Below are 115,343 nucleotides of genomic sequence, written 5' to 3'. Positions count from 1 at the left end.
ACCATGTAGTCCGGCAGCTGTGCGCGCAGGGCGGCTTTCAGCGCATCTTCGGCGAGGCTGTCACCACAGACGTAACCCAGCAGGCGCTTGCCGCGTTCGCTGTCACGGGCGATCACCGCCGCTTCGCGCACGCCGGGCAGCGCGCGCAGGCGGGCTTCGATCTCGCCCGGCTCGATGCGGAAGCCGCGAATCTTCACCTGCTGGTCGACGCGGCCGAGGTAGTCTAGCGAACCGTCTTCGCGCCAGCGCACGCGGTCGCCGCTGCGGTACAGGCGAAGGCCGTCGGCGTAAGGGTCGGCCACGAAGCGTTCGGCAGTCATGCCGGCGCGCTGGTGGTAACCACGGGCGAGGCCGTGGCCGCCGATGTACAGCTCACCGGCCACGCCGCGCGGCAGCGGCTGCAGTCGGTCGTCGAGGATGTACAGGCTGCGCTCGCCGACCACTTCGCCGATGGGCGCGTAGGCCGCGCCGCAAGTGGTACGTGCATCGGCTTTCCACAGCATGGGGGTGACCACGGTTTCGGTCGGGCCGTAGCCGTTGATCAGGTGTTCGGGTTTGAGCGCCCGGTGCGCCAGGTGATAGGCCGCTTCCGGCACCGCATCGCCGCCGAAGCAGTAGATGCGCATGCTCGGCGCGTGACCATGGATCAACGCTTGCTCGGCCAGCTGTTGCAGGTAAGCCGGCGGGAAGGCGGCGACCGTCACAGCATGGCGGCGCAACTGTTCCAGGGTCTGCTCGGCGGTCCACAGCGCGTCATTGCGGATCAGCAGGCTGCCGCCGTGGGACAGCGCGGTGAGCCAGCGTTCGTGGGCGCCGTCGAAGGCAAAGGACATGAAGATCAGCTCGCGGTCCGCCTCGCTCATGGCGTAGCGCTGGCCGATGGCGCGGCAGTGCGCGGCGATCTCGCCGTGGGCGACGGCAACGCCCTTGGGCTGGCCGGTGGAGCCGGAGGTGTAGATCAGGTACGCGAGGTTCTGCGCCTGGATGCGCACCAGCGGACGCACGGCCAGGGCGTTGCCGAGGTCGGCCTCTTCCAGCACCAGACGCTCGACACCTACGGGCAGCGGCAGGCGTTCGGCCAGCTCGGCGTTGGTCAGCAGCAGGTCGACGCCGGCGTCCTGCATCAGCCAGGCCAGGCGCTCTTCGGGGTAGTCGATGTCCAGCGGCAGGTAGGCGCCGCCAGCTTTCATGACGGCCAGCAGGGCCAGCGGGATGTCCACGCCGCGCGGCAGAGCCACGGCGACTCGGCGCTCGGCGCCGATGCCACGCTGGATCAGGCGTTGCGCCAGACGGTTGGAGCGATCCTCCAGCTCGGCGAAATTCACTTCGCGCTGCTCGTCGAGCAGCGCGACCTTGGCCGGATGGCGGCGGGCCTGGGCGGCGATGGTCTCGCTCAGCGCCTCGAAAGCCGGCGCGTCACCGGCCACGGCGATGCTCCAGTCACTGGCGGGCAGCCAGTCACGGGCGTCCAGCACGGCGTCGGCATTGAGCTGCGGCAAGGCGCGCAGCAGGTCGAGGAAGTGCCCGACGAGGCGCTGCATGCCATTGGCGGCGTACCGCTCGCGGGCATAGCAGAAGCTCAGCCGCAGGGTCTGTTCACCCTCGCGAACGCGCAGCACCAGGTCGAAGGGGGTTTCCAGGTCGAGCTGTTCCAGGGCTTCCACGCTGACGCCGGGCAGACCGTTGCCGGCGCGCGGCTGCCACTGGTGGTCGAAGGCGACCTGGCACAGCGGATGGCGGCCGTGGCCGCGTTCGGGTTGCAGCGCCTCTACCAGTTGCTCGAACGGCAGGCCCTGGTGCGCCTGGGCTTGCAGGAGGTCGTCGCGCAGTTGGCGGAGCACGCCGCGCAGGCTGGCGCCTTCGGGCAGCTCGCTGCGCAGCACCAGAAGGTTGACGAAGAAGCCGACCAGTCGCTCGCTGTCGAGCTGCTCGCGGCCGGCCTGGGTCAGGCCGATGCGCAGGTCGTGCTGGCCGCTGTAGCGCTGCAGCAGCAGGTTGTAGGCACTGAGCAGGAGCATCGGCAGGGTCGCGCCGTGGGCCTGGGCCAGGCTGCGCAGTTTCGCGGTCAGCTCGGCGTCCACTTCGCGTTCGATCAGCTCGGCGCTCTGGCCTTTCTCTCCCGTCGTGAAAGGCAGCTCCAGCGGCGAATGCTGGTTGCCCAGGCGCTCGCTCCACCAGTCCAGCAGGCGCGCGCCCTCGCCCGCTTCCAGCTTGTGCTGCTGGGCGGCGGCGAGGTCGAGGTACTGGCGCGGCAGCGCCGGCAGCACCGGCTCGCGCTGTTCGACGATGGCGCGGTAGCACTCAGCGAATTCGTCCAGCAGCAGGTTCAGCGACCAGCCGTCGGCGATGATGTGGTGCACGCAGAGCAGCAGTGCCTGGCGGCCACCGCCGAGGTTCTGCAGGCGCAGGCGCAGCAGCGGGCCGTTGGCGAGATCGAACGGCTGCGCGGCGAAAGCAGTGGCGTCCTCGCGGGCGGCGATGTCGCGGCGGGCGTTGCCCAGGGAGCTGAAGTCGCTCTCGGTCAGCTCCACTTCCGCAGCATCGGACAGGCTCAGCGACACCTCGCCATCGGCCTGTTCGATGAAGCGGCTGCGCAGGGTTTCATGGCGGCCCAGCAGCACGGCGAAGGCTTGCTCCACGGCCGGGCGGCGCAGTTCACCGCGCAGGTTCATGCGGCCGGCGATGTGGTAGACGGCGCTTTCCGGCTCCAGCTTCCAGAGGAACCACAGGCGGCGCTGGGCCGGCGACAGCGGCAGCAGGCCGTCGCGCGGTACTTGCGGAACGGACTCGGCTTCAGTGGTCGGCAGGGCTGCCAGTGCGGCGGCGAAGGCGCCGAGCTCCGGCGCTTCGAACAGCAGGCGCAATTCCACGGCGCGGCCGAGGCGCTCGCGCAGGCGCGCCATCAGCTGGGTGGCCTTGATCGAGTTGCCGCCCAGGGCGAAGAAGTTGTCGTCGCGGCGGATCGCCGGCAGCTCCAGCACTTCGCTCCACAGCGCGGCGATGGCTTGCTCTTCGGCAGACAGTGGTGCGACCGGCTTGGCGCTGGCGCCATCGCTGATCGGCTCGCCGGCGCGCTGGATGGCGTAGGCCTGCAAGCTGCCGTCGAGCAACTGGGTGCGGCAGGCCGAGCGTTGCAGCTTGCCGCTGGAGGTCTTGGGCAGTGCGCCCGGCTCCAGCAGCGCCACCACCAGCGGCGCTTCCTGGAAGGTTTCCGCCACGGCGGCGGAGATGGCTTTCGCCAGCGCCTCGGCGGAGATCAGCTTGCGCACGCTGCGCCCGACTTCGGCGGCGATGCCGATGCCCTCGCGGCCCTGATGCTCGATTGCGAAGGCGGAGACGCGGCCCTTGCGCACCAGGTCCACCTCTTCCTCGACGCAGCGTTCCAGGTCCTGCGGGTAGAGGTTCTGGCCACGGACGATGAGCATGTCCTTGAGGCGGCCGGTGACGAAGAGTTCGTCGTTGTGCAGGAAGCCCAGGTCGCCGGTGCGCAGCCAGGTGCGGCCGTCCTTTTCGACGAAGGTGCGCGCGCTGGCTTCCGGGTTGCGCCAGTAGCCGAGGGCGACGCTGGGGCCGCTGCTCCAGATTTCGCCGACGCGGTCCGGGCCGAGGCTTTCGCCGCTCAGCGGGTCGACCAGCTGGATTTCATGGTCAGGCTGGGCGCGGCCGCAGTTGATCAGCGAGGTGCCGCGGCCCGGACGGGTGATGTTCTCGCCCAGGGCGTCGAGGTCCACTTCCAGCTGGCCGATGCCGTCGCCGCGCACGCCACCGGTGACGAACAGGGTCGCTTCGGCAAGGCCGTAGCAGGCGTAGAAGGACGAGGCGTCGAACTGCGCCGGGGCGAACCAGGCGGCGAAGCGCTCCAGGGTGTCCGGGCGGATCGGCTCGGAGCCGGAGAAGGCCACGCGCCATTTGCTCAGGTCGAGACCTTCCATGGCCGCCTCGTTGACCCGCTCGCAGCACAGGCGGTAGGCGAAGTCCGGCCCGCCGCTGACGGTGCCGCCGAAGCGGGCGATGGCTTCCAGCCAGCGGCGCGGGCGCTCGAGGAAGTAGCGCGGCGACATCAGCACACATTCGATGCCGCTGTAGATCGGTTGCAGCAGGCCGCCGATCAGGCCCATGTCGTGGAACAACGGCAGCCAGCTGACGATCACGTCGTCGTCGCCGATGCCGAAGCCGTGGCGGATCAGGCGCTCGTTGGCCACCAGGTTGCCGTGGCTGACCTGCACGCCCTTGGGCGTCGAGGTGGAGCCGGAGGTGTATTGCAGGAAGGCGATGTCGTCGTCGGCCAGTTCGGGCATCTGCCACTCGACGGCCAGCGCCGGGTCGGCCTGGTCCACCGCCAGCAGCAGCGGGCTGTCGCCGCTCTCGCGTTCGCAGGCCGGGCGCAGGGCTTCGATCAGCGTGGAATCGGTGAGCACCAGGCTTGGTTCGGCGTCGTCGAGGATCGAGCGCAGGCGCGCCAGGTGCTGCGGGCGCACGGATTCCGGCGGATAGGCCGGCACGGCGATGATCCCCGAGTAGAGGCAGGCGAAGAACGCGGTGACGTACTCCGGGCCGCTGGGCAGCAGCAATACGGCGCGGTCGCCGTGCTGGCCGTGGCGCAGCATCCAGGCGGCCATGGCGCGGGCGCGCTCGTCCAGCTCGCGGAAGCTGATGGGCTGTTCGATATTCTCGGAGATGAATCGCAGGGCAGTCTTGCGCGGCATTTCGCAGGCGCGTTGCAGCAGGGCCTCGACCAGGTTTCCTGCGGCTTCGTAACGGTCGTTCATGACATCACCTGTTCTGTCGGCGGGCGCGTGGGGCCCGCCGGAGGGAAATTCGTGGGTTCAGCTGGTTTGCGCTTTTGGGATCGGAGAGCCGAACTGCTGACTCGCTCCGACCGGTCCCCTCTCCCGATGGGAGAGGGTTAGGGTGAGGGGGCTACCGGCAACTTCGGTGCTCGACCATTTCCCTCACCCCCGCCCTCTCCCAGAGGGAGAGGGAGCTATCCGTGCAACCTTGAGGCTTACGCGTCAGCGCCATGCCCTTCCGCCATCGCGACTACTACCTTTCGCGGGCCGCTGAAAGGCGAGCGCGCGTGGGCGGCAAGCATGTTGTCGAGCATCAGGACGTCGCCGCTGGTCCAGGGGAAACTCACCTTGGCCTCCTCCAGCACGCCGCGGATTTCGTCAAGCACCGAGGGTTCGATGGGGCTGCCGTCGCCGTAGTAGACGTTGCGCGGCAGGTCTTCCTCGTCGACGATTTCCAGCAGGCTTTCGCGCACTTCCGGCGGAAGATTCGAGACGTGGAACAGGTGCGCCTGGTTGAACCAGACCCAATCTCGGGTGACCGGATGCTGCGCCACCGCCTGGCAGACCTGGCGGGTACGCAGTTCGCCGTCTTCCTTCCACTCCCAGCCGATCTTGTGGGCCTTGCAGTAGGCCTCGACCACGGCCGGGTCGTCGCTGTTGAACACCTGCTCCCAGGCCACGTCCAGGCCGTTGCCGAAGTTGCGGGTGTACATCAGTCCGCGCTCGGTGAAGCGGCGGCGGATGCCTTCATCGACCCGGCGATAGATCTCGCGGCTGTCGGCGATCGGTGTCTCGCCACCGCTCTGCGCGGCCTGCACGCAGTAGAACCAGATCTTCATCGGCCACTCGCGGGTATAGGCCTGCTCGTTGTGCAGCGGGATGTGCTGATGCGGCGGGTATTCGGTGGAGGTGTACACGCCGCTGGTGACGTTGCTGCGCGGGGTGGAGCCGAACTCGTAGTTGAGCAGCGGGTGGCCGAAGCCGGCGGCGAACTCGCGGAAGCGCTCCGGCGCGCCGACCTGGAAGCCACGGAAGAGCATGCCGGCACAGACCGGCAGGCGTTCATCCACCAGCGGGCGCAGTTCGGCCAGGGCGTCGAGCAGGTCGATGCCGTCGCCGCGGGCCTGCACCAGCAGCGGCAGACCACCGCGCGCTTCGGCCAGGGGAGCAATGTCGAACAGAGTGGAGGTGGGCATCTGGGTCTCCGCTTGAATCGATCAGGCCAGCGCTGCGCTGGTCGACTGGCCGGGCTGGCGCAGGTGGCCGAGCAGCAGCTCGAGCAGGCGCGCCTCGCCGGCATTGAGGAAGAAGTGGCCGCCGTCGAGCATCTCCAGGGAGAAGCCGGCGCTGGTCTCGTCCTGCCACGCGGACAGGGACTCCACCGAAAGCCGGTCGGCCTTGCCGCCGAACACGTGGATCGGGCAAGCCAGCGGCGGGCGGCGGCGGTAGTCGTAGAGGCCGCAGAGGAGGAAGTCGGCGCGCATCACCGGCAGGGTCAGGCGCAGCATTTCCTCGTCGGCGAACACTGCTTCGGGCGTTCCGCCCAGGCGGCGCATGCGCTCGATCAGTTGGGCGTCGCTCTGCTCTTGCGCCAGCTCGCGATGACTGTCGCGGCGCGCCGGCGCGGAGGCCGCCGAGGCGAACAGCGCCTGCGGCATCGGCAGGCCGCGCTCACGCAGCGCATGGGCCAGTTCGAAGGCCAGCAGGCCACCGAGGCTGTGGCCGAAGATGGCGTAGGGCTGGTCCAGGCGCGCGGCGATTTCATCGGCCAACTGGCTGGCCAGGGCGCGCAGGTCGGTCTGCAGGCTTTCGGCGAAGCGCCGGCCACGGCCGGGCAGCTCCACCGGGCAGACTTCGATCCAGCTCGGCAGCTGGCGCTTCCAGCGTGCATAGACCATAGCGCTGGCGCCGGAGTACGGCAGGCAGAACAGACGCAGCATGGGTTACTGCCCCTCGGCCATCTTCTGCCGCAGGCTGAGCGGGCGCATGTCGGTCCAGTTGGCTTCGACGAAGGCCAGGCACTCGGCCTTGCTCCCCTGCTTGCCCGCTTCGCGCCAGCCGGCCGGGACTTCCTTGTACTGCGGCCACAGCGAGTACTGCTCTTCACCGTTGACCAGCACCATGTAAACCGCGTCTTCGCGATCGAACGCCATCGCCCTTCTCCTTCAGCTGTATGGGATGCCGGCCACCGGCCATTACCGATGTTTTCCAGCTCTGCCATGAAGACGAGGGAGGCGATGAAATAGTTAGTGTTCTCGGATGCGATTAATTCTCATAAGATATGCGCCGGCGAAATTTCCTGGCTTGTCCTTCACCCGAGCGCTTAGAGATCTGACGAATGGATGCGAATGAAAAATCTTCACACTTGTGTGGGAACCCTGTCGCAGAGCGATAGTCGGAGTCTCTCGAATAAATTGATAATAATTATCATTTGATCTAGATTGGCCGCCTCAACCCATGTGGACGTCCCCGCCTCCGCCGCCGCATAGGAAACCCTTGCATGTCCAAGCCAATGCCCGCCGAGTCGCGCCCCGCTCTCCACGAGCTGTTCGCTACCCACCGGCAGACCTTCATCAATGCGGCCGCACGCATCCTCGGCTGCCGCAGCCATGCCGAAGACGTGGTCCATGATGCGTACATCAAGCTCAATGCGAGCGACCTCACTCCCGGCATCCAGTCGCAGAGCGGCTATCTGATGCGCGTGGTGCGCAACCTGGCCATCGACCTCTATCGCCGCCAGGCGCTGGAGAAGCGCTACTCGGGTAGCGAGGAAGAAGGCATGCACATCGCGACGCCGTCCGCGTCACCGGAGATCGAGCACGAGGACCGGCAGACCCTGGAGGCCATCTCCAGCGCCCTGCAGACGCTGCCCGAGCGCACTCGCTACGCCTTCGAGATGTATCGCCTGCACGGCCGCACGCAGAAGGAAATCGCCGAGGAACTGGGCGTCTCTCCGACCCTGGTCAACTTCATGGTGCGTGATGCGCTGATCCACTGCCGCAAGACCCTGAAGGGCCTGGAGGACGGCAAGCTGTAGGCCTCAGCCTTCCGCCAGGGCGCGGAAGGTCGAGCGATACTGCTCCGGCGTGGTGCCCGACAGCCGCCGGAACATCGCGATGAACGCCGAAGGGCTGCTGTAGCCCAGGTTGAAGGCGATCTGCTGTACCCCTTCCCCCGATGCCAGTGCCTCGATGGCGGCGAGAAACCGCAGGCGCTGACGCCATTCGCCGAACGACATTCCCAACTCCCGCTGACAGGCCCGCGCCAGGGTGCGCTCGGTGCTGTGCACGCGCTCGGCCCATTGCGCGAGGGTGCGGTTGTCGCCGGGCTCGGCCTGCAGCGCGGCCAGCACTTCGCCGAGCGCACCGCCACTGGCGTACGGCAGGTAGTCGTCGTGGGGCTGCGCGGCCTGCAGCTGGTCGATCACCACTTCGGCCAGGCGCTGATCGACGGCGCTCTGCGGGATGTTCACCTGGCGTGCGGCGAAGTCGGAGAGGATCGCCTTGAGGATGTCGCTGATGGCCAGGGTGCAGGGGTTCTGCGGCAGCTTGCGCGCCAGTTCGGCGGACACGTAGAGCGAGCGGTAGACGATGGCCTGGCGGTTGTAGCAGCTGTGTTCGAGCCCCGGCGGTACCCACACGGCGTACTGCGGCGGCGAGAGGAAGCGCTGGCCGTCCACTTCCAGCTCCATCACCCCGTGGGACGCGTAGTTGAGCTGGCCCCAGGCGTGACGATGGCTGGGGGAATGAGTTCCAGCGTCGAACTCGTCGTAGCGGAAGTACAGGTCGGCGGGCAACTGGTCGATGTCGGGAAGCGGGAGCGGCAGTACGCGGGTCATGTCCGAATGCCGGGGTGGATTGTCCGGTTTTCATTATACGTCTGGTTTCGGACGGAGTGAAAATAGGTGCCATCGGTGGAGCACCCTCTCCCCAGCCCTCTCCCTGAAGGGAGAGGGAGCCGTTCGTGCCGGCTGACACAGCGGCGTAATCCTGCTCCGAATCAGTCCCCTCTCCCTTCAGGGAGAGGGTTAGGGAGAGGGAAACAGCCCCACTCCGAAGTCAACCCTGAGTACTGCAAGAACCCCATGAACTACCTGTTCCCCCTGCTGGCCGTGGTCATCTGGTCCGGCAACACCGTCGTCAACAAGCTCGCCGTGGGGCAGATCGCCCCGGCGGAGATCGGCTTCTATCGCTGGGTGCTGGCCGGCGCGCTGCTGACGCCCTTCCTGCTGCGCGCCACCCTCGCCCACTGGCCGGTGATCCGCGCCAATTTGGGCAAGCTCGTCACCCTCGGCCTGCTCGGCATGGCCGTCTACCAGTGCCTGGCCTACTACGCCGCCGCGCTCACCTCGGCGACCAACATGGGCATCATTCTCTCGCTGATGCCGCTGATGTCCCTCGCCCTGGCCTCGGTGCTGCTGCGCCACAAGCTGAGTGCTGCCGCCGTGCTGGGCGCACTGGTGTCACTGGGTGGCGTGCTGCTGGTGATCACCCAGGGCAACCCGCAGCAACTGATCAGCCACGGCGTGAACCTGGGCGACGGCATGATGATCATCGCCACCCTCGCCTACGGCGTGTATGGCGTGCTGCTGAAGAAGTGGAACCTGCCGTTGCCGCCGCTGCTGATGCTGTACCTGCAGGTGCTGGTGGCCATCGTCGCGCTGGCACCGCTTTACCTGGCCTCGCCGCACCACGGCCTGAACGCCGCCAACCTGCCGCTGGTGCTGTATGCCGGGGTGCTGGCTTCCATCGTCGGCGCGCTGGCCTGGATGCAGGGCGTGCAGCGCATGGGGCCGAGCCGCATGGCGCTGTTCTTCAACCTGCTGCCGGTACTGACCGCCGCCATCGCCGCCGTGGTGCTGGGCGAACAGCTGACCAGCTACCACCTGGTGGGCGGTGCGCTGACCCTGGCCGGCGTGCTGCTGGCCGAACTGTGGCGACCGCGGGAGAAGGCCGTCGCCGCCGTCAGCGCCCGCTGACTCGAATGCTCTTGTAGGGCGCATAACGCGCCAGCGTTATCCGCCGTGAGTGGGCCGGCGGATAACCTGTTCCAGGTTATGCGCCCTGCGCTCGACCGGCGTGGAACTCGGCCATCAGAGTCGAAACCAGCTCCGCCGCCGACATCTCCCGCGACAGCGGTGCACCCTGCCCCGCCCATTGCACGGCGAAGTCCGTGTTGCCCTTGGCGGTCGCCGCGGCGGTCAGCGCCTTGGCGGCGTCGTAGGTGATCGGGTAATCCGGCAGCGCTGGCGCATCCGCACTGCCCAGGTCGGTGAACAGCCGGTTGACCATGCCCCGCGCGGCACGGCCGGAAATCGCCGCCGTCACCTCGGTACGCTCCCCACGCTCGCCGCGCAGCGCTGCCTTGAATGCAGCGTTGGCCGAGGATTCGTCGGCAGAGATGAAGGCCGTACCCATCTGCACCGCCTGCGCGCCCAGCTCGAACACTGCGCGCATGCCCTGCCCGTCCATGATCCCACCCGCCGCGATCACCGGCAGGCCGGTGCCCTTCACCAGCGTACGGACCAATGCAAAGGTGCCGATGCGCGCGTCCTTCTCCGGCTCGAACACGCCACGGTGACCGCCGGCCTCATAGCCTTGCGCAACGATCGCGTCGATGCCCGCCGCCTCGATGGCTCGGCCTTCGGCAAGGCAGGTGGCGGTGGCCAGCAGGCGGATGCCAGCGGCTTTCAGTCGGTCGATCCACTGCTGCGGCGGCAGGCCGAAGTGGAAACTGACCACGGCCGGGCGCGCTTCGATGAGGAATTCCAGCATCTCGGGGTCGGCCAGGAAGCTGCGGTAGATCTCGGTGATCTGCGCTGGCGGCTGCGCATCGAACTCGGCGAACAGCGGGCGCAGGTGGTCCAGCCACGCGGCCTCGCGGGCCGGGTCCGCCACGGCCGGGCGGTGGCAGAACAGATTGAGGTTGAGCGGCTTGTCGGTCAGCGCGCGGGTCTGCTCCAGCAGGGCGCGAGCCTGCTTGGCATTGCTCGCGCCCAGGCCGATGGAGCCCAGCCCGCCGGCATTGGCCACCGCCGCCGCCAGCGCCGGGGTGGACACGCCGACCATGGGCGCCTGGATGATGGGGTGCTGGATGCCGAGCAGTTCGGTGATGCGCATGACGGGGTCCTCGTGGTCGGCAGGGCCGACTGGCTGATTGGCACTTGACCAACAATCTCACAAAGAGAATATTAACGGCAACTTGTTCTCTACTGAAGATCAATCATGGATCTCTCCAGCCTGGAAATCTTCCGCTGCGTGGCCGAGGAACAGAGCGTCACCCGCGCCGCCGCCCGCCTGCAACGCGTGCAATCGAACGTCACCACGCGCATCCGCCAGCTCGAGGAAGACCTCGGCGCCGCGCTGTTCCTTCGCGACGGCAAGCGCATGACGCTGACCGACCAGGGCCGCGAATTCCTTCGCTACGCCGAGCAATTGCTGGCCCTGGCCAGCGAGGCGCGACAGTCGCTGCACCCGCACAGCGCCACTGGCAGCCTGCGCCTGGGCAGCATGGAGGCCTCCGCCGCCAGCCGCCTGCCCGAGCCGCTGGCGCGCTTCCACCGCGCCTACCCCGAGGTGGAACTGCACATGACCACCGGCCACAGCCAGAAGCTGCTCGGCGAAGTGCTGAACCGCCAGTTGGACTGCGCCCTGATCGCCCACCCGGACATCCTACGCGCCGAGCCGGGCTTCGAAGCGAAGCTGGAGCGCGGCCTGCGCGCCGAACCGGTATTCCGCGAGGAACTGCTGCTGGTGCTGCCGGGCAACCATCCGCCGGTACACCGGCCAGAGGATGTGCAGATTCGCACCCTGGTCGGCTTCACCCGCGGCTGCACCTACCGTCAACTGGCGGAAAGCTGGTTGAAAGGCACGCCGCTGGCGGTGCAGGAGGTGGGCTCCTACCACGGCATCCTCGCCTGCGTGAACGCCGGCTCGTGCATCGGCGTGCTGCCGCGCTCGGTGCTGGAGCTGCAACGGGAAACGCCGGACCTGCAGCTGGTGCCGCTGATGGAAGTGGACACCCTGCTGATCTGGCGCGACGGCTACGCTACCGGCGCCTTCCAGCGCTGGCGGGAAACCCTGGAGGCACGCCCATGAGCCGCACTCGCCGCCTGCCCGCCGCGTTGTCGGCGGCACTGATCCTGGCCGTAGGCATGGGCTTCGGTCGCTTCGCCTTCACCGGGCTGTACCCGTTGATGGTGCGCGACGGCATGCTCAGCGTCACCGGCGGCTCCCTGGCTGCCTCGGCCAACTACGCCGGCTACCTGCTCGGCGCCCTGCTGCTGGCGCGCAGCCACGAGCGACATGCCGCGCGCATCTGCGTGATCGCTTTGGCAGGCACCCTGGCCACCCTCGCCGCCATGGCCATTCCCGCCCCAGCCTGGTTCGCCATCGGCGTGCGCCTGCTGGCCGGCGTGCTCAGCGCCATGGCGCTGGTCAGCGCCGCGCAGTGGCTGTTGCAGAGCATGGGCGAAAGCCATGGCGCACCGATGATGTTCGCCGGTGTGGGGATCGGCATCCTGGTCTCGGCGGAACTGATCGCCGCCGGCAACGCCTTCGGCCTGGGCAGTGCGGCAATCTGGTGCGTGCTGGCGCTGGCCGGGCTGGTGCTGTCGCTGCTGGCCGCGCCTGCGCTCGGTCGGGATGCGCCGACAGCGCCGCATCCGGCAGCGAACAGTGCGGGGCCGGCACCAGAGCTGTCCGCGCCGATCATCCTGCTGGTCTACGGGCTGGCCGGCTTCGGCTACATCATCACCGCCACCTACCTGCCGCTGCTGATGAAGAGTGGCCTGGGCGCCATCGACGCTTTGCAGGTCTGGGCCGCGTTCGGCCTCGGTGCTGCGCCATCGTGCTTCCTCTGGCACCGCTTGCACCTGAAGCTCGGCGGTCGGCGTGCATTGGCGCTCAACCTACTGGTGCAGGCGGTAGGCGTGATGTTGCCGGCGCTGGGCGACTCCGCCTTCCTTTACCTAGGCAGCGCGGTACTGGTGGGCGGCAGCTTCATGGGCACGGTGACCATCGCCATGCCGGCGGCCCGCGCGGTGGCCTCGCAGGTGCGCTTCAACATGCTCGCGGCGATGACGGCGCTGTATGGCGTCGGGCAGATCGTCGGGCCGCTGGCGGCCAGCGCCCTGCGCGGGTTGACCGGCAGCTTCATTCCGGCGCTGGGGGCTGCGGCCAGCGCGTTGCTGGTAGGTGCTCTGTGCTGTTTGCCGCTGCGCAGGACTGAGGCACTTGGTCGGTCGGTTTAAGGGCGTTCTTTGTCCTGGGTGAGATCGCGCGCGCGTCCCCCCTCACCCCAACCCTCTCCCAGAGGGAGAGGGAGCCGTCCGTGCCCGACTGACGCTGAGGTTTCATCCTTCGCCGAACAGTCCCCTCTCCCTCTGGGAGAGGGTTAGGGTGAGGGCCGCCCTGAGCGTAGGCGTTCCAGCACGTAGGGCGCATAACCTGGAACAGGTTATCCGCCGGCAACCGCGCGGCGGATAACGCTGGCGCGTTATTCGCCCTACAAGTGTGCAACCTCATGCCGGCGGCTGCTGGCGGAAGGACACGCCCAGGCGGTTCCACACGTTGATCGCGCCGATGGCCACGGTCAGGTCCACCAGCTCCCGTTCGCTGAACTGCTCGCGGGCGAGCTGGAAGACCTCCAGCGGCACCTTGGATTCGGACAGCAGCGTCACCGACTCGCACCAGGCCAGCGCCGCCCGCTCACGCTCGGTGAAGAACGGCGACTCACGCCAGACGCTGACGGCGAACAGGCGCCGCTCGGTCTCGCCGTTGCGGCGCGCTTCCATGGCGTGCATGTCGGCGCAGAAGGCGCAGTTGTTCACCTGCGATACCCGCAGGCGCACCAGCTCCAGCAGCGGTTTCTCAAGCGACAGCTCGAAGATCGCGGCTTCCAGCGCCAGCACCGCCTTCAGCGCTTCCGGCGAGGCGGTGTAGTAATCCAGGCGTGGCTCCATGACGGCACTCCAGAAGTTGACCGTGCCATTGTGCGCCGAGCCGTGCCGGCCACAAGTGACCAATCCGTGGAATTTCGACTGCGCAACTTCACCACGCCCCGCGCCGGCGCTACGCTTGCGCCACTGCCCAGAAGCTGCGGAGTTCGTCCTTGGAGCTGCACCTGATCATCCACGGCCAGAAGGATCTCGCCGGGCAACTCTATCGCCAGCTGCGCGAAGCCATCGACTCCGGCCGCCTTGCCGCCGGCACCCGCCTGCCGCCCAGCCGGCTGCTGGCCGAGCAGCTGGGCATCTCGCGCAAGACCATCTCCGACACCTACGCCCAGCTCACCTACGAAGGCGTGCTGGTGGGCAGGATCGGCAGCGGTACCTTCGTCAACACCCACCTGCCGCGCCACGACCGGCGCCAGGATGGCGTGCGCTTCGCCAGCCAGGACAACATCGAGCGCTGGGCCAACCTCGACACGCGCCTGCGCCACCCCGGCGCGGGTACAGCCAAGGCCGACTTCATCGGCGGCGCCACCACCCAGTTGCAGTTCCCCCAGGAGGAATGGCGGCGCTGCGTGAACCATGCCATGCGCCAGATGACCGGCCTGCGCGGGCACTACAGCTCGCCCGAAGGCATCGCCCCGTTGCGCGACGGCATCGCCCGGCACATCTCCTATGCCCGTGGAGTGAACTGCCAGCTGGACGACGTGATGGTCTGCAACGGCGCGCAGCAGGCACTGGACCTGCTCGCCCGCGTCATGCTCCGCCCCGGTGACAAGGTCGCCATGGAAGACCCCGGCTACACCCCGGCGAGGCTGATCTTCCAGACCCTCGGCGCCGAGGTGGCCAGCGTGCCGGTGGACGCCGAGGGCATCCGCGTCGACCTGATCCCCGACGGTACGCGGATGATCTACACCACGCCGTCGCACCAGTTCCCGCTGAGCATGCCGATGAGCCCGCCACGCCGCGAGGCCTTGCTCGCACGAGCGCTGGAACTGGGCGCGCTGGTGATCGAGGACGACTACGACAGCGAGTTCCGCTACGAAGGACGGCCCACCGACGCGCTGCAAAGCCTCGATCGCCACGGCGTGGTGGCCTATATCGGTACCTTCTCCAAGGTGCTGCTGCCGGAACTGCGCCTGGGCTACCTGATCCCGCCGCCCAGCCTGTTCACGGCGCTGGTGCGGGCGCGGCAGATTTCCGACTGGCACAGCTCGACACTGCCGCAGTGGGCGCTGGCCAAGTTCATCAGCGAGGGCTACCTGCTCAAGCACATCCGCCGCTGCCACGGCATTTACGCTGGGCGCCGCGAGCGCATCCTGGCGCGGCTGGCGGGCGACCTGTCGCCCTGGCTGGAAGCGGTGCCCTCGGTGGCCGGCTTCCACCTCACCGCCTTGCTGCGTGAGCCGGTCAACGTGGCGCTGCTCTGCGAGCTGGCGCGCAAGGTCGAGGTCGGCCTCTATGGGCTGGCGCCCTTCCATCATCAGGCGCCGGTACGCGACGGCCTGCTGCTGGGCTTCGGCGCCATCGACACGCTGGACATCGACCCGGCGCTGGACAAGGTGCGCGACCTGTTGCAGCAGTTGGCCTGAGCCTCGTTAGCCTTCTGCCACCCTCATCCCGGCGTACCCGCATTCCCGAGACCGCAGTCCGCGATCGGTTTCCGGCCGCTCCGTGCCATCCGGCTGACAGCATTCGTGTAGGAGCGGGCCATGCCCGCGATCCGTGAGCATGGCTCACGGTGTCGACGCATACCGGGATGCGCGGACTTTGTCCGCGGTTCGCGGGCATGGCCCGCTCCTACAGGTGTGCTCCCCTATCTCCGGGGCACCAGCGCCCCATGGATAGCACCCACCGCAGGATTGGCCCGGCGGTTTTCCCCGGAATTGGCGGTTCAGCCAGAAGCGGCGCGCCCTTAACCTTCCAGCATCGGTTTTGAAAGCCGGTTCCGGCATTTACCGGATTCCGGCGTCAGCGCCCAATGGCCACCCAGCACAAAGGAGCCTCGCCATGTCCCCGTCCGCCATCGCCATCGTTCGCGTCCAGGCATTCCCCGGCCAGGCTGCCGCGCTGGGCGAGCACCTCAATCAACTGGTCACCCAGGTCCGCCAGCAACCCGGCTGTCAGGGCAGCGAGTTGCAGGAACTGGCCGCCGACCGCTGGCAGGTGCTCACCCGCTGGGCCAGCCAGGCCGAGCTGGAGGCGCACCTGTCCGGCCCGAAAGCACAACAGTGGCTCGGCCAGCTCGGCTGTGGCGACCTGGCGCTGGGACTGGAATTCGAAAGCCGCAGCGCTGACTGACTCAGAACGCCGTGCGCACCAGACCGCCATCCACCCGCAGCGCTGCGCCGTTGGTGGCCGAAGACAGCTCCGAGCAGACATAGAGCACCAGGTTGGCGATCTCCTCGGGACGGGCGAAGCGCTGCAGCAGCGAGCCCGGCCGCGCGGTGCGGAAGAACTCCGCCTCGAATTGCTCGAACGGCTGCCCACCGGAAAGCTTGTCGACGAAATCACCCACGCCCTCGGACGCGGTCGGCCCCGGCAGCACGGCGTTCACCGTCACCCCGGTGCCCGCGCAGTATTCGGCCAGCCCGCGGGACAGGCCGAGCTGGGCAGTCTTGGTGACGCCGTAGTGGATCATCTCCAGGGGAATCTGGATGCCGCTCTCGCTGCTGATGAACACCACCCGCCCCCAGTTCTTCTGCTTCATGCCCGGCAGGTAGGCACGGGACAGGCGCACACCGGACAGCAGGTTGACGTCGAGGAAGCGCAGCCACTCCTCGTCGGCAATCTCCTCGAAGGGTTTGGGGTCGAAGATGCCGAGGTTGTTCACCAGCACGTCCACCGCCGGGTAGCGCTCCACCAGCGCGGCAATCTGTTGCGGGTCGGACAGGTCACCGGCGAAGCCTTCGACCCTGGCATCGGCCTGCCCGTCGCGGATGCGCGCCAACGCATCATCGACCGACGCCTGGCTGCGACCATTGAGGATTACCCGCGCCCCTTCGCGGGCCAGGCCCTGGGCGATGGCGAAACCGATGCCCTTGGTCGAACCGCTGACCAGGGCGAGCTTGTCGGACAGATGCAGGTTCATGGCGAGTCTCCAGTAGACGGAACACGAGGACGCCGGCGCGGGCCGGAGTGGGAATGGACGACTCAGCATAGGCGGCGCTTTCTCACCGGTGCCAGCCAGCCCGTCAGACGCTGGAAGACCCCGACTGGCTCCTCGGACAGCTTCCAGCACCGTCATCCGCTCTACTTCAGGCGTCTGCCGCAGAGCCGCGGCTCCCAAGGCCTGCAGCCGATGCCTTTGTAGGAAGGCTGTTACATTTCTGAGACAAAAAGCGCTTCTATTTGTCGCTTATGTATCTGTTCTGCTGGCGAAAATTCCAATCGCGACTAGCGTCAATTCCGTAAGCAGATATGCGTAGGACTGCTTTTCTCTGGGGATTTACCAGCCGGAATTAGGGAAATGCAGGCCAAATATCGCTCGAAGCTCTTCCAGCCAGTTGCCCACGCCCTGGCGCTGGAACAACGCATCCTGTTCGACGGCGCAGCCGCTGCGGCCGTCGATCAACAGCATCACGACAGCACCGCCGCCGAGGCGAAGGACACGGCCAAGCCGGCCACTGCCGTCGAGGCTCGCGCCCAGGCAGCCGCCCCCGCACAGGCGGCGCCGCGCAATCTGGTGGTGATCGATGCCCGCCTGGAAAACCGCGACCAGCTCGCCGCCAGCCTGCCGGTGGGCACCACCGCGCTGGTGGTGGACGCAGGCCAGGACGCCATCGCGGCCATCAGTAATGCGCTGACGCAACTGGGCAAGGTCGACTCGATCCAGATCTTCTCCCACGGCGCCACCGGCCAGTTCACCCTGGGCAACCAGACCTTCACCAGCCAGAGCGTCGACCAGCTCGGCGATCGCCTGAGCGCCTGGCGCGGCGAGCTCAATACCGGTGCGGACATCCAGCTCTATGGCTGCGACGTCGGCGCAGGCAGCGCCGGTCAGGCGCTGGTCAACGAACTGGCGCGCTGGACCGGCGCGGACGTCGGCGCCTCCAGCAATGCCACCGGCTCCACCAGCGCCGGCGGCGACTGGAACCTGGAAGTGCGCGCGGGCGACGTGGACAAGTCCATCGCACTGAGCGCCGACACCCTGGTGAGCTTCCAGGGCCTGCTGGCCGACGCCAGCCCCACCGTGGCCATGGGCAGCGGCGGCGCGGCGGTGCGCCTGGGCGATACCTTCACCTTCGACGTCAACTTCAGCAACCCATCCACCCAGGTCGGCTTCGCGCCCTACATCGACCTGTTCATGCCGGCCACCGGCCGCGACGGCAATGACGGCGCCACTTTCGTTTCCGCCACCTACCTGGGCCAGGCGGTGACCAGCTATGTGATCACCTTCGACGCCAACGGCAATGCCACCCACCCGCTGGCCAAGGACGCCAACGGCAATGCCCTGGTGATCAACGCTGCCAGCGTCGGCATGAAGGCCGGCGACCAGATGGTGGTGCTGCAGCTGCCCTACGCCAGCGTCACCAGCGGCCAGCCGGCCATCGGCATCCAGGTCACCGCGCAGCTGAGCAACCTGGCCGACACCAGCTATTCCGACGGCGCGCCCAATCTCACCATCAATGCCCGCGGCGGCTTCGAGTACGGCAACGATTCACTGAATAACCCGGCGCAGGATCCGACCCTGGTGGAAGCGGCGCTGCACAGTTTCGTGGTCACCCCGACGCTGCTGTCGGTGACCCAGACGGTGAACATGCCCGAGGGCGAGACGGTCACCGGGCCGAACTTCACCCGCACCGAAACGGTGACCGTGACCCCGGCCCCCGGCCAGACCCTGACCAACGTGACGGTTACCCAGACGGTGCCCGACCAGGTTCACGTCAGCTCCATCACCCCCGGCGCCGGCGGCACCCTGACCTCGATCACCCTGCACGACGGCACCGTACTGACCAACCCGACACTGATCGCCGCGGCGCTCAACAACCCCAATGCCTTCGTCGCCAGCTACACCATTCACTACGACACCCTGAGCGCGGCCAGCACCACCACGGTCGGCTTCTACGTACCGGAGATCGACGCGGCCGGGCGGCCGGTGCTCGACCCTGCCACGGGCAACCCACGCACCATCACCTTCGGCACCGCCACGGTGAATGGCGACTGGAACCCGCTGGACCCGCGCGACCGCCCCACCGATCCGGACGGTTATCCCTTCACCGTGACCGGCGACGGCGCAGGTATCACCTTCGTCGCCAAATCGATCACCCTGCTCAAGACGGTGAACCTGCAGACCGACGTCGGCACCCCCGGCATTACCCCCGGCGATACCCTGCGCTACACGATGGATGTGGCCATCTCCGACTTCTATGCCTTCGGCAAGAACATCCTCGGCCAGGGCACCTTCACCGTCACCGACCAGCTCAGCGACGGCCAGACCTTCTCCGCCGCCAATGCGCCGAGCATTGTCATCCAGCAACACGGCGCATCGCAGGTCATCCCGGTGATCTACACCGCCACGGTGAATGCCGACGGCAGCACCACGCTGGTCTTCGATATCGGCGCATCCATCGCTGCCGCCGTCCAAGGGCCCGGCCTCTATGCGCTGTTCGGCGACCTCTGGGATGACGATGTGCAGGAAGGCGCCACGCGGATGTCCATCGTCTACGACGCGACCATCGACACCACCTACACCTCCGACCACCCGCCCCATGACCAGCTCAACGAGGGCGACAGCGTCAGCAACAATGCAACGGTGGATGCCACTGTGCTGCGCGACTCGCTGAACATCGGCGGCGAGCAGACCGACGGCTCCGGCACCACCAGCACCATCGACACCTCCAACATCGATATCACCCTGACCCAGGTGAACGGCGGCAACCCGCCTGCCAACGGCGAGTTGCGTCCCGGCGACGTGGTCACCTTCACCATCACCTACGACCTGCTGGTGGCGGACTACGAGAACTTCAAGCTCACCGCCTACCTGCCGCTGCCGCTGCTCAACGCGGCGGGCATCAACTGGAGCATCGGCAACGGTGTCGGCCAGTGGAGCTTCGGCGCCGGCAACAGCATCCTCGACGTGCCCGACAGCGTCACCACCGGGGCGGGCAACTCGATCATCTTCGACTTCGGCAACTACGTTTCCGGCGGCCTCAACGGCGGCACCGTGCAGGTGCGCTTCACCATGGTGGTCGGCGACCAGCCCTATGCCGACCAGCGCGAACTCGACGTGCTGGCGCAGTCCAGCCAGACCACCACCATCGACAAGACACCGCTGATTTCCTCGGATGTCGCGGTCATCGAATCGGTCGCCGAACCGGTACTGGACATCAAGCACGGCGTGGTCTCCACCACCCATGGCACGGTCACCGGCACCACCGGCACCTGGGCCCAGCCGGGCACCACCGGCACGCCCTTCAGCGGCAGCGTGACCAGCCTGGCGGCGGTGGATGGCAACGTCAGCGGCATCGACGGCGCCGACACCCTGCGCCTGGCCACGGCGATCAAGAACAGCGGCGGCGGCAACGCCTTCGACGTGTCCACCAGCATCACCCTGCCGGCAGGCCTGGCGTTCGTCGGCGGCAGCCTGTCCACCGCCAACCTGCAGATCCATCGTGGCGACGGCAGCCTGCTGGTGCAGGGCGTCGACTACAGCATCAGCGGCAACACCATCACCTTCCTCGACCCCAACAACCAGGGCACCCTGCTCGCCGGCCGCGCCGGCACGGCCAACGACCTCTCCGGCGCCAACGTCGTGGTGATCACCTACGACGTCACGGTGAGCAACGCCATCCTCGCCTCCAGCACCCTGCAAAGCAGCGCGGCGCTGACCAACTACGCCAGCGTCGAGGGCGGCCAGGACTTCACCCCGGTGGACATCGTCGAGGTCGCCAACCAGCAGGTGGCCGCGCCGACCATCAGCAAGACCTACCAGAACGGCAGCCTCACCGACGACGACTCCAGCGCCGGCCATACCAGCGGCAGCAACCTGGTGATCGGCGAGAAGATGACCTACGACATCGTGGTCACCCTGCCCGAAGGCAGCACCGCCAACCTGCGTCTTTCCGACCTGATTCCGCCGGGGCTGCGCCTGGACCTCACGGCCTTCAGCGGGGCGGGCTACCAGATCATCTACAACGCCGTGAACAACGGCATCGATCCGTTCAGCGGCGCACTCACCCAGGCCTTCGCCGGCTCTGTCAACGTCCTCACCTTCAGCGGCGACGGCAGCGATGGCGGCGACCTGAACCTGCTGTTCAGTGCCGCCGGCTCCACGGCCGACAACAACATCGGCAACAACGCCTTCGTCATCCGCCTGGTGCTGGTGGCGAGCAACGTGCAGGGCAACCAGCAGGGCGTCACCCTGAACAACGGCGCGCAGCTGACCTACAGCGACCCCGACGGCGATACCCCCAACGGCGCCACGGCAGTGGACCGCACCGTCGCCAGCCCGCAGCAGCCCTCGGTGACCATCGTCGAGCCGACCCTGACGGTGAGCCAGCAGGTCACGGCCACCCCCACCTACGGCGGCTTCGACGAAGGCGACACGGTCACCTACACCATCACCATCAGCAACACTTCCGGCACCAAGGCCTTCGATCTCAGCCTGCTGAACATACTGCCCACGCAGATGGACAACATCGTGATCACCGGCAAGGTCTACAACGGCGCCACCAACAACGGCGGCGTGGACTTCATCATCCAGAACGGCCAGCTGGTCACCGCCAGCGGCGCCAACATCGATATCGCCAATGGCGGCAGCATCGTCATTTCCCTCTCGGGCGTGGTGAACGCCTCGGCAGCCGGCCAGGCAGTCATCACGAACAACGTCGTGGTGCGCTGGACCAGCCTGGACGGCCTGGGCAACGCCACCGACACGGGTGCCGGCGAGCGCGGCGGCGACGACGGACTGCTCAACTCCGGGGTGCTCAACGACTACCGGCAGATCAACACGCTGCTCATTCCCGTCACCAACGGCATCCAGGTCTCGCGCGTCGGCGGCCTCGACGCCACGCCGCCGGCGACCAACTCCTCGGGCGCCACCGATACCGCTGGGCTGGAAGAAACCGTGGTGGTCGGCGAGATCGTCCGCTACCGCGTGGCGATCGTGGTGCCCACCGGCGTAAACCCCAATTACCAGATCCGCATCGAGTTGGCTCCCGGGCTGGAGTTCATCCCCGCCGACCTCAACAACATCCTTATCGCCCTGGGTTCCAGCGCCATTGGCGGCCTCACTACCGACGCCACCGACCTGATCAGCGGCGGCACCCTGGGCATGGTCGGCAACCAGAACAGTGACGTATCGCTGCCGATCCATCCCGACCTGTCCGGCGACAAGCCCACCGGCATCTTCAATATCAACAGCGGGCGCCTGCAGATTTCCCCTGATGGTCGGACCATCACCTTCAACCTGGGCAACCTGACCAACAACGAGATCAACGACGGCGATATCGAAGGGGTGATCCTGGAGTTCAACGTGCGCGTCGCCAACATCGCCTCAAACATTAGCGGTGCGCAGCTGAGCATGAATGTGTTCGAACACGTCGGCACCGGCGGCGGGGTCGACCGCGGCCACAGCGCCACGATCTTCGAGCACGTGTTGGAGCCCAGCTTCACCGGCATGGACAAGTCGGTGATCGACATCGCCGCCGGCAGCGTCGCCGGCACCACCAACGCGACAGTCTCGGTCAGTTTCACCCAGAACGGCGAAGTACCGGCCTACAACGTCGTGCTACGCGACCAGTTCCCCAACGGCAGCGACTACGCGATCCAGAGCATCGTCATCAACGGCACCAGCTACACCACCGGCAACCTGCCAGCGGGCGTCACCGCCAGCGTGGTGGGCGGCCAGGTGGTGCTCAACTTCGACCAGTTGAACGTCAACGACAAGGTGCAGGTGATCTACAGCGTCACCCTGCCCAACACCATCGTTCCCGACGACGTCACCAGCTCCGCGGTGCTGACCTGGACCAGCCTGCCCACCAGCTTCGAGAACGCCGGCTGGGGCGGCTCGCTGCCACTGACCGCCGGCGGCGCCGATGGCGAGCGCACTGGCCAGGACGGCGCGGGCGGGCTGAACAACTACATCCTCAGCGACGGCGCCGGCATGGGCGTGGTGAAAGGCACCCTGTGGGATGACACCAAGTCCGCCACCACCAGCACGACGCCCGACGGCCCTGGCCTGGGCGGCATCGACGTGACCCTGACCTGGGCCGGCGACGACGGCGTGTTCGGCAACGCCGACGACCGCACCTTCAGCACGGTGACCGCCGCCGATGGCACCTACCAGTTCGCCATCCTGCCCTCGGGCAATTACCTGGTGGCGGTGGCGCAGAACTTCGCCCAGGCGAGCAACAACCGCTTCCACGTGCGCGTCGACTCCGACAGCGGGACCTCCACCGTCGGCCTGGGCAACATCAACCTGAACCTGGCCGAAGGCGCCATCGGCATCGCCGATGCCGGCTACGTGCATATCAACGAAGCGCCGATCAACACCGTCGCCGACCAGCATGGCCAGGAAGATACCGTGCTGCACATCGTCGGCCTCGCCACCAGCGACGTGGACGTCAACGCCGGCAATACCGCCGGCGTCATGACCGTCACCCTCAGCGTGGTGCACGGCGTGCTCTGGCAGAGCGCAACGACGCCCGGCGCCAACGATACCCCCCCGACCGGCGCCGGCCGCACCCTGGTGCTCACCGGCACCCTGCAGCAGATCAACGTGTTGCTCAGCCAGATTTATTACAAGGGCGACCAGGACTTCAACACCGCCCGCAATGCCGAAACCCTCACCATGGTCACCAACGATCAGGGTAACTTCGGTGACGCGGACGGCGACGGCATCCCCGGCGAAAACCCCGACGACGCCCTGAAAGACACCGACACCCTGAACATCGTCATCGACCCGGTGAACGACGCGCCCATCGCCCGTCCCGACATTGCGATCGCCATCGAAGCCGGCGGTTCGAACAACGCCACGGTCGGCGTCGACCCCACGGGCAACGTGCTGGACAACGACACCGACGTGGACATCGCCACCAACGGCGACATCCTCAAGGTCACCCGCCTGGAGAACTCCACCGGCGGCTTCGTGGTGGTGCCCGCTGCTGGCGTCGTCAGCCTCGCCGGCCGCTACGGCACGCTCTACATCACCGCGACCGGTGGCTTCCAGTACGTGGTCGACAACAGCAATGCCGAAGTCCAGGCGCTGCGCACCGCGGGCGACGTGCTGCGCGAGTCGTTCGGCTACTTCATCACCGACACCGGCGGCCTTTCCAGCTCCACCTCCCTGACCATCGACATCCACGGCGCCAACGATACCCCCGTGGCGCTGAACGACACCGGCGCCGCCATCGAGGCCGGCGGCACCAATAACGGCACCGCCGGCAGCGATGCCACCGGCAACGTGCTGACCAACGACAGCGATGTGGACGCCACGGTCTATGGCGAGACCAAGGCCGTCAGCCTGGTGCGCTTCGACGGCACCGGCGGCGGCGCTATCCTGCCGGTCGCCCCCGGCTCGCCGACCACTGTTGCAGGCCTCTACGGCACCCTGACGATCAACGCCGACGGCACTTATCGCTACGTGGTGGACAACAGCAATCCCGTGGTCCAGGCCCTGACTCCCAACGATCCCCTGCTCTCCGAGCAGTTCACCTACCAGGTCACCGACAAGGGCGGCCTGAGCGCCATCGCCACCCTCACCATCACCATCCAGGGCGCCAACGACGCCCCGGTGGCGGTGGACGACCATGGCACCGCCACCGCTGGCGCCAGCGACGGCACCCCACCACCGGTCAACGCCAGCGGCAACGTGATCACCGGTAACGCCGGGGTGGGCACCGACACCGACGTCGACACTGTCGACCAGCCCAACGCCGACAAGCTCAAGGTCGATGGCGTTCGCTCCGGCCTTGAGACCGCCGGCGGGACTCTGACCGGCGTCGCCAGCGGCGTCACCACCAACATCACCGGCACGGTCGCCCGGCTGGCCAACGGCACCCTCATCAGCGGCAACTTCGGCCAGCTCAGCCTGAGCGACGATGGCACCTACACCTTCGTGGTCAATAGTGCCGATCCTGCCATTCTCGCGCTCACCGCCAACCAGAGCCTGGATGTGATCTTCACCTATCGCATCCACGATACCGGCGGACTGACCGACCAGGCGCAGCTGGTCATCACCGTGACCGGGGTCAACGACCCGCCCGTCGTGCAACCCGTCGTGATCCACGCCACCGAGGCCGGCGGCCTGCTCAACAACGTCGCAGGCCTCGACCCGACCGGCAGTATCCGGGGCTCCTATGTCGATCCCGACGGCGATGTCCTGACCATCACCGCCGTGGTCAACCCCAACGGCGTCAGCGGCAACGTGGGGGCGGACCTGGCGGGCAACTACGGCGTGCTGCTGCTCAACGCCGACGGCAGCTACCGTTTCGTGGTCAACAACCTCGACCCGGCGGTGCAGTCGCTGCGTACCTACAACGACACACTCAGCGAAGTCTTCACCTACAGCGTCAGTGACGGGAACGGCAAGACTGTCACCCGCACCTTCACTGTCATCATTCACGGGCAGAACGATACCCCCATCGCTGCAGACGACACGGGGGCCGCCATCGAGGCCGGCGGCACGCTGAACACCACGCCCGGCGCGCCCGCCACCGGCAATGTGCTGCCCAACGATCTGGATGTGGACGGCGCGGCTTACGGAGAAACCCATGTGGTCGACGCTGTGCGCACTGGCACCAAAGGCGCCGGCGGCACGCTGATCGACCTGACCGCCAGCGGCGGCGTGATCGCAGGGACCTACGGCACCCTGACCCTCAACGCCAACGGCACCTATACCTACACCGTCAACGACAGCCTGGCCGCCGTGCAGGCGCTGAAGAACGGCGACTCGCTGACCGAAGCCTTCACCTACCGCATGCACGACACTGCTGGCGCCACTTCCATTGCCCAGCTGACCATCACCATCGAAGGCCGCTACGACGCCCCGGTGGCCAACGACGACATCAACTACGCCGTGGCCAACCTCGACGGCAGCGGCGGGCGCAACCCCACCGGCAACGTGATCACCGGCCTGACCGGGATCTTCGCCGGCATCGGTGCCGACACCGATGTCGATGCCGGCGATCACATGCGCGTCACCACCATCGCGGTCGGCCCGGAGGGTGCGCAGGTGGGCACCGTAGTGGTGACACCCGGCAGCCCGCAGACCATCGTCGGCGCGTTCGGCACCCTGGTGATCAATGCCGACGGCAGTTACCAGTACTTCGTCGACAACACCAACGCGGACATCATCGCCCTCGGCCCGCTGGCGTTCGCCCTGGAATCCTTCACCTACCAGGTCACCGACGATGGCGGCCTCAACGACCAGGCCACGCTGATCATCCTGGTCCGTGGGCAGAACCAGCCACCGGACACCGCGCCGGACTTCGGCACGGCGGTCGAAGACGGCGGCCTGCACAACAACGTGCCGGGCAGCAACCCATCGGGCAACGTGCTGGACAACGACACCGACCCGGACACCATCACCACCATCCCGCAGGATGTGATGCACGTCGTCTCGTACTGGGCCGGCGACGGTCCCCTTCCGCCCGATGCCAGCGTTCCCGGCCAGAGCCTGCGCGGCCAGTACGGCACCCTGACGCTCAACGACGACGGCAGCTGGAGCTACGAGCTGGACAACTCCCTGCCGGAAGTCGAAGCCCTGCGCGCCAGCGGCCAGACCCTGCAGGACAAGTTCACCTACCTGGGCGCGGATATCTGGGGCGGCGCCACCCCAGGCCTGCTGACCATCACCATCGACGGGCGCAACGACACGCCGATTGCCAGCGACGACAACGCGCTGGCCGTGGAGGCCGGCGGCGTCAACAACGGCACCCCCGGTGTCGACCCGCGCGGCAACGTGCTGGACAACGACACTGACGTCGACGGCGTGCAGTACGGCGAAACCAAGTCGGTGGTGAACTTCACCAACCAGAACGGCACCACGACCAATGCCGGCAACGTGCTGCAAGGTCTCTACGGCAAACTGACGATCAACGCCGACGGCAGCTACGAGTACCGCGTCGACAACGACAACCCCACTGTGCAGGCCATGCGCAGCGCCAACGAGAAGCTGCAGGAAGTCTTCACCTACCGCATGCGCGACACCGCCGGCGCCACCTCCGATGCGCGCCTGACCGTGGTCATCCAGGGCGCCAACGACAATCCGGTGGCGCGCGACGACAGCTACAGCGCCACCGACCAGACGCCGGCACCGCAGGCCACCGGCAACGTGCTGCCCAATGACAGCGACGTGGATGGCGGCGACTCGCTGACCGTCACCGGTATCCGTACCGGCCAGGAAACCGGCAGCGGTACTGCGGGTGTGATCGGCCAGCCGATTGCCGGGCGCTACGGCACGCTCGTCCTCAACGCGGACGGCAGCTACACCTACACCATCGACCTGACCAACCGCGAAGTGCTGGCGGCGGCAGGGCTCGGGCAGGTGCTCAAGGACTACTTCACCTACACCATCAGCGACCTGGCCGGCGCCACCGACGATGCCGTGCTGACCATTACCCTGGACATCGCCACGCCGTATATCCCGCCGGGCCCGCATTTCGACCGCTTCGGCGACGACGGCTACCCGCGTGACCGCCTCCCCGACGTGGACCCGGCGATCTTCGTGCAGCCGGTGGTCGAGCGCATCGACGATCGCCTGTCGCTCTCCAACTGGGGCGCCGACGGCAGCAACATCGACATCTTCGCCACGCCGGAAATCGAGAGCCCGTCGCTGGGCGCGCAGCTGGGCCAGGTCAAGGGCCAGTTCGTCGCCCGCGCCGTGGCCGAAAGCCGCCGCGCGGCAACGCTGGACAAGAACTGGGTGGACGGCCGCCACGGCGTCATCAGCCTCAGCGCCGACGGGCTGTTGCCCGACCCGTCGCTGTGGGCGCCCTTCCCCGCCGACATGGTCGGCAAGGCTGACAAGGCGCAGAACACCCAGGGCTTCCGCGCCCAGCTGCGCGAGGCCGCCCAGCGCCGGAGCGGCCAATGAGGAACTCGCGACTCTTTAGGATCGATCAAGGACAGACTATGCCTGCCTACGCACTGAAATGCCTGAGCGCCACCATCACCGTCAGCCTCTTCCTCAGCGCCTGCTCGGCGTTCGAGCCCAAGCCCTACACCGAGGAGGAAATGCGCCAGCGGGTGATCGACGACCAGGCGCGGATGTACAAGGAGCAGGAGCCGGTCAGCGGGCCGATCACCTTCTACGAAGCCTCGGCGCGCGCCCTGAAATACAACCTCGACTACCGCCTGAAACTGCTGGAAAGCGCGCTGGCCTCCGACCTGCGCGATGTCACCAGCCACGAGATGCTGCCGCGGGTGGTCGCCTCCGCCGGCTACGCCGGGCGCAACAACGATTCGGGCGGCACCTCCATCGGCATCGAGGACCGCCAGGTCAGCCTGCGTCCGTCCACCTCGGAAGAGCGTTACCGCCAGCTCTACAGCCTGGGCCTGTCCTGGAGCCTGCTGGACTTCGGCGTCGCCTACTACCGCACCCAGCAGAAGAACGACCAGATGCTGATGGCCGAAGAGCGCCGCGAGAAGGTCGCGCAGAACGTCCTGCAGGACGTGCGCAACGCTTACTGGCGCGCGCTGGGCGCCCAGCGCCTGCTGCCGGAAGTGGACGGCCTGCTGATGCGCACCCACCGCGCGCTGACCTCCGCCCGCGAGGCCGAGGGCAAGGGCCTGCTGCCGCGCCAGGACATCCTCGCCTACCAGCGCGCCCTGCTCGACTCGGTGTACATGCTCACCGTGCGCCGCCAGGACCTGGAGTTCGCCCGCGCCGAACTGGCCGCACTGATGTCGCTGCCGCCGAACACCAAAATGGTCCTGGCCGACGTCGGCGAACAGCCGCTGCCACTGGTGACCAACAACGTCGAGCAACTCGAACGCCTGTCACTGGAGCGCCGCCCGGAAATCATGGAGGAGTGGTACCGCAAGCGCGTCGACATGAACGACCTGAAGATCGCCAAGGCCCAGCTGTGGCCCAACGTGAGCTTCAACTATGGCTACGAGTACGACTCCAACAAGTACCTGTACAACAACGACTGGAACCAGACCGGCATCAACGTCTCGATGAACCTGCTGCGCCTGGCGCAGTACCCGGACATCAAGGCCGCCGAGGCCAGCCAGGAAAAGACCGACGACATGCGCCGTACTGCGTTGTCGATGGCCATCCTCACCCAGGTCCGCGTCGGCCTGCTGCGCTACCAGCTGGCGAAGCAGGAAGTGGAATTCGCCGACGAGAGCCTGCGCGTCGACCAGAGCCTGCTCAGCTACGCCCAGTCCGCCCGTGGCGCCGCCCTGGGCAGCGAGCTGGAGCTGATCCGCGCCGAGGGGCGCTTCCTGCTCTCGCGCTACCAGCGCGAAGCCGCCTACTCCGACGCCCAGGCCGCGTGGGGCCGGCTGTACAACTCGGTGGGCTTCGAGGTGATGCCCAGGGAAATCGAGAACCACGACGTGAAGACCCTGGCGCGGGAAATCCAGCGCACGCTGGAGCAGCAGACCAGCACCAACCTGCTCGCCAGCAGCGACGCCACGACCATGAAATCAACCGTTCAACCGACCGCTGGGCAAGCATCCGCAGGGCAGAAGGAAATCGCCAATGCCGCGCAGTAAGCCGTACCTGCTCCTCCCGTTGTGCCTGATGTTGCTCCAGCCGGCGCTGGCCGATGATGCCACCAGCGGCCTGCCCCCATTGCCCGACAACCAGGACCCCGGCGCCATCCGCGTGCTGCTGGTATCCAACCTGGAAACCACCCTCTCCGCGCAGATGAACGGCACCCTCGGCGCGCTCAAGGCCAGCCTGGGCGACAAGGTCGCCAAGGACGCCGAACTGGCCCAGCTCAACTGCGTGGAAGTCAACGCCCGCGCCAAGGTCGCCGCCGCCGAACTGAACATGGCGCGCTCCAACCTCGCCGCCAAGCAGAACCTGCGCAAGCTCGATGCCGTGGGCGACCTCGAAGTCGCCATGGCCAACACCGAGGTACAGAAGGCCGACGGCGCCCTCACCCTGGCCCGCGCCCAGGCCGGTTACTGCCTGGTCGATGCGCCCTTCTCCGGGCGCATCGCCAAGGTCTACGTCAAGCCCTACCAGACGGTGACCGCCGGCACGCCGCTGTTCGACCTGGTCAGCGATGGCGCGCTGAAGGTCCGCCTCAACGTGCCCTCGTCCATGCTGCCCAGCCTGCGTCCGGACATGCCGCTGGAAGTGGACATCCACGAAACCGGCAAGCACTACCCGGCCAAGGTCAGCGTGATCAACGCGCGGGTCGACGCCGTGGCGCAGACCGTGGAGCTGGAAGCGAAGCTGGACGCCAGCTACCCCGAACTGATCGCCGGCATGAGCGGGGTCGCGCGCTTCCCCGAAAGCCATGAGTGAGCTGCTGCCGCCACCCCAGCTGCTGCTGAGCCTGGCCAATGTACGCGACAAGGCGCTGACGGCAGACTCCCTCGGCGCCCTGGCCTTCAGCATCGCCAACGACCTGTTCCCGCTGCTGCGCTTCCACCAGGCGCTGGTGTTCGCCTGCCATGAGTCGCGCAACGAGCTGCTGGCGGTGTCCGGCCTGGCCAAGCCCACGGAAGACTCGCCCTATCTGGTCTGGCTGGAGCGCGCCAGCCGCTGGGTCGCCGCGCAAACACCTGACGCCACCCCCACCTGGCTGGCCCGCGACGCCCTCGAACCGCCCGCCGACATCGCCGAAGGCTGGAGCGAATGGTGGCCGGCCGGGCTCTGGTGCGTGCCGCTGCACGACCGCGCCGGCAAGCGCCTGGGGCTGGTGCTGTTCCTGCTCGACGAGCCGCCAGCGCGCAACCTGCAGCCGCTGCTGCAAGGCATCTGGCAGACCTGGGCGCACGCCTGGGCCGCGTTCGGCCCGCGTACCCGCCTGCGCTTCTGGCGGCCGAGCAAGCGTCAGGTGCTGGTCGGGGTGATCGCCCTGGCCGCTCTGCTGCTGATCCCGGTGCGGCAGACCGCCCTGGCGCCGGCGGAGGTCGTCTCGCGCAACGCCCAGGTGATCAGCTCGCCCATCGACGGCGTGATAGTCCGGATGCTGGTGCGGCCGAACCAGAGCGTCGAGGTCGGCACGCCGCTCTTCGAGCTGGACGAAACCACCCTGCGCAGCCGCGCCGACGTGCTGGCCAAGGAAGTTGCCGTGGCCGACGCCGAACTCATGGCCGCCAGCCAGCGCGCCTTCGACAACCCGCAGAGCAAGAGCGAACTCTCGGTGCTCGACGGCCGCTCCCGCCAGCGCCGCGCCGAACTGGCCGCCGTGCAGGCGCAACTGGCGCGCACCCGCGTACTCGCGCCGCGCGCCGGCGTGGCCGTGTACAGCGACCCCAACGACTGGCTGGGCAAGCCGGTGGTGACCGGCGAACGCATCCTGCAGATCGCCGATCCGAAGGCACCGGGCATGCGCATCCAGCTGCCGGTGGCCGACGCCATCGCGCTGGAGCCGGGGGCACCCGTGGCGCTGTTCCTCACCGCCTACCCGCTCGACCCGCTGCACGGGGAAATCCTCGACACCAGCTACCAGGCCAAGCCCAGCGATGAGGGCGTGGCCTCCTACCGCCTGCTGGCCAGCGTGCAGGACGCCCCGCCCCACGCGCGCCTGGGCCTGCACGGCACCGCCAAGCTCTACGGCGAGCGCGTGGTGCTCGGCTACTACCTGCTGCGCCGGCCGCTGGCCTCCCTGCGCGCCTGGACCGGCTGGTAACGCGCGATGGACATCGCCGCCGAGGACCTGCCCACCCCGCCGCTACGCGACGACCTGCGCCTGGACGAAGCAGCGCCCGGCCCGGACGGCGAGCCGGTGTGGGTGATCCAGGACAGCGTGCTCAACCGCTTCTACCGCATCGGCTGGCTGGAGTTCGAATGCCTGCTGCGCTGGGAACAGACGCCCCGGCAGATCAGCGAGCAGATCGCCGAGCAGACCGCGCTCAAGCCCGACGCCGAGCAGGTGCTGGGCTTCCGCCAGTTCCTCGAACACCACCAGCTGCTGCGCCCCGGCCCCGAGGCACTGGCCCGGCTGGCCGCACGCAGCGAAGGCAAGCAATGGACGACCTGGAACTGGTGGCTGCACCACTACCTGTTCTTCCGTATCCCGCTGCTGCGCCCGCAGCGCTTCCTGCGCGCCATCGCCGGCAGCCTCGACTGGCTGTTCAACCGCTACGTAGCGATGCTGGTGCTAATGCTCAGCCTCGCCGGCATCGTGCTGGTGGCGCACCAGTGGGACACCTTCACCCACGACGTGGTGGAGTCCTTCTCCTTCGAGGGCCTGCTCAGCTTCGCCGCTGCGCTGGTGGTGGCGAAGACGCTGCACGAGCTGGGGCATGCGCTGGTGACCACGCGGCTGGGGCTGAAGGTCGCGCACATGGGCATCGCCTTCGTGGTGATGTGGCCGATGCTCTACACCGACACCGGCGAGAGCTGGAAGCTGCGCAGCAACCGCCAGCGCCTGGCGATTGCCAGCGCCGGGATCATCACCGAGCTGGGCCTGGCCGGGCTGTCGACGCTGGGCTGGGCACTGGCCGACCCTGGTCCTTTCCGCAACGGGTTGCTGTACCTGGCGACCACCAGCTGGGCGCTGTCGCTGGCCCTGAACGCCAGCCCCTTCATGCGTTTCGATGGCTACTTCATCTTCTCCGACCTGCTGGACTTTCCCAACCTGCACGAACGCGCCGGCGCCCTGGCGCGCACCACGCTGCGGCGCAACCTGCTGGGGCTGGACGAGCCCTGGCCGGAGCACTTTCCAACCGGCAAGCGCCGCCTGCTGGTGGCCTTTGCCTTCGGTACCTGGGTCTACCGCCTGCTGCTGTTCCTCGGCATCGCCGTGGCGGTCTACTACTTCTTCTTCAAACTGCTGGGGATCTTCCTGTTCGCCGTGGAAATCAGCTGGTTCATCGTTCAGCCCGTGTGGCGCGAACTCAAGGTCTGGTGGCAGCGCCGTGCGGAAGTGAAGCCGCGGCGCAAGCTGGTGTTCCTCGCGCTGATCGGCGCCATCGCTCTGCTGCTCGCCATCCCCTGGCGCACCCAGGTCCACGCCATGGGCGTAGCGCGTGCGGCGCAACAGTTGCACGTCTACGCGCCATTCCCCGCGCTGCTGCGCGACCTGCGCCCCCGCGGCGAAGTCGGCAAGGGTGAAACCCTGGCGGTGATGGAAGAGCCCGACATCGCCGCCAAGGTGGCCGGCAGCGAGGCGAGCATCCGCGGCTTCCAGGGGCGGTTGGCGGGCATGCTGGCCGACCCGTCCGGTCTCTCCGAGGAAGCCGTCACCCGCCAGCGCCTGGGCGTGGAGTACCAGCAGGCCCGCGCCGCCCGCAACGAGATGGCCCGTCTCAACCTGCAGGCTCCCTTCAGCGGACGCTGGATGGACGTCAACCCGGACTGGAAGCCCGGCCAGTGGATCAACACCCGCGAGCCCATCGGCGTACTGGTGGACCCGCAGCACTGGCTGGTGGACGCCTACGTCAAACAGGACGAAGTGCAGCGCCTCACCGACGGCGGTCATGTGCGCTTCTACCCCGAAGGCGTGCCACGTCCCATCGAGGGCCAGGTGGTGCTGATCGGCACTACGCGCATCAGCCAGCTGGAACATCCGATGCTCGCCTCGCGCTACGGCGGCCCGCTGAACGTCAATCCGCAGGGCGAGGCACTGGTGCCCAACCCGGCGCTGTTCCATGTGCTGGTGAAGCTGGAAAGCGCACCGCCTGGACTTCACGAAACCCGTGGCCACCTGCAGATCGAGGGCGCCCGGCGCAGTTGGCTGGGCGAGGGTTTCACCCGCCTGCTGGCGGTGGCATTGCGCGAGAGTGGGTTCTAGCGCCGGAGTTTCCCTGTAGGAGCGCGCCACGCGCGCAATCGCGGGCATGGCCCGCTCCTGCAGCTTGATGCCCCTGCTTGCGGCCCCGCGCCGGGCTCACTCCTTCGCCATGCCGAAACAATGCCGCGCCTGCGGGAACTGGCGCTCCCGCACCTCGCTGGCAAAGCGTTCGGCCGCCGCGCCGATCAGTTCGTCCACCCGCACGTACTGCTGCGCGAAGCGCGGAATCTGCTCGCCGGACAGCCCCAGCATGTCCTCGGTCACCAGCACCTGCCCGGCGCAGGCAGGTGAAGCGCCGATGCCGATCACGGGGATCTCCAGTCGCTCGCAGACCTGCCGCGCCACTGGCTCCAGCACGCCCTCGAGCACCACGCTGAACGCCCCGGCGGCTGCGATGGCATCCGCGTCGCGCAGTACCTGCGCAACACCGACTTCCTCCTTGCCCTGCACCTTGAAGCCGCCGAGGGCGTTGACCTTCTGCGGCATCAGGCCGATATGCGCCATCACCGGAATGCCCCGCTCGACCAGGAAGGCGATGGTCTCGGCCATCTCCGCGCCCCCTTCCAGCTTCACCGCCTGCGCGCCACTCTCGGCGAGCACCCGCGCGGCGGCGAGGAACGCCTGCTGCGGCGAGGCCTGGTAGCTGGCGAAGGGCATGTCCACCACCACGCAGGCCCGTTGCGAGCCCCGGACCACGGCGGCGCCGTGGGCAATCATCATGTCGAGGCTGACGGCCAGGGTGTGCGGCATACCGTAGAGCACCATGCCCAGCGAGTCCCCTACCAGCAGCACATCGACGTGCGGGTCGAGCAGCCGCGCCATGGGCGCCGAGTAGGCGGTCAGCACGACCAGACTGCCGGGCTCGCGGCGTTGGCGGATGTCCAGGATCGACAGGCGTTGTTGCGGGCGATGGCTGCTCATGGTGCTCTCCACGGATGGCTGATATTGGCCGGGGAAGACGCTACCATCGGCCCTCCATGACCCACTTCCGACAGTGAGACAAGCTATGCCGCCAGCGGGACAGGATGCTTTGGCACTCCCCGGCTTCACGTCGCTGCCCCGCCCCGTGTGGCTGCGCGCCTTCGACATGCCCGCCGGCCACGAGGTGGAGCCCCACTCCCACCCCTGGGGGCAACTGATGTACGCCGCCAGTGGCGTGCTCGAGGCGACGACCGAGCAGTACGCCTGCGTGATTCCACCGCGCCGGGCGATGTGGCTGCCGGCGGGCGTTCGCCACAGCGCGCGGGCGCGCACGCTGGTGGTCCACCGCAGCTTCTACCTGGCCCCGGAACTGGCCGTCGGCCTGGGCCCGTGCCGCGTGCTGGAAATCTCGCCGCTGCTGGACAACCTCATCCAGCGCGCCAGCGAATTCTCCCGCGACTACCCCGACGAGGGCCCGGAAGCGCGCCTCATGCAGGTACTGGTGGACGAGCTGCACAGCGCGCCAGACTCCGGCCTGGCCCTGCCGCTGCCGCGTGATGCCCGCCTGCGGCGCGTCACCGATCACTTGCAGGAGCACCCCGGCGAGCGCCTGGGCATCGAGGACTGGGCGCAGCGCGTCGGCGCTTCAAGGCGCACGCTGGCGCGGCTGTTCCGTGACGAGACCGGGCTGTCGTTCCGCGAATGGCGCGAGCGGGTACGCCTGCTGGCGGCCCTGCCGAGGCTGGAACGCGGCGAGTCGGTGACACTCATTGCCGGCGAGTTGGGCTATGAATCCACCTCGGCGTTCATCGAGCTGTTCCAGCGCCAGCTCCACACCTCGCCTGGAGCTTTGGCGCGGCAGATGCGGGCGGGTGGCTGATCGAGAGTCAACCAGCAGGAGCACGCCATGAGGGTCAACTCGGTGGTCGACCAGGGCCTGTAGGAGCTGGCCATGCCTGCGACAGACCGGGCGCCGAACTATCGCGGACGCAGTCCGCTGGCAAACTCCGACCGGCGACCCGGGACGGGTTATCCGCCGATGGCCTTGCGGCGGATAACGCTGGCGCGTTATCCGCCCTACGCTCTGAGCGGGTGCCGAACTATCGCGGACGAAGTCCGCTGACGCGGGGCTGCCATGTCTCGGCCGGAGGGATCGAGGCGGCGACTGCCGCGGACTTTGTCCGCGGTCGCGGGCATGGCCCGCTCCTACAGGGAGCCACATCAACATGAGAAATACTTGTGTTCATCACAAGAACATTGAGTTTGTCTCATGAAGGCTGCGCCGGGAGAATTTCCCCATCGTTGATTCAATGGAGAGATTCACATGGCGCTGGCACACAACCTCGGCTTTCCCCGCATCGGCCGCGACCGCGAGCTGAAGAAAGCCCAGGAAGCCTTCTGGAAGGGCGAGCTGGACGAAACCGGCCTGCGCGCCATCGGCCGCGAACTGCGTGCCGCCCACTGGCAGGTGCAGAAGAACGCCGGCATCGAATTACTGCCGGTGGGCGACTTCGCCTGGTACGACCAGGTGCTGACCCACTCGCTGACCTTCGGCGTGATCCCCGAGCGCTTCCGTGGCCATGGCGAAGCCAGGCCGACCCTGCAGACCCTGTTCGCCATGGCGCGAGGCGTCAGTACGGGGTGCTGCGGCGCGCATGCCCAAGAGATGACCAAGTGGTTCGACACCAACTACCACTACCTCGTCCCCGAATTCAGCGCTGACCAGCAGTTCGAACTGAGCTGGGAGCAGCTGTTCGAGGAAGTGGAGGAAGCCCACGCCCTCGGCCATCAGGTGAAACCGGTGGTAATCGGCCCACTGACCTACCTCTGGCTGGGCAAGACCAAAGGGGCCGACTTCGACAAGCTGAATCTGGTAGAGCGCCTGCTGCCGCTCTACGGTCAGATTTTCCGCCGCCTGGCCGCGCAAGGCGTGGAGTGGGTGCAGATCGACGAACCGATCCTCGCCCTCGACCTGCCGCAGGACTGGAAGAACGCCTTCGAGCGCACCTACAACCTGCTGCAGAGCGAGCCGCTGAAGAAGCTGGTGGCCACCTACTTCGGCGGCCTGGACGACAACCTGGGACTGGCCGCCGGCCTGCCGGTGGACGGCCTGCACCTCGACCTGGTGCGCGCGCCGGAACAGTTCCCGACCATCCTCGACCGCCTGCCGGCCTACAAGATTCTTTCCCTCGGCGTGGTCAACGGCCGCAACGTCTGGCGCTGCGACCTGGAGAAAAGCCTGGAAGTGCTGCGCCACGCCCATGAGCGGGTGGGCGAGCGCCTGTGGGTCGCGCCGTCCTGCTCGCTGCTGCACAGCCCGGTGGACCTGGAGCGCGAAGACCAGCTGGATGCCGAACTGAAGAGCTGGCTGGCCTTCGCCGTGCAGAAGTGCGCCGAAGTCGCCCTGCTCGCCCGCGCCATCAATCAACCCGAGGCTCCGCAAGTCATCGCCGCGCTAGCGCAGAGCCGCACCGTGCAGACCAGTCGCGCCGCATCGCCGCGCATCCACAAACCGGAGGTGAAGGACCGCCTCGCAGCGGTGAAAGCCGCCGACAGCCAGCGCCAGTCGCCCTTTGCCCAGCGCATCGTCAAGCAGCGCGCCGGCCTCAACCTGCCGGACTTCCCCACCACCACCATCGGTTCCTTCCCGCAGACCTCGGCCATCCGCCTGGCGCGCCAGGCCTTCAAGCAAGGAAGGCTCAGCGTCGCCGACTACACCGAGGCCATGCACAGCGAAATCCGCCATGCCGTCGAGATCCAGGAAAACCTCGGGCTGGACGTACTGGTGCACGGCGAGGCCGAGCGCAACGACATGGTCGAGTACTTCGCCGAGCAGCTCGATGGTTACCTCTTCACGCGCTTCGGCTGGGTGCAGAGCTACGGTTCGCGCTGCGTGAAGCCGGCGGTGATCTTCGGCGACCTGAGCCGGCCGAAGGCAATGACCGTGGAGTGGATCCGCTACGCGCAGAGCCTCACCAGCAAGGTGATGAAGGGCATGCTGACCGGCCCGGTGACCATGCTGATGTGGTCCTTCCCGCGCGAGGACGTCTCCCGCGAAACCCAGGCGCGACAGCTGGCCCTGGCGATCCGCGACGAGGTCGTCGACCTGGAGCGCGCCGGTATCAGGATCGTGCAGATCGACGAAGCCGCCTTCCGCGAGGGCCTGCCACTGCGCCGCAGCGACTGGGGCCGCTACCTGGACTGGGCCACCGAAGCCTTCCGCCTGTGTGCCTCCGGCGTGCGCGACGAAACGCAGATCCACACCCACATGTGCTACAGCGAGTTCAACGACGTGATCGAATCCATCGCCGCCATGGACGCCGACGTGATCACCATCGAGACCTCGCGCTCGGACATGGAACTGCTGGAAGCCTTCGAGAAGTTCGAGTACCCCAACGAGATCGGTCCGGGCGTCTACGACATCCATTCGCCGCGTGTGCCGGGCAAGGACGAGATGGTCAAGCTGCTGCGCAAGGCCGCGCAGCGCATTCCCGCCGAGCGCCTGTGGGTCAACCCCGACTGTGGCCTGAAGACCCGTGCCTGGCCGGAAACGGAAGCGGCGCTGGTGAACATGGTCGCGGCCGCCCGCGAACTGCGCAAGGACGTGGCGCTGCTGGGCTGAGAGGGCGCTAAACGCAGGATGTCGTGGAGCGTAGCGATACCCATCGAATCGGTGCGCCGACAGCATGGGTATCGCTGCGCTCCACCCATCCTACGGGGGTGTTCAGCTCGCAGGCGTCCGCGTAGCCCCGTGTAGGAGCGGGCCATGCCCGCGATCGCGCGCATGGCGCGCTCCTACAGGTTTGCTCCGGGCCGGGCCGGGAACGGTCCAGATACCGCGTCGATCCGGCAGATGAGCGTGGCGCCGGACAGGCGTAATCTGGAGCCCCTCCGAACGAAGGCACGCAGGACCAGACATGAAGCAGCTGCTCATCATCGGCATCGGCGCGGGCGACCCTGAATACCTCACGGTGCAGGCGATCAACGCGATGAACCGCGCGGACGTGTTCTTCCTCATGGACAAGGGCGCGGCCAAGGACAAGCTGATCCAGCTGCGCCGCGACATTCTCCAGCGCTACGTTTCCCGCAGCGATTACCGCATCGTCGCAGCCGAGAGCCCCGAACGCGTGCGCGAAGGCGACTATACCGGGCAGGTACGCGACCTCAACCAGGCCAGGCAGCAGGTGTTCGAGCGGCTGATCGAAGACGAACTGCAGGACGGCCAGTGCGGCGCCTTCCTCGTCTGGGGCGACCCGTCGCTCTACGACAGCACGCTGCGCATCCTCGATGCGATCCTGCGCGGGGGCCGGGTGAGCTTCGACTACCAGGTGATCCCCGGCATCACCAGCGTGCAGGCGCTGGCCGCGCGCCACCGGGTGCCGCTGAACGCCATCGGCCAGTCGGTACAGATCACCACCGGTCGCCGTCTGGCCGCGGGCTTTCCGGCCAACGCCGAGAGCGTCGTGGTGATGCTCGACGCAGAAGACACCTACCGCCAGCTGGACGACCCGGAACTGGAAATCTACTGGGGCGCCTACGTCGGCACGCCAGACGAGATTCTCCGTAGCGGGCGGCTCGTCGAGGTCGGCGACGATATCCAGCGCACTCGCCAGGCGGCTCGCGAGGCCAACGGCTGGATCATGGACACCTACCTGCTGCGGCGCGCGCCGAAGGACGCCTGAGCCCACACCCTGCAGTTCTGAGCAGGCTCGACAAAAGCGGCTAGAGTGATTTCGTTGTGTCGACAACGCCCGCCGGAGCGCACCGCTCATGCCCAACGTCAGCCTCGCCCGCTTCATCGAACACGCCACCCAGCTCAGCCGGCAGGAATCCGAACCCTGCCAGTGCGTCGCCTCGCTGGCGCCCTTCATGATGGAGCTGCTGGCCCATGCCGGCGACTTCCTCGAAGCGCACCACTACCAGAGCGACCCGTTCCACTACGCGCGCAACCTGGTCTACCAGGCGCCGGACGACAACCTCTCGCTCTACGCCCTGGTCTGGTCGCCGGGCCAGTGGACGCCGGTGCACGACCACGGCAGCTGGGGCGTGGTGGGCATAGTCGAGGGCGTGCTGGAGGAGCGCAGCTACGTCTGCCTATCCGCCGACCGCAACCGCGACGAGGGCATCGAACTGGTCAAGGGCGGCATGATCCTGCTGCCGCCCGGCGCGGTCACCAGCTTCGTCCCCAACCCCGACCACATCCACGTCACCGGCGTTCCCGCCGACCGCCCGCGCGCGGTCAGCCTGCACCTTTACGGGCGAATGATGAACAACTACCACATCTATGACGTCGAGGCCGGCACGCGGCACTTCGTCGAGGTCGAGCACAACGGCTGAAATACCCGCCGAACACGCCTGCCGGATCACCCCGGAGGCTTGCCCGGCGCGATCTATACTCACACCGGCGCGCGGGCAGGAAGTCCCGCGGCGCATGCCCTGTGGCGGAGGATGGTCAATGAATGCACCTGGTCCCGTTGTTCGTCCGACGATCCTGATCGTCGACGATGCTCCCGAGAATCTCACGCTCCTCTCGGAACTGCTCAAGCTGCTGTATCGAGTCAAGGCAGCGCGAACCGGCGAGAAGGCACTGCAGATCGCAAAGTCCGACGATCCGCCGGACCTCATCCTGCTGGACGTGATGATGCCAGGCATGAACGGTTTCGAAGTCTGCCGGCGCCTGCGCGAAGACCCCCGCACGCAGCGCATCCCGGTGATCTTCATCACCGCCCAGGTCGCCGCCGACGAGGAAATCCGCGGCCTGGAGCTGGGCGCGGTGGACTACCTGACCAAGCCGATCAATCCGCCTACCGTGCTGATGCGCGTGGACAACCAGTTGCGCATCAAGGCCGCCGCTGACTTCCTGCGTGACCAGAACGAATTCCTCGAACAGGAAGTGCAGCGACGCACCCGCGAGCTGGCGGCCATCCAGGACGTCACCATCATCGCCATGGCATCCCTGGCGGAGACCCGCGACAACGAGACCGGCAACCACATCCGTCGTACCCAGCACTACGTCAGCGCGCTGGCCGAACACCTGCAGCAGCACCCACGCTTCGCCGCCGAGCTGAATGAGGAAACCCGCCAGCTGCTGTTCAAATCGGCGCCGCTGCACGATATCGGCAAGGTCGGCATCCCCGACCATATCCTGCTCAAACCCGGCAAGCTCACTGCCGAGGAGTTCGAGCTGATGAAGACCCACACCACCCTGGGGCTCGAAGCCCTGGAGAAGGCCGAGGAGCGCCTGGGGATGGACGTACCCTTCCTGCGCCTGGCCAAGCAGATCGCCTACGGCCACCACGAAAAGTGGGACGGTAGCGGCTACCCGCAGGGCCTGGCCGGCGATGCGATCCCCCTGTCGGCGCGGCTGATGGCGCTGGCCGACGTCTACGACGCGCTGATCAGCAAGCGCATCTACAAATCGCCGATGACCCACGCCAGCGCCGTGGACTTCATCCGCAGCCAGCGCGGCCAGCACTTCGATCCGGACGTGACCGATGCCTTCCTCGCCCTGCAGGACAGCTTCCGCGGCATCGCCGAGCGCTTCAACGACGGCGCGCAGGCTGCCCCCATCCCGGCGCCGGCCAGGGTCTGATTCGCAGCGCATACGGCAAACCTGCCTGGAGGCGGCCCCATGTTGACTCCGCTCGGCTTTCTTCAGCGCCTGAGGCTGCGCACCCGGCTGGCGCTCGGGTTCGGCGGCATCCTGCTGCTTGCCCTGTTCCTCGGTCTCTACGGCCTGCACGTGCAGCGCCAGCAGATCGAACAGATCAACGTGATCTACGAGAAAGAGATGCTCGGCCTCTCGCACATCGAGGCGGCCCGCGTCGCCCTGGCGGGCATGGGGCGCAGCATCCGCCAGTTCGTCCTGGCCGCCGACGAGAACGGCCGTGCGCAGGCGGTCAAGCAGTTCAACGAGGTTCGCAGCAACCTGCGCGAGGAAATCGAACTGGCGCGGCCGCTCATCTACCGGACCTCCGCCCAGCAGGGGCTGGTGCGATTCGAGGCCGCCTACGAGGAGTACCAGGACCAGATCAAGCACGTCCTGGAGCTCAACGACCAGCCTATCCGCCACGGACAAGCCACCGACCTGGGCGCCATCGCCCTGCTCTCCTCCACTGCGCTGCAACGGCCAGGCGAGGTGGCCAACCAGGCGCTGGCCGAGGTGGCCCAGGTCAAGCGCCAGGGCGCCGATCTGGAGGTGAACCTGGCCACGGAGCGTTTTTACCGCAGTGTCCAGCTGACCATCTGGCTTCTGGTGCTGGGCCTGGGCGGCGGCGTGCTGTTCGGCATCCTGATCAGCCAGTCGATTCGCCGGCCGGCCGACCAGCTGCGGTTCTCGGTGGATGCCCTGAGCAAGGGCGAACTGGATGTGCAGGTGCCGTTCCAGGATTACCCCAACGAAGTCGGCGAAATGGCGCGGGCGATCACTGCCCTGCAGTCCGAGGCGCAACAGATGGCCGATCAGCGCTGGGTGAAGACCCAGGTGGCGACGCTCAGCGGGCAGATGCAGTCGGTCGCCGGCTCCAGCGAGCTGGGCGATCGCACCCTGGCCGCCCTCGCGCCGCTGCTGGCGCTGCGCCGCGCCTCGCTGCACGTCCACGCGCAGGACAGCGAGGAGCTGATCCTGCTGGGCAGCTACGCAGCGCCGCCGGACCTGCCGCAGCGTATTCCCATCGGCCAGGGCCTGATTGGCCAATGCGCCCGGCAACGCGAGTCGATCCGCCTCGACCTGCCCGAGCGCAAGGTCGAAGGCGAATACGCGCCCCCCCTGTACCTCGAAGTGCTGCCGCTGATCCATGGCGAACGCCTGGTTGGTGTCCTGGCCCTGGAACTGCTGCAGCAACCCAGCGCGAGCCAGTGGGCATTGCTGGAGGAGTTCGTGCCGCTGCTGGCGATGAACCTGGAAATCCTCGAACGCACCTCGCGCACCGAACAGTTGCTCAAGGAAACCCTGACCCAGGCCGAACTGATGGAGCAGCAGGCCGCTGCCCTGCAGGAAAGCGAGAAGCGCCTGCAGTACATCCTCGACTGCAGCCCGGTCAGCGTGGCCATCGCCACCCGCGACCGCCTGCACCTGGTGAACCCGGCATTCAGCGAGAACTTCGGCCTGAAGGTCGGCGACGCGGCAGCCGGCCTGTATGTCGAGATGGCGGAGCGCGAGTCGGTCTGGAACGACATGCTGGCCGGCGAACAGATGATCGAGCGCGAAGTCCGCATGTACGACAGCCAGGGTGGCGAGCGCGACATCCTCGCGACCTACCTGCCGGTCCTCCACCATGGCGAGCCTGCCGTGCTCGCCTGGCTGTACGACATCACCGCACGCAAGCTGGTCGAGCAGCAGACACATCGCGCCAAGGAGCTGGCCGAGGAAGCGACGCGGGCCAAGAGCGAGTTTCTCGCCAACATGAGCCACGAAATCCGCACGCCGATGAATGTGATCATCGGCATGAGCAGCCTCGCCCTGAAAAGCGGGCTCGACACTCGCCAGTACAACTACGTGCAGAAGGTCCACCGCTCCGCCGAGGGCCTGCTCGGCATCATCAACGACATCCTCGACTTCTCGAAGATCGAAGCCGGCATGATGAGCGTGGAGCACGTCGAATTCCGTCTGGAGGACGTGCTGGAGCAGTTCTCCGCGCTGGTCGGCTTCAAGGCCGAGGAAAAATCCCTCGAACTGCTGTTCCAGCTCGACCAGCGGCTGCCCACCTCGCTGGTGGGCGACCCACTGCGTCTGGGGCAGATCCTGCTGAACCTGGGCAACAACGCGGTGAAGTTCACCGAGCTCGGGGAGATCGTCCTGGGCATCGAGCCGGCAGTGATCGGCAGCGACGTCACCGAGCTGCACTTCTGGCTGCGCGACACCGGCATCGGCATGACCGCGGAGCAGTGCGCGCGCATGTTCCAGTCGTTCATCCAGGCCGACACCTCCACCTCCCGCCGCTATGGCGGCACCGGGCTGGGGCTGTCGATCTCCAAGAGTCTGGTGGAGCTGATGGGCGGGCGCATCTGGGTGGAGAGCGAGCCGGGCAAGGGCTCGGTGTTCCACTTCCACGCGCACTTCGGCATCTCCGAGACTGCCGCGCCCCGGCGCATGCTGCGGGCGGACGAACTGCTCGGGGTGCGCGCCCTGGTGGTCGACGACAACGCCTCGGCGCGGGAGATTCTCTCGGGCATGGCTCTCAGCTACGGGCTGGAAGTGGACGTCGCGCGCAACGGCAGCGAAGCACTGGAATGGATCAGCGAAGCCGAACAGCGGCAGTTGCCGTATCAACTGGTGCTGGTGGACTGGCAGATGCCGGGCATGGATGGCATCGAAGTGGTCGCTCGCCTGCACGATGGCCACTGCGAGAACGTCCCGGCGGTGATCATGGTCACCGCCTTCGGCCGCGAAGAAGCGCTGGATGCCGCACAGGAGCGCGGCGTAGAGCTGGGCACGGTGCTGACCAAGCCGGTGACGCCCTCCACCCTGCTGGAGTCGATCAACATCGCCCTGGGCAAGGAGAGCGTCGTCGAGCCACGCAGCCGTGAGCGCCAGAGCGCCACGGACGAGGCGTTGGCCCGTGTCGCCGGCAGCCGGGTATTGCTGGTGGAGGACAATGAACTGAACCAGGAGCTGGCGATGGAGTTGCTGGGCGACGCCGGCATTGAGATCGTGCTCGCCTGCAACGGCCAGGAAGCGCTGGATCGGCTGGCCGCCGACACGCACTTCGACTGCGTGCTGATGGACTGCCAGATGCCGGTGCTCGATGGATACGCGGCCACCCAGGCGCTACGCCAGCGCCCGGAACTGGCGCAGCTGCCAATCATTGCCATGACCGCCAACAACATGGCCGGTGATCGTGAACTGGCGCTGGCCGCGGGAATGAATGACCACATTGCCAAACCCATCGACCCGCCCGCGATGTTCCTCACCCTGTCGCGCTGGATCGCTCCCCGGCAGCGGCAACCCGGCGGCGCTCCGGCGCCTGCACCGGTGGAGAGGCAGGTTGGCGACCTCGACCTGCCGGGCATCGATACCCATGCCGGACTGGCGACCTGCGCCGGCAAGACCGCGCTCTACGAACGGCTGCTGCAACGTTTTGGCAGCAGCTACCGGGATTTCATCGGCGAGTTTCGCGCCCTCGACTCGGCAGCCGATCCGACCGCCCGCCGCCGGACCGCCCATACCCTGCGCGGCGCGGCAGCCAACATCGGCGCCCTGGAGCTTGCCAGGGCCGCCACGGCGCTGGAGGATGCCTGCCAGGGCAGCGCGCCCGAGGAATCGATCTCGCGCCTGCTGTTCGAACTGCAAGCACAGCTGGAAAGAGTGCTGGCCGGCCTGGCGACGCGCACCACTCCGCCGCTCGAACAGCCGGCGGCGCCGGGGCTTTCCCCAGCGCAGATCAGCACCCTGCTCCAGCAACTGCGCGCCCTGCTCGAAGACAGCGACACCGGCGCCGGCGAGCTGGTCGGCCGGCTGGGCAGCGCTTTTGCTGACCCGCTACGGGCCGGGCTGCTGCGGGAGATGACCGAAGCCGTCGAGGGCTTCGACTACGAACGCGCCCTGGCGCAGCTGCAACGGCTGCTGGACGCGACACCCGAGCCCCTGCAGCCGCAAGCCTGAGCGTGCGGCCTCAGAGCGTCCTGATCGAGGTGCTGATCGCCCGTGCGCACTCGATGGCCGCCGGCGCCAGGCGGCGTTCGGCGTCCTCACGGGTCCAGCGGCTGGTGGGCGCCACCACGTGCACCGACGCCACCGGGCGGCCCTGGCTGTTGCGCACCGGCGCGGCCACCGCCATGTCGCCGAGGAACAGCTCCTCGCTGTTGATCGCATAGCCCTTGCGGCGGATCTCGGCGATTTCCGCGAGGATTTCCTCCAGCGAGGTGCGCGTGTACTGGGTATGGCTGGACAGGTCGCTGCCCTGCAGCAGTTCCAGCACCTCGTCATCGCTCAGCGCGCTGAGGAAAGCGCGGCCCGAGGCGGTGCAGTACATGGGGATGCGGCTGCCGATGGGCAGGTGGATGGGGATGAACTTCGGCCCCACGAAGCGCGCCACGTAGAGCATGTCGGTGCGCACCGGCTCGGTGAGGTTGGTGGTCTCGCCGGTGGTCTGCGCCAGCTCCGCGAGGAAGGGATTGGCAACGTCCACCAGGGTGTCGGCGGCGAGGTAGTTGTAGCCGATCTCCATCACCTGCGGCGTCAGCTGGAAGCGCTTGGTCTGCGGGTGCTTGCTGACGTATCCCAGCGCTTCGAGCGTGTGGATCATCCGCTGCGCCGAGCTCTTGGTGATGTCGGCGGCCTCGGCTACCTCGGCCAGGTTCATGGTGCGGTTGCGCGCGTTGAAGCCGCGCAGCACGGCAAGGCCCTTTTCCAGCGACTGGTTGAACAGGCTGTTTTCGTTGTCGCTCATGTCTCTTCCTTGGGAAGGGTCACGCCTTTTTCAGGCTATTAATATCGATATGCGATATTTATAAATCTCTTTACGATTCTTGTAAATCATTTATATTGCAGCCAACGCCTCCTGCCGATACTCGAGGCCATCCATAACGCATAAAGACAACAAACCGCGTCAAATGGGAGTTCACCAATGCATCCTCGCCTCCGCGTGTTTTCCTGCGCCCTCGCGCTCGTCGCCAGCTGCGCTGCATCCTTCGCCGCCCAGGCCGAACCTCTGAAAGTCGGGGCTACTGCCACCGGCGTGCCTTTCACCTTCCTCGACGTCAAGACCAACAGCATCCAGGGCATGATGGTCGACTCCGCCCAGGCCGTGGCCAAGGCCGGCGGCTTCGACGTGGAAATCGCCCAGACCACCTTCGCCGCGCTGATTCCCTCGCTCACCGCGAAGAAGATCGACCTGATCTCCGCCGCCATGCTGCGCACGCCCGAGCGGGAGAAAGTGGTGCAGTACTCCGATCCGGTGTTCGAGTACGGCGAAGGCCTGGTGGTGCGCGCTGACGACGACAAGGCCTACACCAGCATGGATGACTTCAAGGGCGAAGTGGTCGGCGCCCAGGTCGGCACCATCTTCATCGACAAGCTCAACCAGCGCGGCATCTTCAAGGAAGTGCGCGGCTACGATTCCCTCGCCGACCTCACCCGCGACCTGGCACTGGGCCGGATCAAGGCCGGCTTCGGCGACCACCCGATCCTCGCCTACCAGATGGCCAAGGGCAGCCTGAAGAAGGTCCGCCTGGTGGACAGCTACCAGCCGCAGATCAAGGGCGAAGTCTGCCTGATCCTGCGCCAGGGCGACCCGCAGCTGCTCGCCCAGGTCAACCAGGGCATCGCCAGCATCAAGGCCGACGGCACCCTCGCCGCCATCATCGGCAAGTGGCACCTGGACTGACGTCCGCTTTTCTTCACGCCGCACCCAAGACTGACCCGCACCTTTCGCCGGAGCCCCGCGCCCGGTGAAAGGTGACGGCCGCCCTCAGATTTACGCTCACGGACACCTCCCATGTTTCTCCAGAATGCTCTGGACTTCCTGCCCATTCTATTGAGTGGCGCGGTGGTCACCGTGCAGGTCACGATTGCGTCGTTCCTGCTCAGCTCGCTCATCGGCCTGGCCTTCGCCCTGATGATGGTGTCGAAAGTCCGCGCCGTGGCGCTGTTCGGCATCTCCGTGGTCAACGTGATCCGCGGCCTGCCGATCATCGTGCAGCTGTTCTACATCTACTTCGTGCTGCCGGATTTCGGCGTGCAGCTTTCCGCCATGCAGGCCGGCATCATCGGCCTGGGCATCGCCTACTCGGCGTACCAGGCGGAGAACTTCCGCGCCGGCATCCAGGCCATCCAGCAGGGGCAGATCGAAGCCGCCGAGTCCCTCGGTATGCGCGGCCCGATGATCATGCGCCGGGTGGTGCTGCCGCAGGCCTTCCGCATCGCCCTGCCGCCCTACGGCAACACCCTGGTGATGATGCTCAAGGACTCCTCGCTGGTGTCCACCATCACGGTGGCCGAGATGACCCGCGCCGGCCAGCTGATCGCCTCCTCGACCTTCGAGAACATGACCGTCTACACCCTGGTCGCCCTGCTCTATCTGGCCCTGAGCCTGCCGCTGTCGTACGCCCTGCGCCGCCTCGAAGCGCGCATCGCCACGAGGAAGAAAGCATGATCCGCATCCAGTCGCTGCACAAAAGCTACGGCAGCACCCGCGTTCTCGAAGGCATCGACCTGTCGGTGGAAAGCGGCCAGGTGGTGTGCCTGATCGGTCCGTCCGGCTCGGGCAAATCCACTCTGCTGCGCTGCATCAACGGCCTGGAAACCTACGAGGGTGGCGACATCCTGGTCGGCCAGGAACGTGTCGACCGCCACGCCCACTCCATCCACGAAATCCGCACCCAGGTGGCGATGGTGTTCCAGCGCTTCAACCTGTTCCCTCACCGCACCGCGCTGCAGAACGTCATGGAAGGCCCGGTGTACGTGAAGAAGGAGCGCCCGGACGCCGCCCGCGAGCACGCCCGCGCCCTGCTGGAAAAAGTCGGCCTGAGCCACCGCATGGACGCCTACCCGGACGAACTCTCCGGCGGCCAGCAGCAACGCGTCGCCATTGCCCGCGCCCTGGCCATGCGACCCAAGGCGATTCTCTTCGACGAGCCGACCTCGGCGCTGGACCCGGAGCTGGTGGGCGAAGTGCTGGCGGTGATGCGCAAGCTCGCCGACGAAGGCATGACCATGGTGGTGGTGACCCACGAGATGGGCTTCGCCCGCGAAGTGGCGGACAAGGTGTGCTTCCTCTATGGCGGGCGCATCGTCGAGGAAGGCGCGGCCAAGGATGTGCTCGGCGCGCCGAGCCAGCCGCGTACCCAGGAATTCCTCCGCCGCCTGCTCAACACCGACGGGGGCCAGGCATGAACGCCCAGCCCCTGGCACTGCCACCCTCGCTCTGGGCAGCCACCGCGAACGCCGGCCCGGCCACACCGGCGCTGGCTGAAGACAAGCAGGTCGACGTCGCCATCGTCGGCGCCGGCTATACCGGGCTGGTCACCGCCCTGCACCTGGCCCGCAACGGCGTGCGCGTCTGCGTGCTGGATGCCGGCGAGCCGGGCTGGGGCGCTTCCGGGCGCAACGGCGGGCAGGTGATCCCCGGCCTCAAGCATGACCCGGACGACCTGCGGCGCATGTTCGGCGGCGAGAAGGCCGAGCGCTTGATCGAAGTCGCCGGCGGCGCTGCCGATGAAGTCTTCGAGCTGATCCACCGCTACGACATCGACTGCGAAGCCACCCGCAAGGGCTGGATCCAGCCCGCCGCCTCGCCGGCCGCCCTGCGCGCCATCGAGAAGCGCGCCGGGCAGTGGCGCCAGCGCGGCGTAGCGGTGGAGATGCTCGACAAGAGCAGCGTTGCCCAGCGCATCGGCAGCAACGACTACCTCGGCGCCTGGGTCGACCCGCGCGCCGGCAGCGTCCAGCCGCTGAGCTACGTGCGTGGCCTGGCCCGCGCTGCGTTGAGTGAAGGTGCCGCGATCCACGGCCACACCCGCGTGAGCAACCTGCGTCGCCACGGCAGCGGCTGGCAGCTCAGCACCGATAGCGGGCACAGCGTGACCGCCGAAAGGGTGATCCTCGCCACCAACGGCTACACCGACGACCTCTGGCCGAAACTGCGGCAGACGGTGATCGCCGCCAACAGCTTCATCGTCGCGACCAGGCCCTTGCCGGAAAACCTGCGGCGCAGCGTGCTGCCCAATGGCGAAGTCTGCTCGGATGCGCGCCGGCTGCTGCTGTACTTCAAGCAGGACGCTCGCGGCCGGCTGTTGCTGGGAGGTCGCGGTCCGTTCGCCGAGCCGCGCTCGCCCGGCGACTGGCTGCACCTGAAGCGCTCGCTGCTGGGCCTGTTCCCGCAGCTGGCCGAGGTGGAGTTCGAATACCAGTGGAGCGGCCGCGTGGCGCTCACCCCGGACTTCATGCCACGGCTGCATGAGCCGGCGCCGAACCTGAGCATCCTGCTGGGCTACAACGGTCGCGGCATCGCCATGGCCTCGACCCTGGGCCGTCACCTGGCGGAGCGCCTGCTGGACCGCGAGAAGGACTTCCCCTTCCCCGTCACCCCGGTGCGGCCGATTCCCTTCCATGGGTTGCAGCGCCTGTACCTGGGCGTGGGCATCGCCTGGTACCGGCTGCTCGACGCCGTTCTCTGAGGGCTCCCGGCCTGACGCCTTGTCAGGCCGGACCGCCTTCCTGCAACGCCGCCAGGTAAGCACGCGGCGGCTGCCCGGTGTGCTCGCGGAAGCAGCGGTAGAACACCGACAGCGAGTTGAAGCCCACCGCGAACGCCAGCTCGTCGATGCGCGCCGCCGGCTCCTCGCGCAGGCGCTCCAGCAGATGGCCGATGCGCGCCTGGTTCAGGTAGCGGTAGAAGCTCTGCCCGAGCACCTGGTTGAGCAGGTAGGAAATCTGGTTGCGCGTATAGCCGGTGGCCCGTGCCAGGCGCTCCAGGTCCATCTCCGGATCGAGATAGGGATGGGCGCTGCCGAAGTAGGACTCGATATCCAGCAGCATCTTCCCCACCTGGGCCGAGTTCAGGCCCAGGCGACGCTGGTCCTTGACGCCCCCCTCGCGCTGCTCGCGCACCGGCGTGGCGTACTCGTGGACGCGCCAGATCAGCCCGTCGCGCACGGTGATCGCCTCGCTGGCACGGAACGAGGCCAGCCGGCTGCTGCGCCGCAACGTCAGGCGCGAGCGGTACTGGATGAACGCCGTGTCGCCATCGGCACGAATCTGGTCGATGTGTTCGATATGGTGCTGCGGGCTGCGCGGCATGGCCGTGCGGATATAGCCGGGCAGCTCGCTGGCGGGGATTTCCAGGTCGTTGTAGAAGTCGCAGTACTGCACCTGCGGATGGAACATCGCCAGCACGCCTTCGACGTCGCGGTTCATCCAGCACTGGTGGTAGCGCGTGACCACTTCGCGGGTGCGCTCGGTTTCGTCATTCATGGTTTTCCCTCCGCCTGGGGCCGCAGCGTAGGGCGCGGGCAGCGCGCTGCACAGTGCCGCGGGTCCGCAGCAGCATCGCCGATTCCGCCCGTGCACGGAAGAACGACGCAAAGCCGCGCCGCGCCTAGTTTTCGGCCAGGGCCGAGAACAACAGAACAAGGCCCGTTTCCCACCTGCCGATCGCATTGGCGCCGCGCAAGCCGGCGTCCTCCAGGAGTGAAGATGAACAAGCGTGCTTTGGGTTGTCTGGCCGGCCTGCTGGCCGGTGCCGCGTTGCCGGTGCTGGCGGCGCCGCAAGAGGTGCATTTCGCCAACTGGGCCGACTACATCGGGCCGACCGTGCTGCAGGACTTCCAGAAGGAAACCGGGATCAGGGTGGTGCTCGACGCCTTCGAGTCCGACGAAGTGCTGGAGGCCAAGCTGCTCACCGGGCATTCGGGCTTCGACGTGGTGGTGCCCTCGGCGGACTTCCTCGCCCGCCAGCTCAAGGCCGGCGTCTACCGCCCGCTGGATGACGCGCTGCTGCCCAACCGCAAGAACCTCGACCCCGACCTGCTGGCGCGCGTGGCCCAGTCGGACCCGGGCAACCGCTTCGCCGTGCCCTACCTCTGGGGCACCGTCGGCATCGGCTACAACCCGGCGAAAATCAAGGCCGCGCTGGGCGCCGACGCGCCGCTGGACTCCTGGGACCTGGTGTTCAAGCCGGAGAACCTCGCCAAGCTCAAGGGCTGCGGCGTGGCCTTCCTCGACTCGCCGGCGAAGATCCTGCCGCTGGCCCTGCACTACCTGGGCAAGGACCCGAACAGCAACAACCCGGCGGACTACGAGGCCGGCACCAAACTGCTGGAAAGCCTCAAGCCCTCGGTGACCTACTTCAGCTCGACCAAGTACATCGCCGACCTCGCCAACGGCAACGTCTGCGTGGCCATCGGCTTCTCCGGCGACGTGCTGCAGGCGCAGAAAAGCGCGCAGGAAGCCGGCGGCGCGGTAGACGTGCAGTACAGCGTGCCGAAGGAAGGCACCAACATCTGGTTCGACAACCTGGCCATCCCCAAGGACGCCCGCAACCCCGAAGGCGCCCACGCGTTCATCAACTACCTGATGCGCCCGGATGTGATCGCCAGGACCAGCGACTACCTGCACTACGCCAACGCCAACGTGCCGGCCAAGGCGCTGATGGACCAGAAGGTCCGCGAGAACCCGGCGGTCTACCCCAACGCCGAGCTGGTCAAGGGCATGTACGTCAGCCTGCCGCCGAGCCCGTCGATCCTGCGCCTGATCACCCGCGACTGGAGCCGGATCAAGTCCGGGGTCTGACTCCCGACGCCCTTCCCGTCTCACCCGCAGCCCCGGTCGCCATAGCGCCCGGGGCTGTTTGCATTCGAAGGGGCGCCTTTTTCACGACGATGCCCAAGCCTTGCGGAAAGTGGATAGAACGCACGCCTGCCTCCGACCGACACTAGCCACGCTGGCAGCAAGGCGCTGCACGTGCACCCATTACAAAACCCCCTTTAGAAAATCAAAAAAAACACCCGAGGCTTGTATGACCACCCCCGCCGAGCAACTGGAGCAACGGCTGAAGCAACAGAAAATCACCGAAGTCGAATGCGTGGTGAGCGACCTCACCGGCATCGCCCGCGGCAAGATTTCCCCCACCAACAAGTTCCTCGGCGAGGGGGGCATGCGACTCCCCGAAAGTGTTCTGTTGCAGACGGTCACCGGCGATTTCGTCGATGACGACGTCTACTACGACCTGCTGGACGAAGCGGATATCGACATGGTCTGCAAGCCCGATCCGGACGCCATCTTCCTGGTGCCCTGGGCGCTGGAGCCGACCGCGATGGTCATCCACGACACCTTCGACAAGGTCGGCAACCCCATCGAGCTGTCCCCGCGCAACGTGCTCAAGCGCGTGCTCAAGCTCTATGCCGACAAGGGCTGGAGCCCGGTAGTGGCGCCGGAGATGGAGTTCTACCTGACCAAGCGCAGCAGCGACCCGGACTTCCCGCTGGAAGCCCCCGTGGGCCGTTCCGGCCGCCCGGAAAGCGGCCGCCAGAGCTTCTCCATCGACGCCGCCAACGAATTCGACCCGCTGTTCGAAGACGTCTACGACTGGTGCGAACTGCAGGGCCTGGACCTGGACACGCTGATCCACGAGGACGGCCCGGCGCAGATGGAAATCAACTTCCGTCACGGCGACGCGCTGAGCCTGGCCGACCAGATCATCGTGTTCAAGCGCACCATGCGCGAAGCCGCGCTCAAGCACGACGTCAGCGCCACCTTCATGGCCAAGCCGATCACCGACGAGCCCGGCAGCGCCATGCACATCCACCAGAGCGTGCTGGACATCGCCACCGGCAAGAACATCTTTGCCGCCGAAGACGGCTCCATGAGCCAGCTGTTCCTGCACTACATCGGCGGCCTGCAGAAGTACATCCCGAAAGTGCTGCCGATGTTCGCGCCCAACGTGAACTCCTTCCGCCGCTTCCTGCCGGACACTTCCGCGCCGGTGAACGTCGAATGGGGCGAAGAGAACCGCACCGTGGGCCTGCGCGTCCCCGCCGCGCCGCCGATCGCCATGCGCGTGGAAAACCGCCTGCCGGGCGCCGACGCCAACCCGTACCTGGCGCTGGCCGCCAGCCTGCTCTGTGGCTACCTGGGCATGATCGAGCAGGTCAACCCCAGCGCCGCCGTCCAGGGCCGCGCCTACGAGCGCCGCAACCTGCGCCTGCCGATCACCATCGAGGACGCGCTGCAGCAGATGGAAGACTGCGACGTGCTCAAGGAGTTCCTCGGCGAGAAGTTCGTGCAGGGCTACGTCGCGGTGAAGCGCACCGAGCACGAGAACTTCAAGCGCGTGATCAGCTCCTGGGAGCGTGAGTTCCTGCTGCTGAGCGTCTGATTCCGCGTCACCGACTTCACAACAACAATTCGGGAGTCCCCATGAGACTGCTGCGCACCCTTGCGCCCTTCGCCCTGGCAGCCCTTGCCTCGGCCGCACACGCTGCACCGACGGTCAGCATCTACAACTGGACCGACTACATCGCCCCGGACACCCTCGCCGGCTTCCAGAAGACCACCGGGATCAAACCGGTCTATGACGTCTTCGACTCCAACGAGACCCTGGAGGGCAAGCTGCTGGCGGGCCGTTCGGGGTACGACGTGGTGGTGCCATCCAACCACTTCCTGACCCGTCAGGTGCAGGCCGGCGTGTTCCTCGAACTCGACCGCAGCCAGCTGCCGAACTGGAAGCACCTGGACCCGGTACTGCTCAAGCTGCTGGAACAGAACGACCCGGGCAACAAGCACTCGGTGCCCTACCTGTGGGGCACCAACGGCATCGGCTACAACGTCGCCAAGGTCAAGCAGGTGCTGGGCGTCGACAAGATCGATTCCTGGTCGGTGCTGTTCGAGCCGGAGAACATCAAGAAGCTCCAGGCGTGCGGCGTGGCCTTCATGGACTCGCCCGACGAGATGATCCCCTCGGTGCTCAACTACCTGGGCCTGGACCCCAACAGCACCAACCCGGCGGACTATCCCAAGGCCGAGGCGAAGCTGGTGGCGGTACGTCCGTACGTCACCTACTTCCACTCGTCCAAGTACATCTCGGACCTGGCCAACGGCAACATCTGCGTGGCCTTCGGCTACTCCGGCGACGTGTTCCAGGCCGCCGCCCGCGCCAAGGAAGCCAAGAACGGCATCGAGATCGCCTACAGCATTCCCAAGGAAGGCGCGAACCTGTGGTTCGACCTGATGGCGATCCCCTCGGATGCCGGCCATCCGGAGCAGGCCCTGGCGTTCATCAACTACGTCCTCGATCCGAAGGTGATCGCCGGCATCAGCGAGTACGTCGGCTACCCCAGCGCCAACGCTGACGCCAAGACCCTGCTGCCCGAGGAAATGCAGAACAACCCCGAGGTCTACCCGAGCCAGGCCGTGCTCGACAAGCTGTACATCGCCAAGGCGCCGCCGCCCAAGATCATGCGCCTGATGACCCGCAGCTGGAGCAAGATCAAGTTCAACCAATGAAACGAGAAAGCGCCATGAAGCACACCGAGGAGCACGCCGCGTCCTACTACGCCGCGACCGCCCGCGACCGTCAGCAGTACCCTTCCCTCGCGGGGGAGGTGCGTGCGGATGTCTGCGTGATCGGCGGCGGCTTCACCGGCGTGAACGCGGCCCTGGAGCTGGCCCGCAAGGGCCACTCCGTGGTGCTGCTGGAAGCCCGGCGCATCGGCTGGGGCGCCAGCGGACGCAATGGCGGGCAGCTGATCCGTGGCATCGGCCACGACGTCAGCGGCTTCGCCAAATACGTCGGCGAGGAAGGCGTGCACTACCTTGAGCAGGCGGGTGTCGATTCGGTGGCCCTGGTCGCCGAGCGCATCGCCGAACTGGGTATCGAGTGCGACCTGCGCTGGGGCTTCTGCGAGCTGGCCAATACCCCGGCGCAATACGCCGCCATGGTCCGCGAGCAGGAGTCGCTGAGCACTTCGGACTACCCGCACGAGACCCGGCTGGTGCCGCCGGAGCGCATGCGCGAAGTGGTCGCCAGCGATCTCTACGCGGGTGGACACATCGACATGGGCTCGGGCCACCTGCACCCGCTCGATCTGGTGAAGGGCGAGGCCCGTGCGGCCAAGGCCTTCGGCGCGCAGGTCTTCGAACAGAGTCCGGTGCTGCGCATCGAGCACGGCACCACGGCGGTGGTGCATTGCGCCCAGGGCCGCGTGCTGGCCAAGACCCTGGTGCTCGGCTGCAACGCGCACCTGGAAGAGCTGGAACCCAAGCTCACCGGCAAGGTACTGCCCGCCGGCAGCTATGTGGTGGCCACCGAACCATTGTCCGAGGAACTGGCGGCGCAGCTGATCCCGCAGAACATGGCGCTGTGCGACCAGAAGGTGGGGCTGGACTACTACCGCCTGACGGCCGACCGTCGCCTGCTGTTCGGCGGCGCCTGCCATTACTCGGGGCGCGACCCGGCGGACATCGGTGCCTACATGCGGCCGAAGGTGCTCAAGGTGTTCCCGCAGCTGGAGCAGGTGAAGCTCGACTACCAGTGGGGCGGCATGATCGGCATCACCGCCAATCGTTTCCCACAGGTCGGCCGGCTGAAGAGCCATCCGAACGTGTATTTCGCCCAGGGCTATTCCGGCCACGGGCTGAACGTCACGCACTGGTCAGCCAAGCTGCTCGCCGAAGCCATCCACCAGGGCGAAAGCAAGGGGCTGGACCTGTTCAGCGCCGTGCCGCACCTGACCTTCCCCGGTGGCAAGCTGCTGCGCTCGCCGCTGCTGGCGCTGGGCATGGCGTGGTATCGGGTACGCGAGTTGCTGGGCTGATCACTGGCTCTGCGGTAAACGAAAAAGCCCCCGATTCGGGGGCTTTTCTCTTCCGTGGCGGACTGCGTCCGTGATGCTCCGGCGCGCTGGCTGTCGCAGGCATGGCCAGCTCCTGCCGGCAAACCCCGGTGTAGGTGCGGGCCATGCCCGCGACCCGCGGACAACGTCCGCGCCCATGACTGATAGCCGCTACCAGGCCCGACCGCCCTGCTTCGCCGTGGTCTTCGGATACTCGCCGAACAGCGCGAAATACGACTGGGAAAACCGCCCCAGGTGCCAGAACGACCACTTCATCGCCACCTCGGCCACGGTCATGCCGGACTCGGCGGCTGCCAGCAGGTCCCGTCGTGCCGCGTTCAGGCGCCGGTTGCGCAGCCAGACGATGGGCGGGATGCCCGCGTAATGCAGGAACGACTGCTGCAGGGTGCGCGGCGAAACGCCCGCCTTGGCGGCGAGGTCGGCCATGCCGAACTGCTCGTCGGGGCAGTCGCTCACCACTTCCTTGACCCGCTGCACCACGCGCTTGGCCTGGACGATGGAGCGCGCGCGACATTCGCCATCCAGGGGCGCTTCGCACAGCAGCGAGAAACAGTGGGAGACGATGCTCTGCGCCACACCCGGCGCATCCATCGGGTCGCCGCCGACCGAGGCTCCGGTCAGCAGGTTGCTCAGCGAAGTGGCCACCGACTGGCAGTGGCCCGAGCGCAGCGGTGTCAGTACCAGGTCGGCGAAAGCATCGGCCGGCTGGCCCCAGTTCGCCGACTCCTTGATCACCACCGCCACCTCGCGGTAGTTCTCCGGGGTGACCCAGGCGTTGCGGGTTTCCCCGTCGAGCAGGTAGAGGGCGTTGTCGGACATGTCGAAGCTGAACACCAGGGCGCCGGGCGGGGCGTGGAACTCCTGCTCCACGCGCAGGTTCATCTGCTCTTCAAAGAGCTCGATCCCCTCGACTTCGGCGTGCAGGATGCGCCCGGCGAATCGCCCGGCGGACATCTGCGTGTACTGCTGTTCCCAACCAGGAATGGCTATGCGCTGCTGATCTACTTCTTGTGCTTCGACAACCCGGATCGCCATACCCAGCCCTGCTGGTTTTTTCAGATGGGGAAGGCTAACAACCGGCGCGATACCCGTGCAAGATCTCGAACAGCAAAGGCGCGCGGTAATTACTCGCCCAGACGAGAAATCCGCCGACCGGACGTGGCAATCAGCCCGGTCGCCCGCGCGCGCAACTGGCCGCAGCCGCCGTCTACATCCTGCCCGGCGCTGTTGCGCACCTTGGTCAGCACGCCACGGCTGTGCAGGTAGCGGACAATCTCGACGATGCGCTCGCCATCCGGGCGCTGGTACTGGTCGCCTTCCAGCGCGTTGAAGGGGATCAGGTTGAGCACGCCGAACTTGCCCTTGAGCAGCCGCAGGATGCCGTCGAGCTCCTCCTGGCTGTCGTTGACGCCCTTGAGCAGCGTCCACTGGTACTGGATCGGATAGTTCGTGGCGCGCGCATAGGCCTCGCCCTGCTCCACCAGCTCCTCGGGCGTCAGCTTCGGCGCACGCGGCAGCAGATGCTCACGTAGCTCGGCATTGCTGGTGTGCAGCGACAGTGCCAGGGCCGGCTTGATCCGCTGCTGCGGCAGACGCTCGAAGACGCGCGGGTCGCCGACAGTGGAGAACACCAGGTTCTTGTGGCCGATACCGCCGTCGGTGCCGAGACGGTCAATGGCTTCGAGCACGTTGTCGAGGTTGTGCGCCGGCTCGCCCATGCCCATGAACACCACTTTGTTCACTGGCCGAACGCGCCTTGCCAGCACCAGCTGGGCGACGATCTCGGTGGTGGAAAGCTGACGCAGCAAGCCGCTCTTGCCGGTCATGCAGAAGCGACAGCCCACGGCGCAGCCAACCTGGGTGGACACGCACACGCCGCCGCGCGGCAACAGCACGCTCTCCACCATCTGCCCGTCGGCCAGGCGCACCAGCAGGCGCTCGGAGTTGTCACCGCCGGGATGACGCGAGTGGAGGGTCGCCAGGGCGTCCAGTTCGGCGGCGACCTGCGCCACGCCGTTGCGCACGCCCAGCGGCAGGAAATCCTCGGTCGCTTGCCGCTTGGTGCCGGCGTCCAGCGGCCGGCCCTGCAGCCAGGCGCGCAGCATCCGCGCGCGGTGCAGGGGCAGCGCGCCAAGGTCGGCGAGGCGTTGGTCGAGGTCGTGGATTCGCATGGGGCGCGAATCCTACCACTGCCGTGGGCGCCGGCGTAGCGCTACCGGTCTGGCTGGAGACCTGGCCGCAGCGATGCTAGGGTCAGCCCATTGCACTGCCCAGGAAGTCGTCATGCACCGGACCGCCCCGCTCGTACTCAGCCTCACCTCCCTGCTCGTCGCCAGTCTCGCCCAGGCCGCCCCGCCGGATTTCGATGCCAAGGTGAACAAGCTCGCCCAGCAGGTCATGCGCGAGCAGAACATCGCCGGCCTCGCCATCGGCGTCACCGATCACGGCGAGCAGCGCTTCTACAACTTCGGCGTGGCGTCGAAGGAGAACAAACAACCGGTGAGCAGCGACACGCTGTTCGAGATCGGTTCGGTGAGCAAGACCTTCACCGCCACCCTCGCCGGTTTCGCCCAGGCCGTGGGCAAGCTCAAGCTGCAGGACAGCCCGACACGCTACCTGAAGGAACTGCGCGGCAGTGCGTTGGACAAGGTGACGCTGATCCAGCTCGCCACCCACACTGCCGGCGGCTTCCCGCTGCAACTGCCCGACGAGGTTAAGACGCCCCAGCAGCTCACCGACTACTACAGGAACTGGCAGCCGCAGTACCCCGCCGGCACCCAGCGCAGCTACGCCAACCCCAGCATCGGCCTGCTCGGCATCGTCACCGCGCGGGCGCTCGACGTGCCGTTCAAGACCGCGATGCAGCGCAACGTCTTCGCGCCGCTGGGCCTGAGCAATACCCACATCGACGTGCCGGTGACCCGCCAGGCCATCTACGCCCAGGGCTACGACAAGGATGACGCCCCGGTGCGGGTGAATCCCGACCAGATCGCCGACGAGGCCTATGGGGTGAAATCCAGCAGCCGCGACCTGCTGCGTTTCGTCCAGGTGCAGCTGGGCGAGGTGAAGCTCGGCGACAAGCTGCGGGCGGCGGTGGATGCCACCCGCACCGGCTACTACCAGGTCGGCCCGATGACCCAGGACCTGATCTGGGAGCAGTACGCCTACCCGCCCAAGCTCGCCGAACTGCAGCAGTACAACGGCAGCAGCATGGTGCTGCAAAGCCAGCCGGTAACGGCGCTGCGCAAACCGTTGCCGCCGCAGCAGGAGGTCTGGGTGAACAAGACCGGCGCTACCGGTGGATTCGGCGCCTACGTGGCTTTCGTCCCGTCGAAGCAGCGCGGCATCGTCATCCTCGCCAACCGCAACTACCCCAACGAGGTGCGGGTGAAGCTGGCCTGGGACATCCTGTCGAAGCTCAACTGAGCCGCCCGGCGTGCCCTGCAGGAGCGGACCACGCCCGCGATACGCGGACAAGGTATGCGCCCACCAGGCGCCGCGAATGTCCGCTCGCAGGGCCGATCAACTGACGGCGCGGCTCCAGGCGTCCGTGACGGTCCGGCGCAAGAAATGTCGCAGGCATGGCCAGCTCCTACAGGGAAACCCCGGCGCGCTTTCATCGATAACGGTGATGTTCTGAATCAAAATGCCGGTAATGCTCCCTGGCGGCGGAACCTGTAGCGTGCTTCCCTGACGCATTCCGCCACTGAGGATCAGTGCCTTGCCCCGCCTCCCACTGCAACGCGCGCCCATCGACGACTACAGCCACTCGCCGCAATACATCGCCGGGAGATTCCGCAACCTCAAGGCACGCCCGGCCGAGATGCCCGAACCGGGCGCGAAGGTGCTCTGGGATCTGCTGTTCAACAAGCCGAAGAACACCGTGCCGCGAGCCCCGGTGCCGGTGCGCGCGCTGAGCCGTGAAGAGCTGGAGCAGGCGCCCGACCGCAGCCTCTACCGCCTCGGCCACTCCACCCTGCTGCTCAAGCTGCGCGGTGGCTGGTGGCTGACCGACCCGGTGTTCTCTGATCGCGCCTCGCCCTTCAGCTTTGCCGGGCCCAAGCGCTTCCACGCGCCGCCAATTGCCCTGCAGGACCTGCCGCCGATCCGCGGCGTGATCCTCTCCCACGACCACTACGATCACCTCGACCGCGCGACCATCGCCGTACTGGCCGAGCGCGCGGAAGTCTTCCTCACCCCGCTGGGCGTCGGCGACCGCCTGCTCGACTGGGGCGTGCCGGCAGAGAAAATCCGCCAGCTGGACTGGTGGCAGAGCACCACGGTGGACGGCCTGTGCATGACCGCCACCCCGGCGCAGCATTTCTCCGGCCGTGGCGTGCGCGACGGCAACCGCACCCTGTGGTGCTCCTGGGTGATCGAGGACGACAGCCTGCGCGTCTTCTTCAGCGGCGACACCGGTTACTTCGACGGCTTCGCCGAGATCGGCCGGCGCTTCGGTCACTTCGACCTGACGCTGATGGAAACCGGCGCCTACAACGAACACTGGCCCTACGTGCACATGCACCCGCAGCAGACCGTGCAGGCGCACCAGGACCTCAACGGCCGCTGGCTGCTGCCGATCCACAATGGCACCTTCGACCTGGCCATGCACGCCTGGTACGAGCCCTTCGAGCGCGTGCTTGAAATCGCCGGCGAGCGCGGGCTGGCAGTTACCACCCCGATGATGGGCGAGCGCATCGACATCGAAGCGCCGCACCAGGGCGAGCGCTGGTGGCGCGGTGTGGTGGCCGAGGAAGCCCGCGCACCGGCGCCGCGTTGCGGTTGCCGCACCGCCCGCGAGAGCTGAGAGCTGCGAGCCCTTGTAGGATGGCGTGGAGCGTAGCGATACCCATCAACGCATTACACCAGCAGCATGGGTATCGCTGCGCTCCACCCATCCTACGAAGAGCCCAGGAGCGCGCGTGGACTATCAATCGCTGGCCAGCTCGAACAGCTGCCAGCGTACCGAGCTGACGCCCTTCTCCAGGCTGATGCGGCTGACCATGCGTTCCAGCTGGCCGGTGGCGCCATGGCCGCCGAGCAGTTCGGCGCGCACTTCCAGTTTCGCCGGGTGGGCCTGGTCCTCGCTGTGCAGCGATTGCAGGCGCAGTTCGCTGCTGTCCAGGCTGTGCAGCATCAGGCTGCGCACCTGGATCTCGTCTTCGGCGCGGCAGATGATGGCGACGCCATAACGCTGCTCCGCCTCGCTGGCCGGCAGCACGTCCTGGTGATTGATGCGCTGGGCGATGTCACGCAGCAGGATGTTGGCGCAGAGCACCACCACGCTGCCCAGCGCAGCTTCCAGCAACAGCCCCATGCTGCACAGCACGCCGATGGCAGCGGTGCACCAGAGCGTGGCGGCAGTGTTCAGGCCACGCACGTTGAGGCCATCGCGCATGATCACGCCACCACCGAGGAAGCCGATCCCCGACACCACGTACGCAGCGATACGCGGCGCATCGGCGGATAGCCCCGGCATGGCCTGGGTCATCAGCACGAACAGGCAGGCACCGGTGCTGACCAGCGCGTTGGTGCGCAGGCCGGTGAGGCGCTGGCGCAGTTGGCGTTCGGCGCCGATCAGGGCGCCCAGAATGAGTGCCGCGGCGACCCGCAGCAGGAAGATTTTCCAATCCATGTTCCACCTCGTTCGCGACGCGCGGCCGCTCCATGCGCCGGGCGACGCCGGCGCGCATTCGGGTGATGGAGATTGCTAGAGAGCGAAGGGCCGGACCGGCCCCGCAGGGGAATGGTGCGACGTCATCCCGTGGCGGGATGCGTAGCGCCACTGTCCGCAACGCAGCGAGACAGTGGCAGGGTTCTGCCGGACGGCTCGCTGTTCAGACCTGTCGCAATCGACCAGGGCAAGTGTCCAAGGCAGGACTCCTCTTCAATTCAAAAAAAGCGGCCGGACCCGGTGTGAGCACTGCCCGGGACAACTACCGGCCGCGAGTCGTCATCATCGCCGAGCTGCCTTAAGGTTTCCTTAGCAGCCTTCAGGAAGCACCTTCACGCCAGCGCGCCGGGGTGGTTCCGACCCGCGCCTTGAACAGACGGACGAAGAAACTGACGTTCTCGTAGCCGACCTCGGCGGCGATTTCGCGCACCGACAACTGGGTCGCCAGCAGCAGCTTCTTCGCCTTGTCGATGCGCACCTGCTGCAGATAGAGATTGGGTGGCAGCTTCGTCGCTTCGCTGAAACGGCGCTTGAAGGTGCGCTCGCTGACCCCGGCCTGGCGCGCCATGCGCTCGATGGTCAGCGGTTCGGCGTGGTGGCTTTCGATCCAGTCCTGCACCCGCAGCACAGCGTCGTCGCAATGGTTGCGATGGCCCGGCAGGATCGGTCCGAGGCGGTGTGGGTCGGCGACCAGCAGGTGGGTGGCGCAGAGCTGGGCGAAACGGTCGCCGCAATCGCGGGCGAGAATATCCAGCAACGCATCGAAGCAACCATTGAGCGATCCGGTGCTGTAGAGCCCGCCCTCCTGCAGGAAGGACTCACGCGCCACGAAGCGGCACGCCGGATAGCGCTTGCCCAGTTGCCGGACGAAGGCCCAATGCGTGGCGAGCAGGCCGCCATCGAGGCGCCCGCTGGCTGCCAGCCAGGCAGCGCCCGTGGTCAACGCCAGCACCCGCGCGCCAGCGTCGATGCGTTGGCCCAGCCAGGCCAGCACCCGCACATCCGCCTCGAAGCCGGCCAGACGCGGCCCTTCGATGGCCGGCAGGACGATCAGCGAGGCGGCCTCGACATCCGCCAGCGCAACCTCCGCCGTGATGACGTGACCGCCTGCCGCACACACCGGCGCGCCATCGACAGAGACCACGCGCACCGAGAAGGACGGCTCCACGCCCAGGTGCTGCTCCAGCAAAGCCGCAATGCGGAAAAAGTCCGCCGCCGAAAACAACCCCATCGCCCAGCAGCCGTCATAGGCCAGAATCGCCACCTGTTTCAAATACCCTCCTGGCCCGATCGGACTATGCATACGCCCGTCTGAACATCGCCTCGGGCACCTGGCGGGAATACTATGACCGAACCCACAGCGAGTCAGTACAGGAGAGTGTCATGTCGTTGCCCGTCATCACCCAGGAGCACTGGATCAGCAGCGAGAAGGGCCAGCTGTTCGCTCAGGACTGGACGCCCGCCGAAACCGTCGGCGAGCCGATCCTGCTGCTGCACGACTCGCTGGGCTGCGTGACGTTGTGGCGCGATTTCCCGGAGCAGCTCGCGCGCAGCACCGGTCGCCAGGTGATCGCCTACGACCGCCTCGGGTTCGGCCGCTCCGAGCGCTATCCCGGCGCCCTGCCGCTGGACTTCATCGACGACGAGGCGCGCAGTTTCTTCCCCCTGCTGCAACGGCACTTCGGCTTCGAACGCTGCGTGGTGTTCGGCCACAGCGTCGGCGGGGCCATGGCGGTGGCCTGTGTGGCACAGCATCCGCAGGCGTGCGCGGCGCTGATCACCGAGTCGGCCCAGGCCTTCGTCGAGCACCAGACCCGCGACGGCATCCGCGCCGCCGAGGTGGAGTTCGCCCGCGAAGGGCAGCTGGAGCGCCTGCAGAAGTACCACGGCGACAAGGCCTTCTGGGTGCTGCGCGCCTGGGTCGATACCTGGCTGTCCGACGACTTCAGCGACTGGAACCTGGATGCGGAACTGGCGCAGGTGAAGTGCCCGATCCTCAGCCTGCACGGCGAGCAGGACGAGTACGGCTCGGCCGCACACCCGGAGCGTTTCACCTCGGTCCCCGGCGTACCGACGATGCTCAGGCTGTTGCCCGATTGCGGCCACGTTCCGCACCGCGAGCAACAGCCGGCGGTACTGCAGGCGGTAGACGAATTCCTTCAGCGCTATGTGCCCTAGGTCCCGTCACTCGTGGGCTACGGCGGCTACCGTCTGGCTGGAAAGTTGAATCTAATTCCGCGCAGCCCAGTCACAACGACCAGGCGCAGTCGCCTCGCCACTTCGAGACGGAGAGAGGCGGCCTGAAGGGCGTCGTTGCGCGACTGCTTCGCAGGATTCGCACAACGACCAGACTGATTTCGCCGCGCAGGTAGGTTCGAACATGTGCCGCCTTCTTCCGTTGTTGCTGCTCACCCTGTGGGCGCCCTCTTCCTTCGCCGCCTCCATCGGCACCTCCACCGACGAGAAAGCCCAGGCCGCGGTGAACAAGGCCGAAGTGCTGGAACAGCAGGTCGCCCACCCGGCGACGGCAGTAACCAGCCCGGCGCCCATCAGCAAATCCGAGGTCAAGGCGCTGGACCCGGCCGGCAAGGCGCCGCTGGACGACGCCATCACCTGCCTGTCGCGGACCATCTACTGGGAAGCCAAGGGCGGCGGCAAGGCGGACATGGAGGCAGTGGCCAATGTGGTGCTCAACCGCATGGGCCATGGGGGCTTCCCCGACACCGTGTGCGGCGTGGTCAAGCAGGGCCAGGCGCAGAAGCACTGCCAGTTCTCCTGGTGGTGCGACGGCCGATCCGACCAGGTGGAAGAGAAGAACCGCTACGACATCGCCAAGGAAATTGCCCGCCGGGCCCTGAACCAGCAGCTCAGCGACCGCACGCGCGGCGCCATGTACTTCCACGACCGCCACGCCTCGCCTGGATGGGCGAAGGAATACATCCGCACGGCAGAGACCGACGAGTTCGTCTTCTACAAGCCGCGCGGCGGTGATGCGCGCTAGGGCGCTCCAGGTCAGCTGACGGCGCTGGAACCGTCGCGCTGGCCGTCCATCCAGCGCACCAGGGCCTCGCTGAACTCCGGTGGAGCCTTGCGCCCGACGCGGCGCGCGAGGTCGAGCACGGTGTGCTGGGCCAGGGCCTCTTCCATGCGTTTCTGCGCGGTGAGCATGACCGCGTGGATCGAGCAGGTGCCGCAGGTCGCCCATTCCGGGGGCGAGCCTTCGAACACGGCGCAGCGCCCACGGATGTCGCGGCACTCGAAGATCTGCTTGTCGCCGTCGATGGCCCTGACGATATCCAGCACGGTGATTTCGTCTGCCGGCCGCGCCAGGCGGAAGCCGCCGCGCACGCCTTCGGTGGCCGCCACCAGCCCGGCCTTGGCCAGCTTGGTGAAGACCTTGGCGAGCAGCTCCTGGGGCACGCCCTGCAGCTCCGCCAGCGCACGCACGCTGGAGTCGCGGCTGTCGCCCTTCTCGTCTGTCAAATAGAGCAGGCAGTGAATGCCGTACTCCACGCCTGCACTGTACAAAGCCATCACAAACTCCGACTAGATCAGTCGCACTATTCTCAAGCCCTGTCGGGCATCCGGCAAGCACTTAAGCATGCATTCTGACGAGCTGTCATCTGCGGTACGCGGGCTATCGACTCTTTTTCCTGTCCGCCGCATAAACAGAAGAAGCGGTTCTTTCCCGCCCCGCCCGTGACGAACGGTCGGAGTTTGTGGCAGAAATCGGTTGCGCCACTTAACTACGACCAATATAGTCTCAGTTATCCGAGGCGAGCCGGGAAGCGAACCGCTCCGATATCAGGCACTCGGGAACCCAACAACCTGGATTCATCCTTTTCGTCGGAGAGCACCATGAAACAACGCATCCTGATCGTCGGCACCGGTTTCGCGGGTATGTGGAGCGCCCTGAGCGCCACCCGTCTGCTCGACCTGCACCAGCGTGGCGACGTCGAAGTCGCGGTCCTCGCGCCCCAGGCCGAACTGCGCATCCGCCCGCGCTTCTATGAGCCGAACGTGCACCAGATGGCCGCGCCGCTGGGCGACCTGTTCGGCGCCGTGGGCGTGACCTTCATCCAGGGCAGCGCCGAGCAGATCGATGTCGACGGCCGCCAGCTGGATTACCGCAACGCCAGCGGCGAAATCGCCACCCTGGGCTTCGACCGCCTGATCCTCGCCAGCGGCAGCAAGGTCGCCCGCCCCGCCCTGCCGGGCATCCAGCACGCCTTCGATGTGGACGACATCGACCAGGCCGTGCGCCTCGAAACGCACCTCCGCGCGCTGCACCAGTTGCCGGAGTCAGAAGCACGCAACACCGTAGTCGTCGCCGGTGGCGGCTTCACCGGCATCGAGACCGCCGCTGAAATGCCGGCGCGACTGCGCGAAGTGCTGGGCGCGGAGGCCAAGGTGCGCGTCATCGTGGTCGATCGCGGCGCCGAGATTGGCGGCGCGCTGGGCGTCACCTCGCAGTCCGTGGTGGCCGAGGCTTCCGCCGAACTGGGCGTGGAATGGCGCCTGAAGGCTTCGGTGGAATCCATCGACGAGTACGGCGTGACCCTCTCCAGCGGCGAGCGCATCGAGGCGAAGACGGTGATCTGGACCGCCGGCGTACGCGCCAGCTCGCTGACCGAGCAGGTTTCCGGCGAGCGTGACCGCCAGGGCCGCCTGCATGTGGACCGCAACCTTCAGGTGATCGGCCAGGACGCGGTATTCGCCACTGGCGATACCGCCTACGCCGCCACCGACGACGTCGGCAACTACGCGCTGATGACCTGCCAGCATGCCATCGCCCTGGGTCGCTCCGCCGGTAACAACGCCGCCGCCGACCTGCTGGGCGTAGCGCCGATCCCCTACAGCCAGCCCAAGTACGTAACCTGCCTGGACCTGGGCGCCTGGGGCGCGCTGTTCACCGAAGGCTGGGACCGCCAGGTGCGTTTCCAGCGCGAGGAAGGCAAGAAGATCAAGACCGAGATCAACACCGTGTGGATCTACCCGCCGGCCGCCGATCGCGCCACCGCATTGGCAGCGGCTGACCCGATGATTCCTGTCGTGGCCTGATGCAGTGAACGAAGCCCCGGTCGGCGCGAGCCTTCCGGGGCTTTTTCTTTGGCACTTTCTGGCGGTACCCGCTGGCACCATACCTGCCGGTAACTCTGCGCTCCACGCCATCCTACTTGTGCCTTCCTGATGCCTTGCGACGAACGCTGCGCCGCTGCCGGCGCTCCTATTGGCTTGGCCGGGTGCGTGGCGCACAGAGGGACTCGACCATCCGTGCCAGCGTATCGATCACCTCCTCGCGCCCCAGCAGCGGCTGTGCCTCGCTCAGGTAGCGCGCGGTGGTGTACTGCACGGAGTTGATAATCACGAACAGCACGGCCGGCAGGTTGTCGATGCGGTAGTCGTCGAAGTGGCGCATCAGGTATTGCCTGCACACCTCCATCATCTGCTGCTCCAGGGTCTGGAACACCGGCGCGGAATTGAGCCGGTGCCAGTGCCGCAGCAGCTCGCGCTGCGCCGCATCGCCCTCGACCTGCTCGAAGATGCCCTCCAGCACAGCGCGGGTGACGCTGCCGATGTCTGCACCCAGTAACGGCGTGACGCGCTCGTGCACCACCTTCATCAAGGTCCTGGCGCGCTGCATCAGCAGGGCCTCGACGATCATCTCCTTGTTGGCGAAGTACTGGTAAAGCGAGCCGACGCTTACCCCGGCGCGACGTGCCACGTGGTTGGTGGTCAGGCCATCGAGGCCGCGCTCACCGATCTCCAGCGCCGCCGCCTCGACCAGCACCGCCACCATCTCGCTGGCGCGCTGCTGCGTGGGTTGCTTCCTCATGCCTGTCTCCTGGTGCGAGCCGGATGCGAGTTGAATGCGAGCAAATACTCGCAATAGCGTAATTCGACGAATCCACCCGGCCACCCAACCAAGGTATGAATCGATGAGCGCAACCGCCCTGCCCACCCGCCACGGCGCCGACCTGCAGCGCGCCCGCCGCACTGCCGCGCCGGTACGGCGCTTCCTCAAGGGTCCGAGTGAACCGGATGCCGCGACCTGGCAGGCCATCGGTGAGTCCCTCACGGTGGGCGATGCACCCATGGATACACTGGTGGAGTGGATGTTCGACGTCGGCCTTGGCAGTGGCATGCGCCTTTACGAGCAGGCGCTGAACCAGGGTATCGCCGCTATCCCCGGCGCACCCGAGCCGCTGAAGACCTTCTTCGCCCAGGTCAACGCGCTGCCCGCCTGGGTCGACCTGCAACGCCTCGATGAAGGTGCAGGTGCCTGTGGTCTGTCGGGGCTCACCGGCATGCGCGTACTCCGCGACCTGGGCCTGCTGGCCGGCTACCAGGCTTCCGGAATCAACCGCACCCTCGTGCTCACCGGCGCGCTGGAGAAAGGCCCGCAGCGGCGCATCGCCGAAACCACCAAATGGTGGATCGACTGCACCCGTCCCGGCGGCATGGCGCGGGGCGCAGCGGGCTATCGCAGCACGCTGCACGTGCGGCTGGTGCACGCCCTGGTGCGGCGGCGGGTTTCACGGCTGGAAGCCTGGGACTTCGCCCACTACGGCCTGCCGGTCAATCAGGGCGACATGCACGCGACCTACCTGGCCTTCTCGGCGATCTTCCTGATCGGCCAGCGCATGCTGGGGGTGGCCCTGAGCCGGCGCGAGCGCGAAGCGATCATTCACCTCTGGCGCTACATCGCCTGGCTGATGGGCGTCGAGGAGCGCTGGCTGTGCGCCAGCGAGAACGACGCGATCCGCGCGCTCTACCACAACCTGCTGTCCCAGGCGCCGCCAGACGACAGCAGCCGTATTCTCGGCTCGGCGCTGGTGGACGAACCGCTGCAGCGCCACTACGCCAACTTCGCCTGGCTGCGCGGGCGGCTGAACCGGGCCATCCACCTGAGCATCGCCGGCACCTTCATCGACGCCCATGGCCGGCGCGCGCTCGGCCTGCCCGGCGGCAGCCTGCCGTGGTACCCGCTGCTGAGCGCGCCGCCGCGCTTGCTCTTCCACTGTCTGCTGCGCGCCCTGCCCGGCGGCCGCGCCTGGCTGGTGCGCCGCGGCCTGCAAAGCCAGGAGGATTATCTGCGCACCCTGTTCGGCGGGGCGGATCCCCGGCTGATCTCGCCCACGCACCTGGCAGTGGAGGACGTCCGCCCCTGAATCTGGCCAAGTGAAAAAAACGGCACTCGAAGCGCCCTTGCGCGATCCATACACGCAAGAACCTTCGAGGAGCCGCCATGGGTACACCGTCGGAACTGCCTGAGCTACCGCCCGACCTGCACTACGTCGACGACAGCCTGCCGGGCATCAGCCGGCGCCGGCTGCGCGGGCGCTTCGCCTATTTCGACCCGGGTGGCGAACGCATCCGCGTGGAGGCGGAAATCCAGCGCATCGACCGGCTCGCCATTCCGCCGGCATATATCGATGTGTGGATCTGCATCGACCCGCTCGGCCACCTGCAGGCCACCGGGCGCGACGTGCGCGGGCGCAAGCAATACCGCTACCACCCGCGCTGGACCGAGGTGCGCGACAGCGCCAAGTACGAACGCCTGCTGCGCTTCGGCGAATGCCTGCCAGCCCTGCGCCGGCGCATCGAGCAAGACCTGGCGCAGCCGGGCCTGGGCGCGGAGAAGGTCATGGCGACCGTGGTCGCGCTGCTCGATCGCACACTGATCCGCATCGGCAACCAGCGCTACCGCAAGCAGAACCGCTCCTTCGGCCTCACCACCCTGAACAACCGTCATGTCGAGGTACAGGGCACCCGCATCCACTTCGCCTTTCGCGGCAAGAGCGGCGTCAAGCACAACGTGGACATCGAGCACCCGCGCCTGGCACGCATCCTCCGGCGCTGCCTGGAGCTGCCCGGCCAGCAACTGTTCCAGTACCTGGACGAAGAGCGGCAGCGGCATATGATCGACTCCCGCGACATCAACTCCTACCTGCGTGAGCACGCTGGCGAAGAATTCACCGCCAAGGACTACCGCACCTGGGCGGGCACTGCCCTGGCCCTGGAGTACTGCCGCAAGACCCGCTGGGAGGACGAGAAAAGCGCCAACCGCCAGCTCAAGGAGATCATCCAGCAGGTCGCCGACGAGTTGGGCAATACCCCGGCGATCTGCCGCAAATGCTACGTGCATCCGCAGGTAGTCGAAGCCTTCCTCGCTGGCGAACTGGCCGGCCTGCGCAAGCAGCGCAAGCGGCAGAACCTGAGCGCCGAAGAGGCTACCCTCCTGGCATTTCTCTCGCGCACGCCGTCCTGAGCATTCGCGAAAAGGAAGCACTCGAGGGCAATGACAGCAAGATTGTTCAAGCCAGCCGGCGCCGATCTCTGCCACGCTGAAAGCACTTACCTGCCTGCAAGAAACGTTCATGTCCCAAGATCAGCTTCCCTCTCGCGCCTTCCTCAGGGGCGCGATCGACATCATGCCGCTGTCGCTCGCGGTCCTGCCCTGGGGTCTGCTCGCCGGCTCCCTGGCCATCGACGCCGGGCTCTCGCCACTGCACGGCCAGGGCCTGTCGGCCATCGTCTTCGCCGGCGCCGCGCAACTGGTGGCCATCGGCATGCTCAAGGGCGGTGCCGGGTTCTTCTCGATCATGATCACCACCCTGCTGCTGACCTCGCAACATCTGCTCTACGGGATGACCATGCGCCCGGTGATTGCCCCGCTGCCGGGGCGCTGGCGCGCCGGGCTGGGCTTCCTGCTCACCGACGAACTGTTCGCCCTCACCAGCGGCCATGACCGCGATACCTTCAACCGCTGGTACGCCCTGGGCGTGGGCCTGACGTTCTACATCGCCTGGAACCTCTTCACCCTCGCCGGCGTACTGGTCGGCACCAGCATTCCCGGCCTCGAGCACCTGGGGCTGGACTTCTCCATTGCCGCCACCTTCGTTGCCCTGATCGTGCCGGTGGTGAAGAACATCCCGACCGTGGTCTGCGTCGCCGTCTCGCTGTTCTGCTCGGTGCTGCTCAGCTACTGGCAGGTCGGTTCGGCGCTGGTGCTTTCCGGCCTGGCGGGGATGTTCGCCGGCTTCCTCTGCCAGAAATTCTCGGGGGTGCGCGCATGATGGCCTGGGCAGTGATCTTCGGCATGGGCCTGATCGTGTTCTTCAACCGCTACGTGTTCCTTGAGCCGCGCCTGCCGATCCGCCTGAGCAGCAACGTGCGGCAGTTCCTCGGCTTCGCCGTGCCGGGGATGCTCACGGCGATCTGCGGACCAATCGTGTTCCTTCCCGAACACCAGTTGAACCTGCGCGTGGACAACCCCTACCTGCTCGGCGCCATCGTCGCCGTGGCCCTAGTGCTGTGGACGCGCAACGTACTGCTCAGCGTGCTCCTCAGCATGGGGGCGTTCTACCTGCTGCGCTGGTGGCTGTGACGGGCGCCGGGCTTCAGCCCGCCTCGCCCCGCCCGTAGTACGCCAGCACCAACTGCACCAGCGCTTCCTCGATGCCCTCGCGCCGCCCCGGCGCCAGGGCAGCGGGGTCCTCCAGCAGCGCGCGCAGCACGCCACCGACAGCGTGGGCGAGCACGAACACCTCGGGCTCGTCGAGCTTGCGCAGCTGCTGGTCATGGCCGATCAGGCCGTGGGTCACCAGGTGGGTCATGATGCTGCCGCGCAGCGCCGGCAGCGGGCTGCCACCACCACGGGTCATCAGGTAGTGCATCAGCGCCTTGTGCGCGCCGGTGCGCCCGCCGTAGGCGCTGACGGCCGCGTGGATCACCGCGCGGATGCGCTCGCCGGGCGTTTCCGGCGGGCGAGCGGACAGCGCGCCCATGATCCCGGTGGCCAGCGCCGCCAGCTCGCGTCGGGCCAGTTCGTCGAGGATGCGTTCCTTGTTGGGGAAGTACTGGTAGAGCGAACCGACGCTGACCCCCGCCAGTTCCGCCACGTGGTTGGTGGTGAACCCCTCCAGGCCATGACGTTCCAGGATGCGCCGCGACGCTTCCAATATGAGCTCGACCTTCTCCAGCGCCCGTGCCTGCCTCGGCAAGCGACGGCTATCTGGCTGATTTTCCGCTGTTTTTCGTATCACCTGGGGCCACCGGGAAAGCGAGTACAGCAAGCGCCGCGTCCTTCCTATCATGGCAGCCACAACGAAGCCGGCAAGGCGAGCGGATGAACCGCAGCAGCCGGCCCGGGAGGTCCCGTCATGAGCCACAAGAGCCACACCGCGCAACTGGACGAAGACATCTGCGTGCACATCTTCGCCGCGTCCGGCGCCATGGTCGGCGTGTGCCTGACCGTGGTCGGCATCCTGCGCATCATCGTCGGCCAGCACCGCGTCGACCTGATCGGCCAGGATATGCTCGCGGTGAACACGGTGATCTACCTGGCCACCACCCTCGCTGCCTATTTCGGCCTGCGTACCCGCAAGCTGCAGCGCAACCATCGGCTGGAGCGCCTCGCCGACACCCTGTTCCTGGTCGGCTTGAGCATCACTACCCTGACGACCGCCTTCATCGCCTGTGCAATGTCCTGCTGTTGAGCCCGCGATTGAATTTCCCTACCGGTATGTAGAAATATATACGGCGATAAGGTTGTCGCTCAGAGAGAAGAAGAATGAATACCGCCGTGTACGCCAAGGAAGCCGTCGGCGCGAATTACGCGCTGGAATCGATGCAATACGCCCAGGCTCGCACCTGGGAAGCCGTGGACGCCATCGCCGCCGCGATCGTCCCCGGCATGACCGAACTGGAGGCCGTCGCCATCGGCAAGCAGGTGCTCGCCGACCTGGGCATGGAGCGCATCTGGCACCCGCTGCTGATCCGCTTCGGCGCCAATACCCTGAAGACCTTCAAGCAGCGCTCCGAGGGCAACCCGGTGCTGGGTGAGAACGACATCTTCTTCATCGACATGGGCGTGGTCTGGCGCGGCCATGAAGGCGACGCCGGCGCCACCTTCGTCACCGGCGACGATCCGCAGATGACAGCCTGCGCAGCGGCGGCGAAGACGCTGTTCCAGCGCGTCGAGGCGCGCTGGCGCGAGACCGGCTGCAGCGGCGTCGAGCTCTACGACTTCGCCCACCAGCAGGCCGAGGCCATGGGCTGGAAGCTCAACCTGGACATCAAGGGTCACCGCGTCAGCGACTTCCCCCACGCCATCTACCGCGCCGGCGACCTGGGCGACTACGCCGAGCATCCCCACGGCGGCCTGTGGATCCTGGAAATCCAGATCGCCCACCCGAGCAAGGCCTACGGCGCCTTCTACGAAGACCTGCTGGCCTGACCCGGAGCCCCTGCGATGACTGAAAACGTACTGCTGTTCTCCTACGGCACCCTGCAGGACAAGTCCGTGCAACTGGCCAGCTTCGGCCGCGAGCTGCAAGGCCGCGCCGACGCGCTGGTGGCCTTCCGCACCGACTGGGTGGAGATCACCGACCCGGCCGTGCTCGCCACCAGCGGCAAGACCCACCACCCCATCGTCCAGTACAGCGGCGCGGAGGCCGACCGCGTGCCCGGCACCGTCTTCGAGATCACCCCGCAGGAGCTGCTGGCAGCGGACGCCTACGAGGTATCCGACTACCAGCGGATCAATGTCCGGCTGCAGTCGGGCCTGCAGGCATGGGTCTATGTAAAGGCCTGACGAGAGGATCGACTCGTTAGGCGCCTTGCATGGATTCATTAGCAGGGCTTCAGGGTTGGCTATTTCGCGATCAGCGACAGGTTGATCACTTTTCCCCTCCAAGCCAGAAATTTCGCTGGCTGCGAGCCAGCTCCCAACTCGACGGGGGCTGGCCTGCATCAACTGGCCTGCACGATTCGATCATTCCCAACAGATTTCCGCATGGGTTCGTCAGGCTACCGGTCAGTAGACTGTGGCCACTCGCGAGCAACACCCATCAGAAGTCCACTACCCGAGAATTCCTTCATGAAACTGCTCACTGCCAGTGTCCTGTCCCTCGCCGCCCTGCTCACTAGCCAGGCTTCCATGGCCGAAGAATCCGCCCTGATGACCAACCGCCTGACCGAGTCCAACTATCAGGCCATGCAGGCCACTCGCGCCAAGACCGACGCCGAGCAGCAGACCGCACAGAACGCCCAGCCGGAAGCCGAGAAGAAGGCCGGGCAGGACAAGCACTGCTGATACTGCTGTACGCCGGGAGCGCGCTGTCGTTCCCGGTTCCCGCCTTTTCCGTTCCTTACCTGCCCTCCGCCCAGCCTGATCGTTGGCACGCGCTCCTACACGGGCAATCCCCTGCCTGCCCTGGCATCATTCCGGCAACCACCCCACAAACATCAGCCTCAATTGATGTCAGCCCAATCAAATATGAATTTTTCCTGATGCGGCAGCGCCCTACTCTGGCTCTGCGCTGCACTGACAGCGCCAGCTACTCAGCCGTCCTCTAGAGACGCGGGTTCTCGATAACAACTCCAACTGCCCCGAGGATCTCCCATGCGCCTTCGCCCACTCATGCCTGGCCGTGAATCCCCCTTTTCCCTGAACACCGGAGGCCGGCATGTCTGACCTTCGCAGCTCCACCGTCGCCAGTGGCGACGAAAGCCTGCTCGCCAGCCACGGCTACCGCCAGGAGCTGGACCGCGGGCTGAACCTGTGGTCCTCGTTTTCCGTCGGCTTCGCCACCATTTCCCCGGTCGTCGGCATCTACTCGGTGATGTCCCTGGGCGCCATGAGCGTCGGGCCGTCGTGGGTGTGGATCGTGCCGCTGTGCCTGCTGCTGCAACTGAGCGTGGCGCTGGTGTACGCCGAACTGTCCTCGCAGTTCCCCCTGGCCGGCGGCTGCTACCAGTGGGTGCGCCGACTGATCGGCGACCGCGCGGCCTGGTTCACCGGCTTCCTCTACCTGGCCTCTGCCCTCGCCTCGCTGACCACGGTTGCCTACCTGGGCGGCTTCTGGCTCGGCCTGCTGGTGACCGGCGAGCCGCCATCGGCCAACGCCCAGGTACTCTGCGGTGCGGCGCTGCTGGCCCTGGGGCTCGGCGTGAACCTGCTGGGCATCAACCCGCTGAAGTACTTCGTCAACGCCGGCATCTTCGCCGAGGCCATCGCCTCCATCGGCATCGGCGTGCTGTTGCTGCTGTTCTTCCGCAACCACTCCTTCGAGATACTGTTCAGCAGCCTGAATGCCCTGGAAGTCTCCGGCGGCACTTACTGGTCGGGCTTCCTCACCGCGCTGGCGGTGGGCGGCTGGGCCTTCCTCGGCTTCGACGCCTGCTCGCAGATTTCCGAGGAAACCACCGACGCCCGCGTCTCCACACCGCGCGCCATCCTGCGTTCGATGCTGGTGGTCGGGCTGACCGTGATGCTCACCGCCTTCGCCGTCACCCTGTCGTACAAGGACCCCGCCGCCGTGGTCAGCGGGCAGATCATCGACCCGGTGACCCCCGCCGTGGTGGACGCCTTCGGCGCCTGGGCCGAGCGGCCGTTCGTGGCCATCGTGCTGGTGGCCTTCGTTGCCTGCGTGGTGTCGGTGCAGACGTACATCGGCCGCGCCATCTTCGGCATGGCCCGCGATGAAATCCTTCCCGGCTCCGCCCTGCTGCGTCGCGTGGACAAACGCAAGGTGCCGATGGCCGCGATGGTCTGCAGCACCCTGCTGGCCAGCCTGGGCCTGGCGCTGGGGCTGAACGCCACCGCGGTGGGTACGCTGATCGCCTTCGGCAGCGGCGGCTTCTTCTTCGTCTTCCTGATCGTTGCCGCCAGCGCCCTGTATGCCCGCCTGAGCGGTCGCTGGGACCCGGACAAGGGCGCACTGAACCTGGGCCGCAAGGGCCTGCTGGTCAACGTCATCGCCGTGGCCTGGCTGGTGTTCGAGGCGATCAACGTGGCCTGGCCGCGGGAAATGCTCGCCCCGCCCGGCGCGCCCTGGTTCCAGGTCTGGGCGGTGGTCGTGGTGTTCTCCGTGCTCGCCCTGTTCGGCCTGGCCTACCTGTTCATCGCCAAGCCGCACCGCCGCATCGCCACCAGCCTGAGCTTCGCTGGCCGCGCGGTCGGCTGAGCCATCGACTGAATCATCCGCGCCGGCACGCACCGGCGCCTCTCCCTTCCTTCTGCCCTGCCGGACTGCCCTGCGCCCCGGCACGGGCAGGTCATGCCTGCAATCCGGAGCTTCCCATGTCCACCCTGAACTACTGGAACTACCCCACGGAAATCCTCTGCGGCGTCGGCGCCCTCGACCAGTTGGCCGAGCGCTGCCGCCTCGCCGGAATGCGCAAGCCGCTGCTGGTCACCGACCCCGGCATGCTCGAACTGCCGCCGCTGCACGAAGTGCGCCGCCGCCTGGAAGCCGCCGGCATCGATTACGCGCTGTTCCACGGTTTCTCCAGCAACCCCGCGCTGGAGGAAGTCACTGCCGGCGCCCTGGCCCTGGCCGAAGGCGGCCACGACTCGCTGATCGCCCTGGGTGGCGGCAGCGCGCTGGATGCGGCAAAGGGCATCGCCCTGCTCAGCCGTGATGCCGATGGCCTGCGCCATTTCGAATGGTCGCAGCTGATCGCGCAGTACCCGACCCTGGGCGATCATCCGGCCCTCGACCTGCCGCCGCTGATCGCCATTCCGACCACCGCCGGCACCGGTTCCGAACTGGGCCGCGAAGCCGTGCTGACCGACACCTCGCGCGGCATCAAGATCGTCGTCGGCCACCGCGAACTGCTGGCCCGCTCGGTGATCCTCGACCCGGCGCTGACCGTCGGCCTGCCGAAGTCGCTCACCGCCGCCACCGGCATGGACGCCCTGACCCATCACCTGGAGTCGCTGTTCTCGCCGCTCTACCACCCCATGTCCGCCGGCGTCGCCATCGAAGGCGTGCGCCTGGTCAAGGAGCACCTGCAGCGCGCCGTCCACAACGGAACCGACCTGGCCGCCCGCGAAGGCATGCTGGTGGCTTCGGCCAGCGCCGCCGTGGCCTTCCAGAAGGGACTGGGCGGCGTGCATGCGCTGGCCCATCCGCTGGGCGCCAGACACCACAAGCATCACGGCCTGCTCAATGCCGTGCTGTTGCCCTACGTGCTGGTCGCCAACCGCCCGGCCATCGAGGCGGACGCCACGCGCCTGGCGCGTTATCTGGAACTGCCGGAAGCCAGCTTCGACGGCCTGCTCGGCTGGGTACTGGAGCTGCGCTCGTCCGTGGGCATTCCCCATACGCTCAAGGAAGTGGGCCTGGACGGCGAAGACGCGCAATGGGTCGGCGAGCAGGCCGTGGCGGACATCTCCTCCTCCGAGACCAATGCCCTGCCACTGCAAGCCGGGGACTACTCGCGCATCTACCTCAACGCAGTCAACGGCGTACTCGCCTGAGCGTTAACCGCCGAGGCCGTGCACGCTCAGCAGGTCTTCGATGAAGGCGCGGGCGGCCTCGCTGCGGGGGCGCCCGGCATAGGTGATCATGCTGTGCGTCACCTCATAGCAGAGTTTCTCTGGCAGCAGCGGCTTCATCCGCCCGCGCTCGACCCAGATGTTCGCGTAGTGGGTCGGCAGGTAGCCCAGGTGCGTACCGGCCAGCACCGAATGCGCCACCGCCTCCATGTGATGCGCGGTGGCGCTGCTGCGTTCGGGGCGGAACGGCAGTTCCTGGTCCGCCGGCAGGAAGCCATGGCGCACCCAGTTGTACTCGGCGATCTGCTTCAGCGTCGGCTTGCGCGCGCTGAACAGCGGATGGCGCTCGCCGCAGAACACGCCGATCTCCTCGGTGTACAGCGGCAGGTAATCCAGCGTCGGCCGGGTGCGGCTGAAGTAGGAAATCGCCAGGTCCAGCTGCCCATCGATTACCGCCAGCTCCAGCTCGGTCGGCGAGTTCACGTAGAGGTTCAACTGCACATCCTGCTCGCGGCCGTGGAAGGCTGCCAGGGTCTCGTCGAAGCGCGCCTGCGGCAGGGTCGTGACGTTGTCCGCCAGCCCCAGGTACAGCTCACCGACCAACTGCCCGGACAGCGCCTGCGCCTGGTCGCGGAACAGCCCGATGGCGTCGAACATCGCCTGCGACGCTTCGAGAATCCGCTGCCCCTTCGCCGTCAGGCGGAAGCCGCCCTTGCCGCGCTCGCACAAGCGGTAGCCCAGGCGCTTTTCCAGGCTGCCGATGTGCATGCTGATGTTCGACTGGCTCATGTTCAGCTCGGCCTGCGCCGCGGTGAAGCCGCCGCACTTCACCACGGAGGCGAAGATGCGCAGCAGGCGCAGATCGAGGTCGGTGAAATTCCTGAGCATGGGCAGAGTCCGGCGCCGGGCGGGCGGCTAGTCTACTGCACGGGGCGGAGCCAGTCCCGCTGGTGCGATCCGATGGAATCCCCGGCGCGCCCGCGAGTCCCTGCCCAGGTATCCCTCAAGGCCAAACAGCAAGGAGAGACGCCATGCTGCTCGAAGGTTCCTGCCACTGCGGCGCCGTGCACTTCAGCCTGCACAGCGCCCATCCCTACCCTTACCAGCGCTGCTACTGCTCGATCTGCCGCAAGACCCAGGGCGGCGGTGGCTATGCGATCAACCTCGGCGGCGAGGCTGCCAGCCTCAGGGTGCGCGGGCGCAAGCACATCAGCATCTACCACGCGAAGATCCGCGAGGAAGGCCAGCGCACCCACACCAGCGGCGCCGAACGGCATTTCTGCAGCCAGTGCGGCAGCGGGTTGTGGCTCTACGATTCACGCTGGCCGGAACTGATCCACCCCTTCGCCTCGGCCATCGACACGCCCTTGCCGGTTCCTCCCGAGCACACCCACCTGCTGCTGCGATCGAAGGCCGGCTGGGTCGAGGTGGAGGCCGGGCCACATGACCTGCAGTTCGACGATTACCCGCAGGAGTCCATCGCCCAGTGGCACCAGCGCCTCGGACTGGAACAGTGACAGTCATGCGCGCCAGAACGGCTTGGCGATCTCCTGTGCCACCCGGCGGCGCGTCAGGCCGATGTCCTCGATCAGGTGCGGATTGGCCCTGGCCATGCAGGCGAGCTGGCGGCGGACCCGCGCACGCGTCTGCCAGAGCGCAAGCAGTTGCAGCAGGGACGACAGGCTGAACGACCGGCGCGAGGCTTCCGGCAGCAGCAGGCGGGGAGTATGGTTCATGGCAACCTCCATTCGACTCGTGCCTCATGGGGCCGAGCATGGCGGTCGCCCGGGGCGCCGTCCTCAAGCCGCGCCAAACACTTCCAAAAACTTGCAAAGGGGGCGTCATGCAGCAATCGCGTCTGGCTTTCGGCCCCTTCGTCCTCGATGGCCCAACCGGCGTGCTCAAGCGCGACGAGCAGCCCGTCGCCATCGGTTTTCGCGCACTGAACCTGTTGCAGACCCTGCTCGAGCAGCCGGGTGAGATTCGTACCAAGGCCGAGCTGATGGACGCCACCTGGCCAGGCCTTGTAGTCGAGGAAGGCAACCTCACCGTGCAGATCGCGCAACTGCGCAAGGTGCTCGGCGAAGCGCCGGACGGCAGCCCCTGGATCACCACGGTGCCCCGTGTCGGCTACCGCTTCAGCGCTGCGGTGCAGCGCCTGGCGGACGCACCGCGCACGCCGCCGGCCTTGCCGGAGGAGCCGTCCATCGCCGTGCTGCCCTTCGTCAACCTCGGCGACGACCCGCAGCAGGCCCTCTTCGCCGACGGCCTGACCGAAGACCTGACCACCGAGCTTTCGCGGGTCGGCGGGCTGTTCGTCATCGCCCGCACCTCGGCCTTCGCCTACAAGGGCAAGGCCATGGACGTGCGCGAGATCGCCCGCGAGCTGGGCGTGCGCTACCTGCTCGAAGGCAGCGCGCGGCGTGCCGATGCGCGCGTGCGGATCAACGCCCAGCTGGTGGACGCCAGCACCGGCGAGCATGTCTGGGCCGAGCGCTTCGAGAGCCGCGCGGAAGACCTCTTCGACCTGCAGGACCAGCTGACCGGGCAGATCATCCAGGCCCTGCTCGGCCACCTGCGCAGGCCGCTGCCGCGCAACCGGCCGAAGAACCTGGAAGCCTACGAACTCTGCGTGCGCGCCCGCCAACTGATGGATGATTCACCGCTGGCCGCACGGGAAGCGCACCTGATGCTGAGCCGCGCCATCGCCCTCGACCCGCAGTATGCCGAGGCGCGGCGCTGGCTGGCGATGAACCACTGGATGGGCTGGATACACAGCGGCGGCCCGACGACGCTTGAGCGCGAAACCGCCCTGGCGCAGGCGCGCGAGGCGGTGGCCATCGACCCCAACGATGCCGGCTGCCGCTGGAGCTTGGCCTACCTGCTGAGCTACGAGCGCCAGTACGCCGAAGCCGACGCGCAGTTCCAGCGAGCACTCGAACTGGACCCCAACGATGCCGACGCCTGGACCGCGCTGTCCGATGTCACGGTGCTGGCCGGGCGCATCGACGAGGGCCTGGAGTACATCCGCCGGGCCTTTCGCCTCAACCCCTTCCCCGCCGGCTGGTACTACCTGACGCTGGGCCAGGCGCAGTACGCGGCGCGCGATTATCCAGGCGCGATCCAGACCCTGCGCCGCGACGAGACCTACCGCAGCAGCTCGCGGCGTTTCCTCGCTGCCAGCCTCGCCCAGTTGGGCCGGCTGGACGAAGCCCGTGCGGAAACCGAGTTCTTCCTGGTCACCAACCCCGGCTTCACCATCCGTCACTGGGTGGACACTGAGCCACTGCGGGACGGAGCGGTGCGCGAGCACTTCGTCGAAGGCTTCCGCAAGGCGGGACTGCCGGATTGACGGGTTGCGTCACCTCGTAGGGCGCATAACCCGGAACGGGTTATCCGCCATAGCGGCACGCCTGCAGGAGGGCGCCGTGCGCGCGATCGCGGGCACGGCCCGCTCCTACTGGGAAGTACCGGTGTCCGGCCTGACCCGCCATTTGCGCTTCACGCGGCCACCGACACGCAGTTGTAACCCTCGCCGACTAACGTGCTCGCCCATCTTTCCTCCCGGCGCTGCCAGAAGACGGACCATGACGGTAGACACGAGCACCTCGCGCAAGCAGTTCCTGATCCGTTCCGAGAACATGACCGCCGATGATTTCGGCGAGCTCTACACGCGGATGTTCGGCAACCTCTATTCGGGGATGCCGCGCCCCGAAAAGCCCATCGCCATCGGCGGGGTCTACGGCCGCTACGAAGGCGTGAGCTTCCGCCGCCTGAGCTTTCGCGGCGACCTGCTGGCCGAGATGCCGGACCTGGACGACGAGATCACCTTCATCTTCCCCAGCGCCGGCCGCGTCGTCTTCAACCAGTGCAGCGACAGCGTCGGCCTGCCCAGTGTCGGCCTGGCCATGGAGAAGGCCTCGGTACGGTCGGTCGGTTTCATCGACGGCCACGCGCACCATGGTCTATCCGTGCGCCGCTCACTGTTCGCCCGTCGCCTGGCGACCCTGCTCGGCCGGCCGATCAGCCACAAAGTGCGTTTCCAGCCACGGGTGGACCTGAGCAACGACGCCTTCCAGGGCATCAAGGCCATCGTCGCCATGGCCACCGGCAACGAGTTCGACCTGCTGATCAATTCCAGCGCATTGATGCCGGCGCGCCTGCAGGAAATGCTGGTGGACTCGGTGCTGGAAATCTGGCCGCACAACTACAGCGATGCACTCAGGCGCCCCGCACCGCAGATCGCTCCGCGCCACGTGAAGCTGGCCATGGACTACATCCAGCACGCCATCCAGGAGCAGCCGGACACCATGGTCAGCGGCAGCGAACTGGCCGAGCTGACCAACGTCAGCCTGCGTGCCCTGCAGGACGGCTTCCGCCGCTTCGTCGGCAGCTCCATCGTCGCCTACCAGCGCGAGGTGCGCCTGCAGCGCGCCTATGACGCGCTGCAGCAGGACAGCGCGCAGTCGGTCAGCGAGCTATCCCTGGCCCTGGGCTTCAGCAACGTCGGGCGCTTCTGCCAGTACTTCCAGAGCGCCTACGGCATGAGCCCTGCGGACCTGCGCAGGAACCTGGCGCTGCCCGTGTAGGGCGCATGACCCGGAACGGGTCAACCGCCAGCCATCATGGCGGATAACGCAGTTGGCGTTATGCGCCCTACTCGCTCGCCGGTGATGATTCAACCGGTTCCGGTTCGCGAGCAGGCCCACCCACATGACCATGCAGAGCCGATACGTAGGGCGCATAACCCGGAACGGGTTATCCGCCAGCCATCACGGCGGATAACGCCGTTGGCGTTATGCGCCCTACTCGCTCGCCAAATGCAAACGGCCCGGCGGGTATTCCCGACGGGCCGTTCTTACAGCGCGGTACCGATCAGAACTGATAGCTGGCCTTCAGAGTGCCGCTGGCACCATGGCTGCCGCTACCGCCCAGTACGCCAGCTTCGGCGCCGACGCTGAAGTCGCCCTGGCTGGCGGTCAGGCTGAACGCGCCGCTGAACTGGTCGCGATTGTCGAAGGCGGCACGCTGGGAAACGTCCAGGCCCAGCAGGTGGCCTTCGCTGTCGACCTTGTAGTCACCCAGCGCGTGGTCGTAGCCCACTTCCAGGCCCGGCACCATCTGCCAGCCGCTACCCAGCGCCACGGGAGCGAAGGAAGCCTTGAGGTTGGCATAGGCGCTGCGGCGGTTCTCGCTCATGTCGTCGACGTCCAGCGCCAGCTCGCTGCCCTTCTCCTGGAAGCCGTCCAGGTCCAGGTGGCTGTAGCGCAGGCCGATGCTCGGCTCCAGGGTGACGGTGGACACTGCCGTGCGATAGCCCAGCGCGATGCTGCCGCCGCTGAGGTTGCCGCTGGTGTCGCCCTTGGCCTTGCCCAGGCCGCCGCCGATGTCGCGTTTGCTGTCGTAGTCGAGCCAGCCGTAGCTGAGGTCGGCGTCGACGAACAGGCCCTGCTCCAGGCTGTCGACGGCAAAGCGCGCGCCGCCACGGATGAAGGTCAGGTCGGTATCCACGTCACCCCCGGCACCGCCGACGCTGCCCTTGCTGTAGCCGAAGCCGGCATTGCCGCTGAGCTGCTCGGAGAAGCGCTGGGTCACGCCGATCATCATGCCCTGGGTGTGTTCGTTGCTGCTTTCGGCGTTCGAGGTGGCGGAGTTGCCCTGGTAGCCGGCCAGCGCGGTGGTCCACAGGCGGGTCTGCCCGGCCTTCAGGTCGACGCCGCTGGCATAGGGCGCGGCGGCGCGGTCGATCAGCGCGTCCTGGCGCAGCAGGTAGCTGGCCGCGTCGGCATGCACCTGGCCGCCGACGGTGGACTCGACACCGCCGAGGGTGCCAGCGTCGATGGCCGACTGCAGGTAGTAGTTGTAGGCGGTGTAGTTGCCGGACAGGCTGCTGTTCTGCAACTGGGTCAGCAACTGCGCACCAGCGGCGGCGTTGCCGGAGAGGCCTGCGACGCCCGGCAGGGTGCTGTAATAGACCATCTTGCCGCGCAGCACGTAGATGGTTTCCTGGGACAGGCCGAGGCCTTCCTTCAGGTAGTTGTCCATGCTGCCGTATTCGGCGGTCACTTCGTCCAGGCCGGCCTGCAGGTAGCTGGCCTGCACACCCAGCAACGGCTCATAGATGGCCGCCATGCTCGCCGGCAGCATCGCCAGGGTCGCCTTGACCCGCGCGGCGGTGTAGTCGTTGGTCGCCAGGTAGTTTTCCATGATGGTCTGGCTGTCCACCCCGGCGATGCTCAGCAGCACGGCGGCGGTCCAGCCGGTGCGGTCCTTGCCGGCGGTGCAGTGGAACACCGAGGCGCCGTCGGCGGCGGCCAGCTCGTTGAACAGCGTGGTGAACTGGCTGCGCATGCCAGCGTCGCTAACGAAGGCGCGGTTGGTCTCCTCCATCATCTCGATGGCCTGGGCGGCGCTGGTGAAGGAGATATTGGTGACATTGGCGCCGGAGGTGGTGCTGCCGATGATGTCGATGTTCTGGTAGGTCGCACCCGCCGGCAGGGTATCCGGCGTGCCGGCGATTTCACTCGGGGTACGCAGGTCGAACACATCGCTGATACCCAGGCTGTTCAATACCGCCAGGTCCGTGCCCTTGGGCGTCAGCGCGTTGGAGCGGTAGAACACCCCGGAGCGCATCACACCATCGTTGGACGTGGTGTAGGCCGTGGTGGTGCCGGCGATGTCACGGAAGTTGTCGATGCCGGTCAGGTGCGGAGTGTCCAGGGTATAGGTCTCGGCGGCGTTGGCGCAGGCGATGGACAGACTGAGCAGGGACAGGCCGAGGGTGGATGCGGAAAGCAGAGCACGATGGAACACGATGTAGCCTCTTTGAGCTTTGTTGGCGGGGGCTACTATCGGCAGGGTTTTCGAGCGCGAATGTGACAATCCTGCAGCAAAGGGAAATGCCGGCGCGATCTGTCCGTGGCTTGCGTTTTTTGTCCGTGATCGGCGCTTGCCCTAGTCTTCGCGCCGCTCGGTCGACTCGCGGTCACGCTCGTAACGATGGCTCAGCGGGAACGCCGGCAGCCACGCCTCGCGGCGGCAGGTCCAGAGTTCATAGGTGGGCTCGAAGCGGTCCGGCTCGTCCAGCGCGCCAAGGCTCACTTCCACTTCGTCGCCGCTACGGCCGAACACCGAGGAACCGCAGCGCGGGCAGAAGCATCGCCCCTGATACTCCTGCGTGTCGCCTTCGATACGCACGGCGCTCTCGGGAAAGATCGCCGAGGAGTGGAACAGCGCACCATGGTGCTTGCGGCAGTCCAGGCAATGGCAGATACCGACCCGGTAAGGCAGGCCCGTCGCCTCGATACGCACGCTGCCGCACAGGCAGCTGCCGGTGGTCTTGTCCATGTTTTAGCTCCTCTCGTGCCCGAAGAAGATAGGTTGACCGGCTCTGGCGGCGCCCGCTCCGCCAGTCCGACGCGTGGGGTATTTGGCCGTTTCGCGATATTCGTCGTCCGGATCGCGTGAGACAGCCAGGGTTCGCACGCCTAGCATAGGCCTCCCAATACGAAGAACCCGGCGCGCCCTGCCCGCGCGCCACACCTTGCTGCCCCGGAGTCCCATGTCTACCACCGCTTCTTCCCTGGCCACGCCGTCCGTGGCCAGCCAGGCCAGCCCGCTGGTCATGCGCGTGATCGGCGCGTGCGCCCTCGCCCACCTGACCAACGACCTGATCCAGGCCGTGCTGCCGTCTATCTACCCGGTACTCAAGGCCAACTACGGCCTGAGCTTCACCCAGGTAGGCCTGATTACCCTGACCTTCCAGCTCACCGCCTCGCTGCTGCAGCCCTGGGTCGGCTACCACACCGACCGCCATCCCAAGCCCTGGCTGGCGCCGCTGGGCAGCGTCTGCACGCTGATCGGCATCCTCATGCTGGCCTTCGTCGGCAGCTTCCACGCCATCCTGCTGGCCTCGGCGCTGGTGGGCATCGGCTCCTCGACCTTCCACCCGGAAACCTCGCGCATCGCGCGGCTGGCCTCCGGCGGGCGCTACGGCCTCGCGCAGTCCACCTTCCAGGTCGGCGGCAATGCCGGCAGCGCCTTCGGCCCGCTACTGGCGGCGGCCATCATCATTCCGTACGGCCAGGGCAACGTGGCCTACTTCGGCCTGTTCGCGGTGTTCCTCGTCGGCGTGCTCTGGGGCCTGAGCCGCTGGTACAGCCACCACCTCAACCTGTTCAAGCTCAAGGCCGGCGGCGTGGCCACCCACGGGCTGTCCAAGGGCCGGGTGACCGCGTCCCTGGTGGTGCTGGCGCTGCTGGTGTTCTCCAAGTACTTCTACATGGCGAGCTTCACCAGCTACTACACCTTCTACCTGATCGAGAAGTTCGACCTCTCGGTGGCCAGTTCGCAGCTGTACCTGTTCGGCTTCCTCGGCGCGGTGGCGGCCGGCACCTTCTTCGGCGGCCCGGTGGGCGACCGCATCGGCCGCAAGGCGGTGATCTGGTTCTCCATCCTCGGCGTCACGCCCTTCACCCTGGCGCTGCCCTACGTCGACCTGTTCTGGACCAGCATCCTCAGCCTGGTGATCGGCTTCATCCTCGCCTCGGCGTTCTCGGCCATCGTGGTCTACGCCCAGGAACTGGTGCCGGGTAACGTCGGCATGATCGCCGGAGTGTTCTTCGGCCTGATGTTCGGCTTCGGCGGCATCGGCGCGGCCTTCCTCGGCCACCTGGCCGACATCCACGGCATCGAGTACGTCTACAAGCTGTGCTCCTACCTGCCGCTGCTGGGCTGCCTGACCATCCTGCTGCCGTCCACGAAGAAGAAAGCGTAAGCCTTCTGCCGCCGGCCCCGAGCCGGCGGCAGACCCTTCGCCCGGCCGTTCGTGCGCGAGCAAATGTAATGGATTGTTGTAAAGCGCCCCGAGCCTCGCCGGCGATACATTTGCGCCGCCTGGGCCACCGGCCATCACTGTTAGCCTTCCCGCAATGCAAATAACTCGCATTTGCCGGAGAGCTTTCCGTCCATGTCGTCCCGCCTGAACCTCACTCCCGTTACCCGTTCCGAAGCACCTCTCACCCTCGCCCCCGTCGTCGGCCTCGCCACCTTCATGGCGATCCCACTGAGTGCCTGGGCAGATCAGCCGCCAACTGCCGATGACCAGGACGCCCTGGCCCTGCCCGACAGCACCGTGCAGGCCACCCGGGAGTCGCCCTACAAGGTCGACCGCGCCAGCTCGGCGAAGTACAGCGAGCCGCTGCGCGACACCCCGCAGAGCGTCACCGTGCTCTCCGAGACGCTGCTCAAGGAGCAGAACGCCCAGAGCCTGAAGGACGCTCTGCGCAACGTGCCGGGCATCACCTTCAACTCCGGCGAGGGCGGTGGTGGCGTCGGCGACAGCCTGACCATCCGCGGCTTCAACGCCGACGGCAACATCTACCGCGACGGCGTGCGCGACCCGGCCAAGTACTCGCGCGATGACTTCTTCAACACCGAAGGCGTGGAGGTCTTCAAGGGCTCCAGCACCGCCGCCTGGGGCGTCGGCGCCGTCGGGGGCGCGGTCAACCTGGTGACCAAGACCCCGCAGCTGGACGACTTCAACCTGCTCAGCGGCGGCGTCGGCACCGCCAACTTCAAGCGCGGCACGCTGGACGTGAACCACCGCATCGACGGCCTCGGCGAAGGCGCGGCCTTCCGCGTCAACGTGATGGGCGCCAACACCGGCACCGACGGCCGCGACTGGGTCGGCGACGAGCGCTACGGCTTCGCCCCGTCCCTGGCCCTGGGCCTGGGCACCGACACCCGCGTCACCCTGGCCTATGAGTACCTGCACGACAACGCCACGCCCGACTACGGCATCCCCACCGTCAACGGCAGCAACGGCAGCTCGCCGCACCGCGCCGGTGGCGCCAGCTGGAGCAGCTACTGGGGCTGGCGCAACCTCGATTACGAGAACAACGAATCGCACCGGGTGAACCTGAAGTTCGCCCACGACTTCAACGATTCGCTGAGCCTGGACAGTCGCTTCACCTGGTTCCACCTGGACCACGACTTCTTCGTCACCACCCCCGGCGGCGACCCGAACGCCGGTGCGCCCGGCATCCAGGCCGGCAAGGGCATCTACCGGCGCAACATCAACACGCCATTGCGCGAGCAGACCAACGACACCTACAGCAACCAGACCAGCCTGACCTGGCGTGTCGACACCTTCGGCATCGGTCACACCCTGGTCGGTGGCTTCGACCTGAGCAAGCAGACGCTCGACTCGAAGACCGGTGCGCTGACCGCCGCCAGCCGCAGCGCCATGGGCAACCTGCCGGTGGCCAGCAACGACTGGTCGAAGTACCCCTACGCGCTGGACACCTACACCTCCGCCAAGCAGTCGGTGGAGCAGCTGGACAAGGCCTTCTACCTGCTCGACACGCTGAAATTCGACGAGCACTGGCAGCTGCACCTGGCTGCCCGCCAGGATCACTTCGACACCCGCGTGCTGGACAGCCAGACCCGCGCCAGCCAGAGCGCCGCCTGGGTCGACAAGGGCAGCTCCTCGCAGAACGAGAAGCTCACCAGCGTGCACACCGCGCTGACTTACAAGCCGGTGGAGAACGGCAGCCTCTACGTCAGCTACGCCAACGCCAAGCAGCCTTCCGGCGTGCTCGCCGTGGCGCAGACCGGCAGCATCGCGTCGACCAAGGGCGACCGTGGCAAGACCTACGAAGTGGGCAGCAAGTGGGAGTTCCTCAACGGCCAGCTGGCGCTCAACGGTGATGTGTTCGAGACCAAGCGCCAGTTGACCTACATCGATGACGAGGAGCTTTCCGCCTACACCGGCGGCGAGGAGCGGGTACGCGGCATCGAGCTGTCCGCCAGCGGCAACATCACCCGAAACTGGTCGTTGTACGCAGCCTACGTGCACCAGAACAGCAAGCTGGTGAAGCCCTACAACGGCTCGGACAAGGGCGTGCAACTGGCCAACACCCCGCAGAATGCCCTGAGCCTGTGGAGCACCTGGCAACTGCCGGAAGACTTTGCTCTGAGCTACGGCGTGCAGTACGTGGACGACGTGAAGATCTACCCCGGCCTGGGCTCGACCATGACCCGCGCCGGCCAGACCACCGTGCCCGGCTACGTGGTACACGACGCCATGCTCAGCTGGCAGGCGACCCAGGACGTGCAGCTGCGCCTGAACGTCAACAACCTGTTCGACAAGCACTACTGGAGCCAGTACAACGGTCGCGGCTACGGCGTGCCGGGCGCGAGCCGCGGCGCGGTACTGAGTGCGGATTATTCGTTCTGAGTGAGGACAGCCTGCGCCGAACCTGCTTTTCGTAGGATGGCGTGGAGCGAAGCGATACCCATGCTGCAGTCGGGTATCGAGGCCGCTCGGGGCCGGTTACGGAAACGCTGCTGGCCCGTCCATCTCTTCAACCGCGAACCTGTCCGCCAACAGGACTCCCTCCCCGGAAACCCGGCGGGCAGGTTCGCGACCCAATCCCCGCACCGATCTTCTTTTGTAGGAGCGAGGGGGGCGCCTAGCCCTTGCTCGCGAACCTGCAATTCACGGTGTCAGGCTATTCGCGAGCAAGCTCGCTCCTACAGGGGGGCTGCCCTTCAGGCGCCGCGATCGAACAGCAGCGTCGCTTCCAGCCCACCGCCCTCGCGGTTGCGCAACTCCAGCCGCCCATGGTGCGCAGCGGCAATGGTCTGGGCGATGCTCAGGCCCAACCCATATCCCCCGGTAGAACGATTGCGCGACTGCTCCAGCCGGTAGAACGGCTCAGTCACCCGCTCCAGCTGCTCCGGCGCAATACCCGGCCCGCGATCCAGCACGCGGATGCACAGCGCCTGCGCGCTGTCCTCGACTTCCACCTCGGCACCACCGGCATAACGGATGGCGTTCTCCAGCAGATTGAGCAGCGCCCGCTGCAGGCTCAGCGGGTAACCGGCCAGCGGTTGCAGCGCGCGCCCGGACAGCGAAACCCGCTCGCCCTGCTCCTCGAAATCCGCCTGCAGGCTCTGCAGCAGCGCGTTCACATCGAGGTTCTGCCGTGCCTCGTCGAGGTCGCTGCCGCTGATGAAATCCAGGGTCGCGGTGACCATGCCTTCCATGTCGTCGAGGTCCTTGCGCATCTTCTGTCGCGCGGTCTCGTCGGCGAGCATTTCGGTGCGCAGGCGCAGGCGGGTGATGGGCGAGCGCAGGTCGTGGGATACGGCGGCAAGAAAACGCATGCGCTCGCCAAGGTTGTGGATCAGCCGTTGCTGCATGGCGTTGAAGGCGCGGGCGGCACGACGTACTTCCAGCGGCCCTTCCTCAGGCAGCGGCGGCCGCTGGATGTCCTGGCCCAGGCCTTCGGCGGCGCGCGCCAGCTTGTCCAGCGGGCCGATGGCCAGGCGCACTGCCAGCAGAGCCAACAGCACCACCACGAGGATGCGCAGCAGGTACAGGCGCAGCAGGTAATCCAGCGCCACGTCGAGGGTCGACTGGCTGCTCCAGCCCTGCCCTTCGATCATCGCAATGCGCAGCCAGCGGCCATCGTCCAGCGGCGCCTCCAGCAACAGGTGCGCTTTGGTGCCATTGCCGGTGAAAAGCCCGGTCAGCCCGCTGCGCTCACCGGCGCCCTCATGCAGTTCCACGCGCAACAGGCGCAGCCCCTGCGAGTCGCCGCCCTGATCGTGAACCGCGCGACGAAGCAGGCGCTCGGCTGCCGGGTCGAAGGAGCCATCCGGCTCGTCCGCCGAATCCACCAGGCGCGCCTCGAACCCCGGCCGGTCGAGCGCACTCAGCGCCTGCGTAAAGTTCCCCGGCTGACGCTGGTGCAGGTGCTGCAGATCAGTCAGCCGCGCGGCCGCCAGGCGCAGGGGAATCTCCAGCGCCTGGGTGTGGCGCACGTCGTACCAGATGCTGCCGGTGAGCACCTGGGCGGCGATCATCCCGCCCACCAGGATCACCACCAGCCGCCCGAACAGCGTGCGCGGCCACAAGCGCATCAGGCGCTGACCACGTCTTCGGCGGTGAGCATGTAGCCCTGGTTGCGCACGGTGCGGATCAGCTTCGGTGACTTCGGGTCGTCCTCCAGGTGCTGGCGCAGGCGGCTGACGCAGACATCGATGGCGCGATCGAACGGCAGGCGCTCCTTGTCGAACACCTGGCGCAACAGGAAGTCACGGCCCAGCGGGCGATTGGGATGCTGCAGCAGCAGGCGCAGCAGGCGGAAATCCGAGCCGGCCAGGGCGATGCTCAGGCCGGCCGGCGAGCGCAGGTGGCGGGCGCGGGTGTCCAGCTCCCAGCCGGCGAAGCGCAGGGTCGCCGCCTCGTCCACCTGGGCGCGCTGCGGGAAGCTCTGCACCCGTCGCAGCACCACCTTGATCCGCGCCAGCAGCTCGCGCGGGTCGAAGGGTTTGGGCAGGTAGTCGTCGGCGCCCATCTCCAGGCCGATGATGCGGTCGATCAGCGTGCCGCGCGCGGTGAGCATGATCACCGGTACGTCGCTGCGCGCTCGCAGGTCGCGGCACAGGGTCAGGCCGTCCTCGCCGGGCAGCATCAGGTCGAGCACCACCAGGTCCACCGGCTGCACTTCCAGCTGGCGCTGCATCTCGCGGCCATCAGCGGCGGCGGACACCTGGTAGCCCATGCCCTTGAGGTAATCGGCCAGCAATTGGCGGATCTCGGGATCGTCGTCGACGACGAGGATGTGGTCTGGCCTGGACATCGGGAAACTCGCGGCGGGTCGCTATCGTTCCGGCTGTCGGCAGGGGCTGCACGGCGCAAATGTAATGGAATGTTGTGGCGCGGGATTTCGCGCCCCTCCAATACAAAGCCGCCCGGCTCGCCCGCGACGGCAGCGGTAGAGTGGATTGCAAATGCGATTAATTCTACTTCATGCCCAGGTCGTTCCGCATGCCCTTCCTGTCGTCACGCGCTTCCCGCTCCCGCCTGACTCAGTCCCTCGCCACCCTCGCCCTGCTCTGCCTCGGCTGGTTCGGCCTCGCCCTGCCCGCCCAGGCGCTCACCGTCACCGACGTGCTCGGGCGCAAGGTCAAAGTGAACGGCAACGCCCAGCGCGTAGTGCTGGGTGAAGGCCGACTGTTCTTCGCCCTCGCCCTGCTCGACCGCGACAATCCCTTCCAGCGCGTGGTCGGCTGGCAGAACGACGTGCGCCTGCTCGACCCGCACACCTTCGACGTCTACGCCCAGCGCTTCCCCCAGGTGAAGCAGATTCCGCTGATCGGCCAGGCCTCGGAGCAGAGCGTCAGCGCCGAACAGATTCTCGCGCTGAAGCCAGACCTCGCGGTGTTCAGCATCGCTGGCGAAGGCCCGACCCAGCACAGCCCGATTGCCGACATCCTCGCCGCCGCCGACGTGCCGGTGCTGTTCGTCGACTTCCGCGTGCACCCCATCGAGGGCGTGCGAACCAGCCTGACCGCGCTGGGCTCGGCGCTCGGTCGGCAGGCCGAGGCGGACCAGTACCTGAAGTTCTACGACACCCACCTGCAGCGCATCCGCGATGGCGTGGCCGGGCTGGATGACGCACACAAGCCCAGCGTGTTCCTCGAACTGCTGGCCGGCGTCTGGCAGGCGCCGGGCCACACCACCGGCAAGAGCGGCCTGGGCAGCGTGATCGACACGGTGGGCGGACGCAACATCGCCGCCGGCGTGGTGCCCGGCGCACTGGGCGACATCAGCGTGGAGTACGCGCTGTCGGCGAAACCGGATATCTACATCGCCACCGGCAACCGCAATCCGGGGCTGATCCTCGGCGCCGGCGTCAGCCAGCAGCAGGCCCGCGAGAGCCTGCAGAAAGTCCTGCAGCGCCCCGAGTTCGCCACCCTCGACGCCATCCGCAACGGCAAGGCCCACGGCCTCTGGCACGACTTCTACAACTCGCCGTTCAACATCCTCGCCATCGAAGCCATGGCGCGCTGGGTCCACCCGGAACGCTTCGCCGATCTCGACCCGGCAAAGACGCAGGCGCAGATCAACCAGGACTTCCTGCGCATCAGCCTGGACGGCACCTACTGGATCGACGCCGGCCAGTCTGAATGAACGCCGCCCTGGACAAGATCGACCTGCAGCAGGCACGCCACGAGCGCCGGCTGCAACTGCGCCGCCGAGGGGCGGTGCTGGTCGCGCTGCTCGTCTTGCTGCTGGGCTCAATGGCCTGGGACCTGCTCAGCGGGCCGTCCGGGCTGACGCCCGCCGCGCTGTTCCATGGCCTGCTGCATCCGGGCGAACTGGAGCCGAGCCAGCGGGTGATCATCTGGAACGTGCGCCTGCCCTACGCGGTGATGGCGCTGCTGGTAGGCGGCGCGCTGGCCCTGGCCGGCGCGGAAATGCAGACCATCCTCGACAACCCCCTGGCCAGCCCCTTCACCCTTGGCGTGTCCTCGTCCGCCGCACTGGGCGCCTCGCTGGCGATCTTCTTCCATCTGGGCAACGCCTGGCTCTCGGCCAACGCTGCGGTGTCGCTGGCGGCCTTCGTCTTCGCCTGCCTGTCGCTGGTGCTGCTGCAACTGCTTTCGCGCCTGCGCGGGGGCGGCGTGGAAAGCCTGGTGCTGTTCGGCATCGCCCTGGTGTTCAGCTGTAATGCGGCGGTGGCACTGCTGCAGATGATGGCCAGCGAGGACGTGCTGCAGCAGCTGGTGTTCTGGACCCTCGGCAGCCTCGCCCGTGCCGACTGGCACAAGGCCGGCGCGCTGGCCCTGGTGCTCGTGCTCTGCCTGCCGTTCTCCCAGGCGGCGGCGTCAAAACTCACCGTGCTGCGCATGGGCGAAGACCGCGCCCGCAGCCTTGGCGTGGACGTGCGCCGCCTGCGCCGCTTCGCCCTGTTGCGTATCTGCCTGCTGTCGGCGTGCGCGGTGGCCTTCGTCGGCACCATCGGCTTCATCGGCCTGGTCGGCCCACACATCGCGCGCATGCTGATCGGCGAGGACCAGCGTTTCTACCTGCCGGCCAGTGCGCTGGTCGGCGCGCTGCTGCTATCGCTGTCGTCGGTGGCCAGCAAGCTGCTGATGCCGGGATTGATCGTGCCGGTGGGCATCGTCACCGCGCTGGTGGGTGTGCCGATTTTCATCACGCTGATCTGCCGGGGAGGACGCAGCGCATGAGCCTGCTCGCACACAACCTGACGGTCGCCTACCGCCATCACGCGGTGGTCCACGACGTGACGCTGCCGGAGCTCAAACGCGGCACCCTCACTGCCCTGATCGGCCCCAACGGCGCGGGCAAGTCCACCCTGCTGCGCGGCCTTGCGGGCCTTGAGCGTGTACGCGGCGTCCTGAGCCTGGACGGTCAGTCACTCGCCTCCCTGTCGGTTGGCGAACGCAGCCGGCGCATCGCCTACATGCCGCAGAACCTGCCCGGCGGCATCGCCCTGAGTGTGCTCGACGCGCTGCTCGCCAGCCTGCGGGTCAACCCATTCGACACCGAACTGCGTCGCGCCGACCCGCTGGCCGCCGCCCTCGAAGCGCTGCGTCGGGTCGGCATCCTGCACCTGCGCGACCAGCGCCTGGACCGCCTCTCCGGCGGCCAGCGGCAGATGGTCAGCCTGGCCCAGCTGCTGGCGCAACGCCCGCAGGTGTTGCTGCTGGATGAACCCACCAGCGCGCTGGACCTGAACTACCAGCTGCGGGTCATGCAGTGCGTGCAGGAAGAAGTGCGCCGCCACGGCCTGATCGCCATTGCCGTGCTCCACGACATCGGCCTCGCCGCGCGCTATGCGGATCAGCTGGCGGTGCTGAACCAGGGCCGACTGGTGGCTGCCGGGGGCGCCGAATCCATCCTCACGCCGCAACTGTTCGGCGAGGTGTACGGCGTGCAGGCGCGGGTAGAACGCTGCTCGCGGAAGACCTTGCAGATCATCATCGACGAATTGGCCTGCTGAGCCCTCAACCTTCGCGGCGCTCGGGCTGGGTGGCGTGCACGAACACCGTGTAGGTGTCCGCTGGGTGCGCCACGCCGGCCTGATCCAGCGCGCGGGCAATGGACCCACGGTGGTAGGTGGCGTGGTTGAGGATGTGGAAGAACATCTCCTCGCGGGTCAGGCTGCCGCTGCGGCCATCGGTGAAGCGGAAGCGGATGACCTCCCGCGCACGCTCCGGGGTCAGGGCGGCGAGTTGCTCGACGTACCACTGGGCGGAAGTCAGCAGGCGCCCGCGCAGCTCGTCATAGCCGGGCACCGACTGGGTATTGGTGGCCGGGTGCGGGTCCGCTTCGCCCTGCAACCGCGCGCGGAACAAGTCCTCGACTATGGCCATGTGGTTGAGCTGCTGGAGGGCAAAGGCGTGTTCCTCGGGGAAGCGCTCGGCATCGATCCGGGCGACGGCATCCAGTGTCCGGCGGTCCGACCAGCATTTGTAGGCGAAAGCCTGGATCAGCATCGCGATTCCTTGTCAGCAGCTACTCAAGACGAAGGCAGCACTGTAGCGCATCCAGCGCTTGGGTTGTGCCGGCCCAGCTGCCAGACTGCAGCCAGCCCCAAGGACGATTCGCCGCCATGAAAACCCCTGATATAGAAGCCATCCGCGCCTTCCTGCTGGTCGCCGACCTGAAGAGTTTCACCCGCGCCGCCGAAGCCACCGGCGCCACCCAGGCGGCCATCAGCCTGAAGATCAAGCGCCTGGAGGAATCCCTCGGCCGCCCGCTGCTGGAGCGCACGCCGCGCCGCGTCACGCTGTCGGCCCACGGCTCGGTGTTCCTCGCCAGCGCCCGCCGCCTGCTGGCCAGCTACGACGAAACCCTGCGTTGCTTCGACACGCCGCGCCGTACCCTGCGCATCGGCGTCAGCCACCACATCCTCGGCGCCGACCTGAGCCATTGGCTCAAGCGTCTGGCACAGGCCGATCCGGAGGTGATAGTCGCCTTCAGCCTCGGCACCTCGCGGCAGATGCTGGAGAGCTACGAAGAAGGCGCGCTGGATATCGCGCTGATCCTGCGCCACGACAACCGCCGCCAGGATGGCGAGGTGATCGGCAGCGAACGCTTCGCCTGGATGGCCGCCGAATCCTTCGAGCTGGCCGACGCCGCGCCGCTGCCACTGGCGATCCAGCCGGCGCCCTGCGGCATGCGCAGCATGGTCGAAAACGCGCTGCAGACACAGGGCCGCAGCTGGAGCGAGGCCTTCGTCGGCTCGGGGATTCTCGCCATCGGCGCGGCGGTGTCGGCCGGCATCGGGATTGGCGCCATGGTCGAACGCATGGCGCCGGCGGGCTGCATGGATGTGCGCGAACGCTTCGGCTTGCCGGAGCTACCGCCCCGCGACGTGGTGCTCTACAGCGCCCATCGCGACGCCCAGACCCGCGCGCTGATCAGCACGCTGAGCCAGGCCATCGCCGCCTGATCCTCAGTGCAGCAATACACCCACACGCGCCAGGAATAACGCCAGCGCGAGGATCAGCGAGCCGCACAGGGCAACGGCGGCAAAGTGGGTGAAGGCGAAGTCGCGGGCATCAATCGGTTCGTGGTCCATGAACGGCACTTCCTGAACGGCGGTTGGGAGCCGCCAGTATCGAAAGTGCCGTGCGGGACAAACAGCGCGCGCCGGCTATTTCAGTGATAAGCGAAACGCGTCAGTAGCCGGTCTGGCGATTCACCGTGTGCAGCAGCTCGGCGCCATCCAGGTCGCGCAGGATGTTCTTCGCCACCACCGCCGCGCCGCCTTCCACCTGCATGGTGCTGGCGATGTGCGGAGTGACCCAGACGTGCGGGTGCGACCACAGCGGATGGTCTTGCGGCAGCGGTTCCTCGCGGAATACATCGAGGATCGCCGCGCCGACCTGCCCCGCATCCAGCGCTGCGACCAGATCGGCTTCCACCACGTGCTCGCCCCGGCCAACGTTGATCAGCCCCGCCCCCTTGGGCAGTTGCGCCAGCGTCTCGCGGTTGAGAATGCCGCGGGTGCTGTCGGTCAGCGGCAGCAGGTTGACCAGGATGTCGCACTGCGACAGGAAGCTCACCAGTTCCTCGGGGCCGGTGTAGGTCTGCACCCCGTCGATCTGCCGCGCGGAGCGGTTCCAGCCCAGCAGCTGGAACTTCAGGTGGCGCAGTTGCGCGAGGCACGCCTGGCCCAGCTGGCCGAGACCCATCACGCCGACACGGCTGGTCGCCGCCGGCAGGATGCTCAGCGGCTCCCAGACCTGACTGGCCTGCTGCCCGCGGTAGGCCGGCATCTCGCGGTGTAGGGCAAGCGCCGACATCACCACGAACTCGGCCATGATGTCCGCCAGGGAGTCATCGACCATGCGCACCAGCGCCACCGACTCGGGGATCTTCGACAGGTCGAACTGGTCCACCCCGGCTCCCGCCGCGAACAGGACGCGCAGGCCGGTGTAGCGCTCGATGTCGGCGACCGCCTTCCAGGTCAGCAGGTAGGTGACACGCGCCGGGTCAACCGCATCGAAGCCCTCGACGAATTCCAGGTCCGGCACCTGGGCGGTCAGCAGGGCCCGCCATTTCTCGGCGTGTTCGGGTTCGGCGTTGTAAAGAAAGATCACGTCCTGTTCCTCGCTCTTGTTGTTCGCACGTTCTGGCAGTTAACCAGCCGCCCCGCGCGAGGAACACCACTGGAGCAGTACTGCGGGCCCGCAGACCGGCCCGCCCTGCTCACTTGGCCGAGCGCACGCAGCCGAAGCGCACTTCCTTCGACGGCGAATGGCCGAAGAAGGACGTGTAGCACTTGCTGAAATGGCTGGGCGAAACGAAGCCGCAAGCCAGCGCCACCTCCACCAGCGACAGATCGGAATGCTGCAGCAGACGCCGGCTTTCGGTGATGCGCAGCTCCAGGTAATAGCGCACCGGCGAGGTCCCCAGCTGCTCCTGGAACAGCCGCTCCAGCTGGCGCTTGGAGCGGCCCACGCACTCGGACAACTGGTCGGTGCTCAGCGGCTCCTCGATGTTCGCACTCATGAGGTTGAGCACGTCGCGCAGCGGCTGGGTCATCTTCTCGTGCAGTGCCGGGCGGGTGCGCCGGTAGCGCGATTCCTCGAAGGCGAGGATATCGACGATACCCTCCACCAGCTCGCGGCCGTGCAAGTTGTGAATCCACTCCAGCACCAGGTTGAAAGCGCCAGTGGGGCTACCGGCGGTGAGGCGGTTGCGGTCGAGGATGTAGCTCTCGGCGGTCACCACGCTGTTGCGCGCAACCTCCGCCAGCGAGGCGCGGTTCTCGGGGTGCACCGCGCACTTGTGGCCGTCCAGCAGGCCTGCCTTGCCGAGGAACCAGGCGCCGTTCCACAGGCCGGCCAGAACGATGCCGCGCTCGTCGGCAAGGTGCAGCAGGCGACTCAGGTTGGGCATGTCCTTGAGCGGTGTGCGCAGGCCACCACACACCACCAGCAGGTCCATGTCCAGGTACTTGCTTTCCAGCGCGGAGGCCGGGCAGATGACCAGCCCCAGGTCGCTGGTGACCGACTCGCCATCGAGGCTGTAGGTGCGCGTGGCGAAGGCGCCTTCACGGATCAGATTGGCAGTGACCAGGGTGTCCAGCGCCTGGGTGAAGGCCGGGAGGGAGAAGTTCTCCAGCAGGACGAAACCGACCTTGCGCGGGCGCTGCGGCTCGGCCTTGCGATCGCCGACGAAGCGCAGGTTCTGCCCCTGCATGGACTCGCTGAACTGTCGTCTTTCCACCACTGCACACCATTGTGAATTCTTGTTGGCAGGTACTTCAGCTCAGGTGCTCACCTTGGCGCCCACCCGGCACAAAGCCGGTTCTGCCGCTTGTGGAAAGGATTATACAAACGCCCCGCTCTGGGCCATAGCGCTGCGCGCGGAGGCCGGCACGCCGCCAGCTCGGCATGTCAGGTGGATGCCTGCACAGTCCGCCGATAGCCGAGCCAGACCATCAGTGCCGCCACTATCTGGCAGCCAGCAAAGAGCAGGAACACCGCCCCCGTGCTCCACTGCGCGACGAGCAGGCTCCCGGCGATGGCGGGTGAGATGATCGCCCCCAGCCGCCCGGTCGCCAGCACCAGCCCCACGCCACTGGCGCGAATCGCCGCCGGGAAGGACTGCGGCGCGAGGACGAACAGCGCCGCGATGGCCCCGTTGAGGGCCATCCCCGCTAACACGCCAACGGCAACCGGCAGCGCCGATTCAGCGACCAGCGATGCCATCAGCACCATCACCAGCGCGTTGAGCAGCAGCAGTCCGAGCAGTAGAGCCCGTCCTCCGCTGCGATTCGCCGACAAGCCCACCAGCAACGCGCCGAACATGCCACCGCAGGACAGCAGCAGCCCATCGACGGCCCCTTGCTGCTCGCTGAATCCGTTGCGGACCATCAGTGTCGGCGTCCAGCTCATCACGAAGTAGAAGCCCGCCATCGCCAGGAACAGCGCCAGCGCCAGGGATGCGGTCAGTCGCCACTGCCGGGCAGCGAACAACTGCCCGTAGACCTCGCTGCGCGGCACTCGCGGCGTGGTGGCTGCGAGCCTGATGAACTGCGGCGACTCGCGCAGCCAGAATGCGCCCGCCACCGCGCCAGCCAGCGTGACTCCGCCACCGGCCAGGAACACGTAGCGCCAGCCGATCCACTCATTGAACTGGTGCGCCAGCAGCCCGCCCAGACCCGCGCCCAGGGCAAAGGCGACCGATTGCAAGGCAATGGCCAGGCTCCTCCGGCGTGAGCTGGCGGACTCGTAGGCCAGCACATTGGCGCCCACCAGCACCGCGCCGATGCCCAGGCCGGTGAGTACCCGAAGAAGCAGCAGCTGGTAGTAGTCCTGGCTGCAGAACGACAGCAGCATGCTCAGGCCGCTCAACGACAGCGCCGCCAGCAGCAGTGGCCGGCGGCCGTGCAGGTCAGCCCGGGAGCCGAGCAGCGAACCGCCGGCCATGCCCAGCAGGCTGGCGCTGAGCAACACGCCAAGCTGGCCCGCGCCCAGCCCCCATTCCGCGGACACGCGGCTGCCGGTAAAGGCCATCGCCATGGCGTCCAGCCCGTCGATGACGTTGAAGAGCATGCACAGGACAACGACGCTCCACCGCGTGGGCACGTCTGCTTCGCTATGGGTCAGGTCCTGGGGCACAGAGCGTTCCTGGGGCTTCGGGTATTACAGGGCATAGCCGCCATCCAGCGTCAGGCTCGAGCCGCTCATGTGGGCCGCAGCCGGGCTGGCGAGATACGAGACCAGGCCGGCAATCTCCGCAGGCTGGGCGACTCGTCCGAGCGGGACGAGTTCAGCCAGCGCTTCCAGATGCGCCAGCGTCATGTCCGTCGCGGTCGGGCCGGGCTGGATATTGTTGACGGTGATCCGGCGCGGCGCCAGGTCCAGTGCCAGCCCTTGTACCAGCCGCGCCACGGCGGCCTTGGTCATCGAGTACACGGCGCCCTCCACCGAAGTACGACCGGATGCCGTGTTGCTGCCGATGGTGATCACCCGCCCACCGTCACGCATGCGGGCTACCACAGCCTGGACCGAGAGGATGACGCCGCGGATGTTCACGTCGAGCATCAGGTCGAGGTCCTCGACGCTGAGCGTGTCGATACGCGCCAGCCGGAGCACGCCGGCATTCACCACCGCCACATCGAGCTCACCGAAGTGTTCGACCGCCGCCGACACCGCGTCGCGGATGGCGCCGGCGTCCGCGCTGTCAGCCTGGATGGCAATGGCCCGGCCGCCGCCGGATTCGATCTCGGCGACCAGCGCCTGGGCGCTGTCCGGCCGTGACACATAGGTCAGCGCCACGGCGAATCCGTCGGCTGCCAGTTGCCTTGCCGCTGCGGCACCGATACCTCGGGAACCGCCAAAAACCATAGCGACCTTGTTGCGCCCTGCTTCGTTGCTCTTCATCGCCTCACCTGTATTGACTCATCAGCGCAGCGCTTGCCGCCAGAAGGCCTTCAAATCCTAACAATCCTCGGGCGCCACAAGCGAGGCGCCCTCCGCAAACGGGCATCAGGCGATACCCGAATCCTGCGGGGAAGCCACGCGCTTGCCCAGCGGAGTCCTGCCGAAGCCATCGGCGGCAAGGGTCTGTTGCGCCGGCTCTTCGGAGTTCACGCGCATGCCCAGGGGAGTACGACTGAAACCATCTTCGGCAATGGTCTGCTGTGCCGGCGCATCGGGGCTCACGCGCATTCCCAGCGGAGTTCTGCTGAAACCGTCGGAAGCGATGGTCTGCTCTGCCGGCTCTGCCGAGTTCACCCGCATGCCCAGGGGCGTCCGGCTGAAGCCCTCTTCAGCCAGTTGCGGCGCCGTGCCCTGTTTGGCCAGGGGTGTCAGTTGGAAGCACGCAGCGCCCTGGGAGCAGCTGGCTTCGGTAGCGGCATTCGCGTGCACTGCGACGCCAGCCAGCGAGAAGGCAATGGCGGTCATGAAGGTTTTCAGGTTTTTCATGGCATCGATCCTCAAGGGGTAAGGGGGACAGCTCATCGGAGCGGGACACCACGCACTGGAGAACCCTGGAGTGCTTGCCGTGCCGATGAGCTGTTGGTGTTGATTAAGAGCCCCTGGGGTATCTGCAGCGTGTCGAAAACAGCCGCCGCCATCTCCGCGAATGTCAGATCGGTCGCCGGATACAGTGGGATACAAAAGGACTGCGAGGGAGCCCTCGAAGAGCGAGCGCCGGGCGTGTAATCACTTTCCTACAAGTCGTGACTGGATTTCGCGCTGTCGCCCCACGCGCGCCGGCAAACAATAGCGCCAGTGGAAGTCACTTCCCTTCGAGCTTTCCTCCCCTCCCGTTGAACGACCCAAGAAGGATGTGCCATGCGCGCACTACTCGCAGTCACCGTTACCGTCCTCCTCCTGGCCGGCTGCTCAAGCCCGGCGCAGCGGATGTCCACCTGCCTGGCGCAGGGAGTCAGCCGCGATGCCTGTTACATGGCGGAGCAGAATCGCCAGACCGCCATCACCGCCGCGGCAGAAAAACAGGCCCTGGAGAACGCCCGAAACCAGTAGAAATGACGTTCGCAACTGCCGTGACGACGGTTGTTGTTGCGGTAGAAACCCATGCTTGAACGGAATCTGTCGACAGCGGCCGGTCGCGGACCGCATCGGGATCCCGGCATCCTTTTAAAATCTTCGCGTAGCGATTAGCCTCGCCCCGGTCCGGGCTGATCCGCCGTTGCCTATCAAGGAAATCTGATGCCGCTTTACCTGCAGTTCGAACAGGTCGATGTCTTTGCCGAACACCCCCACGAAGGCAACGCGCTGGCAGTAGTGGTGGATGCCGACGAGCTGACCACCGAACAGATGCAGGCGTTTGCGCGGTGGACGCAACTCAGCGAGACCACCTTTCTGTTGCAGCCCCGAACGCCGGAAGCGCATTACCGCGTGCGCATCTTTACCCCGCTGCGCGAACTGCCCTTTGCCGGGCACCCGACGCTGGGCAGTTGCAAGGTATGGCTGCATCAGCAGGACAGTCTCGAGCTTGCCGAGGTTGTCCAGGAGTGCCCGGCGGGCCTGATCCGCATACGCAGGCAAGGCCGGCAACTGGCGTTCTCCGCTCCGCCGCTCAAGCGCAGCGGACCGCTGGATGCGGCGACGCTGAAACTGATTGAACAGGGGCTCGGCCTCGCCACCGGGCAGGTCCGCGCCAGCCAGTGGGTCGACAACGGCCCGGGCTGGGCCGGCGTGCTGCTGGCAAATCGAGCTGAAGTGCTGGCCATCAGGCCCGACTACGCCGCACTGCAAGGGCTGAATGTCGGCGTCATTGCTCCGTGGACGGGCCCGGACGCTGAAGCCGATGTGGAGGTCAGAGCTTTCATGGGCGAGGAATGCAACGAGGACCCCGTCACGGGCAGCCTGAATGCCGGCCTGGCTCAATGGCTGATCGGCTCGGGCACCCTGAGCGACCGCTACACGGCCAGCCAGGGTACGGTGATCGGGCGCCGCGGGCGAGTACAGATCGAAAGCATCGACGGGACAATCTGGGTAGGCGGAGACGTGCAGCACTGCGTTTCCGGCAGGGCCGTCTTCTGATGGACAATGAGCACCACTGACAGATCAATTCCCCGTCCACTGAATGGCCTTCCCAGGATCGAACCAGTGCGTTAGCGGGTAGCAATCCCTCGCGCAGTGATGGTAACGCAGGCGGCGAAAACAGCGGCTCGTGTGAGACTCGCAAAGCGGACTACGCTCCTCCAGTCGACCTCTGGAGAGCTCACCATGATCCGCTCCCTGCTGACCGCATCCCTGCTGGTGATCCTGAGCATTCCGGCACATGCCGGCGTAGTGGCTTTCCCCTCCTCCTTTCGTACCCAGGACATCGCCGTAGACGGCGCGACCATCCACGTCCGCGTCGGCGGCAAGGGTCCTGCGGTAGTGCTGCTGCACGGGTTCGGCGATACCGGCGACATGTGGGCGCCACTGGCCATGGACCTGGCCAAGGATCACACCGTGGTGGTGCCGGACCTGCGCGGCATGGGTCTGTCGTCGATCCCCGCCGACGGTTACGACAAGAAGACCCAGGCCGGCGACGTTCGCGCGGTGCTGGCGTCGCTGGGCATCGAGCACTCGGTGGTGGTCGGCCATGACATCGGCACCATGGTGGCCTACGCCTACGCCGCCCGATATCCGCAGCAGACCGAACGCCTGGTGGTGATGGACGCTCCCGTCCCCGGCATCGCGCCGTGGAACGACATCGTTCGCTCACCGATGCTCTGGCATTTCGACTTTGGCGGCGCGGACATGGAGCGCCTGGTGGCCGGGCGCGAGCGCATCTACCTGGACCGCTTCTGGAACGAATTCGCCGGCGACCCGCACAAGGTCGACGAAGCCACCCGGCAGCACTACGCCAAGCTCTATGCCCGCCCCGGTGCGATGCATGCGGCCTTCTCCCAGTTCCGCAGCATTCGCCAGGATGCCGTGGACAACGAGGCGTCGAACAAGACCAAGCTGACGATGCCGGTGCTGGCCGTCGGCGGTGAGAAATCCTTCGGTGCCAATGAAGCCATCGTCATGCGCAATGCCGCCGACAACGTCACCGAAGTGGTGGTGCCGGGCGCCGGGCACTGGCTGATGGAAGAGGCGCCGACCCAGACGATCCAGGCGGTTCGCCAGTTCATTTCGCCCTGACGGGCAGGCCTCCCCTGTAGGAGCGAGCCATGCCCGCGAAGAGCGCCAACAGGCGCTCTTCCGCTCCCTCCTCGCCGCAAAAAACTTCACTGCCGTCTGTCACAAAAATCCTACAAGCAGGTTGACCATCAATACCTGCGCCTCTAGTTTCCTACCCTTCTTTCGCCGGGGTGCGCTGCGCTCGGGCGATCACAACGGCAAAGGAATGTCCGATATGTTCAAGCCCCTCAGGCCCTGGCTGCCTGCCCTGCTGCTTTGCAGCCCGCTCGCCGCGCAAGCGGAAGGACCCTCTGGCGATTTCTGGCTGATTCACCAGCAGGGCAGCCTCTACAAGAACGAAATCTTCGTCATCGATGGCGACCCCGCCAACATCTATGACCGCAAGAACGGCGTGCGCTCGCTGGGTGTCTACGAATTCTACGAGGAAGGCGCCAAGCCGACCTTTACCGCCTATGACGTCGAGGTCGACTGCGCGAAGAACCGCGTGCGCCTCAACGGCGCGCAGAACTACGACAAGTTCTACAACGACATCCGTCCGAAGAAGGTTTCCAAGGAATGGCAGAAGAAGCCTGAGGCGTGGATCGCCCAGAGCCGCGACTTCCTCTGCAAGCCGGACGCCCACGTCGAGCAGAAGATGTACCCGCTGGGCAAGATGCCCATGCTGCAACTGGTCTCCGCCGCTCCTGGCCTGTTCCAGCTGCGCAACCGCGAGCACGCCAAGAACCTGATCCTGGAAATGGTCGACAAGGGCTTCGAGCAGATGCCCGTGAAGAACGCACCGGCCAAGGAGGGCGTGCAATGAAAGGACTACTCGCACTGGGGATGATCGCCATCCTGCTCGGCGGCTGTTCCGCCATTCCCACCCTGCCCGAAGCGCAGGCCCGCAGCTACTGGAAGGGCCGCCCGGCCGGCGACGCCATCGACCACTTCGGCGCGCCCAGCGATATCGGCCTGGCGCCGGAGAACGACTGGGTCGTGCTGATCTATCGCCGCGACACCTCCTACGTCTCCCGCGAGGCGCTCGGCACCTACACCGGCCCGCAGAACGGCCAGCTGGTGCATACCGAGTACTGGGGCGACGTGGTCCATTCGGCCAGCTGCGAAATCCGCGTCGCCATCAACCGCGCCCGCCAGGTGGACTACCTGCTGACCCGCGGCAATTGCGGCGGCATCGCGCTGAAGCCGGAAGCCTGAGCCCAGGCCCCCTCAAGGACGAGACACAACCATGGCTAACCTGAACTATCTGGCGAAAGCCGTCTTTGCGCTGCTCGGCCTCCTGGCCATCGGCTCGCAGGCTTCTGCCGAAGAGGTCAAGGTGACGGAACTGCTGCGCAGCGGCTACGAAGTGAAGGCCGCCTACGTGGCGCAGGGGCGGGTCACCCAGATCCACTTCCTGATCCTGCAGAAGGGCACGTCGGTCTACCAGTGCGGCACCTACGAGGCCAGCTCCCTCGCCCAGCAGTTCTACGACTACTCCAACACCTACTCCTGCTCGGCGGTCGGTGACTGGGTGTCGAAGAACGCCATTCCCGGCCTCAAGCAGTAATCCGACGAAGGCCAGTATCCAAGATGCTGGCCATGCCACCCCTACCCCCGACACGGATGTTCCCCCGATGAAGATTCGCCTGCTGCCCGCCAGCCTGCTGCTGGCCTGCACCCTTGCCCACGCCGCCGAGCAGCCGCCCGTGCCCAAGCCCCTGGAAGAACAGGTGAGCCGCCTGGTGGAGCTGTACAAGGACAGCTTCGCCACCGGCTACCCCGAAGCCACCCATGTGCAGACCCTGAAGACCGGCCAGGACAGCGAGATCATCCTGGCGGTGTTCACCATCGAAGGCTTCGACATGGGCAACAACTACAGCCAGTACCTCGCCGTCTTTTCCTCCACACCCAATGAAGAAGGCCAGGAGCACTACAGCCTGCTCGATGCCATGCAGATCGGCGGCGGTGGCTGGCGTTCGGTCGAGAAGCTGGACGCCCGGCTGGTTGCCGACCCGGCGAGCAAGCGTACCCTGATCGACATCCCGGTGATGGAGAACAGCGACGACGATGCGCCGAACTTCCCCAGCCGCGCCGGCGTGATCCACCTGACCCTGGAAGGGTCGCAGACACCCCGGCTGGTGGAGCAGAAATGAGGGGGTGCGCCTGAAGTACCAGGCCCGATACCAAGTCGATAACAAACCGCTCTAAATTTCTCTTCCTGGCGGCCGCCATTGCGGATACCCATCCTCAGCGGAAGCCCATCCATGACTACCATCAGCGCAGTCAGCGCCACCAACGTTCGCTACACCACCGCCTCGACTTCGGCCGCCTCGACCTCTGCCACGAGCAGCGAGGACAGCGCCACCAGCGATGCCACCAACACTTCCCAGACGACGGCCAGCTCTTCGGCACAGGCGGCGGGTGGAGCAGCTGGCGGCGGTGCCGCCGGCGGAGCGAGCGGCAGCTCCGACAGCAGTTCCGACACCACCCTGGAGAAACTCAAGCAGGCCATGGAGCAGGCGCAGAAGGAGCTGGAAGAGGCCGAGCAGGAACTGGCCAAGGCCAGCCAGGGCGGTGGCCAGACCGAGGAAGAGAAGCAGGCCCAGCAGATCGCCGCGCAGGCTGCCCAGGCACGCGTCTCGTCCGCCTCGGCGGCGGTAGCGGCGGCCACCGCGGCCTACTCCGAAGCCCTGACCGAGTCCGGCAGCAGCACCAGCGGCACCTCGGTGAATACCACCGCGTGAAGTCGCGCGGCCAGCTTTCGACGCTGCCAGGGCTTGCCGCTGCTCACTCCCCCTCGCCACGTTTCAGCGAGCGGCGGCTCCTTCATTCATCAGGTAGGTCACCAACTGCCGCGCATGGGATGACAACGCATCCCAGTCAGCCACGCAGATGCGCAGTTCACGGGTGGCCCAGGCGTCGGCGAGCGGCACCACTACCGCCGGCAGCTCCTGAGCCATGCGTGTAGCAGCCGCCTCAGGGAGCATGGCCACGCCCACCCGCTGGGCGACCAACTGGGCAATGGCATCGAAGCTCGGCGCGCGCACGCGCACCTTGAGCGGCATTGCATTGCGTACTGCCATCGCCTCGACGAAACGCTGCATGGCGCGTTCGGCCGGCAGGCAGACGAAGGGGAAACTCAGTGCATCGCGCAGGCTCGGCAGGTGCTGGCTGGCCAGCGGATGATCCTGCGGCACCAGCAGCACCAGCTTGTCGTTGCGGAACGGCAGCGACAGCAGGCCGGCGGTGGGCAGGTTGCCGTCGTAGACACCAATGTCGATCTGCCCTTCCTGCACGGAGCGCAGCACGTCCTTGCTGTTCTGCTCGGTCAGTTGCAGATCCACTTCCGGGTAGTCCGCCAGGAACGGCCCCAGCGCGGTGGGCAGGAAGGTGCTGTTGGCCACCGTGGAAGCGGCCAGGCGCAAGGTGATGCGCCGCTCTCCACTCAGCTCCTGCAGGGTGTCCCTGAGCTGCCGGGCTTCCTTCAGCACACGCTGGCCGGCCTCCAGCACCAGACGGCCGGTTGGCGTGAGGGTCATGCCGTCGCTGTGCCGGGCGAACAGGGAGAGCCCGCAGCGCTCTTCGAACAGGCGCAGACGGTTGCTCGCCGCCGAGACCGCCACCGGCACCGAAGCCGCCGCCTTGCTCAGGCTGCCGGTGCTGGCGATAGCAGCGATCAGGCGCAGGTCGGCAAGATCGAAATGCATGGGGTATTCTCCAAAAACGAAAGCCACGTTCGCCAAGTTGCGATTCTAGTGAAATGGCCTTCTCTCTAGAATAAAGCCTTTCCCCTGCCTTGCATCCGTGCCGCCATGAATAGCCTGACCTCCCTCTACCAGCGCAGCCTGCGCAACGGTGTGTTCTTCGCCGTGCTGTCCGCCACCGGCTTCAGCCTCAAGGCGGTATTCGTGAAGCTCTCCTACGCCGCCGCGCCGGTGGATGCGGTAACGGTGCTGGCCATCCGCATGGGCCTGGCGCTGCCGCTGTTCCTCTGGCTGATCTGGCTGAGCCGCAGCCCGCAACAGCCCCGCCTGACGCTGGCCGACGGCCTGCGCATCCTGCTGCTCGGGTTGTTCGGCTATTACCTGTCCAGCCTGTTCGACTTCTACGGCCTGCAGTACATCAGCGCCGGGCTGGAACGGCTGATCCTGTTCACCTACCCGACCCTGGTGCTGCTCCTGCAGATGGCCGTCAACCGCGAACGCCCCGACTCCCGGACCCTGGTCGCCATGGGCTTGTGCTACCTGGGCCTGGGCATCGCGCTGGTGCATGACATCCGTGTGGAAGGCGGTGACGGACAGATACTGCTTGGCGCGCTCTGGGTGTTTGCCAGCGCCGTCACCTATGCCCTCTACTACATGGGCACGGCCGCCGTGGTGCGGCGTGTGGGCTCGATGCGCCTGGCCGGGCTGGCCGGCGGCGCCTCATCGGTGATGGTGCTGATCCACTACGCGGCGAGTGGCGACGTGCAGCAACTGGCGACCTTGCCCGGCGCAGTGTGGATCCACGGTTCGCTGATGGCACTGATCTCCACCGTGTTGCCGATCTACTGGATGGCGCTGGCGATCCAGCGCATGGGCGCCACCCATGCAGCGGCCTTCGGCAACCTGGGGCCGGTGCTCACTGTGTTCGCCTCGTGGGCGCTGCTGGGCGAAGCGATCACGGTCTACCAGATTGCCGGGCTGGCACTGGTGTTGTTCGGCGTGTCGCGGTTGTCCGGGGCCAAGGCAGCTCCTCAGCCTGCGCCAAAGCAGCAGGCCGAGGATTGCAAGGCAACAGGTTGAGCGCGTCCGCTCGGATGACCCGCAAGCTCGCAGCAGGCGCATAGCCCTCGGCGTACCAGTAGCGCGGCGGCACTGGCACGCCTGGGGCGATTACTGCACGTTGCCGCTGTCGAGCTGGCGCTCTTTCTCGGCCAGGCCATTGGCCAGGGTGGTCAGCTTGGTATCGGGGGCGTTGCTGGGCAGCGGATCGACGCCGGCCGAGGCGAATACCTGGCCATAGCTGTTGCGCAGTTCGGCGTAGGCCAGGTCGCGGCGCAGGTCCGCCTGCAGGGCATTGAGCTCGCCCTGGATCAGGTCCAGCTCACCGATGCCCTGCGCCTGGTGGCGGTTGCGCAGCTGGCCGACGATCTGGGTATCCAGACTGGCCAGCTCCTGGGTGGTGACGAACTGGCGGCGCGCCTCGTTGTAGTTGGCGTTGGCCACGTAGAGCTGCGCCAGCACAGCCATCGACATGGCCTGCCGGCGCGCCACGTTGACGTCCTCGCCCGCCTTGGCAACGTCGATGGCGGCCGGGGCGGACAGGACGTTGAACAGGTTCCAGGTGACCTTCACGCCGTAGTCGGCCCAGCGGTTGTTGACCAGGAAGCTGTTGGAGTCGTAGTGCCCGCCAGCGGAAAATTCCAGGCCCGGCAGCAGACGCAGCATGGCCTTGCGGGTTTCCGCAGCGCTGATCCGTGCCTGGTAGTCCTGCTCGCGCAGTTCCGGGCGGCTGGCCAGGGCCTGCTGCTCCAGTTGCTCAAGGCCCACCTTCAGCTCCGGCACGTCGTAGCCTTCCGGCGCGGCGAGGGTCAGCTCGGTACCCAGCGGCAGGTTGATCAGGGTAGCCAGTTCGGTCTTGGCCAGCGACAGTGCGCGACGCTGTTCCTCCAGCTGGCGGCTGGCCTCGATCAGGGCGCGCTGGTAGCCCAGCGCCTGGACCGGGTCGCCGATGCGCTGCTGGCTCATCTGCTGGCTGTCCTTGCGCGCGCCGTCGACCCGTGCCATCAGCGCGTCGATACGGTCGAGCAGGCGTTGTGCGGCGACCGCGCGCCAGTAAGCCGAGCGCACGTCCTGGATGATGGTCTGCACCACCTTGCGGCGGCGCTCCTGGACGATCAGGCGCTGGTCGGCCTGCTGCTTGGCGCTGACATAGCTGACGCCGAAGTCCAGCACGTTCCACACCATGGTCAGGTCGGCGACGTCGCGGTCGCGGTCCTGCGAGGTGGAGGGTTCCAGCGACTGGGTGTTGGTCAACACGCTCTGGCTGCTGGAAGCGCTCTGGTTGTTGCGCCCGGCGTAACCGGCCTCGAGCGCCATGCGCGGCAGCATGTCAAAGGTGGCGAGATCGAGTTGCCGGCGCGACAGCGCCTCCTCCATTACCTTCAGACGCGACTCGAGGTTGTACTTCACCGCACGGGCCATGGCCTCGTGCAGGGTCAGCGGGCCGCTGAGCGGCTCCTGATCCTTGAACATCGCCTGCAGGTCGTCGCGGGCGCGTTGCTCGCTGACGCTACGGTCGATGGGTTGCGTGGTGACGGCGCAGCCGGACACGGCAAGCGCCAACAAGCTGATCCCTAGCAAGGTCGTGTGTTTTTTCATCCCTGGCCGTCCCCCTCGTTACGGCTTCGTTCTTGTGCTTTTTCTACTTGGCGATGTGGTGATCAGGATGCGTCGCGGTCCTGGGCTACTTGCCCCAGCGCCCAGGCCAGCTCGCGCAATGGTTGTTGTTCGGATTCGTGGATCTGCTGCAGTTGCTGCGTCAGGCTCGGCGCGCCGAAGATGCCGCGGATGCCCTGGTCGATATCGCCGCTGCGACGGTCGAAGGCCTTCAGCGGCGAGCTGTCGTCGAAACCGTCGCTATCGAAGATGCCGGCCAGCGTGCTGCTGCCGAAGACGCCTGCGTCACCGCCGCCGAAGCCCAGGAAGCCCTTGCCACTGCCGTCGCCGAACGACGAGCTGCCAAAGACCTGGGCAATGAAGCTCTGCGACGGTGCGCCGTTGTTCACGAAGATATTGCCCAGCGGTGGCAGGCCACCGGTTCCTTCGCTGGGGAACAGCGACGGCGGCAGCACCGGCGAGGTGCCTTGCGGCGTGACAACCACCGGCACATCGGGTTGCAATGGCGTGGGCGACGGCAAGGCCGGCACGCCCGGCGTGGTGACACGGAACTCCGGATCGCCATCGGACAGCGAGCCGATCACATAGCTGTCGCCGCGCAGCGAATTGGCCAGCACGTTGCCCGCCGCGTCACTGATGCCGCCGGCGTTGACCGCCAGGCCCAGGCTGCCCTGCCCGCTCACGCTGCCGACGGTTACGCGGTAGATGCGGGCATCCACTTGCACGACGGAGAGTATGCTGCCGCTGGCGGAGTTGCTGGTCATCAGGGAGAAGTCGCCGGCATCGACGCCGCTGACGTCCTCGTCGAAAGTCACCAGGAAGTTCACCGTGCTTGCGCCGGTGGGCGACGGGTCCAGCCGCACGACTCCGGTGGCGGTGGGCGCGCGGGTATCGACCAGCACGCCATGGCTGTCACCGATGCCGTTCAGCGAAGGATTCAGTGCGTTGCCGGTGGCGTCGCGCAGGGAGCCGCCGTTGGCGGAAAGCCCACTGACCTGGATGCCGTCGGCGTCGTTGTCGCCAGCCTGGATGGTGTAGCGGAACACCAGGCTGTTGCTGCCCGAGCCGCTGACGTAATCGGCGTAGACGGTGCGCCCGCCCATGTCGATGGCCAGCTTCGGTGAGCCGTCGACCACTACGGCTTCGCTGGTCTGCACCACGAAGTCGAGGGTGTCGCCCGCGTTGTTGAGACTCCCCGCAGGCACGCTGACCGCGGTAACGGTCGGGGCATCGCGGTCGACGCTGTACACCGCGCCGGTCAGCCCGCCGCTAAGCGGGTTGCCAGCCGCGTCGAGGATGCCGGTGCCGCTGCCGTTGAGGTTCAGGCCCAGGGTGCCGGTACCGGAAACGCCGCTGACAGTGATCTGGTAGGTGCGCGCGTCGATCTGCTGCAGGCCGCTCAGGCTGCCCGCGGCGGTGCCAGTGCCGACCAGCGCGAAGTCACTCAGGTCGACGCCACTGACGCCTTCGCTGAAGGTCACGGTGTAGCGCACGCTGCCGGCATTGGTCGGCGACGGGTCGAGGGTGACGATGGCGCTGGGTGTCGGTGCCACGGTGTCGACGATCACGCCGGAGGTGGCACCCACATTATTGAGCGTCAGGTTCATGTTGTTGCCGACGGCATCGCGCAGGGTGGCGCCGTTGGCGGAGAGACCGTTCACGCTGATACCGTCGGCGTCGTTGTCACCGGCCTGGACGGTGTACTGGAACACCAGGGTCGAGGTGCCGGAACCAGCGACGAGGTCGGCGAATACCGTCCTGCCACCGATGTCCAGGGCCAACCGCGGGCTGCCGTTTACCAGCACGGCTTCACTGGTGTTGACCACGAAGGTCAGGGTATCGCCGGCGTTGTAGGGAACGCCTGCCGGCACACTGACACTGCTGACCGTGGGCGCCACGGCATCGACCAGCACGCCGGTGGTACTCGCCACGCTGTTCAGGCTTGTGTTGATGTCGTTGCCGGCGCTGTCACGCAGGGTGCCGCCGCCGGTCTGGATGGTCGAGCCAAGGCTGATGCCGTTGCTGTCGAACTGACCACTGGATACCACCAGGCGGAACAGCAGGGCCGTGCTGCCGCTGCCGCTGAGGTACTGGGCCAGTACGGTGCCTCCGCCATCCAGCGTCACGAGGATGTTCGGCGTGCCCCCACTGGTGTCGACAATCACGTTCTCGCTGAAGTTGACGACGAAATCGAGGTTCTGCCCCGCCACGTAGGTGCCGTTGGCTGGCACCGTGACACTGTTGACGACAGGCGCCACGCCGTCGATCACCAGGTTGGCGCGACTGGCCAGGCTGTCGATGCTGGCCGGGTCCGGCAGGTCGCTGAAGGCATCGTCCAGGCGCGCGTTGAAGATCCTCGCGCCGTTGAGCGACAGCGCGCCGACGCCGGCAATGTTGAGGTCCGCACTCTGGTCGCCGGCCTGCACGGTATAGAGGAACGACAGGACGTTGCTGCCGCTGCCGCCCAGGTACTGGGCGGTGCGGTCGATGGTGCCGGTTTCCAGCAGCAGGCTCGGCCTGCCGGAGGTGGTGTCGACGCTGACGCTCTGGTCGAACTCGACGAGGACCAGAATCTGATCACCGACCTTGTAGGTGCCGTCCGGGGTGCCGGCACTGACGCCGACGATACGCGGGTTGGGCTGCTCGACGTTGATCGAGATGATATCGGTGTCGGTCTGCTGGCCACCGGAGCCGGACTGCCCCTGGTCATTGGTGATGATCTGCAGCGAAGCCGCGCCGTGGTAGCCGGCCATTGGGGTGAAGCTCAGCCCTGCCAGCGCATTGTTGATGTCGGCGAGGGAGCCATCGAAAGTCATGATGGCATCGACTGTGCCATCACCGGCCAGGAACGACAGGCCCGAGATGCTGCCCAGGGTGATCATCCCGTTGATGCCGACGAGCGTCACGCGCAGGTTCCCACCCGCGACATCCACGTCCGAGATGGAGATCGCGTTGCCATTGCCGGCGCTGAAGACCAGCGTTTCGTTCGAGAGCACCGTCTGGGCACCCGGCACGCTGTTCACCGGAGCGTCGTTCACCGGGCTGATGTCCAGGTTGAAGGTGGCCGATGAAACCTTGGCGCCGCCCGTGCCGGTATTGCCGCGGTCATCGAGGCTGACCGTCACGATGACGATGCCCGAGGCATTGGCCGCCGACAGGTAGCTCACCTGGCTGCCGGCGATGAAGGCGTTGATATCGCTGAGGCTTCCGCTGAGCACCAGCTGGTTGGTGCCCGAGCCTGTCAGCGTTACGCCGGCGCCCGCCAGGGCACTGAAGGTGCCGCTGCCCGGGGCGACGCTGAAGGTCGCCTGGACCACACCCGATCCGGCATCGATGTCGCTGAAGCTGATGCCGTTCAACACCAGGGGGACGTCCTCGCTGCCGCTCACCGGCAACAACGGCACCACGGGGGTGCTCGGCGCATCGTTCACCGCGTCGACCTGCAGGATCAGGCTGCCGCTGTCGGTCTTCGCCGGGCCACCGCTGTTGCCCAGGTCAGTGATACTGACACCGAGGGTGACGTTGCCGTTGAAGTTCGCGTTCGGCGAGTAGAAGAGGTTCATCCCGGCGATGTAGGCGTTGATATCCGCGACCTTGCCGGTGAGGGAGATGGTGTTGAGCCCCGTGTCAACCGCGATGTTTCCGCTGACGGTCGCGAACAGGATGCCGCTGTTGGGCGGCAAAGTGAAGGTGACCTGAACGTTGCCGGTACCCGCGTCGACGTCGGAGACAACGATGCCGGTAATGATCCCGGTAGCGTCTTCGCTGAGACTGATCACGCCGGGCAGGCTGAGCTGAGGAGAATCGTTGGCGGCCGTCACGGTCACGCTGCGCGTGGCGTCGGCGCTGTCGAGCTGGCCGTCGCTCACGCTGAAACTGACGCTGCGCGTGGTGGTGTCCGGGGTGTCCGAGCTGTTGCTGTAGGTCACCGAGCGCAACGCTGCCTGCCACTGGGCCGCGCTGGCGCCACTGGCGGAAGTGAAGGTCATTGTGCCAGTGGCGGCGTTGTAGCTGCCGCTGATGTCACCCATGGTGGCAGGATCGTTGGTGAATCCAAGCACATCCTCGGAGGGCCGCAAATTGCCAGTGATCTTCACCGAGGCGCTGTAGAGCAGCGGCGAATCGTTGTCCGACACGGTGAGGCCGCTGTCGACCACCACCGGCGTGGACGCCACGTCCGCCCCTTCGACGAACGCCGCGCTGCCGCCACTGCTAGTGACCGTCGGCGCATCGTTGACTGCGACGACTGTAACGCTGGCGGTATCGCTGACCAAGGAGAACGGCGTGGTGCCGCCGCTGCTGGAAGCATCGAGCTTGAACCCTTGCTGGCCGGCGGTGATGCCGCTCTGGTCCCAGGCCTTGAAGGTGAAGCTGGCAGTGGTGCCATGGACGCCGTCGGGCACGAAGCGCACCCGATCGCTGCTGCGCAGCAGCAGCGCCGAAGCCGTGGAAACCGTACCGACGTCCTGCCAGCTGGCGCCGCTGTCCAGGCTGAACTGCCAGGTGCCACCGACGCCGGAGTTCAGGCCGGTGATGGCAATGCCCTGCACCGCGCCCGTGTCCACGTCGCTGACCTGACCGGTGATGAGGCTGGAAACCGCCTGTCCGACGTTATTCACGTCACCGTCGGTCAGCGTGTTGAGCACCGGGCTGGAGGGGCTCAACACGGGCGCATCGTTGACGCTGCTGACGCTGATCGTTGCCTGCGCGATGCCTGTCGAGAACGCCGTGCTGCCGCCGTTGGAGCTGGTATCGGAGGTGGAGCGAATGCCGTTGAGGGAAGCGATGCCGAAGGTCTGGTCCCAGGCGCGGAAAGTCAGTGTGGCCGTCCCACCGTTTTTGCCATCGGGCACATAGCGAAGCAGGGTACTGCCCGACAGCAGCAGCGCGCTGCCATTGGACACCGCGCCGACATCGGTCCAGGTCACGCCATCGGTGGAGTACTGCCAGACGCTGCTGCCGGTGCTGGCTGTCAGGGCGATTCCGCTGGCGGGGCCATCGACGTCGGCGTAGGTAACGCCGGCCAGCAGGCTGCTGACCGTGACGGCCTGGGAGCTGGTGTCTTCGCTGGTACCCACCCAGGTGTAAGGGCCGCCGGACAGGGTCGGCGCGTCGTTGATGGCGGTGATCGCCACCTGGACGACGGCGGTGTTGGAGTCGTCGCCAGCGCTGTCGGTGACCACGAAATTGATCTGCCGGGTGGTATCGGAACCGCCGAAGGTCGGATCATCCGAGCTGGAGGAGAAACTCACCGAGCGCAGGACGGCCTGCAACGCGGCGGCACTGCCGCCACCGGTGATCGTCAGGACGCCGGTGGCACTGTTGTAGCTGGTGGCAAAAGCGCCCGGACTGCCGACGGTGAGGGAATCGCCGACGCGCAGATCGCTGATGGTGACTGTCGCCTTCTGGAAGCTGCTGCCATCGTCCACCAGGGTCAGCGTGGGGCTCAGCGCCACTGCGGCTGCGTTCTCGGTATAGCCGATGACGTTGTTGGCCGGCGCGAGCATCGGGGCGTCGTTGGTGGCGATCACACTGAGGGTAACGTTCGATGCTGCACTGGTGCCGCCGTCGCCATCGGAGACGGTCACACTGATGGTGCGTGCCGAGGTGTTGGGGTCAAGCCCGTTGCTGTTCACGTAGGTCAGGTTGCGCACCAGCGCCTGGGCTGCCGCCGCGGTGGCCACGGAGTTGAACGTCACCACCAGGTTGCTGCCGCCGCTGCCCCCCGTGTAAGTGCCGATGAGCACTCCACCGTAGGAGATATTGGCGCCCGAAACGCTGATCTGGCCAGCGCCGGTCCCCTGGTTGCGAATGCCCAGAACGTCCTCCAGCGACTGCTGGCCGGAGGTGATCGCCACGCGCAACTGACCGCCATCGAAGTTCGCCGAGTCGCTGTCGCTCACCGTGGCCAGGCCCGCCGCATCGATCAGCGTCGGCCCGCTGTCCTCGGTGAAGCTCGCGGTCCTGCCATTGAGCCCGCCGAGCACCGGGTCGGCGTTGGGTCCCTTCAGGTCGGTGAGCAGGACCTGCTGCAGGTCCATGTTGGCGACCGATGTGGAGCCGTTGAGATTGGTGACGCGCAGGGTGAAACCGCTGATGTCGTTGAACATCGAACTGTCGATGTTGACGGTCAGCGGCCCCTGTGCACCCGAGAAGGTGAACGACTGGGTAACCGTCGCGCCCCCGGAAATCGCGCTGACGTCCAGCCGGTAGTTGCCGCCGAAGGACTGGATCACCAGGCCGTCCAG

92 protein-coding genes (2 of these 92 only partly in view) are annotated in these 115,343 nt (G+C 66.9%); 58 read left to right on the top strand and 34 right to left on the bottom strand.

Annotated elements, in window-relative coordinates:
* The 4 genes from IB273_RS03490 to IB273_RS03475 all read right to left on the bottom strand — a co-directional run.
* Positions 1-4,769, bottom strand: the 5' portion of a protein-coding gene (locus IB273_RS03490) for a non-ribosomal peptide synthase/polyketide synthase (protein ID WP_192223249.1). Its footprint begins 7,999 nt before the window's first position; the window shows 4,769 of its 12,768 coding nt (coding positions 1-4,769); its start codon is at positions 4,767-4,769; the stop codon falls past the left edge of the window.
* A 236-nt stretch (positions 4,770-5,005) separates the two neighbouring features.
* Positions 5,006-5,986: a TauD/TfdA family dioxygenase gene (locus tag IB273_RS03485; protein ID WP_151186876.1), complete on the bottom strand. Its 981-nt coding sequence runs from the start codon at positions 5,984-5,986 to the stop codon at positions 5,006-5,008.
* Positions 5,987-6,007: 21 nt separating this feature from the next.
* The gene (locus IB273_RS03480; RefSeq protein ID WP_192223248.1) at positions 6,008-6,730 is read right to left on the bottom strand and encodes a thioesterase II family protein; all 723 of its coding nucleotides are present in this window, start codon (positions 6,728-6,730) and stop codon (positions 6,008-6,010) included.
* Between the two features lie 3 nt (positions 6,731-6,733).
* Positions 6,734-6,943, bottom strand: a complete 210-nt coding sequence (locus IB273_RS03475) for an MbtH family protein (RefSeq protein ID WP_151186874.1) — start codon at positions 6,941-6,943, stop codon at positions 6,734-6,736.
* Between the two features lie 347 nt (positions 6,944-7,290).
* Between IB273_RS03475 and IB273_RS03470 the strand changes: the two genes are divergently transcribed.
* Positions 7,291-7,827 (top strand): RNA polymerase factor sigma-70, encoded by a 537-nt coding sequence (locus IB273_RS03470; RefSeq protein WP_138214347.1) that lies wholly within the window; start codon positions 7,291-7,293, stop codon positions 7,825-7,827.
* Between the two features lie 3 nt (positions 7,828-7,830).
* On the opposite strand, the gene IB273_RS03465 is transcribed toward IB273_RS03470, so the two are convergent.
* Positions 7,831-8,628 carry an AraC family transcriptional regulator gene (locus IB273_RS03465; RefSeq protein WP_192223247.1) on the bottom strand — a complete coding sequence of 266 codons (798 nt, stop codon included), beginning with the start codon at positions 8,626-8,628 and terminating at the stop codon, positions 7,831-7,833.
* Positions 8,629-8,874: 246 nt separating this feature from the next.
* On the opposite strand from IB273_RS03465, the gene IB273_RS03460 reads away from it, so the two are divergent.
* Complete coding sequence (locus IB273_RS03460; protein ID WP_192223246.1) at positions 8,875-9,768, top strand: DMT family transporter; 894 nt, start codon at positions 8,875-8,877, stop codon at positions 9,766-9,768.
* 76 nt (positions 9,769-9,844) lie between these two features.
* On the opposite strand, the gene IB273_RS03455 is transcribed toward IB273_RS03460, so the two are convergent.
* Positions 9,845-10,909: an NAD(P)H-dependent flavin oxidoreductase gene (locus IB273_RS03455; RefSeq protein ID WP_192211108.1), complete on the bottom strand. Its 1,065-nt coding sequence runs from the start codon at positions 10,907-10,909 to the stop codon at positions 9,845-9,847.
* A 105-nt stretch (positions 10,910-11,014) separates the two neighbouring features.
* Between IB273_RS03455 and IB273_RS03450 the strand changes: the two genes are divergently transcribed.
* Together IB273_RS03450 and IB273_RS03445 are read left to right on the top strand one after the other, a co-directional pair.
* A complete protein-coding gene (locus IB273_RS03450; protein WP_192223245.1) occupies positions 11,015-11,887 on the top strand; it encodes a LysR family transcriptional regulator in 873 nt (290 codons plus the stop codon).
* Positions 11,884-13,041 (top strand): YbfB/YjiJ family MFS transporter, encoded by a 1,158-nt coding sequence (locus IB273_RS03445; RefSeq protein ID WP_192223244.1) that lies wholly within the window; start codon positions 11,884-11,886, stop codon positions 13,039-13,041. Before IB273_RS03450 ends, IB273_RS03445 begins: the two co-directional genes overlap by 4 nt.
* 270 nt (positions 13,042-13,311) lie before the next feature.
* On the opposite strand, the gene IB273_RS03440 is transcribed toward IB273_RS03445, so the two are convergent.
* Entirely contained in the window at positions 13,312-13,752 is a 441-nt protein-coding gene (locus IB273_RS03440) for a carboxymuconolactone decarboxylase family protein (RefSeq protein ID WP_081516986.1), read from the bottom strand.
* Positions 13,753-13,901: 149 nt separating this feature from the next.
* Here IB273_RS03440 and IB273_RS03435 point away from each other — a divergent pair, with 149 nt between their 5' ends.
* Together IB273_RS03435 and IB273_RS03430 are read left to right on the top strand one after the other, a co-directional pair.
* Positions 13,902-15,332, top strand: coding sequence for a PLP-dependent aminotransferase family protein (locus IB273_RS03435; protein WP_192223243.1), 1,431 nt, complete (start codon positions 13,902-13,904; stop codon positions 15,330-15,332).
* A gap of 418 nt (positions 15,333-15,750) precedes the next feature.
* Positions 15,751-16,041, top strand: coding sequence for a putative quinol monooxygenase (locus IB273_RS03430; protein ID WP_151186868.1), 291 nt, complete (start codon positions 15,751-15,753; stop codon positions 16,039-16,041).
* Between the two features lies 1 nt (position 16,042).
* Here IB273_RS03430 and IB273_RS03425 read toward each other — a convergent pair whose 3' ends face one another.
* Complete coding sequence (locus tag IB273_RS03425) at positions 16,043-16,831, bottom strand: SDR family NAD(P)-dependent oxidoreductase (RefSeq protein ID WP_081516983.1); 789 nt, start codon at positions 16,829-16,831, stop codon at positions 16,043-16,045.
* A gap of 378 nt (positions 16,832-17,209) precedes the next feature.
* On the opposite strand from IB273_RS03425, the gene IB273_RS03420 reads away from it, so the two are divergent.
* From IB273_RS03420 to IB273_RS03400, 5 genes are read left to right on the top strand one after another with little or no spacing between them, the layout of a single operon-like run.
* Positions 17,210-27,778 carry a VCBS domain-containing protein gene (locus IB273_RS03420; RefSeq protein ID WP_192223242.1) on the top strand — a complete coding sequence of 3,523 codons (10,569 nt, stop codon included), beginning with the start codon at positions 17,210-17,212 and terminating at the stop codon, positions 27,776-27,778.
* Positions 27,779-27,816: 38 nt separating this feature from the next.
* Positions 27,817-29,406, top strand: coding sequence for a TolC family protein (locus IB273_RS03415; protein WP_081516981.1), 1,590 nt, complete (start codon positions 27,817-27,819; stop codon positions 29,404-29,406).
* On the top strand, positions 29,393-30,169 hold the full coding sequence (locus tag IB273_RS03410; protein WP_192223241.1) for an efflux RND transporter periplasmic adaptor subunit: 777 nt from the start codon (positions 29,393-29,395) through the stop codon (positions 30,167-30,169). The genes IB273_RS03415 and IB273_RS03410 overlap by 14 nt, the downstream gene beginning before the upstream one ends.
* Entirely contained in the window at positions 30,162-31,502 is a 1,341-nt protein-coding gene (locus tag IB273_RS03405) for an efflux RND transporter periplasmic adaptor subunit (RefSeq protein WP_192223240.1), read from the top strand. The genes IB273_RS03410 and IB273_RS03405 overlap by 8 nt, the downstream gene beginning before the upstream one ends.
* Positions 31,503-31,508: 6 nt before the next feature.
* Entirely contained in the window at positions 31,509-33,608 is a 2,100-nt protein-coding gene (locus tag IB273_RS03400; RefSeq protein WP_192223239.1) for an HlyD family efflux transporter periplasmic adaptor subunit, read from the top strand.
* Between the two features lie 96 nt (positions 33,609-33,704).
* Here IB273_RS03400 and panB read toward each other — a convergent pair whose 3' ends face one another.
* Positions 33,705-34,529 (bottom strand): 3-methyl-2-oxobutanoate hydroxymethyltransferase, encoded by an 825-nt coding sequence (gene panB / locus IB273_RS03395; RefSeq protein ID WP_192223238.1) that lies wholly within the window; start codon positions 34,527-34,529, stop codon positions 33,705-33,707.
* An 85-nt stretch (positions 34,530-34,614) separates the two neighbouring features.
* Between panB and IB273_RS03390 the strand changes: the two genes are divergently transcribed.
* The 6 genes from IB273_RS03390 (at position 34,615) to IB273_RS03365 (ending at position 45,132) form a co-directional block, all read left to right on the top strand.
* Positions 34,615-35,409, top strand: a complete 795-nt coding sequence (locus tag IB273_RS03390; protein ID WP_167523178.1) for an AraC family transcriptional regulator — start codon at positions 34,615-34,617, stop codon at positions 35,407-35,409.
* A 444-nt stretch (positions 35,410-35,853) separates the two neighbouring features.
* Positions 35,854-38,151 (top strand): 5-methyltetrahydropteroyltriglutamate--homocysteine S-methyltransferase, encoded by a 2,298-nt coding sequence (metE, locus tag IB273_RS03385; RefSeq protein WP_192223237.1) that lies wholly within the window; start codon positions 35,854-35,856, stop codon positions 38,149-38,151.
* 295 nt (positions 38,152-38,446) lie between these two features.
* A complete protein-coding gene (gene cobF / locus IB273_RS03380) occupies positions 38,447-39,211 on the top strand; it encodes a precorrin-6A synthase (deacetylating) (RefSeq protein WP_192223236.1) in 765 nt (254 codons plus the stop codon).
* Between the two features lie 88 nt (positions 39,212-39,299).
* Complete coding sequence (locus tag IB273_RS03375) at positions 39,300-39,866, top strand: cysteine dioxygenase family protein (protein WP_081516974.1); 567 nt, start codon at positions 39,300-39,302, stop codon at positions 39,864-39,866.
* 118 nt (positions 39,867-39,984) lie between these two features.
* Positions 39,985-41,121 (top strand): two-component system response regulator, encoded by a 1,137-nt coding sequence (locus IB273_RS03370; RefSeq protein ID WP_151186859.1) that lies wholly within the window; start codon positions 39,985-39,987, stop codon positions 41,119-41,121.
* Positions 41,122-41,160: 39 nt separating this feature from the next.
* A complete protein-coding gene (locus IB273_RS03365; protein ID WP_192223235.1) occupies positions 41,161-45,132 on the top strand; it encodes a response regulator in 3,972 nt (1,323 codons plus the stop codon).
* Positions 45,133-45,142: 10 nt separating this feature from the next.
* Here the strand turns inward: IB273_RS03365 and IB273_RS03360 are convergent, their stop codons facing one another.
* Entirely contained in the window at positions 45,143-45,919 is a 777-nt protein-coding gene (locus tag IB273_RS03360; RefSeq protein ID WP_081516971.1) for an IclR family transcriptional regulator, read from the bottom strand.
* Positions 45,920-46,096: 177 nt separating this feature from the next.
* Here IB273_RS03360 and IB273_RS03355 point away from each other — a divergent pair, with 177 nt between their 5' ends.
* The 4 genes from IB273_RS03355 to IB273_RS03340 all read left to right on the top strand — a co-directional run bounded on the left by IB273_RS03355 (position 46,097) and on the right by IB273_RS03340 (position 49,646).
* Positions 46,097-46,855 (top strand): ABC transporter substrate-binding protein, encoded by a 759-nt coding sequence (locus tag IB273_RS03355; RefSeq protein WP_081516970.1) that lies wholly within the window; start codon positions 46,097-46,099, stop codon positions 46,853-46,855.
* 111 nt (positions 46,856-46,966) lie between these two features.
* Positions 46,967-47,623, top strand: a complete 657-nt coding sequence (locus IB273_RS03350) for an amino acid ABC transporter permease (RefSeq protein WP_081516969.1) — start codon at positions 46,967-46,969, stop codon at positions 47,621-47,623.
* Complete coding sequence (locus IB273_RS03345) at positions 47,620-48,363, top strand: amino acid ABC transporter ATP-binding protein (RefSeq protein WP_081516968.1); 744 nt, start codon at positions 47,620-47,622, stop codon at positions 48,361-48,363. Before IB273_RS03350 ends, IB273_RS03345 begins: the two co-directional genes overlap by 4 nt.
* Positions 48,360-49,646 (top strand): NAD(P)/FAD-dependent oxidoreductase, encoded by a 1,287-nt coding sequence (locus tag IB273_RS03340; protein ID WP_192223234.1) that lies wholly within the window; start codon positions 48,360-48,362, stop codon positions 49,644-49,646. Before IB273_RS03345 ends, IB273_RS03340 begins: the two co-directional genes overlap by 4 nt.
* Positions 49,647-49,668: 22 nt before the next feature.
* Here IB273_RS03340 and IB273_RS03335 read toward each other — a convergent pair whose 3' ends face one another.
* Positions 49,669-50,442 carry a nuclear transport factor 2 family protein gene (locus tag IB273_RS03335; RefSeq protein WP_081516966.1) on the bottom strand — a complete coding sequence of 258 codons (774 nt, stop codon included), beginning with the start codon at positions 50,440-50,442 and terminating at the stop codon, positions 49,669-49,671.
* A gap of 222 nt (positions 50,443-50,664) precedes the next feature.
* Between IB273_RS03335 and IB273_RS03330 the strand changes: the two genes are divergently transcribed.
* From IB273_RS03330 to IB273_RS03315, 4 genes are all read left to right on the top strand, one after another.
* On the top strand, positions 50,665-51,759 hold the full coding sequence (locus IB273_RS03330) for a polyamine ABC transporter substrate-binding protein (RefSeq protein WP_151186852.1): 1,095 nt from the start codon (positions 50,665-50,667) through the stop codon (positions 51,757-51,759).
* Between the two features lie 226 nt (positions 51,760-51,985).
* On the top strand, positions 51,986-53,344 hold the full coding sequence (locus IB273_RS03325; protein WP_081516964.1) for a glutamine synthetase family protein: 1,359 nt from the start codon (positions 51,986-51,988) through the stop codon (positions 53,342-53,344).
* 41 nt (positions 53,345-53,385) lie between these two features.
* On the top strand, positions 53,386-54,471 hold the full coding sequence (locus IB273_RS03320; RefSeq protein WP_081516963.1) for a polyamine ABC transporter substrate-binding protein: 1,086 nt from the start codon (positions 53,386-53,388) through the stop codon (positions 54,469-54,471).
* Positions 54,472-54,485: 14 nt separating this feature from the next.
* Complete coding sequence (locus tag IB273_RS03315; RefSeq protein WP_192223233.1) at positions 54,486-55,781, top strand: NAD(P)/FAD-dependent oxidoreductase; 1,296 nt, start codon at positions 54,486-54,488, stop codon at positions 55,779-55,781.
* A 189-nt stretch (positions 55,782-55,970) separates the two neighbouring features.
* Here the strand turns inward: IB273_RS03315 and IB273_RS03310 are convergent, their stop codons facing one another.
* Together IB273_RS03310 and IB273_RS03305 are read right to left on the bottom strand one after the other, a co-directional pair.
* Positions 55,971-56,774, bottom strand: a complete 804-nt coding sequence (locus IB273_RS03310) for a helix-turn-helix domain-containing protein (protein WP_225610067.1) — start codon at positions 56,772-56,774, stop codon at positions 55,971-55,973.
* A 170-nt stretch (positions 56,775-56,944) separates the two neighbouring features.
* Positions 56,945-57,991, bottom strand: a complete 1,047-nt coding sequence (locus tag IB273_RS03305) for an RNA methyltransferase (protein ID WP_192223231.1) — start codon at positions 57,989-57,991, stop codon at positions 56,945-56,947.
* Between the two features lie 112 nt (positions 57,992-58,103).
* Between IB273_RS03305 and ampC the strand changes: the two genes are divergently transcribed.
* A complete protein-coding gene (gene ampC, locus IB273_RS03300; protein ID WP_192223230.1) occupies positions 58,104-59,246 on the top strand; it encodes a class C beta-lactamase in 1,143 nt (380 codons plus the stop codon).
* Positions 59,247-59,541: 295 nt separating this feature from the next.
* The gene (locus tag IB273_RS03295) at positions 59,542-60,627 is read left to right on the top strand and encodes an MBL fold metallo-hydrolase (RefSeq protein WP_192223229.1); all 1,086 of its coding nucleotides are present in this window, start codon (positions 59,542-59,544) and stop codon (positions 60,625-60,627) included.
* Between the two features lie 123 nt (positions 60,628-60,750).
* Here IB273_RS03295 and IB273_RS03290 read toward each other — a convergent pair whose 3' ends face one another.
* Both IB273_RS03290 and IB273_RS03285 read right to left on the bottom strand, forming a co-directional pair.
* The gene (locus IB273_RS03290; protein WP_192223228.1) at positions 60,751-61,455 is read right to left on the bottom strand and encodes an MgtC/SapB family protein; all 705 of its coding nucleotides are present in this window, start codon (positions 61,453-61,455) and stop codon (positions 60,751-60,753) included.
* Between the two features lie 358 nt (positions 61,456-61,813).
* A complete protein-coding gene (locus IB273_RS03285) occupies positions 61,814-62,758 on the bottom strand; it encodes a GlxA family transcriptional regulator (protein ID WP_231709068.1) in 945 nt (314 codons plus the stop codon).
* A gap of 119 nt (positions 62,759-62,877) precedes the next feature.
* Between IB273_RS03285 and IB273_RS03280 the strand changes: the two genes are divergently transcribed.
* Both IB273_RS03280 and IB273_RS03275 read left to right on the top strand, forming a co-directional pair.
* A complete protein-coding gene (locus IB273_RS03280) occupies positions 62,878-63,672 on the top strand; it encodes an alpha/beta fold hydrolase (RefSeq protein WP_192223227.1) in 795 nt (264 codons plus the stop codon).
* Positions 63,673-63,874: 202 nt separating this feature from the next.
* Positions 63,875-64,495, top strand: a complete 621-nt coding sequence (locus IB273_RS03275) for a cell wall hydrolase (protein ID WP_192223226.1) — start codon at positions 63,875-63,877, stop codon at positions 64,493-64,495.
* An 11-nt stretch (positions 64,496-64,506) separates the two neighbouring features.
* On the opposite strand, the gene IB273_RS03270 is transcribed toward IB273_RS03275, so the two are convergent.
* Positions 64,507-65,028 (bottom strand): RrF2 family transcriptional regulator, encoded by a 522-nt coding sequence (locus IB273_RS03270; protein WP_151186840.1) that lies wholly within the window; start codon positions 65,026-65,028, stop codon positions 64,507-64,509.
* A 324-nt stretch (positions 65,029-65,352) separates the two neighbouring features.
* Here IB273_RS03270 and IB273_RS03265 point away from each other — a divergent pair, with 324 nt between their 5' ends.
* Positions 65,353-66,555: an NAD(P)/FAD-dependent oxidoreductase gene (locus tag IB273_RS03265; protein ID WP_192223225.1), complete on the top strand. Its 1,203-nt coding sequence runs from the start codon at positions 65,353-65,355 to the stop codon at positions 66,553-66,555.
* A 166-nt stretch (positions 66,556-66,721) separates the two neighbouring features.
* On the opposite strand, the gene IB273_RS03260 is transcribed toward IB273_RS03265, so the two are convergent.
* Entirely contained in the window at positions 66,722-67,330 is a 609-nt protein-coding gene (locus tag IB273_RS03260) for a TetR/AcrR family transcriptional regulator (RefSeq protein ID WP_192223224.1), read from the bottom strand.
* Between the two features lie 103 nt (positions 67,331-67,433).
* Here IB273_RS03260 and IB273_RS03255 point away from each other — a divergent pair, with 103 nt between their 5' ends.
* The 4 genes from IB273_RS03255 to IB273_RS03240 all read left to right on the top strand — a co-directional run bounded on the left by IB273_RS03255 (position 67,434) and on the right by IB273_RS03240 (position 70,885).
* Complete coding sequence (locus tag IB273_RS03255) at positions 67,434-68,666, top strand: oxygenase MpaB family protein (RefSeq protein ID WP_192223223.1); 1,233 nt, start codon at positions 67,434-67,436, stop codon at positions 68,664-68,666.
* 77 nt (positions 68,667-68,743) lie between these two features.
* Positions 68,744-69,766: a DNA topoisomerase IB gene (locus IB273_RS03250; RefSeq protein ID WP_192223222.1), complete on the top strand. Its 1,023-nt coding sequence runs from the start codon at positions 68,744-68,746 to the stop codon at positions 69,764-69,766.
* 109 nt (positions 69,767-69,875) lie between these two features.
* A complete protein-coding gene (locus tag IB273_RS03245; RefSeq protein ID WP_192223221.1) occupies positions 69,876-70,574 on the top strand; it encodes an AzlC family ABC transporter permease in 699 nt (232 codons plus the stop codon).
* Positions 70,571-70,885: an AzlD domain-containing protein gene (locus IB273_RS03240; RefSeq protein ID WP_045214509.1), complete on the top strand. Its 315-nt coding sequence runs from the start codon at positions 70,571-70,573 to the stop codon at positions 70,883-70,885. The genes IB273_RS03245 and IB273_RS03240 overlap by 4 nt, the downstream gene beginning before the upstream one ends.
* A gap of 13 nt (positions 70,886-70,898) precedes the next feature.
* Here the strand turns inward: IB273_RS03240 and IB273_RS03235 are convergent, their stop codons facing one another.
* Positions 70,899-71,459, bottom strand: coding sequence for a TetR/AcrR family transcriptional regulator (locus IB273_RS03235; protein ID WP_225610066.1), 561 nt, complete (start codon positions 71,457-71,459; stop codon positions 70,899-70,901).
* A gap of 201 nt (positions 71,460-71,660) precedes the next feature.
* Here IB273_RS03235 and IB273_RS03230 point away from each other — a divergent pair, with 201 nt between their 5' ends.
* The 6 genes from IB273_RS03230 to IB273_RS03205 all read left to right on the top strand — a co-directional run bounded on the left by IB273_RS03230 (position 71,661) and on the right by IB273_RS03205 (position 76,765).
* Positions 71,661-71,996: a hypothetical protein gene (locus IB273_RS03230; protein ID WP_192223219.1), complete on the top strand. Its 336-nt coding sequence runs from the start codon at positions 71,661-71,663 to the stop codon at positions 71,994-71,996.
* 74 nt (positions 71,997-72,070) lie between these two features.
* On the top strand, positions 72,071-72,736 hold the full coding sequence (locus IB273_RS03225; RefSeq protein ID WP_081516946.1) for a M24 family metallopeptidase: 666 nt from the start codon (positions 72,071-72,073) through the stop codon (positions 72,734-72,736).
* Positions 72,737-72,751: 15 nt separating this feature from the next.
* Complete coding sequence (locus tag IB273_RS03220; protein WP_081516945.1) at positions 72,752-73,093, top strand: gamma-glutamylcyclotransferase family protein; 342 nt, start codon at positions 72,752-72,754, stop codon at positions 73,091-73,093.
* A gap of 285 nt (positions 73,094-73,378) precedes the next feature.
* On the top strand, positions 73,379-73,594 hold the full coding sequence (locus tag IB273_RS03215; protein ID WP_192223218.1) for a hypothetical protein: 216 nt from the start codon (positions 73,379-73,381) through the stop codon (positions 73,592-73,594).
* A 373-nt stretch (positions 73,595-73,967) separates the two neighbouring features.
* A complete protein-coding gene (locus IB273_RS03210; protein ID WP_192223217.1) occupies positions 73,968-75,467 on the top strand; it encodes an APC family permease in 1,500 nt (499 codons plus the stop codon).
* A 116-nt stretch (positions 75,468-75,583) separates the two neighbouring features.
* Positions 75,584-76,765, top strand: a complete 1,182-nt coding sequence (locus IB273_RS03205; protein ID WP_192223216.1) for an iron-containing alcohol dehydrogenase — start codon at positions 75,584-75,586, stop codon at positions 76,763-76,765.
* 3 nt (positions 76,766-76,768) lie between these two features.
* On the opposite strand, the gene IB273_RS03200 is transcribed toward IB273_RS03205, so the two are convergent.
* Complete coding sequence (locus IB273_RS03200) at positions 76,769-77,671, bottom strand: LysR family transcriptional regulator (protein WP_081516941.1); 903 nt, start codon at positions 77,669-77,671, stop codon at positions 76,769-76,771.
* A 143-nt stretch (positions 77,672-77,814) separates the two neighbouring features.
* Between IB273_RS03200 and IB273_RS03195 the strand changes: the two genes are divergently transcribed.
* Positions 77,815-78,300, top strand: coding sequence for a GFA family protein (locus IB273_RS03195; RefSeq protein WP_151186834.1), 486 nt, complete (start codon positions 77,815-77,817; stop codon positions 78,298-78,300).
* A gap of 3 nt (positions 78,301-78,303) precedes the next feature.
* Here IB273_RS03195 and IB273_RS03190 read toward each other — a convergent pair whose 3' ends face one another.
* Positions 78,304-78,519 carry a hypothetical protein gene (locus IB273_RS03190; RefSeq protein ID WP_081516939.1) on the bottom strand — a complete coding sequence of 72 codons (216 nt, stop codon included), beginning with the start codon at positions 78,517-78,519 and terminating at the stop codon, positions 78,304-78,306.
* A 107-nt stretch (positions 78,520-78,626) separates the two neighbouring features.
* On the opposite strand from IB273_RS03190, the gene IB273_RS03185 reads away from it, so the two are divergent.
* Together IB273_RS03185 and IB273_RS03180 are read left to right on the top strand one after the other, a co-directional pair.
* The gene (locus IB273_RS03185) at positions 78,627-80,135 is read left to right on the top strand and encodes a winged helix-turn-helix domain-containing tetratricopeptide repeat protein (protein ID WP_192223215.1); all 1,509 of its coding nucleotides are present in this window, start codon (positions 78,627-78,629) and stop codon (positions 80,133-80,135) included.
* Between the two features lie 235 nt (positions 80,136-80,370).
* Complete coding sequence (locus tag IB273_RS03180; protein WP_081516937.1) at positions 80,371-81,372, top strand: AraC family transcriptional regulator; 1,002 nt, start codon at positions 80,371-80,373, stop codon at positions 81,370-81,372.
* 286 nt (positions 81,373-81,658) lie between these two features.
* On the opposite strand, the gene IB273_RS03175 is transcribed toward IB273_RS03180, so the two are convergent.
* On the bottom strand, positions 81,659-83,596 hold the full coding sequence (locus tag IB273_RS03175; RefSeq protein WP_318652462.1) for a tyrosine-protein phosphatase: 1,938 nt from the start codon (positions 83,594-83,596) through the stop codon (positions 81,659-81,661).
* A 141-nt stretch (positions 83,597-83,737) separates the two neighbouring features.
* Positions 83,738-84,130, bottom strand: a complete 393-nt coding sequence (locus tag IB273_RS03170; protein WP_192223214.1) for a GFA family protein — start codon at positions 84,128-84,130, stop codon at positions 83,738-83,740.
* Positions 84,131-84,344: 214 nt separating this feature from the next.
* On the opposite strand from IB273_RS03170, the gene IB273_RS03165 reads away from it, so the two are divergent.
* Positions 84,345-85,559, top strand: a complete 1,215-nt coding sequence (locus IB273_RS03165) for an MFS transporter (RefSeq protein ID WP_138214405.1) — start codon at positions 84,345-84,347, stop codon at positions 85,557-85,559.
* Between the two features lie 192 nt (positions 85,560-85,751).
* Positions 85,752-88,022, top strand: coding sequence for a TonB-dependent receptor (locus IB273_RS03160; protein ID WP_192223213.1), 2,271 nt, complete (start codon positions 85,752-85,754; stop codon positions 88,020-88,022).
* Positions 88,023-88,336: 314 nt separating this feature from the next.
* On the opposite strand, the gene IB273_RS03155 is transcribed toward IB273_RS03160, so the two are convergent.
* Together IB273_RS03155 and IB273_RS03150 are read right to left on the bottom strand one after the other, a co-directional pair.
* The gene (locus tag IB273_RS03155; RefSeq protein ID WP_192223212.1) at positions 88,337-89,713 is read right to left on the bottom strand and encodes an ATP-binding protein; all 1,377 of its coding nucleotides are present in this window, start codon (positions 89,711-89,713) and stop codon (positions 88,337-88,339) included.
* Positions 89,713-90,435, bottom strand: a complete 723-nt coding sequence (locus IB273_RS03150; RefSeq protein ID WP_081516932.1) for a response regulator — start codon at positions 90,433-90,435, stop codon at positions 89,713-89,715. Before IB273_RS03150 ends, IB273_RS03155 begins: the two co-directional genes overlap by 1 nt.
* A gap of 188 nt (positions 90,436-90,623) precedes the next feature.
* On the opposite strand from IB273_RS03150, the gene IB273_RS03145 reads away from it, so the two are divergent.
* Genes IB273_RS03145 through IB273_RS03135 form a run of 3 tightly spaced genes read left to right on the top strand, consistent with a single transcriptional unit; the run spans position 90,624 to position 93,606 of the window.
* The gene (locus IB273_RS03145; protein ID WP_192223211.1) at positions 90,624-91,769 is read left to right on the top strand and encodes an ABC transporter substrate-binding protein; all 1,146 of its coding nucleotides are present in this window, start codon (positions 90,624-90,626) and stop codon (positions 91,767-91,769) included.
* Positions 91,766-92,830, top strand: a complete 1,065-nt coding sequence (locus tag IB273_RS03140; RefSeq protein ID WP_192223210.1) for a FecCD family ABC transporter permease — start codon at positions 91,766-91,768, stop codon at positions 92,828-92,830. The genes IB273_RS03145 and IB273_RS03140 overlap by 4 nt, the downstream gene beginning before the upstream one ends.
* A complete protein-coding gene (locus tag IB273_RS03135; RefSeq protein ID WP_192223209.1) occupies positions 92,827-93,606 on the top strand; it encodes an ABC transporter ATP-binding protein in 780 nt (259 codons plus the stop codon). Before IB273_RS03140 ends, IB273_RS03135 begins: the two co-directional genes overlap by 4 nt.
* Before the next feature lie 4 nt (positions 93,607-93,610).
* Here IB273_RS03135 and IB273_RS03130 read toward each other — a convergent pair whose 3' ends face one another.
* The gene (locus tag IB273_RS03130; protein WP_192223208.1) at positions 93,611-94,102 is read right to left on the bottom strand and encodes a DinB family protein; all 492 of its coding nucleotides are present in this window, start codon (positions 94,100-94,102) and stop codon (positions 93,611-93,613) included.
* Positions 94,103-94,218: 116 nt separating this feature from the next.
* Here IB273_RS03130 and IB273_RS03125 point away from each other — a divergent pair, with 116 nt between their 5' ends.
* Positions 94,219-95,061: a LysR family transcriptional regulator gene (locus IB273_RS03125; RefSeq protein ID WP_192223207.1), complete on the top strand. Its 843-nt coding sequence runs from the start codon at positions 94,219-94,221 to the stop codon at positions 95,059-95,061.
* A 3-nt stretch (positions 95,062-95,064) separates the two neighbouring features.
* On the opposite strand, the gene IB273_RS31565 is transcribed toward IB273_RS03125, so the two are convergent.
* The 6 genes from IB273_RS31565 to IB273_RS03100 form a co-directional block, all read right to left on the bottom strand.
* On the bottom strand, positions 95,065-95,190 hold the full coding sequence (locus tag IB273_RS31565) for a hypothetical protein (protein ID WP_263866074.1): 126 nt from the start codon (positions 95,188-95,190) through the stop codon (positions 95,065-95,067).
* Positions 95,191-95,290: 100 nt separating this feature from the next.
* Positions 95,291-96,214 (bottom strand): 2-hydroxyacid dehydrogenase, encoded by a 924-nt coding sequence (locus IB273_RS03120; RefSeq protein ID WP_192223206.1) that lies wholly within the window; start codon positions 96,212-96,214, stop codon positions 95,291-95,293.
* A 109-nt stretch (positions 96,215-96,323) separates the two neighbouring features.
* On the bottom strand, positions 96,324-97,346 hold the full coding sequence (locus IB273_RS03115; RefSeq protein ID WP_231708996.1) for a GlxA family transcriptional regulator: 1,023 nt from the start codon (positions 97,344-97,346) through the stop codon (positions 96,324-96,326).
* A gap of 170 nt (positions 97,347-97,516) precedes the next feature.
* On the bottom strand, positions 97,517-98,710 hold the full coding sequence (locus IB273_RS03110; protein ID WP_318652461.1) for an MFS transporter: 1,194 nt from the start codon (positions 98,708-98,710) through the stop codon (positions 97,517-97,519).
* Positions 98,711-98,767: 57 nt separating this feature from the next.
* Positions 98,768-99,508 (bottom strand): SDR family oxidoreductase, encoded by a 741-nt coding sequence (locus IB273_RS03105; protein ID WP_192223205.1) that lies wholly within the window; start codon positions 99,506-99,508, stop codon positions 98,768-98,770.
* A 105-nt stretch (positions 99,509-99,613) separates the two neighbouring features.
* Entirely contained in the window at positions 99,614-100,054 is a 441-nt protein-coding gene (locus tag IB273_RS03100; protein WP_192223204.1) for a hypothetical protein, read from the bottom strand.
* A gap of 372 nt (positions 100,055-100,426) precedes the next feature.
* Here IB273_RS03100 and IB273_RS03095 point away from each other — a divergent pair, with 372 nt between their 5' ends.
* The 8 genes from IB273_RS03095 to IB273_RS03060 all read left to right on the top strand — a co-directional run bounded on the left by IB273_RS03095 (position 100,427) and on the right by IB273_RS03060 (position 105,459).
* The gene (locus IB273_RS03095; protein ID WP_081516922.1) at positions 100,427-100,618 is read left to right on the top strand and encodes a hypothetical protein; all 192 of its coding nucleotides are present in this window, start codon (positions 100,427-100,429) and stop codon (positions 100,616-100,618) included.
* Between the two features lie 186 nt (positions 100,619-100,804).
* On the top strand, positions 100,805-101,641 hold the full coding sequence (locus tag IB273_RS03090) for a PhzF family phenazine biosynthesis protein (protein ID WP_192223203.1): 837 nt from the start codon (positions 100,805-100,807) through the stop codon (positions 101,639-101,641).
* A 186-nt stretch (positions 101,642-101,827) separates the two neighbouring features.
* Positions 101,828-102,736 (top strand): alpha/beta fold hydrolase, encoded by a 909-nt coding sequence (locus tag IB273_RS03085; RefSeq protein ID WP_192223202.1) that lies wholly within the window; start codon positions 101,828-101,830, stop codon positions 102,734-102,736.
* 214 nt (positions 102,737-102,950) lie between these two features.
* Complete coding sequence (locus IB273_RS03080; RefSeq protein ID WP_081516919.1) at positions 102,951-103,538, top strand: hypothetical protein; 588 nt, start codon at positions 102,951-102,953, stop codon at positions 103,536-103,538.
* Entirely contained in the window at positions 103,535-103,930 is a 396-nt protein-coding gene (locus IB273_RS03075) for a hypothetical protein (RefSeq protein ID WP_045214467.1), read from the top strand. The genes IB273_RS03080 and IB273_RS03075 overlap by 4 nt, the downstream gene beginning before the upstream one ends.
* Positions 103,931-103,961: 31 nt before the next feature.
* Positions 103,962-104,282 (top strand): hypothetical protein, encoded by a 321-nt coding sequence (locus IB273_RS03070; protein ID WP_192223201.1) that lies wholly within the window; start codon positions 103,962-103,964, stop codon positions 104,280-104,282.
* A 67-nt stretch (positions 104,283-104,349) separates the two neighbouring features.
* The gene (locus IB273_RS03065) at positions 104,350-104,868 is read left to right on the top strand and encodes a hypothetical protein (protein ID WP_192223200.1); all 519 of its coding nucleotides are present in this window, start codon (positions 104,350-104,352) and stop codon (positions 104,866-104,868) included.
* A gap of 111 nt (positions 104,869-104,979) precedes the next feature.
* Positions 104,980-105,459: a hypothetical protein gene (locus tag IB273_RS03060; protein ID WP_192223199.1), complete on the top strand. Its 480-nt coding sequence runs from the start codon at positions 104,980-104,982 to the stop codon at positions 105,457-105,459.
* A 63-nt stretch (positions 105,460-105,522) separates the two neighbouring features.
* Here the strand turns inward: IB273_RS03060 and IB273_RS03055 are convergent, their stop codons facing one another.
* Positions 105,523-106,422 carry a LysR family transcriptional regulator gene (locus IB273_RS03055; RefSeq protein WP_081516915.1) on the bottom strand — a complete coding sequence of 300 codons (900 nt, stop codon included), beginning with the start codon at positions 106,420-106,422 and terminating at the stop codon, positions 105,523-105,525.
* Between the two features lie 105 nt (positions 106,423-106,527).
* Here IB273_RS03055 and IB273_RS03050 point away from each other — a divergent pair, with 105 nt between their 5' ends.
* Entirely contained in the window at positions 106,528-107,499 is a 972-nt protein-coding gene (locus tag IB273_RS03050; RefSeq protein ID WP_192211097.1) for a DMT family transporter, read from the top strand.
* A gap of 90 nt (positions 107,500-107,589) precedes the next feature.
* On the opposite strand, the gene IB273_RS03045 is transcribed toward IB273_RS03050, so the two are convergent.
* Both IB273_RS03045 and IB273_RS03040 read right to left on the bottom strand, forming a co-directional pair.
* Complete coding sequence (locus IB273_RS03045; RefSeq protein ID WP_192223198.1) at positions 107,590-109,077, bottom strand: TolC family protein; 1,488 nt, start codon at positions 109,075-109,077, stop codon at positions 107,590-107,592.
* Between the two features lie 62 nt (positions 109,078-109,139).
* Positions 109,140-115,343, bottom strand: partial view of a DUF4347 domain-containing protein gene (locus tag IB273_RS03040; protein WP_225610065.1) — the 3' portion only. 903 nt of this gene lie beyond the right edge of the window; only the last 6,204 of its 7,107 coding nucleotides appear in the window; its start codon lies beyond the right edge, outside the window — the gene reads right to left on this strand; it ends in the stop codon at positions 109,140-109,142.

Source organism: Pseudomonas sp. PDM19, assembly GCF_014852215.1.
Taxonomy (GTDB): domain Bacteria; phylum Pseudomonadota; class Gammaproteobacteria; order Pseudomonadales; family Pseudomonadaceae; genus Pseudomonas.
This window is presented reverse-complemented; position numbering and strand designations above follow the sequence as displayed.

What these genes read in the sequence shown, in the direction of transcription:
- IB273_RS03485 (WP_151186876.1), bottom strand. Translation starts at nt 5,986, where the DNA reads ATGCCCACCTCCACTCTGTTCGACATTGCTCCCCTGGCCGAAGCGCGC.
- IB273_RS03480 (WP_192223248.1), bottom strand. Translation starts at nt 6,730, where the DNA reads ATGCTGCGTCTGTTCTGCCTGCCGTACTCCGGCGCCAGCGCTATGGTC.
- IB273_RS03475 (WP_151186874.1), bottom strand. Translation starts at nt 6,943, where the DNA reads ATGGCGTTCGATCGCGAAGACGCGGTTTACATGGTGCTGGTCAACGGT.
- IB273_RS03470 (WP_138214347.1), top strand. Translation starts at nt 7,291, where the DNA reads ATGTCCAAGCCAATGCCCGCCGAGTCGCGCCCCGCTCTCCACGAGCTG.
- IB273_RS03465 (WP_192223247.1), bottom strand. Translation starts at nt 8,628, where the DNA reads ATGACCCGCGTACTGCCGCTCCCGCTTCCCGACATCGACCAGTTGCCC.
- IB273_RS03460 (WP_192223246.1), top strand. Translation starts at nt 8,875, where the DNA reads ATGAACTACCTGTTCCCCCTGCTGGCCGTGGTCATCTGGTCCGGCAAC.
- IB273_RS03455 (WP_192211108.1), bottom strand. Translation starts at nt 10,909, where the DNA reads ATGCGCATCACCGAACTGCTCGGCATCCAGCACCCCATCATCCAGGCG.
- IB273_RS03450 (WP_192223245.1), top strand. Translation starts at nt 11,015, where the DNA reads ATGGATCTCTCCAGCCTGGAAATCTTCCGCTGCGTGGCCGAGGAACAG.
- IB273_RS03445 (WP_192223244.1), top strand. Translation starts at nt 11,884, where the DNA reads ATGAGCCGCACTCGCCGCCTGCCCGCCGCGTTGTCGGCGGCACTGATC.
- IB273_RS03440 (WP_081516986.1), bottom strand. Translation starts at nt 13,752, where the DNA reads ATGGAGCCACGCCTGGATTACTACACCGCCTCGCCGGAAGCGCTGAAG.
- IB273_RS03430 (WP_151186868.1), top strand. Translation starts at nt 15,751, where the DNA reads ATGTCCCCGTCCGCCATCGCCATCGTTCGCGTCCAGGCATTCCCCGGC.
- IB273_RS03425 (WP_081516983.1), bottom strand. Translation starts at nt 16,831, where the DNA reads ATGAACCTGCATCTGTCCGACAAGCTCGCCCTGGTCAGCGGTTCGACC.
- IB273_RS03420 (WP_192223242.1), top strand. Translation starts at nt 17,210, where the DNA reads ATGCAGGCCAAATATCGCTCGAAGCTCTTCCAGCCAGTTGCCCACGCC.
- IB273_RS03415 (WP_081516981.1), top strand. Translation starts at nt 27,817, where the DNA reads ATGCCTGCCTACGCACTGAAATGCCTGAGCGCCACCATCACCGTCAGC.
- IB273_RS03410 (WP_192223241.1), top strand. Translation starts at nt 29,393, where the DNA reads ATGCCGCGCAGTAAGCCGTACCTGCTCCTCCCGTTGTGCCTGATGTTG.
- IB273_RS03405 (WP_192223240.1), top strand. Translation starts at nt 30,162, where the DNA reads ATGAGTGAGCTGCTGCCGCCACCCCAGCTGCTGCTGAGCCTGGCCAAT.
- IB273_RS03400 (WP_192223239.1), top strand. Translation starts at nt 31,509, where the DNA reads ATGGACATCGCCGCCGAGGACCTGCCCACCCCGCCGCTACGCGACGAC.
- panB (WP_192223238.1), bottom strand. Translation starts at nt 34,529, where the DNA reads ATGAGCAGCCATCGCCCGCAACAACGCCTGTCGATCCTGGACATCCGC.
- IB273_RS03390 (WP_167523178.1), top strand. Translation starts at nt 34,615, where the DNA reads ATGCCGCCAGCGGGACAGGATGCTTTGGCACTCCCCGGCTTCACGTCG.
- metE (WP_192223237.1), top strand. Translation starts at nt 35,854, where the DNA reads ATGGCGCTGGCACACAACCTCGGCTTTCCCCGCATCGGCCGCGACCGC.
- cobF (WP_192223236.1), top strand. Translation starts at nt 38,447, where the DNA reads ATGAAGCAGCTGCTCATCATCGGCATCGGCGCGGGCGACCCTGAATAC.
- IB273_RS03375 (WP_081516974.1), top strand. Translation starts at nt 39,300, where the DNA reads ATGCCCAACGTCAGCCTCGCCCGCTTCATCGAACACGCCACCCAGCTC.
- IB273_RS03370 (WP_151186859.1), top strand. Translation starts at nt 39,985, where the DNA reads ATGAATGCACCTGGTCCCGTTGTTCGTCCGACGATCCTGATCGTCGAC.
- IB273_RS03365 (WP_192223235.1), top strand. Translation starts at nt 41,161, where the DNA reads ATGTTGACTCCGCTCGGCTTTCTTCAGCGCCTGAGGCTGCGCACCCGG.
- IB273_RS03360 (WP_081516971.1), bottom strand. Translation starts at nt 45,919, where the DNA reads ATGAGCGACAACGAAAACAGCCTGTTCAACCAGTCGCTGGAAAAGGGC.
- IB273_RS03355 (WP_081516970.1), top strand. Translation starts at nt 46,097, where the DNA reads ATGCATCCTCGCCTCCGCGTGTTTTCCTGCGCCCTCGCGCTCGTCGCC.
- IB273_RS03350 (WP_081516969.1), top strand. Translation starts at nt 46,967, where the DNA reads ATGTTTCTCCAGAATGCTCTGGACTTCCTGCCCATTCTATTGAGTGGC.
- IB273_RS03345 (WP_081516968.1), top strand. Translation starts at nt 47,620, where the DNA reads ATGATCCGCATCCAGTCGCTGCACAAAAGCTACGGCAGCACCCGCGTT.
- IB273_RS03340 (WP_192223234.1), top strand. Translation starts at nt 48,360, where the DNA reads ATGAACGCCCAGCCCCTGGCACTGCCACCCTCGCTCTGGGCAGCCACC.
- IB273_RS03335 (WP_081516966.1), bottom strand. Translation starts at nt 50,442, where the DNA reads ATGAATGACGAAACCGAGCGCACCCGCGAAGTGGTCACGCGCTACCAC.
- IB273_RS03330 (WP_151186852.1), top strand. Translation starts at nt 50,665, where the DNA reads ATGAACAAGCGTGCTTTGGGTTGTCTGGCCGGCCTGCTGGCCGGTGCC.
- IB273_RS03325 (WP_081516964.1), top strand. Translation starts at nt 51,986, where the DNA reads ATGACCACCCCCGCCGAGCAACTGGAGCAACGGCTGAAGCAACAGAAA.
- IB273_RS03320 (WP_081516963.1), top strand. Translation starts at nt 53,386, where the DNA reads ATGAGACTGCTGCGCACCCTTGCGCCCTTCGCCCTGGCAGCCCTTGCC.
- IB273_RS03315 (WP_192223233.1), top strand. Translation starts at nt 54,486, where the DNA reads ATGAAGCACACCGAGGAGCACGCCGCGTCCTACTACGCCGCGACCGCC.
- IB273_RS03310 (WP_225610067.1), bottom strand. Translation starts at nt 56,774, where the DNA reads ATGTCCGCCGGGCGATTCGCCGGGCGCATCCTGCACGCCGAAGTCGAG.
- IB273_RS03305 (WP_192223231.1), bottom strand. Translation starts at nt 57,991, where the DNA reads ATGCGAATCCACGACCTCGACCAACGCCTCGCCGACCTTGGCGCGCTG.
- ampC (WP_192223230.1), top strand. Translation starts at nt 58,104, where the DNA reads ATGCACCGGACCGCCCCGCTCGTACTCAGCCTCACCTCCCTGCTCGTC.
- IB273_RS03290 (WP_192223228.1), bottom strand. Translation starts at nt 61,455, where the DNA reads ATGGATTGGAAAATCTTCCTGCTGCGGGTCGCCGCGGCACTCATTCTG.
- IB273_RS03280 (WP_192223227.1), top strand. Translation starts at nt 62,878, where the DNA reads ATGTCGTTGCCCGTCATCACCCAGGAGCACTGGATCAGCAGCGAGAAG.
- IB273_RS03275 (WP_192223226.1), top strand. Translation starts at nt 63,875, where the DNA reads ATGTGCCGCCTTCTTCCGTTGTTGCTGCTCACCCTGTGGGCGCCCTCT.
- IB273_RS03270 (WP_151186840.1), bottom strand. Translation starts at nt 65,028, where the DNA reads ATGGCTTTGTACAGTGCAGGCGTGGAGTACGGCATTCACTGCCTGCTC.
- IB273_RS03265 (WP_192223225.1), top strand. Translation starts at nt 65,353, where the DNA reads ATGAAACAACGCATCCTGATCGTCGGCACCGGTTTCGCGGGTATGTGG.
- IB273_RS03260 (WP_192223224.1), bottom strand. Translation starts at nt 67,330, where the DNA reads ATGAGGAAGCAACCCACGCAGCAGCGCGCCAGCGAGATGGTGGCGGTG.
- IB273_RS03255 (WP_192223223.1), top strand. Translation starts at nt 67,434, where the DNA reads ATGAGCGCAACCGCCCTGCCCACCCGCCACGGCGCCGACCTGCAGCGC.
- IB273_RS03250 (WP_192223222.1), top strand. Translation starts at nt 68,744, where the DNA reads ATGGGTACACCGTCGGAACTGCCTGAGCTACCGCCCGACCTGCACTAC.
- IB273_RS03245 (WP_192223221.1), top strand. Translation starts at nt 69,876, where the DNA reads ATGTCCCAAGATCAGCTTCCCTCTCGCGCCTTCCTCAGGGGCGCGATC.
- IB273_RS03240 (WP_045214509.1), top strand. Translation starts at nt 70,571, where the DNA reads ATGATGGCCTGGGCAGTGATCTTCGGCATGGGCCTGATCGTGTTCTTC.
- IB273_RS03230 (WP_192223219.1), top strand. Translation starts at nt 71,661, where the DNA reads ATGAGCCACAAGAGCCACACCGCGCAACTGGACGAAGACATCTGCGTG.
- IB273_RS03225 (WP_081516946.1), top strand. Translation starts at nt 72,071, where the DNA reads ATGAATACCGCCGTGTACGCCAAGGAAGCCGTCGGCGCGAATTACGCG.
- IB273_RS03220 (WP_081516945.1), top strand. Translation starts at nt 72,752, where the DNA reads ATGACTGAAAACGTACTGCTGTTCTCCTACGGCACCCTGCAGGACAAG.
- IB273_RS03215 (WP_192223218.1), top strand. Translation starts at nt 73,379, where the DNA reads ATGAAACTGCTCACTGCCAGTGTCCTGTCCCTCGCCGCCCTGCTCACT.
- IB273_RS03210 (WP_192223217.1), top strand. Translation starts at nt 73,968, where the DNA reads ATGTCTGACCTTCGCAGCTCCACCGTCGCCAGTGGCGACGAAAGCCTG.
- IB273_RS03205 (WP_192223216.1), top strand. Translation starts at nt 75,584, where the DNA reads ATGTCCACCCTGAACTACTGGAACTACCCCACGGAAATCCTCTGCGGC.
- IB273_RS03200 (WP_081516941.1), bottom strand. Translation starts at nt 77,671, where the DNA reads ATGCTCAGGAATTTCACCGACCTCGATCTGCGCCTGCTGCGCATCTTC.
- IB273_RS03195 (WP_151186834.1), top strand. Translation starts at nt 77,815, where the DNA reads ATGCTGCTCGAAGGTTCCTGCCACTGCGGCGCCGTGCACTTCAGCCTG.
- IB273_RS03190 (WP_081516939.1), bottom strand. Translation starts at nt 78,519, where the DNA reads ATGAACCATACTCCCCGCCTGCTGCTGCCGGAAGCCTCGCGCCGGTCG.
- IB273_RS03185 (WP_192223215.1), top strand. Translation starts at nt 78,627, where the DNA reads ATGCAGCAATCGCGTCTGGCTTTCGGCCCCTTCGTCCTCGATGGCCCA.
- IB273_RS03180 (WP_081516937.1), top strand. Translation starts at nt 80,371, where the DNA reads ATGACGGTAGACACGAGCACCTCGCGCAAGCAGTTCCTGATCCGTTCC.
- IB273_RS03170 (WP_192223214.1), bottom strand. Translation starts at nt 84,130, where the DNA reads ATGGACAAGACCACCGGCAGCTGCCTGTGCGGCAGCGTGCGTATCGAG.
- IB273_RS03165 (WP_138214405.1), top strand. Translation starts at nt 84,345, where the DNA reads ATGTCTACCACCGCTTCTTCCCTGGCCACGCCGTCCGTGGCCAGCCAG.
- IB273_RS03160 (WP_192223213.1), top strand. Translation starts at nt 85,752, where the DNA reads ATGTCGTCCCGCCTGAACCTCACTCCCGTTACCCGTTCCGAAGCACCT.
- IB273_RS03155 (WP_192223212.1), bottom strand. Translation starts at nt 89,713, where the DNA reads ATGCGCTTGTGGCCGCGCACGCTGTTCGGGCGGCTGGTGGTGATCCTG.
- IB273_RS03150 (WP_081516932.1), bottom strand. Translation starts at nt 90,435, where the DNA reads ATGTCCAGGCCAGACCACATCCTCGTCGTCGACGACGATCCCGAGATC.
- IB273_RS03145 (WP_192223211.1), top strand. Translation starts at nt 90,624, where the DNA reads ATGCCCTTCCTGTCGTCACGCGCTTCCCGCTCCCGCCTGACTCAGTCC.
- IB273_RS03140 (WP_192223210.1), top strand. Translation starts at nt 91,766, where the DNA reads ATGAACGCCGCCCTGGACAAGATCGACCTGCAGCAGGCACGCCACGAG.
- IB273_RS03135 (WP_192223209.1), top strand. Translation starts at nt 92,827, where the DNA reads ATGAGCCTGCTCGCACACAACCTGACGGTCGCCTACCGCCATCACGCG.
- IB273_RS03130 (WP_192223208.1), bottom strand. Translation starts at nt 94,102, where the DNA reads ATGCTGATCCAGGCTTTCGCCTACAAATGCTGGTCGGACCGCCGGACA.
- IB273_RS03125 (WP_192223207.1), top strand. Translation starts at nt 94,219, where the DNA reads ATGAAAACCCCTGATATAGAAGCCATCCGCGCCTTCCTGCTGGTCGCC.
- IB273_RS31565 (WP_263866074.1), bottom strand. Translation starts at nt 95,190, where the DNA reads ATGGACCACGAACCGATTGATGCCCGCGACTTCGCCTTCACCCACTTT.
- IB273_RS03105 (WP_192223205.1), bottom strand. Translation starts at nt 99,508, where the DNA reads ATGAAGAGCAACGAAGCAGGGCGCAACAAGGTCGCTATGGTTTTTGGC.
- IB273_RS03100 (WP_192223204.1), bottom strand. Translation starts at nt 100,054, where the DNA reads ATGAAAAACCTGAAAACCTTCATGACCGCCATTGCCTTCTCGCTGGCT.
- IB273_RS03095 (WP_081516922.1), top strand. Translation starts at nt 100,427, where the DNA reads ATGCGCGCACTACTCGCAGTCACCGTTACCGTCCTCCTCCTGGCCGGC.
- IB273_RS03090 (WP_192223203.1), top strand. Translation starts at nt 100,805, where the DNA reads ATGCCGCTTTACCTGCAGTTCGAACAGGTCGATGTCTTTGCCGAACAC.
- IB273_RS03085 (WP_192223202.1), top strand. Translation starts at nt 101,828, where the DNA reads ATGATCCGCTCCCTGCTGACCGCATCCCTGCTGGTGATCCTGAGCATT.
- IB273_RS03080 (WP_081516919.1), top strand. Translation starts at nt 102,951, where the DNA reads ATGTTCAAGCCCCTCAGGCCCTGGCTGCCTGCCCTGCTGCTTTGCAGC.
- IB273_RS03075 (WP_045214467.1), top strand. Translation starts at nt 103,535, where the DNA reads ATGAAAGGACTACTCGCACTGGGGATGATCGCCATCCTGCTCGGCGGC.
- IB273_RS03070 (WP_192223201.1), top strand. Translation starts at nt 103,962, where the DNA reads ATGGCTAACCTGAACTATCTGGCGAAAGCCGTCTTTGCGCTGCTCGGC.
- IB273_RS03065 (WP_192223200.1), top strand. Translation starts at nt 104,350, where the DNA reads ATGAAGATTCGCCTGCTGCCCGCCAGCCTGCTGCTGGCCTGCACCCTT.
- IB273_RS03060 (WP_192223199.1), top strand. Translation starts at nt 104,980, where the DNA reads ATGACTACCATCAGCGCAGTCAGCGCCACCAACGTTCGCTACACCACC.
- IB273_RS03055 (WP_081516915.1), bottom strand. Translation starts at nt 106,422, where the DNA reads ATGCATTTCGATCTTGCCGACCTGCGCCTGATCGCTGCTATCGCCAGC.
- IB273_RS03050 (WP_192211097.1), top strand. Translation starts at nt 106,528, where the DNA reads ATGAATAGCCTGACCTCCCTCTACCAGCGCAGCCTGCGCAACGGTGTG.
- IB273_RS03045 (WP_192223198.1), bottom strand. Translation starts at nt 109,077, where the DNA reads ATGAAAAAACACACGACCTTGCTAGGGATCAGCTTGTTGGCGCTTGCC.